Consider the following 115343-nt stretch of genomic DNA (forward strand, 5'->3'; position numbering starts at 1 on the left):
ATCTAAATTACTTCAACTGCATGCGCGATATTGGCCTACTGAGCCCTGACCCTGTCACGCTTCAAGATGGGACGGTTGTTGAGCCGCTTAAGGTATTGAAAGCGATATTACCCGACCCAACCTCTTTGGCTCCAGGGTATACAGGTAAAACCTGCATAGGCACCTGGGTGCAAGGTAATAAGGATGGCAAGCCGCGTAGCGTGTTTATCTATAACAATGCTGACCATGAAATAGCGTATGAAGATGTAGAACATCAGGCTATCTCATATACGACGGGTGTACCAGCCATTACGGCTGCATTGCAATATTTTCGTGGGCAATGGGCCGAAGCGGGTGTATTTAATATGGAGCAACTCGATCCAGACCCATTCTTAGAAACCATGCCAGAACTTGGGTTAGATTGGCATATACAGGAACTTGAAGTTGAGCAACCTAATATCCAGATTCTAAAATAAGGGCAGAGAGTCTTAAAGCGAATCAGGTTTATTGAGTTTTCGTGATGTAAACCTGATAGAACAAAGACGCAACACTCACTTACTGAAAATATTGACTAAAGCTGGAACGAATGAATACAGAACAACTTCCAACACCGTATTTCATGATCAATGAAGAAGCGTTGATAGAGAACCTAGAGAAAGCTCGTTATCTAAAAGAGCAGTCCGGCGTAAAACTGGTCTTGGCACTTAAGTGTTTCTCTACGTGGGGTGTGTTTGACCTAATCAAGCCTTATCTCGATGGGACTACGAGCAGTGGGCCTTATGAGGTAAAGCTTGGTTACGAGACCTTCGGTGGTGAAACCCACGCCTATAGTGTTGGTTATAGCGAAGAAGATATTAAAGACGTGGTGCCTATATGCGACAAATTAATATTTAACTCTCAATCCCAGCTAGCGGCTTATCGTCATATGACTGAAGGTAAAGTGTCAATAGGTCTTAGACTAAACCCAGGCGTGAGCTATGCAGGACAAGATTTGGCTAACCCCTCACGCCGTTATTCCCGTTTAGGGGTTCAGATCGATCAGTTAACCGAAGAGGTTTTCGATAGTCTAGATGGGGCAATGTTCCATATGAACTGCGAAAACAAAAACGTTGATGCCTTTGTTACATTGTTGGATGCAATATCTTCTCGATTTGGTCACTATCTCGATAAACTGGCGTGGGTGAGTTTGGGCGGCGGTGTCTTCTTTACATGGCCGGGTTATGACATCGATAAATTGGCCAATGCTCTGAAGCAATTTTCAGACAGGCATGAGGTTCAGCTTTATCTGGAACCAGGTGAAGCCATTATTACCAAAACGACAGATTTGGTAGTATCAGTAGTGGATATTATTGAGAATGAAAAGCAGACGGCCATTGTCGACTCTGCAACAGAAGCGCATAGACTCGATACGCTAATTTATGATGAACCTGCGTCGATATTCGAAGCAGATAAAAATGGTCAGCATAAATACATTATCGGTTCTTGCTCATGCCTTGCTGGTGACCAATTCTGTGAATCTACATTTTTGCAGCCGTTAAAGATAGGTCAAAGGTTGCATATTATGGACAGTGCTGGCTACACCATGGTGAAGCTAAATTGGTTTAATGGATTAAAAATGCCATCAATTTACTGCCAGCGCTCAAATGGTAATATTGATAAATTGAATGAGTTCAATTATGCCGATTTCAAGCGTTCTCTTTCACAATGGAATATTAACTAGTATTTAGATGTTCACTTTGTGGAAGATGCTAAGAACAACGTCTTCTTAACCCCAAAAAACACCCTAAAAGAGGGTGTTTTTTTATCATAATTTACTCAGATATGGAATCAGATAATCACGTACTAAGAATAACTCTTGTATCCTCGCTCAATGATTCAAGCTCATGTGTCACATCCGCAATGGCCATCTCTTTTGGTAAACGAATAGACAAGTTTGCGGTAAATAAACTAGAGCTTACACCGCCGCCTCCAGCAATAAAGACGCGTTGACAGTCCATATCTAGGATGTTGATACCTTGCCCGTCGAGTACATTGGTAATTTCATTTACAATGCCAGCTCTATCGTTAGAATCTAACCGCAGTTGGAAGATCTCCTCGGTATTGTGTGATGCGGTATCACTATCGGTAAATTTCACGAGCAAATTAGGGTCTTTCCTAATGGCGTCTTTAACTTTGTCTTCATTTTCTTCCGGCAAGTCAATTTTTATGACCGCAGCAACTTGGTCTTCTATAAAATTAACTTTACTGATTAGCCATTTCCCCCCATTTTCATGAGTGGCGGCCGCAAACGATTTAATAGTAGACGGTGTCGCTTTACCGACGAAATTGACAATAAACGTTTTATTCATAGAAAACCCTCCATGTATGACGCAGACCTAACTATATGAATTGAAATGTTATATTTAGTGTAGGCCTAATCTGGTGAGAAAGCTTGACTGGGGTCTATATTTCAAGCTTGAATTCGGAGGAATATCATGTTTTGTAATTAAAACTTTATTTTTAATTCAGCTCCAACAAACTGATAATCGTACGAAGCTCCAGCGTCCATTGCGAAACTGGCGGCGTCTTGGTTACCGAACCAAGGTGTAGAAACAAAATTGAATTCTGCTTCTCCCCCCCATGCATCCGTCACCCAATAATGAATGTGTCCTACAGGGTTTAGGAAAAAAAGAGAAAAGCTACCCATTGACTCTGAGCCCATGACTTCGCCACCGTTAGCAACGATGTCCTGTTCGGCTTCAAACATTATTTCACCGACCATAGCACCGAAAAATGGAGTAATAAACAGGTCTTGCCACGATGGGATTTCTGCAAATGCCTCTACACCATATTCCCAGAAAAACGTCGACATGGTCCAAGAATAGATAAACGATTCAAACTCATCGAAACCAGAATGGCGTGCAGCAGTATAGTAAACACCACCAAAATAGGGGTGCATAATGTAGTTTAATATATGCTCATCTTTATCCCAGACAGGGCCAGCCTTTACATTGTCTTTCCATTTCTGGCCTAGGTTGCTTACGTCTTTGGAGTCATCATCCCATTTGGTGATTGATTCTGGCAAAAGAGTCATTAATCCAACGGTAGCAACACTTAGTCCCAATATGGTGTATGTCTGTTCTTTTAGGTATTGCCAGTCTTTTTCTTGACTGATATTAAGGTAAAGAGGCCGTTCTTCATTTTCTGTTATCGTTGAAGACCTTTCTGCTTCGGTATCTAATGAAAAAACCGAATGAGCAACAAAAGGGTCTTTTTCTATACAGTAGTTAAGTTGATTGTCACAATCTATAGTGTAAGAAAATTCGATATGCTGATTAGTATCGTACTGAGCCGAATATGCACTAGAGACCATAAGAAGCGTTGAAGAGGCAGCAAATAGACGACTCATTGATGACGTTGTACTTTCCATTCTGGTTTCTGGTTTCAATGTGCGTTCCTTGAAAATATGAATGTCCATATACATAGATTGTCTATGAGACTAGTTTGCAATAATACTTAATGTTGCAGAGCAAGTGGACCCACAGACTAGACAACATAATTTAGATTAGCTGAAAATCTTTGAATTCTCATACTTTTATAATCATTTCTCGACATCACATCATAATCTGACGTAACTTATACTCTGTATAATCACAAATAATTACTTAACATCGCTTTAACAATAAAATAGGTCAATACAATGCTTAATATTGCTATGCTTAGCACTGGTGAAGAAGTTCTTCACGGTGATATCATTGACACCAATGCTGCTTGGTTGTCGCGCCGGTTTTATGAAGAGGGCTTTTCCCTTTCCAAAAGAAGCACCGTTGGTGACCAAAAAAAAGCGCTTGTTAATGAACTTGTTTCTCTCAGCCTTAATCACGATATCGTTATTGTAAATGGAGGGCTTGGACCCACAACCGATGATCTTACAGCAGAAGCAGTGGCAGTTGCTGCGGAACAAGAGTTGAGGTTATTCCCTGAATGGGTTGAGGTAATGCAAACGATGTTTGCGCGTCTTGGTAGAAAGATGCACGACAGTAATCTAAAGCAAGCGATGCTGCCTGAAAAAGCGGAGATTGTGGACAATCCGGTTGGTACTGCTTGTGGTTTTACTCTGATGATCAATGACGCTCGATTTTTCTTTACGCCAGGGGTTCCAAGCGAACTAAAACATATGGTTGATGGTGAAATATTGCCGTATTTAAAAGCAACCTACCCAGATACGTCACCATTCGAAGTAAGCCGTATGTATACATTTGGCTTAGGTGAATCGGGAATTGCAACACATCTGGATAAAATAGTGCTACCTGAGGGGTTTGAGCTGGGTTATCGCTCTTATATTCCCTATATTGAAGTTAAACTCTTTGGGCCTGCGAATCAGCGAGAAGTCCGATTGAGCTTATTAAAGATAATCTATGCTCACCTTGGTGAGAATGTGGTGAGTGTTGATGAAACAATGTTGGACAACATTGGCGACCTTTTGGCGGAGTCTCAACGACGAGTTTCTGTGGCTGAGTCTGCAACCGGTGGTTACCTATCTAGTTCGTTACAGATGAACAAAAAAACGCATGATTATTTTAAACAGGCATGGGTACTAAATAAAATTGATTCTTTTGATAGCCACGAACAAGATCCTATTGCCGCTGCGTTAGCTTTAGCGGCTTCAATTCGTGAAAAAACAGGCAGTGAGATTGGACTGGCCGTTGGGAAAATTAGCGAAAATAAGGTCGCTGTTTCGCTGTCTACTTCTTCTGGAGAGTGGGGTCAATGGGTAGAATTGAGTCGTAACTATAATCCTCAAGATCAAGCGAAAGTGATCGCTGCGATCTTGCTTGATATGCTTCGTAGACATGAAGAAAATAAACCAATCTTCGGCAATTATGGCTTTGTTCATCGCCTACGAGAACTGTTTGTCCCTGCCGCATTGCTTTAATGTTTAAGTGGAATGACGATGAGTCTACATTGGGATAAACGGACAAGATTTTCGAAGGAGATAGTTTTTATTTTAGGGAAAATAGGAATTTTTCACCATTACCTTATAACAATAAGGTATAAGGGTTATTTTCTTTAAAAACAATAAGTTATACTTCATTAAAGATTTGTCTCAATAATGTATCTAGCTTAAAATCAGAAATGTCGTAAACTGAATCATGATGTTCGAAATGAACACCGTTCGTTGTGACATAGGCGAACTCCCCATGGATGGCAGGAGGTTTGAGCAATGTTGAGTCAATCAAAAATCGAAGTTTGGTATAAAGTTTCTGGCCAGAGAATTCTACTAGGTGAGACGTGCAGCACGAGGCAAAAAGATGTCATCTCCCTCTGGGTGGATCTTCCATATGATCAAGGATCATCAAAAAACGAGGGTTATCGTCTATCCTTGTTTGACGATGATGGGAGACACATTGCAGATAAAAGTGTGAGTCAATCGTATGCCGAGAATATCCTAAGTCATCGACCGATATTGGATGTTTGCCAAGCAGTAAATCAACTCTGTTTCTCTGTCGATAATCATCTTGAGTCAAACAGAAAATCTAAAGATGATCAGGCTGATTTAGCCTTTATCTGATAATTCACTTTGGTCAATACAAGATTTGATTTTGCCTTGCTTATGCAGGGCAAAATTTCTTTGGCGTTCGTATAAGCCATCTTAAATCCAACTTCTTCTACTTCCCCTTCCATTATTTCACATCGACATGCACCACAGTGCCCATCTCGGCAATGGTACTCGGGTTGCAAACCTGCAGATTCCATTGCTTCCAGAACGGTTTGCTCCGTTGTGGACAGGATAGGGGGTAGAGAGTTGATATTAAGTTTAAACATTTTGACACTTATCGGTGATAGTAAATATGCATTGAACCTTTAACTCGCTTTCGTAAACAAGTTAAAGGCTTATTTGGACAATTTTTCTGTAACAAATTACAGTTCAAAATCTCCGAAATCGTCCGCATCGACTTCATTATCGATTTGACCGACTAGATAGGAGCTGATTTCAGCCTCTTGCGGTGCAACCTGTACATTGTCAGATGATAACCAGGCGTTGATCCAAGGGATAGGATTGGATGTCGCTTCTGGGTACGCAATATCAAGGCCGACGGCTTGCATCCGGGTATTGGTAATGTATTCCACGTATTGTGATAAAATATCCTTATTTAGACCAATCATCGACCCATCTTTAAATAGATATTCCGCCCACTCTTTTTCTTGCTCTGCTGCCGCTTTAAATAGGTCGAAACAGTCTTGTTTACACTCTTCTGCAATCTGAACGAAGGCAAAATCATCTTGACCATTTCGAAGTAGATTAATCATATACTGAGTACCAGTAAGATGGAGTGCTTCGTCGCGTGCAATTAATTTGATGATCTTAGCATTGCCTTCCATTAATTCACGTTCGGCGAATGCAAATGAGCAGGCAAAGCTGACGTAAAAGCGAATCGCTTCTAGTGCGTTAACCGACATCAAACAAAGGTACAGTTTTGTCTTTAAGGTGTGCAAATCAACCACAACGGTTTCGCCGTTGATGGTGTGCTTACCTTCTCCGTAGCGGTGGTAATCGTTGGTCAAGACGATGAGGTCATCATAATAGCGAGAGATATCTTTGGCTCGATTTTGAATGTATTCATTTTCAACGATGTCATCAAAAACCTCACTAGGATTATTGACGATATTGCGAATGATATGCGTATATGAACGAGAGTGAATCGTTTCTGAAAACGACCATGTTTCGATCCATGTCTCAACTTCTGGTAGAGATACAAGGGGTAACAACGCCACATTAGGGCTACGTCCTTGTATTGAATCAAGTAATGTCTGATATTTTAGGTTACTGATGAATATGTGTTTTTCATGTTCTGGTAACTTATTGTAATCGATACGATCGCTGGATACATCAACTTCTTCAGGACGCCAGAAAAATGAAAGTTGCTTTTCAATCAACTTTTCGAAAATTTCAAATTTTTGTTGATCGTAACGTGCAACATTTACCGGTTGACCCAGAAACATAGGTTCCTTTAATTGGTCATTCTTAATTTGCGTAAAAGTACTGTAAGCCATGGTCGCTTGTTTCCCTTCTTGCCCTAATTCGTTAAGATTTTAGAGCATAGTATTTTTCTGATTTAGTCTCGAGATACTGACTTGTGAATCGAGACATTTTAATTGAGACTTCAATAAAGTAATAGCGTTAAATCTTGCAACCGCCGCCTTCGCAATCTTCATCTTCTTTTACGATCACATCCTTGCCTTGGTCGTCACTCGCACCGTCTCGGGTGTTGTGATAATACAGCGTTTTCACACCGAATTTATAGGCAGTCAGTAGATCTTTAAGCAGAAGTTTCATCGGTACTTTGCCACTGGAATGTGCTGCCGGATCGTAGTTCGTGTTGGCAGAAATTGCTTGGTCGACAAATTTTTGCATGATACCAACTAGATGAAGATATCCGTCATTTTGAGGGATAGTCCACAACAGTTCATAGTTGTTTTTGAGCGCTTGATACTCAGGTACAACTTGCTTAAGAATACCATCCTTCGACGCTTTAACTGAAACGTAACCACGTGGTGGTTCTATACCGTTGGTTGCGTTTGAGATTTGCGAAGAAGTCTCAGATGGCATCAATGCGGTCAACGTTGAGTTACGAAGGCCGTGAGTTTTTATCTCTTCTCGTAGCGTTTCCCAGTCGTAATGAAGTACTTCATCACAGATCTGATCGATATCTTTTTTATAGGTATCAATTGGGAGAATACCTTGCGAATAACGTGTCTCGTTAAAAGAAGGACAAGGGCCTTGTTCTTTCGCCAACTTAACCGATGCTTTTAATAAGTAGTATTGAATAGCTTCAAAGGTTTTGTGGGTTAGGCTGTTCGCACTGCCGTCGGAATAACGCACACCATTTTTTGCAAGGTAGTAAGCGTAGTTGATCACGCCAACTCCTAAGGTACGACGATTCATTGTCGATTTGTATGCTGCTGGCAACGGATAGTCTTGATAGTCGAGCAGAGCGTCTAACGCCCTCACTACAAGCTCTGATAACTCTTCGAAGTCGTCTAATGATTTGATGGCGCCCAAGTTAAATGCAGACAAGGTACAGAGTGCTATCTCGCCACTGTCATCTTCAACGTTGTTAAGTGGTTTAGTTGGTAACGCAATCTCAAGGCATAGGTTTGACTGGCGTATAGGTGCAACACTTGGATCGAATGGACTGTGAGTATTACAGTGATCTACGTTTTGAACGTAGATACGACCCGTTGACGCTCTTTCCTGCATGAGCAATGAGAAAAGATCAAGTGCCTTCACTGTTTCTCGTTTAATGCTCTTGTCCGCCTCGTATTGAAGATATAGTTGTTCAAACTTGTCTTGGTCTTCGAAGAACGCGTCGTATAAACCGGGAACATCAGAGGGGGAAAATAAGCTAATGTTGGCGCCTTTAACCAATCGCGAATACATTGTCTTATTGATTTGTACTCCGTAATCCATGTGGCGGACACGGTTTTCTTCCACTCCTCGGTTGTTCTTCAAAACTAATAGAGACTGTACTTCGCCGTGCCATATCGGATAAAAGACCGTTGCAGCACCGCCACGGACGCCACCTTGAGAACAACATTTCACGGCAGTTTGGAAATATTTGTAGAATGGAATACAACCCGTGTGGAAGGCTTCTCCACCACGGATCTCGGAACCCAAGGCTCGAATTCTACCAGCGTTTATACCTATACCAGCACGCTGAGACACATAACGCACAATTGAGCTTGACGTCGCGTTGATTGAATTAAGGCTATCGTCACATTCAATAAGAACGCAAGAGCTAAATTGACGAGTGGGCGTACGAACACCAGACATAATCGGTGTAGGTAAAGAAATTTTAAAGGTAGAGACTGCGTCGTAGAAACGCTTTACGTAATCGAGTCGTGTATCTCGTGGATACTTGGCGAATAGGCAAGCTGCAACAAGGATATATAGAAACTGAGCACTTTCATATATCTCTTTTGTTACACGATTTTGTACAAAATACTTACCTTCGAGTTGTTTTACCGCGGCATATGAAAAGTCCAAATCACGCTTGTGGTCAATAAATTCGTCCATTTGAACGAACTCTTGCTCTGAGTAATCTTCTAGAAGGTGTTTGTCGTATTTACCGTTACCAACGAGCTTAGAAACTTGATTGTAAAGAGTGGGTGGCTCGTATTGACCATAAGCTTTTTTACGCAAGTGAAAGACAGAAAGACGTGCGGCTAGATATTGATAATCTGGTGTCTCTTCTGAGATAAGGTCAGCAGCCGACTTTATAATGGTTTCGTGAATATCACTAGTGGTGATGCCATCATAGAATTGGATGTGAGATTTAATTTCAACTTGAGAGACGGAAACATTGTCTAGGCCCTCTGCGGCCCATGTGATCACGCGATGGATCTTTTCTAGATCAATGGTTTCTTTACGGCCATTACGTTTAGTAACGGTGAGTTGCTGGTTCATTATTGTCGATTTCCCTAATAAGACTGACTAAAGCCCTTTTTTTTGTAATTTTTGTAAAAGCAATAGGGGCTAGTGTGATCAATACCCCCTAAATGAAAAATGGAAAAAACACTACATGTAGGGGTGTTGTGTGGAGCGACTTACAAGATAGTGCGTTTTCAAGAAATTTTCAAGATTCAGGTTGTGGGTTAGTTTGTGGATAACTCGGAAAATGTCGGTAATCAGTTAGTAGGCACTTACTGAGCAAATAAGACGAGGATTAGTAGCAACAAAAAGGAAGCTAATTGAATGCTGTTTTGAAAAGAAAATAAAAATATTTTCCTTGATCTTTGACGAGTTTTACATTTAAAGATCTTGATCTAATTATTATGCAAAACCCGTCTAATTTGTCGTCAAATTAGTAGACGTTAGGCGGGAAGTTGAGTATGAACAATATAATTTACATCGACTCGTGGACCCAAACGATAAGAATCAAATAATGGGTTGTAATGTAGCCCTGTAATCCCTAACTCTAGCAGGTTGGTTTTGTCTACCATCGTCAGCAATTCTGAAGGTTTGATGAATTTATCGTGGTGATGCGTGCCTTGAGGAACAATCTTTAAAATCTTCTCTGCACCTACGATGGCAAACAGGTAAGATTTAAAATTTCGGTTCAGTGTTGAAAAGAATACATGGCCACCTGGCTTAATTAGTTTTTCACACGCACGGATAATAGAATGTGGATCAGGCACGTGCTCCAGCATCTCCATGCAAGTGATGACCTCATAGCTACTTGGATTTTGTTCTGCGTGTTCTTCTATTGTGCTTTGGATGTAGGTTAGGCTAGTTTTTGTCTCCAATGCATGCAACCTCGCGACCTCCAATGGCTCTTTACCCATATCTAACCCCGTCACTTGTGCACCTTGCTTAGCCATGCTCTCAGATAAAATTCCGCCCCCACAGCCAACGTCTAATACCTTTTTATCAAATAAACCATTGGCTTTATCCAATACATAGTTTAATCGTAGCGGATTGATTTGATGTAACGGCTTAAATTCCCCATCAAGGTCCCACCATCTTGATGCCATATCTTCAAATTTTCTGATCTCTTCTGGATCGACGTTCACTGTTGGTGACATTGCTTATTCTTCCTTGACGGTATTCATAATGGATTATAAACAGATATTGCAGTGACTTGAAAGGAACGGCCTCAATAAAGCGGTTCGCTAATGCCGGTTTTTGATGAGTTAGGAAGATAGAGTGTTGTAACGAGTATGAAATTTATCTCTATCAAAGGAGGTCTCATTGTTAGGCTTAATATAAGGAGTCGAGTATGAACAAGAGCACCTTCTTTACTGTTATGTTATTGATCACATCTGGTTCTCATTCATCGCTAACATTTGCTAGCAATCAGATTTGGTCACATGAAGGGCAACCAGCGCAATTAATAGAGCTGTTTACATCTGAAGGATGTTCGAGCTGTCCGCCTGCTGATAAGTATTTGAGTAAATTCCAACAACATTCTGGTTTATGGACTGAATTTATTCCGCTCGCTTTTCATGTGGATTATTGGAACTACCTTGGCTGGAAAGACGAGTTTTCACATCCTTCTTTTACTCAACGCCAACGCCTGTATAAAAGCTATGGTGCTTCATCTTCCGTTTACACACCGGGTTTTTTTGTTGATGGTCGAGAATGGAGAGGTTATTTTTCGAGAGACCAATTGCCTTTTAATTCGGCTTCGGTTGCCGGAAAACTCATGGTTACGCGTTCAGGGAATCAATTTGATCTTTCGTATAGCGTAAAAGGTGAATATATCGCGCACCTTGTCTTGCTCGCCATGGATGAGAGTACAGAAATTAAAGCAGGCGAAAACAGAGGTAAAAAATTGGAGCACGATTTTGTTGTTTTAGATAAACAACAATTACTAGCAGAACAGAACTGGCGCTTTGAGTTATCAGCGTGGCCTGAAAAAGCGGACGCAATGGCGGTATGGTTAACGAAACGAGACGGCTTTCAACCTGTACAAACGGTCGGTGGCATGTTGGTTTCATCACAATAAAGCTAATAACTCTGAGCTCAGATCAATAAATTAGACTTTGTGGGAGAAGGTAAACGCATAACACCACTATAAACCGTATTGAGAGATAACCAACGCGGCTCTGTTACGTCTTTTAGCAAGAAATAGATAATGTCATCTCTTAGTTGTCTATTTCTTGCTACGAGCTTTACATACGTCTTATTTTCTCGACAACAAACGTGAATAGCGTATTTTTTCTGCTCACAAAATCATCATTATTCAATAAATTAGCACACAGAAACGCGTCTTTCATGGGATTTGCAACTTTTTGATGCCACAACATCATAAAAGGTGATGGAAAGTGGTGCGGATACGATAAGTTTTGTGTTATATTTTGCGACCTTGTACGTATCGAATATACGATCAAAATATAGAGGGAAAATGGCTCTATGAGCGATCTAGCTAAAGAGATCACGCCCATAAACATTGAAGATGAGCTGAGAAGTTCTTACTTAGACTACGCGATGTCTGTCATCGTTGGTCGTGCTCTTCCTGATGTGCGTGATGGCCTAAAACCAGTACACCGCCGCGTTTTATTCGCGATGAATGTGCTTGGTAATGATTGGAACAAAGCATATAAAAAATCTGCCCGTGTTGTGGGTGATGTAATCGGTAAATATCACCCTCACGGTGATAGTGCGGTATACGACACTATAGTTCGTATGGCACAACCGTTTTCTTTACGTTACATGCTGGTCGATGGCCAGGGTAACTTTGGTTCTATTGATGGGGACTCAGCAGCAGCGATGCGTTATACGGAAGTCCGTATGTCGAAGATCGCTCATGAACTTCTTGCTGACCTTGATAAAGAAACAGTAGATTACGTCCCTAACTACGACGGAACAGAATTTATTCCAGCGGTTCTACCGACGAAAGTACCAACATTGTTGGTTAATGGTTCGTCTGGTATCGCGGTTGGTATGGCAACAAATATTCCTCCTCATAACTTGAATGAGGTTATTGCTGGTTGCCTAGCGTTTATCGATAATGAAGAAATTACTATCGAAGAGCTTATGGACTTTATTCCAGGTCCTGACTTTCCAACGGCTGCTTTAATCAGTGGACGTAAAGGGATTGTCGAAGCTTATAATACTGGACGCGGTAAAGTTTACATGCGTTCAAAAGCGCATATCGAATCTGAAAAGAACGGTAAAGAAACGATCATTGTTACTGAAATACCTTATCAGGTTAACAAGGCACGCGTAATCGAAAAGATTGCCGAGCTTGTTAAAGATAAAAAGGTAGAAGGTATCAGTGCCCTACGTGATGAATCTGATAAAGACGGCATGCGTATTGTTATCGAATGTAAGCGTGATGCGGTTGCGGAAGTGGTTCTAAATAACCTCTATTCATTGACTCAGCTTCAAACAACGTTCGGTATCAACATGGTTGCGCTAGATAACGGCCAGCCTAAACTATTCAACCTTAAAGAAATGTTGAAATGTTTTGTTGATCACCGTCGTGAAGTTGTTACACGCCGTACTATCTTCGAACTTCGCAAAGCGCGTGATCGTGCACATATCTTAGAAAGTCTTGCGTTAGCACTGGCGAATATCGACGAAATCATCGAATTGATTCGTAATGCATCGACACCTGCGGAAGCGAAAGCTGGCCTAGTTGCTCGAGGTTGGGATCTTGGTAATGTTGCGGGGATGCTTGAACGAGCGGGTACCGATGCTGCTCGTCCAGAGTGGCTTGAAGACCAATTTGGTATTCGTGATGGTCAATACTATCTGACAGAACAACAAGCTCAAGCTATCCTAGAGCTTCGTTTACACAGATTGACTGGTTTAGAGCACGAGAAAATTCTTGAAGAGTATAAAGCGCTTCTTGAAGAAATCGCCGAGTTAATGCTTATTCTTTCTAGTACTGATCGCTTGATGGAAGTGATTCGTGAAGAGCTTGAAATTGTCCGTGACAATTTCGGTGATGAGCGTCGTACGGAAATTATTGCCGCTGTCCATGATATGGATATGGAAGAACTCATTGCACAAGAAGATGTTGTGGTTACTTTGTCTCATGCAGGTTACGTTAAGTATCAAATCCTGAATGACTACGAAGCACAGCGTCGAGGTGGTAAGGGTAAGAGCGCGACTAAGATGAAAGACGAAGATTATATCGAACGTCTATTAGTTGCCAATACCCACGACAACATTCTCTGTTTCTCTACAAGAGGCAAGGCGTATCGCTTGAAAGTATTCCAACTTCCTCAAGCAAGTCGAAATGCACGTGGTAAACCTATCGTTAATATTCTACCTCTAGAAGAAAACGAAAGAATCACGGCTATTTTACCAGTAACTGAATACTCTGAAGATAAGTTTATCTTTATGGCGACTGGCGATGGTACGGTGAAGAAAACGTCACTAGCAAGCTTTGCTAATGTACGTTCAAACGGTCTTATTGCTGTGAATCTGAGAGATGATGATTCTCTCATTGGTGTTGATATTACCGATGGTAATAGCGATATCATGCTGTTCTCGAAAACGGGTAAAGTGGTTCGCTTTAAAGAAGAGCTTGTTCGAGGAATGGGCCGTACAGCGGCTGGTGTTCGTGGTATGAAGCTGGTTAATGGTGACCAAGTTGTTTCGCTAATTGTTCCTGCTAATGAAGGAAATATATTAACGGTGACACAAAATGGTTACGGTAAACAAACTTCATTAGAAGAGTACCCAACGAAAGGTCGTGCTACGCAAGGTGTGGTTTCGATTAAGGTCTCTGAGCGTAACGGACAAGTTGTCGGTGCTGTGCAGGTTGTAGATGGTGATGAGTTTATGATGATCACCGACGCTGGCACATTGGTACGTACTCGTGTTTCTGAAGTTAATCAGGTTGGACGTAATACACTAGGTGTTACGCTAATCAGAACATCTGAAGATGAAAATGTTGTTGCACTGCAAAGAATTGATGAAATAGAGGAAGCTGAAATAGAAGAATTAGAAGGGGAAGAAATGGACCCAACTAATGAATCTGAATCAGTGACTGATACTCAAGATTCTGAAACGAGCGATGATGACATTGAAGATGATGCTGACGTTGACTCTGAAGAGTAATTAACGGCTAAAATTAATAAAAAAACCGGGCAGAAAGCCCGGTTTTTTTATGCTTGAAATGCTATCGTATTGCGACATTTCTCATTTTCTATATCAATCCATATGCCTGTTTTAATTCTCTGTTTGTTACTCACGCTCATCATTTTTCTGTTTCATTTTAGATATCAAAAAAAGAGCAGCTTATTAACTCCGCTTGTCGTATCTATCACTTTATCTTCAATTTGCACGCTTTCTTGGTTTTATATTGTGTCTCCAGATAAGGAGCAAACCAAGGTTGTAAAACTTGCTGTCCCACTAACTATCGATGAAATTATTGTCGAGATTCAAGACAAACTAAGGGAAGACAAAAATAATGCGGATCTGTGGTTTCAATTAGGACAAGGATATTTTGCAAATGGAGAATTTACCAATGCAGACACTTGCTTTGGTTACGTGTTGCGATTGACTGATGAACCTTCATCAACCATTTACGCCGCAAAAGCCACGGCCTTATATTATTTAAGTTCACAGCGCATGACTCAAGAAGTAAATGAATTACTGGATATCGCTTTGTCAAAGGATCAACTAAACGATACTGCGTTAATGCTCATCGCTAATGACCATTTCATTAGTTTTAGATATGATGACGCGATTGAGACTTGGCAAAAAGTGTTAGATTCAGAACGCCAAGGCATAGACAGAGTGGCAATCATTAACTCTATAAACAGAACCCAAGCATTACAAACTAAGTAGTTCTCAGTTTCTTGATATTGAGTGCTTGCTCTGCATGTTGGGTGTTGTTTCGTCAGGCTCGTTGGCTTGCTCTTATCTTTTCAATTGAACAGGTTACTTGCAGCCAGTTAACGGGTGATATTTGTAAACTACTCGTTTCATTTTTAGCCATTTCCTTTCTATCTATACAAGAGTTTGCGGTGTATATCCGTTTCGACACTGCTTATCTTTGTTGCGTATATCACTCAAGTCGATTAGTCCGATTACCACCAACAGTTCATTCCTGCTGATGAAGAGATGACGCCAGAGCGCAAGTAAATCGGTGGCTTGTTTGATGGTTGAAGAATGGGTAGGTTTACTGTCTAGCCAATCTAGAGTCAGTTGGGGCGACTTGTGATTCAAAGACCAGTGAAACAGACCATCACGATCAGGCAATATTTTATGTTCAGGTTGTTTCCTTGAGTCACTAATTGATATTGAGTACTTCTTTATTACGCAGGCATATACGCCAACCAAATGCGCTAACACGCCGGAAGCATTCGTTTCGAAGCTGATGCCTGAAGAGAAATTAGGATTGAAAAAAAAGAAATGCCAGCAAAAGCTGGCATTTAATTTAAAGTCAACGGGGAGGTGTTGACCTCACTTTTCTATTAATAAGTGTACTTGTCTTGACGTGCTTTGGCTTTCGCTTCCCACTCAGGAACGAGAGTCTTAAGGAACTCTTGTTTCTCAGCATTCATCTTATCCATGTCCATACCTAGCGCTTTTTGTGCAGCAGCTTTAGTAGAGATGTCTGGGATTTGAATTGGGTCAGTGATGCCTTTCTTAGCAAGTAGACGAATAATCTTAGTACGAGCGTCCGCCGCTCTGTCTACTGCAGTACCTAGAATTTCTAGTGCAACTTCAGGAGCATGCATATGGACACCGTGAGATGCAATTGCATAGTCCCAACGCCATTGTGCGTGACGGATATCCATTAAGATATCTTTCATTTCTTCTTCTGTCGCGCCAGCTTTCCAAGCTTCACCCGCTTCGAAGTGAGCCGCAACAATTTGTTTCTCAGCGATAAGCTTCATGTTAGTAACTTGAGCTTTACGTGTAGAAACAACGCCTTGGAAGTATTCTTTTTCTTGTGTGTGACACTGTGCACAAGTGTTGTCAAATGCGTCAAGTGGATTACCCACTTTATGGTCTGTATAAACAGTACCATCGTCTTTTTCAACTTTAGGCATGTGACAATCAGCACAAACTACACCGTTCTTACCGTGTATGCCCACTCTCCAAGTTTCGAAACCTGGGTGTTGAGCTTTCAGCATCGGTGCTTTAGATACTTTATGAGTCCAGTCTTTGAAGTTAAGAGCATCGTAATACTGCTCCATGTCATCGACGGTAGTACCTTGGTCCCAAGGGAATTTAACAGACTTATTTGGACCAGTGAAATAGTATTCAACGTGACACTGAGCACAAACTGTTGCTTGTTTTTCGATATCAGATTGTTGATCAAATGGCATACCAATTGACTCAAACGCGCGCTCAACATATGGACGAGTGATCATCAGATCTGGTTCGCCATTTTTGAATGCTTCGCTCTTAGTATTGTGACAATCAGAACAACCGATAGGGTTAACTATCTCGTGGCCTAAACGTGCCCATTTACCCTCAAAATAACCGTCTTCACCTTTTTCTTCAATAACACGAGCTACGTCAGGGCCTTTACAGCTCCAACATGCCATAGGCATAGGCCCTGTTTTTTCATCTTTAGGTGCGCCAGTACGAAGTGTTGCTCGTAAATCGTCTATAGCGTAAAAGTGGCCACGTGCTTTGTTATAGTCTTTAGAGAAACCGTAACCAGCCCACATAATGACCATGTTCGGATCGCCAGCTAAAGCATCCGTTTTTTCAGTACTCTCAGAAGTTGCTTTCCAAGTTTCGTATTGTTGTGAATGACTGCTCTCGAATGACTCGTTACGAGGGTCGCCAATCTTACCGTCTGCAGCTACAACAACAGAAGCGCTTAACAAGCCCGCCGCTAAAATTGCTACTGACTTAGATACCCAGTGCTTACTCATGGTGTTATCTCCATGTTTATATGATTATTCAATTTATTACTCCGTTTATTTTTATACCTAGCGTTGTGGACTGGTATCCTAAATAAGAATAGGAGGTACCCGTATATATTAGACGTAAAAAATAAATAAGGTATATAGCGGGCTTATTAAATTGTTTTAGATCAATTAAATAAGGTGATCACGGCCACGCTTTGTTTCATATACCCATAAAGGGGTAGGTAGCGTGATCAATAATTCTTCTTATTCAAGAAGTTACGTCGCTACACCTCAGAAAAAATAAGATGAAATTGGTCACTATGTGATATTAAAATTAGGTAATATTAATATAGTTATTTATAATACTTTTAATAGCGTTGTGGCTGTTCCATAATAAGAATTATTATCGTTTAGGATTACTGTAAATTAATCCTGTAGAGTTTTTATACTTATTCAGAAATATCATTCATTAATACATTAGAGTGTTCTGAATTAAGGAAAGGAAAAAAATGGCCAATATCAAGTTGACCATAGCCATAATGCTGAAGTCACTTCTTATATTATGTCTCTATGGTTTCTCTATAAATGTTTATGCGGAAACTGCAAGTGATACCACCGCTACCGCAGAACCAGAAAGAAAAAAACTAGTGATTTCACGTAAAGATAAGCAATGTGCAAAGTGTCACAAGGAATCTTATTCTTCTTTGCATGAGTCTCATGGTTACAATGCGGTTGATATACTTGGTAAGCAAGTTAAGTGTGCTGATTGTCATAATAAGATTAGCTCGAAACATCGTAATGGCGCTCCAAAGGTGACCAAGTATTTTGAAGCTCAATCTCAGCCGGGTACCGAGAAGCAGGTGCTAACGCAAAGTGAAATATTGAAAGCGAATAAAGAGTGCACCGACTGTCATAAGCCAGACGATTTGCGCGAAAAGTTTTGGACACACGATGTCCATGCAAAAAACCTGACCTGCACCAATTGTCATAACGTTCACGCTAGTAAAGCAAAAGTACTCAGCTTTGATCATAAGCAAAGAGTACAGTTATGCGTCGATTGCCACTCAGACTTCACGAAAATGAAGAAAGCGAAGCAAAACAAAGAAGACAATGAGTAGGAGAGATGACATGAGTTGTTCTAGACGAAATTTTTTGACTGGCGTTGGCGCCGTTATCTTCACTACCGGGGTTGCAAGTACTGGTGCTCTTAGTACTAAGACCCTTGCTAATACGATGGAAGATGGCGACAAGCGTTATGGCATGGTACATGACGAAACAGCTTGTATCGGCTGTACGGCGTGTATGGATGCATGTAGGGAAGTAAATAATGTTCCTGAAGGTGTAGCAAGGCTTGAGATTATTAGAAGTGAGCCGCAAGGTGAATATCCTGATGTTGATTACCGTTTTACACGAAAATCTTGTCAGCATTGTGAGAACGCGCCCTGTGTAATGGTTTGCCCTACAGGCGCGGCTTATACCGATGAAGAGACTGGCATTGTCGACGTCCATCAAGACAAGTGCGTCGGTTGTGGTTATTGTTTAGCGGCTTGTCCGTACCAAGTCCGTTTTTTCCACCCTGAACATAAGTCTGCAGATAAATGTAACTTCTGTCGTGATACCAACCTAGCGGCAGGAAAATTACCTGCATGCGTAGAGTCGTGTCCAACGAAAGCGTTGACGTTCGGTGACCTAAATGACCCGAAATCAGAAATCAACGCGGTATTAAACAATAACGTTTTTTATAGAGATAAACTTGATTTAGGCACTAAACCTAAACTTTACAAAATTCCGCACCAAAAAGGGGAGATTTAGAAATGGAAGCTGCATTTAATTTCGATACCCTCGTATGGGATTGGATAATCGCGATATATTTGTTTTTAGCTGGTATGTCCGCCGGTGCTGTGATGATATCTATTTACCTGAAGCGTAAAGTCATTGAAGGTGATCCAGCTAAAGATGGCATCTTAAAAGCAACCGCATGGATAGCGCCGTTCGGTATTATTTCTGGACTTACTATCCTAATTTTTCACTTGACCAAGCCTTTGGCATTTTGGAAAATTATGATCTATTTTAACACCACTTCGGTTATGTCGATGGGTGTTATTCTGTTCCAAGTTTATCTAATGGTTCTATTTGTCTGGATTGCAATTATCTTTAAAGACACCATTATGAAATACATGCCGAAGCAACTCTCTTTCGTTGATGGCATTATTGTTAAACTCGCTAAGATCGAAAATTTCTGGGAACTGTTCTTAGGGTTTATGGCGATTATGTTGGCCGCTTATACCGGGTTTTTACTATCGGCTCTACAAACGTACCCGATGCTCAATAACCCTGTGTTACCAATCCTATTCTTGTTCTCAAGCTTATCTTCTGGTGCTGCGGCCTGTATGCTTGGAGGTATTGTTGTGTTTAAACAGTCACCAACAAGTGCAACGGCGAAGTGGGTTCATAGCTTTGAACGTCCAGTCGTCATGTTTGAATTGTTTGTGATGCTCTGCTTCTTTACGGGACTTATCTTTAGTGGTGGTCAAGGTGAAGTTGCTGCATATAATGCGATTGGCAGTGGGTTCTGGGCAAGTTGGTTCTGGTGGGGAGTTATCATTTTTGGTATGTTAACGCCATTAGCGCTTAACTTCTTCATGCCAGCGGCGGTTCGACATAAAAACGGATTCATTGTTATTGTAACGGTACTAAGCTTGGTTGGTGTACTCATGTTACGTACGTTCGTTCTTTATGCTGGTCAAATGACAGTAGTATAGGAAATATAGGCTTGACCTTTTTATTACGGGTCAAGCCTAATTAAAATTATATGTATTCAGAAATCGGTCAGTTTTCTCTTCTCATCGTTGCTATTAGTTCTCTTTTTTCTTTGTGTTATGTTCCTAATCAGTGGTTAATGAAAAAAGAAGTTCCACTTGGAACATTGCTTTCATTGGTTCATGTCGGCCTTTTTTTCTCACTAATCTCAATTACTGCGTTAGCGTTGGCCTTCGTTACTGATGATTTCTCACTAGTTTATGTGGCTTCTCATTCCAATACACAGTTACCTGTTTTCTTTAAGGGAGCGGCCGTATGGGGTGGTCACGAAGGATCACTTTTATTTTGGGTCGTTACGTTGGCACTTTGGAATTCAGCCATTGCACTCAATTATAAAAAACTACCGGATGACTACTTAGCTAAAGCCTTGCTTGTATCGTCCACGCTTGTGTGTGTGTTTGCCTTTTTCACACTGCTTGCATCTAATCCATTTGAAGTAAATTCTGTTATCCCCGAAGAGGGCAGAGATCTTAATCCAATGCTTCAGGATGTTGCGTTAATCTTCCACCCGCCTTTGTTGTATATCGGTTATATCGGTTTTTCATCGAGTTTCGCACTCGCTTTAGCAGCATTATGGCAGAAAGACATCCCCTCTTATTGGTTGGCAATTAGCCGCCGATTTAGTTTAATTGCGTGGACTTTTTTGACCAGTGGTGTCTTGTTGGGCGCATGGTGGGCTTATTATGAATTAGGATGGGGTGGTTGGTGGTTCTGGGACCCGGTTGAAAATGCTTCACTTTTACCGTGGCTAACAGGGACTGCGTTGGTGCATAGTTTGATTATTAGCCAGCAAGAAAAGAGTTTAATGAAATGGAGCTATGGTCTCTCATTTATTACTTTTTCGCTGAGTATTCTTGGCACATTTGTTGTGCGTTCAGGCATTATTACTTCTGTGCATGCTTTTGCCGTCGACCCCACTCGCGGTGTTGTACTCATCGCTATTTTAATTGCCCTCGTGTTAGTCGGTTTTGGTAGCCAAATTTTTAGAAGTGACGATATAAAATCGAAGCCTATACCAAGTTATAAAAGCAGGAGCTTTTTGTTTTTACTTAGTAATGGTCTGTTTACTATTGCCATGATTACCGTATTGCTTGGAACTTTTTACCCAATGATCTTCCAAATATTTGGACTGGGTAAAATATCTGTTGGTGCACCATACTTCAACACGCTGTTCGCCCCGCTTACTTTTATGGCTTTGTTACTCATGAGTGCCGCTCTAATTGTTAAAAATAGGCGGAAAACTGGTAAGTTGTTGGTTATATTCAGTACCGTTGCTCTATTAACAGGTACCGTGTTATATCGAGTCCAATATCAGACTATGCAGCCGATGGTTTTGGCGACATGGATTCTGTGTTCCTTTGTTTGTATTAGTATGCTTCATCGATTGTATAGTGTAGGAACGACGAGAAGTCGGATCGCTATGTTGCCCATGTGTTTTGCTCACGGGGGGATAGTCCTTGCGTGTATTGGTGCAAGTATGAACGCATATCATTCAGTAGAAACAAGTGCGAAGCTTGGTATTGGTGACCGAGTAAGTTTCGAACGATTCCAGTTAGCCTTTGAAAGCCAGAACCTGTTTATAGGCCCTAATTATACTGCTGAGCAGGTTCTGCTCAGGATCAATAGCAAACAAGAAGTGGTTCCTGAAAGAAGACATTATCAAGTTCGAGTGATGAATATGACTGAACCTGGTATTAAAAGTTACTGGCATGGGGATCTGTATATAACGCTAGGTGAGAAATTATATGATGGTTCGTTTGCCGTACGAATCCAATATAAAGCGTATATACAGTGGATTTGGTTTGGTGGCTTGTTGATGGTATTTGGTGGTGTTGCTTCTCTAGTATTAAACCGAAAGGCTGCGAGCGTTACAATGAAGGAGAAGAGCGATGAAACTGGTTAAGTTATCTGTATTGCTGGTTATCTTACTCTCAGTATTTGGGACTCTATATTATGGCCTAAATAACGCTAATTCTGAGTTAAATGACGCCATGATGAATGAACCAGTTCCAAGCTTTAACTTGTCTACACTAAGGGGTGATAAAATAGTAGATGAGACCATTTTTGTTAGTGATGAATATACGCTACTGAATATCTGGGCGTCATGGTGTGCTGCATGTAAAATTGAACATCCCTTTCTTGTTGAACTGGCTGAGTCCGGTATTAAGATAATAGGGCTTAATTATCGAGATAATCAAAAGGAAGCACAAAAGGTTATTGTGGCAGAGGGCAACCCTTATACTGAAATAGTGTATGATCCAAATGGTGAGTTAGCGCTAGATTTAGGCGTATTAGGCGCACCTGAAACCTTTGTTATAGATGGTAACGGTAAGATTATTACCAGAGTGAGTGGAATCATTGACTCAGATGTCTGGCACAATCAACTTGCTTCCTATTTTTAATCAGAACAATATCTAGTGGGCAAAATGAGAAAAATATCGGTATCCGTGGCTTCAGCGCTAATGTTAATGATGACTGTTTTTACGACCACAGCAGCCAACAAAAGTGACCCCGTCATTTTTTATGACAATAACAAAGATGTCGCGATACAAGCTGAATTATTTGAATTTGATTCAGAGCAACAAAGACAAGAGGCCGTAAGTCTAGCGAAAAGCCTTCGTTGTCCGCAATGTCAGAACCAAAACCTAGTTGAATCTAACTCTCCTGTTGCCAAAGATCTGCGACTAAAAGTGTATCAAATGGTAAAAGACGGCCAGAGTGATGACCAAATAGTAGAGTTTATGACTCATCGTTTTGGTGATTTTGTACTTTATGATCCTGCATTATCAAATAGAACATTGGTATTGTGGTTTTTTCCTATTTTTCTATTCATTCTTGGGCTATTTTTCGCTTTTAGATTGGTTAAACCAAAGCGAAGCGACGATAGAAATATAGATTAAGGTTTGAAAGGTTCGGTTATTGTTATAATATAACAGTTATCCTTCGTATGGATAACGACAGTTCACTGCTATGTCGCGATATTTCATTGAAATCCTTCACTTCAATCCCAATATTGTTGTTATCATCTAGAATATCAGTAGTTCGTTAATGTAGTTGATGCTTTAATGAATGATTAAGCGAGAATAAATATGGCTGAAGTCCGCGCCAGAGTGGCTTTAAAGGTTGGTTTGAAAAGTGATATCGATGCAGAGATTCTCTCTTTTCGTGGCTTGGAAACCGATAAAGAGCATGTAGCACTTGTATTTCAAAATGCCGACCAAAAAGAAAACACCCCATTAGTCAGAATCCATTCCGAGTGTTTGACCGGAGATGTATTTCATTCGTCACGTTGTGATTGTGGTGAGCAACTCGAAGAAACGATTAATAAAATGGGTGAACGAGGTGGGGTCATACTGTACCTTCGACAAGAAGGTAGGGGGATCGGATTGTACAATAAGATCGACGCTTATCGATTGCAAAGTGAAGGAATGAATACCTACGAAGCGAATAATCACCTAGGGTTTGGTGACGATTTAAGAGACTTTACCGAAGCTGCACAAATGCTTAACGCTTTAGGTATTGATAAAGTTAAGCTGATTACGAATAATCCTAAAAAAATAAACGAATTGCAAAGTTTAGGGATTGAACTTGAAGAGGTGATAAATACCTTTGCCCATGTCAAGCAAGGCAATGAAAGTTACCTAAAAGCGAAGGTTTCTCACGGAAAACACAACTTAGATATTTAGTTTTAAAAAGATGTCGTAAATAGTGGTAAAGCCCTGCTTAATGTAGGGTTTTTATGTATTATTTGTGGTGTTTCTCAATAATGCTAATCTCAATCCTCACATCTGGTGATATATTGCCCTATTCTATATATAACGCTTTAATATGGCTGTCTTTTTATGAATAATCGGTTTTTACTGATATTAGCATTGTGTTTTACTCCTCCATCGCTAGCACTAGAAGATTTGTACCAAATGAACTGGTTGCAAGTTGACAAGAAAGTCGCTTCGGAAGTCACCTATCCCGAAATTTTAAATGAAATCTATACGGCCCGTAATTTTCAACTCATTTGGCATGAACCAGAGACGTCTCAAGAGTTAGAGTCATTACTAATGATTGTACATTACGCTCAGTTAAGTGATTTTTTCTCAGCTCGATTGTTAAGGTTACAAAATTTACGAGATGAAGGGCGGTGGTATGAGTACGATGTTATTGCGACCGACACGATATTGAATTTTAATAACTACACAAAGCTAGTAAAAGAAAACGGTTTTAAGTGGTATTACGGGAGTCGCGTGGAGCTCCCAGAAATTGTACTGACCAATGACGCTATCAATCAGTTCGTGCAAAACGTGAATAGAGGAACACTTATTGATTACGTTAGGGCCTTGAATGGCACACCAGATCAAATGGACCACGTGCATCAGGCGGTAAGCTTGCTGACACAAGGCATTGACTCTGGAGTCAGGCGTTATGCACAAGTGGGTATTATCAAAATAGGCGACGGCATATATAACAAACGTCCTCTAGTAGACCGTTTGAAGGTTGTTGGCATTAACACTGAAGATATCGATGTCAACACGATGGAATATGACCAACCTTTAATTAAGGCTGTGGAACAGTTTCAAAGAATGCATGGCTTAAAAGTTGATGGGGTTATAGGAAAAGAGACGTTATACTGGATCAATAAGCCACTTGAAGACCGTTTATATTCTGTCGCGCTAAATACTGAACGTTCCAGATTGATGCCAAAGGACCTCCAAAACACTATCATCGTCAATCTCCCTAGTTTTCATTTAAATTATTGGTATCTAGGGGAAAATCAATTTTCTTCAAAAGTTATCGTAGGAAAAAAGAAGAGAAAAACACCGCTGCTAAGAGTGAAGATGGATACATTAATTATGAATCCTTCATGGAAAATCCCTAAAAAATTAGTGCGTGAAGATATCATTCCTTTAATTAAAAAAGATGATAGTTATCTCGAAAGAATGAATATGAAAATCGTAAAGTACTGGGGTTCGAAAGAGGTTATTGACCCTTCGACGATTGATTGGCAGACAATCGATCCAGACGCTTTTTCATACAATATGATACAGGCTCCCGGGAAACGAAATGCGTTAGGTGCATTTAAGTTTAATACACCAAATGCTAGAGCTATATACCTACATGATACGCCGTCAAAATACTTGTTTAACAATACAACGCGTGCTTATAGTTCAGGATGTATCAGGGTTCAATATGCAGATAAATTTGCTCAAACCTTGATGAAAGTGCAGGGGATTGAACCACCGAAGCAATCCATTGAAGACCCGATAATGCATCGAGTAGCGCTAAAAAGGCATATACCTGTTCATATACTCTATCAAACTGCTTGGGTTAAAAATGGGCAGATCCAATACAGAAAAGATATCTACGGTTATGACAACAGAACATCCTCTCTAAATTTGACTAAAAACTGACAAATTGAGCTCTTCGAAAAAAACTGCAATTAATTCAATATTCAAACCGACAATTGTTGGCTTGAATATTGTATGTGTATTCCAGTAACAGAAAATACGCCCGTCCATTATTTGACTGATCAATTAATGTACGTTAATTTGCACAGCGTTTATTTAATGAAGAGAACTTTATGCCAATTAATACAGTAGACCGTCGACAATTTTTACGTCTAACCACTGGAGGTGTTGCCCTTGCTACCTTTTTCCCTACCAGTGTACTGGCCTCTTTGGCAGAACAAAATAGTCAATTGACTAAGAACAAAGTGGTTTCGTTTAAAAATCTCCATACCGGAGAAAAACTACAAACGCAGTTTGATTCAAATAATAGAATCTTTGCGGCCGAAATAAATAAGATAAATCATATCTTTAGAGATTTTCGTAGAAACGAAGTTCATGACATCGATAAGCATTTACTAAGTCAACTTAATGCGATTCAAACGTTATTAAACTCCAGTGCTGAAGTGCAATTAATATCCGGATACCGATCGCCTTTAACAAACGAGTTGTTGCGATCTAAGTCTGGTGCAGTGGCAAAAAAGAGTTTCCACATGCTAGGTAAGGCAATGGATTTCCGCTTGGAAGGGGTTCCGCTTGACGAAGTCCGAGATGCGGCAAAAACATTAAAAGCAGGTGGCGTTGGTTATTATCCAAACAGTAATTTTGTTCATATCGATTCTGGACCAGTACGTTCTTGGTAACTAGCTTGTATTGTGCGTCCTCAAATGTCATAGTTTTGCCATAAACGTAAACCAACTTGAGCAAAACTATGAGCCTTAAATATCAAATTGTCCCAGTCACTTCTTTTGCACAAAATTGTTCAATTGTTTGGTGTGACGAAACCATGAAAGGTATCGTTATTGATCCCGGTGGGGATGTAAAACAGCTTACAATGCTAATTCAAGAACTGAGTGTAGATGTTGTCAATATATTGTTGACTCATGGTCACCTAGACCATGTTGGTGGGACGCAGCCATTGGCTCAAGAGTTGGGTGTTGAGATAATAGGTCCCCACAAAGCGGACAATTTTTGGTTACAAGGGTTGGAAGGTCAAAGTAAGATGTTCGGTTTTCCACTAACCGAATCTTTTGAGCCTCAACATTGGTTACTTGACGGTGATGAAGTTACCTTTGGCAATCAAACATTCGCGGTCTACCATACTCCGGGACATACGCCTGGACACGTTGTGTTTTACAGCAAAGACGCTCAACTTATTTTTGTCGGTGATGTATTGTTTGCAGGAGGAATAGGCAGAACCGATTTCCCGCAGGGTGATCACGAAACATTGATTCGGTCTATAAAGACCAAGTTGTGGCCTTTAGGTAACGACGTAGAATTTGTTCCCGGTCACGGACCTAATTCAACAATCGGTAGAGAGCGAAGAACAAATCCATTCGTAGCTGATGAAATGCCTCTGTATTAATCGTCATTTGATGGTCATATTTTAAATAAAATCCGCTAAATATCGGTTTTTGTTCAATTATTATCCAACCTATCGCCCAAAACTGTAATTCGTTTCGAATTTTTGGTATAAAAGCGCTCTTTAGTTTTTACCGCTGCGGATTTTAGGAAAATATAATGAGACTCGCTCATAAACGTAAAGTGCAAATGAAGTTGCAAAAACGCGTAAACGTCGTTTTGACAACACCTTCAACAAAGCCAAAACAGAAAAAAACAGTTCAAAATGACGTGATTGAAGTAACAGAAGAGAAAGCGGTTACGTCTATTGTCTTAACACCAAAACAACAACAAGTTCTTGATATTGTTTTGAATAGTTCTGAAGGAATCAATAGTAAACAGATTGGTTTGGAAGCAGGGCAAGAAGAAGGCAAAGCGGCCTCTTGGGCTACGGGTGCACTAAAGAAGTTACTAGAAGAAAATCTTGTACTAAAAGTGCAACTTGAAGGTAACAAGGTTCAGTATAAAGCGAACTAAGACCTGATGTAACTAGGCCCATAAAAACGAAGCTCCTTTTAGGAGCTTTTTTGGTTTTACTCTCCTGTTTTATAGTCGGTGAGCTATAGGTCACAAAATAATAACATTTATCCGATCGGGTTTAATGTTAACTACGTAGGTGCTATATACGGACCTGCGTACCTTACGTATTAATAACTCACTGTAATGTAATGATATTAATTCACGATAACTATTTAATTGCGTATTAATACGTAATACTAAAGTCGAACTCAAACATGTAGATGTTAATTGGATGCGTGTTCACGCCGATTTCATTATGTGTTGAATATGTCCATTGTTACCCCGTGTGCTTACTGGTGTAAGTATCGGTAAAATAACAAAGGACGTAAAAAAATGAGTCTAATTTCGAAATCAGTGAAACGAGTCTTTACAGGGACGATGGTTGTCGCTGCAGTATGTATATCGCTAATGGCGACGAGTGCGACTGCCGCTGACAAAGTGTATCGATTAAAATTAGCAGAAACATGGGGACCTAACTTCCCTGTATTTGGTGATGCAACGAAGAATATGGCGGCAATGGCAGAGAAAATGTCAAATGGTCGGCTGGTGATTCGTATCGACTCTGCGAACAAACACAAAGCACCGCTTGGTGTATTTGATATGGTTAAATCTGGACAGTACGATATGGGACATTCGGGCTCATATTATTGGAAGGGTAAAGTACCCAATACATTGTATTTTACATCGATGCCTTTCGGTATGACGCCTGCAGAGCAGTACGCTTGGTTTTATCACGGCGGTGGTATGGAGTTGATGGATAAGGTTTACGCTCCTCACAACCTGCTTTCATTCCCTGGTGGTAACACGGATATACAGATGGGTGGTTGGTTTCAAAAAGAGATCAACAGTGTTGACGACCTAAAAGGGTTGAAAATGCGTATACCTGGATTCGCAGGTGAAGTATTGGCTGAACTGGGTGCAAAACCAACTAATATTGCGCCTGGAGAGCTATATACATCTTTAGAGCGTCGCACCATAGATGCATTAGAGTGGGTTGGTCCTTCGTTAGATCTTCGTATGGGGTTCCACAAAATTGCACCTTATTACTATACAGGTTGGCATGAGCCGGGTTCTGAATTGCAGTTCTTAGTGAATAAGCGTACTTATGAGAAGTTACCAGAAGATTTACGCGAAATTTTAAGAATAGCAATGCGCACCGCAGCTTATGACATGTACACACAAGCAACGCATGAAAGTGGTAAGAACTGGGTATCAATGAAGACGGAATATCCAAACGTTCAAGTTAAGGACTTTCCACCTGCAGTAATGAAAGCATTACGCGAAGCAAATGATAAACTACTTGCCGAGCATGCAGCTAAAGACCCACTAACGAAAGAGATTCAAGATTCTCAAGCGTCTTACTTAAAACAAGTACGTTCATGGACCAATATTTCCCATCGAGCCTACCTAAACAGCCAAGCCGCGTCTGAATAAAGGCTAAATAGCAAAAAGGGCAAGAAAAATAATAACTTGCTCTAGAACCCTAAGAAGAAATCCATAATAATAACAAGCGCTGCCATAAGGCAGCGCAATAATTAAATTATAAATTCCACGGAGTTCGGAATGAGAAGTCTTATCAAGATGGAACAGTTGTTCAATCGTATAGGCGATCTATTAGGCTGGTTAGCCAGTATTTTATTTATCCTGCTTGTTATAAATGTTGTTTACGATGTCGTTATGCGTTATGCATTCAACGATGTATCTATTGGTTTCCAAGAACTGGAATGGCACCTTTTTTCTGCTGTATTTTTACTTGGTGTCCCTTACGCAATTCGTACCGCGGGACATGTAAGAGTTGATATTTTTTATGAAAGATTATCCACAAGAGCACAATCTATTATTGATCTGATAGGCACCCTTGTTTTTTTACTCCCTTTTTGTCTTTTAGTTGCTTGGTATGGTATTGATTTTGCGAAAGAAAGCTATGCGCTTGGTGAAACATCCGGTGACCCAGGTGGTCTAGCTTATCGTTGGATTATTAAAGCACTCATACCACTTTCGTTTATGTTTATGGCACTCAGTGGCGTTGGTCTTTTACTCAATTCTATCAATAATATTATCAGTCCTAAAAGAGCTATCTTAGAGACGAAGAGGAACGAATCATGATCGGTATAGTGATGTTTTTTGTTGCTCTCTTGGCTTTGTTACTTGGTTTTCCTGTTGCCTTTACATTTGGTGGTATCGCTTTCCTATTTGGTACTTGGGCCGAGGGAATCGAGATGTTTGCTTTCATGCCTTATCGAATACAGTCGATAATGGAGAATACCGTTCTGATGGCGGTCCCGTTATTTGTATTCATGGGCTTAGTATTGCAAAAGACCAAATTGGCAGAGCAGCTATTAGAGTCTATGGGACGCCTGTTTGGGGATGTTCGTGGTGGTATAGCAATATCAACCGTTTTAGTAGGCGCATTGTTAGCCGCATCTACTGGAGTGGTAGGCGCATCTGTTGTAGCGATGGGCCTCATTTCTCTGCCAGTAATGCTTAAATATAATTATGATAAGGGCTTAGCTTGCGGAACGATTTGTGCCTCAGGTACCTTAGGTCAGATTATCCCTCCTTCCATCGTTTTGATTCTATTGGGTGATGTGCTCGGTGTACCGGTTGGAGACCTTTTCCAAGCGGCAATATGGCCAGGTTTCGTACTAGTCGGTGCCTACATTATCTATATCCTTATCTACGCTAAGCTTAATCCAGAAGCGACACAAACAATAGAAAGGGATGAGTCGATATCACGTCAAGAAGAAGTCATCACTGCCCTTAAAGCGGTTATCCCTCCTCTTGCACTCATTATTGTTGTATTAGGGTCGATATTTGCGGGTATTGCAACGCCAACAGAATCGGCGGCATTGGGTGGCACAGGGGCGATTGTTCTTGCGCTTCTATATAAGCAATTTAGCTTCCGTATGGTCTACGAGGCATCGAAGGAGACCGTAAAAGTAACCGCTATGGTGTTTGCAATATTACTCGGTGCAACGGCCTTTTCCATGGCCTTCACCTATACCGGTGGTGACATACTTGTAGAAGAGTGGATGCTTGATTTGCCGGGAGAAAAATGGGGATTTTTAATCATTGTAATGCTCGTGATATTGGTTCTCGGGTTCTTTATCGATTTCGTTGAGATCTGCTTTATTATTGTCCCTATTATTGCACCTGTCGCAGAGCTTATGGGGATCAATATGGTTTGGTTTGCTATCTTGGTTGCGATGAACCTCCAAACTTCCTTCCTCACACCACCATTTGGTTTTAGCCTATTTTACCTGAAAGGGGTCGCTCCCAAAGGGGTGACGACAGCCGATATTTACCGAGGTGTATTACCCTTTATTCTGATTCAAGTAGCGGTTTTAGTTAGCCTATTGGTTTTCCCTGGTTTCTATGGAATGTGATCGAATCCGAGGTTAATCCTTATTAATTACAAACTATTAACATAAGTTGTTATGATAAAACCGTTCGTTTTTGCGAACGGTTTTTTATTTGGTCCAAGCTAAGGTTATTTAGGGAAAGAAAATGCCACTTAAAGCAAAATTAATCCTATTGACCCTCATTCCTTTGATTATAGTGAGTGCCAGTATCAGTTGGATATCTATCTATCAAGCCAAATCCCTTGGTCAAAAAGAGATCGAGATATTCCGTGATAACTTAATACAGGCCCGAGAGTCTGCTTTAAAAGACAGTATCGATATGGCCATCAGCGCTATTCAGCCAATATACGAAAATGCATCATCTAGTGACCTCGCCGCACAAGAGCAGGTAAAAACAATCTTAGGTCAACTGAGTTACGGAAACGATGGGTATTTTTTTGTTTACGATAGGAATGGAGTGAATTTAGTCCATCCTATGTTGCCGGAACTTGTTGGTAAAAACTTGATGGAGTTCCAAGACAACAACGGTGATTATCTTATTGAAGCATTGTTGTTTCAAGCGCAAGCTGGTGGTGGCTTTCATCGGTACCTATGGCAAAAACCATCAACCAATGAAGTGGTTCAGAAGCTAAGTTATGCCTCCTGGCTCGACAAGTGGGGATGGATGATCGGCACCGGACTCTATATAGAAGACATCAGCAATGAAGTGATGCAGATGCAAGATACGGTAAACAAAAATATCGAAACCACGTTTTTTTCGGTTATCTCAATATTGGCGGTCACGGTTGCCGTCATAATTGTACTGACCTTGGCTATCAATTTACATGAACATAGGTTAGCGGATAGAAATCTAAAAGAACTGGCCCATAAAACAGTCATGTTTCAAGAGGATGAAAAGAAACACTTGGCACGGGAGTTACATGATGGCATTAATCAATTACTGGTATCGAGTAAGTGTCACCTTGAGATTCTAGATAACAAACTGGATCACAGTGAAATGAGTGATGTGCTTAACCAACATATTGAAAAATCGCAAAGCTCATTGTCGATGGCGATTAATGAAGTTCGTAGAATTTCACATAACCTTAGACCCAGTGCACTAGATGATATTGGTTTAGAGGCCGCTTTGATGACGTTGTTAAAGGATTTTAAATCACATTCTGAGATCGAAATAGAAACGCTCTTTGATACTCAAGACGGCAAGCTTAATTCTGAAATTGCGACGACGCTTTATCGAGTCACCCAAGAGTCGCTAACCAATATTGAAAAACATGCAAATGCTTCAAAAATCACAGTTATCTTGCATCAGATGGGTAACATGTTACAGCTGATGATTCGAGATGATGGGGTTGGATTTGACGAAGTCGATGGTTTAGTTAAAAAAGGTATTGGTCTGCGAAATATGAGAGAAAGGGTAGAATTTATTGGCGGGGAGTTTGAGCTTTCAAGTGAACCGCATTTAGGCACGGAGATCACTGTGTTGCTTAACTTGGATGGGTTGATGGTATGGAAAAACCGATAAGAATTATCATTGTAGATGATCATCAAGTTGTATTAGAAGGCTTTATGGCCAGACTAGAGATTGAGCCTGAAATCCAAGTCGTGGCAACGGCATCAAATGGATTGGAAGCGATAGATACAGTTAAACAACATCAACCTGACGTGGTTCTAATGGACGTGAGTATGCCAATTATGAATGGTATTGACGCGACCAAATTAATAAAAGAAGAATTCCCCGATGTGAAAGTGCTGATGTTAACCATGCACGACAACCGTGAATATATAATCAATGTCATGCAAGCTGGCGCGGTTGGGTACATGCTTAAAGAAATATCAGCTGAAAAAATGGTACAGGCTATCAAGACGGTTAACTTGGGTTCAACTTACTTCTGTGAATCGACAACGCAAACGCTGTTTGCTGAAGCGGTTATACCAGCGGCTAAAAAGGCAAACCCTTTAAGTCGTCGAGAGGAAGCGGTATTAAAACTTGTTGCGCAAGGTAGTAGTAGTAAAAAGATAGCGAGTCTTTTGAATATTAGTTACCGAACCGTTGAAACTCACAGGCAAAACATAAAACACAAATTGAATGTGCATTCTACTGCGGAACTCGCTAAATACGCCGTTGAAACTGGGTTGCTAAATTGACAAACTAAACGTCAACACTATCTCTTATCAAGCAAAGCAAACTTGCAATTAGTAGTAATTTGGATGCCTGTTCCATCATATCCATATTACTAGTCAGTTAACTGTTCAGATTGGTATTAAAAGGTAGGCAAAAAAAACCGTCCCAGATCGGGGACGGTTCATTCGAAGTCAGGGGGTTAATGCGGCCATTATAGAACTGCGGCAATACCTTTACAAAGCGGTCCCATGTTTGCTTTGGTCATACCTGCAACACTTACACGACCAGAACCTACAATGTAGATAGAGAACTCTTGCTTTAAACGTTCTACCTGACCTTTATTTAGACCAGAGAAAGAGAACATGCCATTTTGACGTTCGATAAAACTGAAATCGCTCGCCACGCCTTCTGCTTTTAGTGTTTCTACAAACAGCGTGCGCATCTCTTGAATACGATCGCGCATTTCTGCGACTTCTAGTTCCCATTCTGCTCTTAGCTCAGGATTGTTCAGGATATAGGTGACAACTGCTGAACCGTGGGCTGGTGGGTTAGAATAAATTGAACGAATAATGGCTTTAATTTGAGAGAATGCAGTTGCCGCCACTTCATCAGATTCGGCAACAATCGTAAATGCACCAACCCGTTCGTTATAGAGCCCAAAGTTTTTAGAAAAAGAGCTCGCAACTAACATTTCTTTATTAAATTTAGCAAAAGTACGCAGACCAGATGCATCCTCTTCCACGCCTTTTGCAAAGCCTTGGTAAGCGAAGTCAAATAAAGGAACCAGTTTTTTGTCAGCACACAGTTTAGCAAGTTGCTCCCACTCTTCTGCGGTTGGGTCGATACCTGTAGGGTTATGACAACAACCGTGTAGTAGAACAATATCCCCTTCGCTAGCATGAGAGAGATCAGCGACCATTGCAGAGAAATCTTTCTCTTTTAACGCCGCGTTGTAATAACTGTATTGAACGGTTTCTAAACCTGCAGCGGTAAACACGCTATTGTGATTCGCCCAAGTAGGGTTGCTTATCCAAATCTTAGGCGAACCTAATTGACGCTTAATGAATTCGCCTGCTAGACGCAGTGCTCCAGTACCACCAGGGGCCTGTGCTGTTTTCGCTCGCTTAGTAGAGACTATCTCTGCGTCAACACCGAACAGGAGTTTTTGCACGGCTAGACCGTATTCTGCAGTACCTTCAATGGTGAGGTAAGATTTTGTTTTTTCAGATTCTAGGATGGCCGCTTCAGCTTTCTTCACGGTTGCAAGTACAGGGGTTGTTCCTTGCTCATCCTTATAAATACCAGCACCTAGGTTGATTTTTTTAGGGTTGGTGTCTTTTTTAAATAGCTCTGTTAGGCCAAGAATAGGGTCGGCCGGAGCCGCAGCAACTTTCTCAAACATAATCTTCATCCGTGTTAATTAGTAGTGGGTTATTTTATTTATACCTGTATGAATGAAAACTGACAACAGTAAAAAAGAAGAAAAACCTAAATAAAGTTAATTTGGATGAATTTAATGATTTAAGTCAGCCTATTTAGCACTTTAAACAGTAAAAATTCCAAATTCAGCTGAACTTTTTGAATGTTGTTGTTCATAAATTACGCATAAAAGCGTTATTGGTTTTTATCTTTAAAACGTGCAGCAATCTCAACGAACTCAGATTCTACCGACAAGAAGGCTTCCACTACTAGGGGGTCAAAGTGACTGCCTGAGCCTTCCAGTATGATAGATTTTGCTTTTTCATGACTAAAAGCTGGCTTATAGACTCTTTTCGAGATTAACGCGTCATAAACATCAGCCAAAGCCATTAATCGTCCAGAAATTGGGATGTTGCTGCCTGACAACTGCTTTGGATACCCAGAACCGTCCCATTTTTCATGGTGGGTCAATGATATCTCTTTGGCCACATTTAGGAATGAGCATGGCCCTAATTGCTCTTCGGCAAAGGAGAGGGCATCCGCACCAATCTGAGGATGTTGTTTCATTATTTCAAACTCTTCTTCGGTGAGTTTTCCGGGTTTGAGCAATACGTTGTCAGGGATGCCAACTTTACCCATGTCGTGCAGCGGTGCTGATTTGTGTAGAATGTCAATATACGAAGCGGACAACGTCTCAGAATGCAAAGGGTGTGAAGATAGGTTTTGGGCCAATGCTTTCACGTACTGCTGTGTTCTGAGGATATGAGCGCCCGTTTCATTGTCGCGCGTTTCAGCCAGTGCGGATAGACTTACAATGGCGATGTCGCGGGTGTTTTCTACTTCTGCTCTTGAAGAGTGAAGAGAGTCGAGCATATTATTGGTCAACGATGCGACTGAGCCTAATTCGTCGTTATCAAATATAGGAACACGAATATCGACTTCTCCAGCGCTTACTTTCTCTAACGCAAGTTCCTGAGAGTCGAATAGTTGCTTTAATAGTTTTGTCCATAAGACGATTATAGTTGCGCCGTATGCCATAAGAACGAACGAAACATAGATAAACTCCTTCAGTACGCTAATTCGACCAGAGCCATCTAAAAGCCGTTCAGGGTTATGTTCAAGCCAATAGATATCTTTAACTTCAATCATTGTCAGAGACGCGATTGTTGCAATAATAAGCAACGAAAATAGAGAGATCATCTGCGTGATGATGGAGCGACGTTCGCCAGTTAAAGAGGTTAGAAATTGGTCACTTGCCACGTGTCGATTTTTTTCCAGAAGCTCCAATATAGTGCCAGATAGAAAACCAAACAGTGCCATACCAAAGATGACTTTCAAATTGCTGTCGTAAGGGAATTCATAGTTCAAGTTGTAGAACCCTGCCAGCGGGAGACTGAATGCAACAAAGAGCAGTGTATCTAATTTGGAGAGCTGCCCATTGAATGGAAAAAAACCACGTGTAGATAAAATATGACGGGTGACGAACATGGCAAAAAAGGTTATTGCGACATGAGACCCTATCTCGACAGCAGACAATGTTTCTAGCATCGGACAGACTCGGCCACCGTACGTACCGAAAATGATGCCAGCGATTGAATAACTCATTAAGGTATTAGTGAATTGATACTTCGGTTGATACATGGCCTGTCCCTAGAATGTCACTGGCAGTTATCTTAATTGATAAGACCTAATGGCCAACCAGTTTATTTCATGCTGATAGAAATGGAACGAAAATCATAAAAAAAGCCGCCTAAATTGGGCGGCTCTTAGCATTTTTCAAATAACGCTTTGCTGATTTAACGAAGCAAAAGACAGCGTTTAGAAATTTGCGCTTCTTGGCGTTCTTGGGAATGGAATAACATCACGTACGTTTGCCATGCCAGTAACGTAGGTTACAAGACGTTCGAAGCCCAAACCAAATCCAGAATGAGGCACAGTCCCATAGCGACGAAGATCGCGATACCAGCCCATGTGTTCCGGGTCGATATTCATCTCGCGCATGCGGTTATCAAGAACATCAAGGCGTTCTTCACGTTGAGCACCGCCAATAATCTCACCGATACCTGGTGCGAGAACATCCATTGCAGCGACTGTTTTGCCATCGTCATTCATACGCATATAGAATGCTTTGATGTCTTTTGGGTAGTTTTTAACTATCACTGGTGCTTTGAAATGCTCTTCCGCTAAGAAGCGCTCATGTTCCGATGACATATCGATACCCCATTCAACAGGGAACTCAAATTCTTTACCAGAATCAATGAGAATCTGGATGGCATCTGTGTAATCGACTTGTGCAAAGTCAGCGTCTACGAATTGTTCTAGTCGAGTAATTGCTTCTTTGTTAATACGTTGAGCAAAGAACTCTAAGTCATCGCGATTCTCTTCTAGTACGGCTTTAAACACGTACTTGAGCATGTCTTCAGCTAACGACGCTATGTCATTAAGATCGGCGAAAGCAACCTCAGGTTCCACCATCCAAAATTCGGCTAAGTGACGACTTGTGTTTGAATTTTCTGCACGGAATGTAGGACCAAAGGTATAGACTTTACTCAGCGCACATGCATAAGCTTCAGCGTTAAGTTGGCCCGATACCGTTAGGAATGTCTCTTTGCCGAAGAAATCTTCGTTATAATCGATATCACCTTGCTCTGTACGAGGGAGGTTAGTCATATCTAATGTAGATACTCGGAACATCTCACCAGCGCCTTCAGCATCGGAAGAGGTGATGAGAGGTGCAGACATCCAATAGTAACCATTTTCATGGTAGAAACGATGTATTGCTTGCGATAAGCAGTTACGCACGCGAGCAACAGCTCCAATAACATTAGTGCGTGGACGTAGGTGAGCAACCTCGCGCAAATACTCGATAGAATGACGAGTCTTTGCCATTGGATAAGTGTCCGCATCTTCGACCCAACCGACAACATTAACGTCTGTGGCTGCGAGTTCAAAGTCTTGCCCTTTTGCTGGTGACTCAACAATAGTACCGGTTACTTCGACAGAACAGCCTGCGGTGAGTTTTAATACTTCATTAGAATAATTATTTAAATTATTAGGGACCACGGCCTGAATCGGGTCGAAACAAGAGCCGTCATAAATGGCGAGGAAAGAGATACCGGCTTTGGAATCTCGACGTGTACGGATCCAGCCACGAACAGTTACTTCACTGTCTACCGCTAGCTTTCCGCCTAAAACGTCTTTTACAGGCGCGTAAGTCATTTTATTTTTATTCTCCATAAAGAATGAACAGCAAAACATGTCGCTTGTTTGCAACGATGTTTACCAAATTTAGAAATTGTTATATTCAACCTGCGATATTACCTGTCAAATAAATAGCTTCAAGCACAAATGACAAATAAACATAGAAAAAGTACAAAATGAAGACGAGTGAGGTCAAATTCGGGTCTGACGGGCTATGTTTTATTTAAAATAGGCTTTTTGTTGTTGATAAATTAGCCGATTTGTTTCCTCAAAATATGTTGCGGACCAGCGTCACCACCAAAATAAAGAACCCCTGTATCGATAAAGCCCGCTTTCTCATAACAGCGATAAGCCGCAAGGTTCTTTTTGTTTACGGTTAAGCAGATAGAACGGCTATCGGCATAAGCACCATAAGCATAAACGAGTATTCGTTGCATGGCTAATGTACCATAGCCTTTGCCTTGATATTGTTTTCCAATCACGAAGTTGCGAAGACCTAACTCGTTCTTCTCTGCAAAGGTGTATTTTTTTGAAAAGGCGGTATCTAAGATGAAAAACCCGAGTAATTCTTTACCTTCATTAACAACGTAAAACTCGTATTCTGGTAATCTATTTTTATACAATTCTCCAAACATCGATACAAACGGCTGCTGCTCTGAACTAATTTCCAGTTCCATCAGTGTCGAATAATCTCTCAGTTTGGCTTTTCTTATGGTAATCATTGATTGAACAAGTCCAAATTGTCGTTACGAGTACGATGCGTAGAATAACTCAATTTAATTGAAGTTGCAGTGCTTGAATTATTTGCGCTGTCACACCCCAAATGAAATGTTCTTTATAAGGGATAGCGAAGATTCGATGAGAATATGTCTTGAGTTGGAAAACTTGACTATAGAGTTGATCTATATCGAATAGGTGTGCGGCTGGTACTTCAAAAACGGTATCAACTTCGTTGGCATCGATGGTGGTCTGATAATCCTTGTTCACCAAGGCAATAACAGGTGTAACCATGAATTGGCTGAATGTCATTAATGGAGGCAATTGTCCGAGAATAGTAACCAATTTAGGATCAAGTCCAATCTCTTCGTTGGCCTCACGAATTGCGGTTTGTTGAAGTGAATTATCAAACGATTCTAGTTTGCCTCCTGGAAAGCTGATCTGCCCGGGATGATGACGTAGATGGTTAGCTCGTTTGGTCAGAATAATATGTAGACCATCGTGTCGCTCAACGCAAGCAATGAGCACCGCCGCTTTACGTAATGAAGATGGTTCCAACTTTCGCAAACGCTCTAGTGATTCTGCATGATATTCAACCGGGATATTTAAACAGAAATTTTGTAATAACGTTTGGTAATTCATCTATAAATATTCCCTCAATAATCCGCGAGTATCGGTAAAATTTGACTCAATTTGTCTAACGTTTCTTGGTATTCTGATGCCACTTGACTATCGGCAACTAAGCCACCGCCAGCCCATGCATATAAGCGTTGCTCTGTTGCAATTAACGTTCTAATAGTAATACTGCTGTCCATCTGACCAGAGCGGCTAATATAGCCAATACTGCCACAATAAATACTTCTTCGGTGCGGCTCTAACTCTTCAATAATCTCCATCGCACGAACTTTTGGCGCACCTGTAATCGAGCCTCCTGGGAAGCATGCGCGTAAGCAATCAGTGACGTTGTACTCTGCGGCTAACTCAGCAGTCACTGTGCTAACAAGGTGATGGACCGCAGGGAAGCTTTCAACTTCAAATAATAGTGGAACCTTCACTGTTCCAGGTTTTGCGACCCGACCGATATCATTGCGCAGAAGGTCAACGATCATCAGATTTTCGGCCTGGTCTTTTTCAGTATTAACGAGATCGTGGGCGTTTTCCATATCCTTTACTGGATTCTTAGACCGTGGACGTGTGCCCTTAATTGGCTTTGTCTCAATATTTTGCCCTTTTATTTGTAAAAAACGCTCAGGAGAGATACTTAAAACCGCGCTGTTTTCCAGTTTTATAAAGGCAGAGAAGGGAGCTTGGTTTGCTTGCTCTAGTATTTGATAAGCCTGCCAAATACTACCTTGATAATCGGCGCAAAACCGCTGTGCGAGGTTAATTTGGTAGCAGTCACCTGAGTGTAAGTATCTATATACAGCGTTAAACTTTGACGTGTAGTCAGCCTTGGACATGTTTGACTGCCATTGAGAAGAAAGGGCAAAACGGGTCTGCATGGCCTCTTTTAGATTGAGTAACCAAGTGAGGTGCTTATCAATGTTGTTTCCAACTATACAGGCGGTTTGTTCGAGATGATCGATGACCACTGCCCATTCATAAATACCAATCGCCATGTCTGGCGTGTCTATGTCTTTCGTCGCGATATTAGGGATTGTTTCTACTCGTCTACCCAAGTCGTACCCAAAATAACCCAGTGCGCCACCTATAAAAGGAAGATCGATGTCGATGTCGATATTAGGGAGAAGTGCTTCCTGAATTTCTTGAAGTAAGGTAAATGGGTCACGGTTGGATTTTTGTACTTCATTACCATGCGTTATTGAGGTTTGTTCTTCGGATGTCACGAGTGTCGCGATAGGTCGTGTAACCAATATATCGTAACGGCTGTCAGAATGATGCTTAGAAGCAGAACGAAGCAGCATCGACCAAGGAAGTTCCGAAATTGGTGTGAAAAGCGTTAACGCAAGGCTAGGGCTGTAGTCGAGTGGAATTGTACTGATGTGTTGAAATTTATTGGTATTCATTTGTTTGATTTGTGACAAAGGGTTCAATCACTGAATGGCGCTAGGTTGCGAGCAAGGGTATCATAATTTAAAAATTAAATAATATTCAGTTGGGTGTCATGGCACATTCTTTTGAATCAAAAAATGGAATAGAGAGGCAAGCAATGAACGTCATTCGTAAACAAGATCTAATCAGTAGTGTGGCTGACGCACTTCAATACATTTCGTACTACCACCCGCTCGATTTTATTAAGGCGTTGGAGAGTGCTTACGAAAAAGAGCAGAGTAAGGCAGCCAAGGATGCAATGGCTCAAATTCTTATCAATTCTCGAATGTCTGCGGAAGGTCGTCGGCCTATCTGTCAGGATACGGGTATCGTCACTTGTTTCGTAAACATTGGTATGCAAGTCCAGTGGGAGAGCGATCTGACGGTTCAAGAAATGGTCGATGAGGGGGTGCGTCAAGCATATACGAATCCTGATAACCCTCTGCGAGCATCGGTTTTGTCCGACCCCGCAGGTAAACGTATAAACACCAAAGACAATACGCCTGCGGTTGTTCATATCAATATGGTGCCGGGTGACAAGGTTGAAGTGCAGATCGCGGCTAAGGGTGGCGGCTCAGAAAACAAGACCAAGATGGTGATGCTGAATCCATCGGATGACATTGCAGAATGGGTAGAGAAAACATTGCCGACGATGGGGGCAGGTTGGTGTCCTCCAGGTATGCTCGGGATAGGTATCGGTGGGACGGCAGAAAAAGCAGCGGTATTGGCTAAAGAGTCGTTAATGGAAAATATAGATATCCAAGACTTGATTGACCGCGGCCCGTCAAATGCAGAAGAAGAGTTGCGTTTAGATATCTTTGACCGTGTTAATAAACTTGGTATTGGAGCTCAGGGTCTTGGTGGGCTCACTACCGTTGTCGACGTTAAGATTAAATCGGCTCCGACTCATGCGGCTTCTAAACCTGTTTGTATGATTCCGAACTGCGCCGCTACACGCCACACTCATTTTACACTTGATGGATCTGGACCAGCCGAACTAACGCCACCAAAACTAGAAGACTGGCCACAAATAACGTGGGAAGCAGATAAAAATACACGTCGAGTGAATCTTAATGAAGTGACCAAAGAGGACGTTAAAGAGTGGAAAACAGGTGAAACGGTTTTACTGTCAGGCAAGATCTTAACTGGTCGTGACGCGGCTCATAAACGTATTCAAAGTATGCTTGCAAGCGGCGAGGGTCTGCCTGAAGGTGTCGACTTTAAAGGTAAATTTATTTACTACGTCGGCCCCGTTGATGCGGTAGGTGATGAGGTTGTGGGTCCAGCAGGTCCAACAACCTCAACTCGTATGGATAAGTTCACTGATATGATGCTTGAAGAAACGGGCTTAATGGGAATGATAGGTAAGGCGGAACGAGGCCCTGAGGCTATTGAGTCTATTAAAAAGAACCAAGCCGTTTATCTAATGGCCGTTGGTGGCGCAGCCTATTTAGTTGCGAAAGCAATTAAGAAAGCTCGTGTTGTTGCTTTCGAAGAGTTGGGGATGGAAGCTATTTATGAATTTGATGTGGAAGATATGCCTGTTACCGTTGCCGTTGATTCGCGAGGCGCTAATGCGCACCAAATTGGTCCTGATACTTGGAAAGTAAAAATAGCAGAAGCAGCAAAATAATAACGTAATGTTGACAAAGCGCAGGATAATTTGCGCTTTTTCTTGATTTATCAATGGTATGGTATTTAATAAAAAGTAATCGTATTTTTTACAAATATTATGAATTAGGGTACCTCAAATGTTGTGCTATCAGTATTTGGCGTACCCTATATCGATCTCAAAATTAGATATATCGACCAAAAAATAAAAACAAGGATGGAATTTAAAATGGCTCGTTTTGTACAAGTACTTCAGCTCATCATTGCCGTTATCGTTGGTTTTTTCGTTGTGAAAGATATGATTTTGCAAGGTATTGGTGTTTTTAATCAGCAGTGGGTAATGATTAGCATCGTCACTACGTTGCTATTAGAACTCGCTCTCTTTGTCATATACAAATTGGTAGAAGAAGACTAGCAACGTCATAGATAACCGAACAAAGATTGATTAGTGAGAGTGCTAACCAATCTTTGTTTCTTTTTCTTTCACATCTCCTCACGTATCATCTCGCTAACCTATTCAGTGCCTAATCTCGTAGAGGATGCATAAATTAATGAAAAAAATCCGCCAAGAAGTTAATGACTTATTCCATCGAGGAATGGATAGCCATATGCGATTAGCTGTAACAGGGCTTTCCAAGGCAGGTAAAACGGCGTTTATAACCTCATTGAGCAATCAGCTTTTATACTCGTCTATTGATGACAATCTACCGCTGTTAAGTGCTGCAAGAGATAAGCGGCTAATCGGCGCAAAAAGAGTGCCGCAAACCAACATGATGGTTCCACGTTTCTCATATGATGAAGCCATGGACTCTTTACAAGAAGTGCCCGCTCAGTGGCCAGAGCCAACAAAAGATGTCAGTGAGATTCGCCTTGCTTTACGCTATAAGCCTAAAAAAGGGGCTAGGCGTCTATTGGCTGATTCATCAACCTTGTATCTTGATATCATCGATTATCCCGGAGAATGGCTACTAGACTTACCCTTATTGGAAATGAGTTTTGAGCAGTGGAGTGAAACGCAATTTGCATCGCTGAAAGGGATTCGGTCGGAGTTCGCTAAACCGTGGTTAGAGAGTTTAAAAGATCTCGATCCTCTAGCGGAAGCGAATGAAAAAGAGATTGAAAGAATTTCGTTAGTTTATACAGAATACCTATATCGCTGCAAAGAAGAAGGGCTGCATTGGGTGCAACCGGGCCGCTTTGTTTTGCCGGGAGAATTAAAGGGTGCGCCTGTTCTTCAGTTCTTCCCATACTCTGATACCGAGAATCCAGAACAGCTTAAGAAAGCAAGTAAGCATAGCGTCTATGGAATGCTGCGTACTCGTTATCAAGAGTACCAAACGAAAGTGGTTAAGCGTTTTTATAAAGAGTACTTCGCCACCTTTGACCGACAAATTGTATTAGTCGATTGCTTGCAACCATTGAATGCGGGTTATGAATCTTTCCATGATATGAAAAGTGCATTAGAGCAGATCATGAAAAGCTTTCGTTACGGTAGAAGCTCTCTATTAAAGCGGTTATTTTCTCCTCGAATCGATAAGATACTTTTTGCGAGTACAAAAGCAGACCATGTCACACCAGATCAACATACTTCGTTGCTTTCTCTGCTGCAACAGATGGTACATCCGTCATGGCAACACGCCGCTTTTGAGAACATCGATATGGAATGTATGACCATTGCGTCAATCCGTGCCACGACGACGGGATTTGTCTCAAATGGTGATGACAATGTACCGGCATTGCAAGGAACGACGAACGATGGTGTGCCGTTGACAATCTACCCCGGGGAAGTACCGGAAAAACTGCCAAAAAAAGAGTTTTGGGATAACAATCGGTTTGACTTTAACAGTTTTCGACCGATGGAGTCGAATAGTGATACCGCTTTGAATCACATCAGAATCGATAAAGCACTGCAATATTTAATTGGGGATAAACTTAAATGACAGAGTATAAATCTAAGCATATCTTTTCTGAGAACATCGATACGCCAACACAAGATGATATCGAACTGACTACCCATAAAACATTTGAAGAGCAGGTCAAATTTGTTCCTGCGGAGTTAGAAGAAGAGTCGGAAGCGTTAGCAGAAGAACAGCTAGAGTCAATTATCAGACCGAGTAAGAAACGCAAATGGCTAGGTGCCGGTTTGTTGGCTGTATTTACAGGTTTGATCGGTTGGCAAGCCGCAGACACTGTTATCACAGCGGTACAATCATCGAACTGGTTATCGGTAGGATGGTCTTTGTTTATGGCATCAATCGCTGGGTTGGGAATTTCGGCGATCGGTAAAGAACTATTAAAGCTAAGAAGATTACGCCATCATTTTTCTGTACATGAGCGGAGTGAAGAGTTACTAGAAAGCTCAGGACTTGGTAAAGGAAAATCTTTTTGTGAGCAACTGGCAAAAGAGAGCGGGATCAGCGATGTTAATCCGAGCTATAACCGTTGGCAAAGTGCAATAAACGATACGCACAACGACGCAGAAATATTGCAGATGTATGAAGGTATGGTCATCACTAAGCAAGATCAGCAAGCGAAAGCGATTGTGGCGAAATTATCCACAGAAGCGGCGGTACTTGTTGCAGTGAGCCCATTGGCTATTGTCGATATTTTGTTAGTTGCATGGCGAAATTTCAAACTAATTGATGAGCTAGCCCAAGTATATGGAGTCGAACTTGGTTACTGGTCAAGGTTGAAACTGTTTAAGCTGGTGTTGGTTAACATGGCAGTAGCAGGAGCAACAGAGGTGGCCACTGATGCCGGTATGGATCTGCTTTCTATGGATCTTGCGGGTAAAGTCTCTACTCGTGTCGCGCAAGGGTTTGGTGTTGGCATCTTAACGGCAAGGCTGGGTCTTAGAGCGATGTCCTTGTTGCGACCTATCCCGTGGAATCAAGAGAACAAAGTCCGATTAGGAGAAATTCGTAAGATTTTGCTAATCAAACTGAAAAATACGTTATAGAAGTTTGGTAATAACTGCACCGTTTTATATGACAAGATTCAGTCTTTAACGCGTGTTTATCCATCAGTTGAGGACCATTTTGAGTCGATCGCCTCAGAATCTGTTTATGATCTTGACGCCGTAAATTCCTTAATACAAACTGGTGTCAACTTTTCCTGACACCTTGAAGGATTTTTTCGTGCGTCTTGAAGTATTATGTGAAGACAGAGTGGGGCTTACCCGCGAATTGCTTGAATTACTTGCCTCTCGAAATATCGACTTGCGTGGTATAGAGATCGATGTCGTCGGTATCATATACCTATGCTGTCGAGAGATGGAATTTGAGGCTTTCAGTGAGTTAATGGCTCAAATAAGGCGTATATCTGGCGTAACTGATGTGCGAAAAATTCGATTTATGCCAAGTGAAAGACACAATACTGAATTGGTATCTTTATTGGCGAACCTACCAGATCCAGTATTATCTGTCAGTCTTACGGGTAGCATCGATATGGCAAACCACGCCGCGTGCGAATTACTTCGCAAGGATGTGGATGCAATTATTGGTGAACAAATTGCGATGTATGTACCTAGTTTCAATTTTGCTGACTGGATAGAAGGTGATGTTAATAGAAAACGAGAGTCGGTGGTCATTGATGGTCTCGATTACGTTCTAGAGGTTACACCTGTTTATATTAGCGGAGAGAATCAAGACGAATCCGTCCTTGCAAGTGCTGTAGTGACACTCAAATCAATTCTTCAAGATCAACTAAAGACGAATTTTCTTCCAGAGTCGAGCTCGATCGGGTTTGAACATTTTGTTGGTATTTCCAATCGACACAAATTTCTGATATCTCATGCAAAAAAATTGGCGATGCTGGACCAACCTCTGCTTGTTGAAGGTGAAACGGGTACCGGTAAAGAGATGATAGCGCGCGCATGTCATTCGCGTTCAGAAAGAGCAACCAAGCCTTTCTTAGTGCTCAATTGTGCATCCATGCCTGATGATGTCGCTGAGACAGAACTATTTGGACATGCTCCAGGGGCTTTTAACCAAGGCATTGGACATAAAGGTATCTTCGAACAGGCCGATGGCGGGATTGTTTTCTTAGATGAAATCGGCGAAATGAGCCCACATCTTCAGATTAAATTGCTTCGTTTTTTGCAAGACGGTACCTATAGACGAGTTGGCGCGGAAGACGAAATACATGTGGATGTAAGAATTATTGCTTCGACTAAGCAAAATCTGGCGACGTTGACCGAGTTAGGTAAGTTTAGAGAAGATCTTTATTATCGGCTTAACGTTTTAACGCTATCTATTCCCTCTCTTCGAGAGCGTTCAAGTGATGTATCACCGTTACTCGACTTATTTATTCATCGATATTCGCTTCAATTGGGTATAAGCAAGCCAAGTATCAGCCTTGAGGTCGTTGAAGAGCTATCTAATTATCAATGGCCGGGGAATATCAGAGAACTCGATAACATGGTATTAAGAGCGATAACGCAGCTTAGTGGACATTCGTTAACTATCGATGATTTTCAATTACCAAAAGTGGAGTCGAGTATGGTTAACCATATCGGCGTTAGTTTGGATGGGTCACTAGATGAGATTATGAAGGAGTATGAATCTCAAATTCTAGACAGGTTATATCAATCATTCCCATCGAGTCGAAAACTAGCAAAACGCTTAGGTGTATCACATACATCAATTGCAAATAAACTTAGAGAATATGGAATTAAGAAACTGTAATGTGGAAAGAATTTAAATTTTGCCGACTGGATGAAAGAGTTGGCGAACTGCAGGTCAGATTGGCCACAAAAGACGACGCTAAACTTATCAGTGATTACTTTATTAAAAACAAAGAATACCTACGTCCTTGGGAGCCGGTTAGAGAAAAGGCTTTCTTTACAGAAGCAGGATGGGAGAAAAAACTGATTAAACTTAACGAATTGCATTTGCTCGAACTGGGTTTTTACTGCCTTATCATTAATCGTATTTCTGGTGATATGCTGGGTACCATCTCCTTTAGTAATTTAACCCGTTTTCCTGTGCATTCTTGTAGCGTTGGTTATTCTCTAGACGAAGACATGCAAGGCAAAGGTATTATGAGTCAAGCGCTTAATCTAGCTTGTGGTTGGATGTTTAAGGTACAAAATATGCACCGCATATCCGCAAGTTATATGCCTATGAATTTGAAAAGTGCAGCGGTCCTAAAGTCAAAAGGATTCGAAAAAGTCGGTTTTGCAAAAGACTATTTATTGATTAACGGCAGATGGGAAGACCATAACCTTACCGCTTTGCTTAATAAAGAATGGCGAGAGAAAAAATGATAAGCGATAGACTAAGTAAACAGCTCGAATTAATCATGGAGCTAGACAAATTGAAATCGGTTTTGCGCAGAACGCGGGTTGAAAGTGCAGACAAAAGATTGGAAAACACAGCAGAACATAGCTGGCAAGTAGCATTGATGGCCATTATTTTACAAGAGCATTCGAACCAACCAGTCGATATTACTAAGGTTGTAAAGATGTTATTGCTGCATGATATCGTTGAAATTGACGCAGGTGATACCTTTGTCTACGATGCAGTAGCATCAGAAAATCAAGCGGAAAAAGAACAGCAAGCGGCGGACAGGTTGTTTGGCATGCTTCCAGATGACCAAGCGATGGAGCTGAAAGGAATATGGCTGGAGTTTGAAGAGGCTCAATCAGACGAGGCACTATTCGCTAAGGCGTTGGATAGAGTTATCCCAATATTAATGAACCACCAGAATCAAGGACAAAGTTGGGTTGAACATGGCATTGCGAGACAGCAAGTTATTGATATCAACGGTCGAATAGAGAAGGGCTCCAATGCCTTGTGGGAAAAAGCGTTAGAGATGATAAATGATTCAGTCGATAAAGGCTGGCTCAAGCCGTAGATTATGTGGGAATTGCAATGTCGTACCTAAATTTAGATGAATACAGTCGAAAGTGGATTTTTACCCACCAGTCGATGCCTATTGAAGAGAAGTATTTTCCATTAATAAAGCCAATGACTCAAGCTCGTTCGGCTCAGTTTTGGAAAGAGAACATCAGCAATCAGAGTCCTGATGCAGAACGATTTTCCAACCAAGATTGGCCAAGTAAGACCAACAGTTGGTTTAACGAAGTAAATTGGATGGAAGAATGGGAGAGCGATGACGCGGCGTTACCCGCCGATGTACTTGAACATATCGATTGGCAAGATGACGTCACCGTCTATTTTTGCTATGAAAAATATAATATTGTCGAGACTAAATGGTCGGTGTTTAAAGAGAATTGGAAGAACTTCCTATTTTACGATGATGGTCCAATATTATTGGGTAGAAGGCGAAAAGAAGCACTTTGGTTTGCCAGTGATGGCAGCGTAAAACTAGGTGAAAAGCAATAAAGAACAGGGTTTAACATGAATTACAATAGGGTCGTTTGTTTCGACTTAGAGATGTGTTGTTGGAACAAAGATGGCGTAGGTACGACCGGTGAGATCATTGAGATTGGTTTGGCTGAAATAGATCTGTCCACTCAGAAGATAGTGAGACGAGCACAATACTATGTAAAGCCAGAGCATGATCAGATCTCAGAATTTTGTGTTGAGCTAACCGGTATCACCTCAAAAACAATTCAAAAGCAAGGTCGGCCCTTAGAAGATGTATTTAAATCCATGATTAAATACTTCGGTGGTCCAAATAAAATCTACGCTGCGTGGGGGCGAGATGATCTCATTCTTAAGGATGAATGTATGGAAAAGGGGTTAGACGTTCCTTTTCATGAATATCTAAATTTAGCCACAATATATCGAATTCAAAACCGAGTTAAGGATCAACGAATCGGTCATCGAGCGGCGCAAGAATCAAAAGGAATAGAGTGGGAAGGCCGGCAGCATTCCGGTTATGTGGATGCGTATAATCTAGCGAAACTAGCATTTACCTTGTTATGAATTGATCATTTTATGGTGGGTTGATTTGGGTGTCGATGATGGACACCCAAATACTTACAAGCTCGTTCTATTTACCCTTCCACTCCAGATGCTGCATCTTTAGTTTACTTAGGTATAACACTGAGCTTGGCGCGAATAAACTCGCTATGATCCACGTATAAGAGCTCCGCGACCTTTCTGATAACAGCGTCTTCCTGAGGGTCTATATATCCATCAGCGTTGGCCACTTCCCACATTGCTTTCACAAGGTCAAAGCGCGCGGATTGCTCTAGCTCTCTTAGCTGAGTCGTGAAGTCGTAAAGAGAGACCGCTTGCTTAATGCTTTCTTTAGCCTGTTCGATTAAAGACTTGGCTTTTTGCTCATCAATATCGAGCAGATGCATGAGCAACACGAGTTTGGCTTTCTCTTCATCGTCTGCCACTTGAGAGTCTGCTGCTGCCACTTCACAAAGCAAAGAGGCGATAGCTAGATCGGGATCACTGATGGTATTGCCAGATAAGTCATTCCCTTCCAATAACTCTTTAAATATCGACTTTATAGATTTAAACATAATGGAACCCTATTCGTTTATCTTTATTAAAAGATATAGGCACAAAATATATTTACAACCCTTGTTTACGATAGTTTACAAAACTTGAACAAAAAAAGTTAAGATGCGGTTTTGTATTCGTAGTTTACTTTAATGATAGATTTAGACTCTTCCGTTCTTATCGCAATGGGAATTATATTCCTCGGTGCTTTTGTTCAAACGGCAATAGGTTTTGGCTTAGCCATTGTTTCTGCACCATTACTCTTCCATGTTTCTCCAGAATATGTACCCGCGCCAATCATTATTGCTGCGTTTTTTATCACGCTATTAAGTACCTTTAGAAACCGATCCAATATAGAGATGGGAGGGTTAAAAAGTGCAATAATCGGGCGGATACCAGGCTCTGTTGCTGGTGGTTTTTTGCTTGTTTACGTGTCAGTCGATTCTTTGTCGCTTTGGTTAGGTATTGCTGTCATCATCTCATTGGTTTTGAGTTTGCTACCGATTAGACTCGAACCAACAAGAAATAAAATGGCAGTAGCGGGCTTTTTGTCAGGATTTATGGGGACAAGTTCAGGTATTGGTGGGCCACCGATGGCAATATTGTTACAGCATCAAGATGCCAATAAGTTTCGTGGCAATCTGGCAGCATTTTTCTTGTTTAGCTCGTTGATGTCTCTTCTGGTACAGTTTTTTGTGGGTTACTTAACGTTAAACCATTTTTACTTAAGTTTGCCTTTAATCCCTGCGGCATGGCTTGGGTATAAAACGGCGACGTTAATTGTTCATCGATTATCAAAGCAATGGATTCGTTGGGCTGCGTTACTACTCTGTTTTGTTAGCGGTGCAGGGGCAATATTGGAAAGCGTTATTCGGTAGTTGACATCCACGCTAACGGGTCTTCTAATATTTCTATCACTTCGGTACTGCTTTTCTCGTGGGAAAGGATAAACAGCGATAAAAAAAGTTCTGCCTTCGCTTTTTGGTCAATCGTTTGATCGAACATTAGCTTCACTATTTGATCTTTTAACATAACGATTTCGTGCTCAACAAAGCCTCTGCCTTCGAGATCTCCCGCATCTTCTTCTGGTGCATTGTCAAACCGTAGATTAACAAGATCACCATCAAAACTGGCGTCTATCAACGATTCAGGTAGCCACTCTTCACCCGTTACTACATCAGGGTCTTGGCCTTTTGGAAGAGTAGAGAGGAACTGAACTAATTGAGAGGTTTTCACTTTTTACCACTGGGTCTGTTTAGAAGAACCTATTGTAACGATAACCTAAGTAAATGAATAACAAATCTTTACTAATAAGTCGGGTTAACAATGTTACGGCTTCTAGATATTGCTGTGATACAATCGGCGCAATTTCAAGTTAGGTAGGTTATCTCGTTGACATCGTCACAATCGAAATCTCAATCGCACGGCGTTGAGAACGAAAAAAACAGACACAACAGTGCAGCGCAACTAAGAAATGCACTGAAAGATTGTTTGATAAAGGATAGATTTAGATTATCTAAGCGTATTCATGGTGCTAGCCGCATTAAAAATGCACATTCAATGAATGCGGTTTTTGATGAGATAACACTCGATATTGCGAAGTCTATGATGAAGGTGCAAGAGCGCCAGTCAAATAGTGCAACCATCGATTTTCCAGAACAACTACCAGTTAGCCAAAAACGAGCCGATATTGCTAAAGCTATCGCTGAGAATCAGGTTGTTATTGTTGCTGGGGAAACAGGTTCGGGTAAAACCACACAGCTTCCAAAGATATGCAGTGAGTTAGGCCGGGGAAAATACGGTTTAATAGGTCATACACAACCGCGTCGTTTAGCGGCTCGCTCAGTTGCCAATCGAATAGCCGAAGAGATGGAAACTGAACTCGGTGAATTTGTTGGTTATAAAGTTCGATTTAACGATCAGATTTCTGACAATACCCAGATCAAATTAATGACTGACGGCATCTTGTTAGCGGAAATTCAGCATGATCGATTTCTTAATCAATACGACACTATTATTATCGATGAGGCGCATGAACGCAGCCTTAATATTGATTTTATACTTGGTTATCTTCGAGAGTTACTCCCACGGCGCCCCGACTTAAAAGTCATTATCACATCGGCAACCATTGACCCAGAACGCTTTTCTAAACACTTTTTTAATGCACCGATTATTGAGGTGTCGGGTCGAACTTTCCCTGTAGAAACTCGATATCGACCACTAAATAGCGATGACGCGGATGATAGAGATCAGCTTGAGGGCATTTTTGAAGCGGTAGATGAACTCGTGGACGAAGGTTTAGGGGATATTCTTATCTTCATGAACGGTGAACGAGAGATACGGGACACCGCAGATGCTTTATCTAAAAGAAACCTCCGTGATACGGAAATAGTGCCACTCTATGCAAGGCTATCCTCTGGCGAACAAAATAAGATATTTCAACCTCATGCGGGGCGTAGGATTGTTCTTGCTACCAATGTGGCAGAGACCTCTCTAACCGTACCGGGCATCAAATGTGTTATCGATCCTGGTACGGCACGTATCAGTCGATATAGCTATAGAACAAAGGTTCAGCGTTTACCGATAGAAGCGATTTCTCAAGCAAGTGCTAACCAACGTAAAGGTCGTTGCGGGCGCGTAGAGGAAGGGATATGTATTCGGCTTTACTCAGAAGAAGATTTCGAATCCCGTCCTGAGTTTACCGATCCAGAGATTTTGCGTACTAACCTTGCTTCCGTTATCTTGCAAATGACAGCGCTAGGGCTAGGTGATATTCAAGCATTTCCGTTTGTGGAAGCTCCGGACAAACGCAACATTTTGGATGGTGTACGTTTGCTAGAAGAGCTAGGCGCGATGAATGCAAGCAGCAGTGATACGAAAAAACAGCTAACCGCAATCGGTCGCCAAGTCGCTCGTCTCCCTATAGACCCTCGCTTGGCGCGAATGGTGATAGAAGCGCCCATGTTTGGTTGCTTGAAAGAGGTAATGATTATCGCTTCTGCGCTCTCGATACAAGATCCAAGAGAGCGTCCGTCTGACAACAAACAATCGTCAGATGAAAAGCATCGTCGTTTCTTTGATAAAGAATCTGATTTTGTCACGTTGATCAACCTTTGGAATTATATTCAGGAGCAGCAGAAAGCGCTCTCTTCGAATCAATTCAGAAAGCAGTGTAAACAAGACTATTTAAATTATCTTCGAATCCGTGAGTGGCAGGATGTTTATTTCCAGCTTCATCAGTCTATGCGGGAAATGGATACCAAACTAAATGACAAACCAGGTGATTATCAAGGAATCCATAGTGCGTTACTTGTTGGTCTGCTTTCTCATATTGGTGTGAAGGATCAGGAAAAGAATGAGTATCAAGGGGCTCGTAATGCGCGATTCCATATTTTCCCTGCCTCAGGTTTGTTTAAGAAACAACCAAAGTGGGTGATATCGGCTGAGCTCGTTGAGACCTCTAAGCTGTGGGGACGGGTGGTTGCGAAAATTCAACCTGAATGGATAGAGCCGTTAGCAAAACACCTGATAAAGCGCAGCTACAGTGAACCGCATTGGTCCAAAAAACAAGGTGCCGTAATGGCATCGGAAAAAGTGATGCTTTATGGCATTCCTATTGTGCCTAAAAGGCTGGTGAACTACGACTCTATTGATCCAGTGATATGTAGAGAGATATTTATACGTAGTGCTTTAGTCGAAGGCGAATGGGAAACCAGACATGCCTTTTTCAAAAACAACCGCAAGTTGTTACTCGAAGTCGAAGAGCTAGAGCACAAATCTCGTCGTAGAGATATCTTGGTTGATGATGACGAACTGTTTGATTTCTATGACCAACGCATTGAAACCGATGTTGTATCTGCAAGGCATTTTGACAGTTGGTGGAAAAAAACCAGCAAAACGAATCCAGAATTACTCAACTTTGAAAGAGAGATGTTGCTTAGAGGTGATGCGAGCCACATAACCGATCTGGATTATCCGAATTTCTGGCATCACAACAACATCAAGCTGAAATTGAGTTATCAATTTGAACCTGGAGATGATACGGATGGCGTTACGGTGCATATACCGTTACCGATACTTAACCAAATTGACAATTCTGGTTATGATTGGCAAATTCCAGGCTTACGAAAAGAACTGGTCATTAGTTTAATCAAATCGTTGCCTAAAACGCTGCGACGTAATTTCGTGCCAGCGCCAAACTATGCGGATGCATTTTTGGCACGTGTCACGCCGTTCGAGGCCCCGTTGCTCGACTCCCTAGAAAAAGAGTTACGTCGTATTACCGGTGTAGAAGTATTAAGAGATGATTGGAAGTTGGATCAAATTCCGGAGCATTTAAAGATCACGTTTCGCGCGGTAGATCAACATCGACGTAAACTAAAAGAACATAAGGATTTGCACGAACTAAAAGAGAGCCTTAAAGAACAAGTGCAGAAGACGCTTTCGCAGGTTGCTGATGACGATATTGAACAACAGGGTTTGCATACTTGGAGTTTTGGTGAGCTTCCGAAGGTGTATCAGCAAAAAAGAGGGGGATTTGAAGTAAAAGCCTTTCCTGCAATCGTTGATGGCAAAGATAGTGTAGAAATTAAGCTCTTTGAAACGGAACATGAACAAGAGTCAGCAATGAAAGCAGGCCAGCGACGATTGATACTGTTAAACGTACCATCCCCTATTAAGTATTTGCACGCAAACCTCCCGAATAAATCCAAGCTAGGGTTGTATTTTAATCCCTACGGTAAAGTAATGGATTTGATTGATGACTGTATTGCTTGTGGGATAGACAAGCTTATCGAGCAAAAAGGTGGGTTGGTTTGGGACAACGATCAATTTGAGCTTCAAAAAGAGTTCGTTCGCGCAGAGCTCGGTGATACGGTTGTTGATATAGCGAAACAAGTTGAAACAATCTTGACGACAGCATTTAATATCAATAAGAAGCTGAAAGGCAAGATTGATTTTACAATGGCGTTTGCATTATCGGACATAAAGTCTCAGGTTGAAGGGTTGATTTTCAAAGGGTTTGCTACAGAATGTGGGTGGAAAAAACTGCCGGATATCCTTCGTTACTTAAAAGCGATTGAGAGACGAATGGAAAAACTGCCTATTGACCCTAATCGGGATCGTCTGCAGATGTTAAAAGTAGAAGCGGTTTATAATGATTATCGTGAACTTCTCAATAAAATACCGAAAGGTGTGGTAATTCCTGATAATGTTAAAGAGATCCGTTGGATGCTGGAAGAGTTACGGGTGAGTTTCTTCGCGCAGCAACTCGGTACACCTTATCCTGTGTCTGACAAGAGAATAAAAAATGCGATAGGGTCATGTTAGGCAAGGAAATTGCAAAGTATGAAACTATTCAAGAATTGAGCGTATGAGCGGCAATATTATGCCACCTGCGGTTTACAACAAAGAAGGTAAGGTATGAAAAAGACTTTATTAGTCCTAGCATTAGCAAGTTTTGCAACATCAGTGTCTGCTGATTCACTGATTTATGGTGGAGCGATGGTAGGTCAGTCTGATTATAGTGGTGAAACGGCGACATCGGCCGAGATTCACATAGGTACAGGTTTATTACCATTCATTGGTGTTGAAGCTGGTTATATTGACCATGGGACATTCGACATTGGTGCAGACGAGTTTTCTGCTGATTCAATATACGCGGCGATTCGACCAAGTATGGATTTTGGACCACTTCATGTTTATGGACGCGTTGGTGCTCATTCTTGGAATTCAGAACTCGGCGCGGTGAAAGATGATGGTGTCGATCCAATGTACGGTGTTGGTCTTGAATACTTCGTATTTGGTCCTCTTGCCATTGGTGCTGCATACCACGTTTATAAAATGGACAACGACGACGTCAAAAACCTATCGTTGACCGCGACGTTCCATTTTTTATAAACACCTTGTGAGAGCAGTTTAGTGTCCCGTCCTAAAATACGTTGACGGTTTTAATAGAAGGTCAGAAGCTTTTCGCTCTGACCTTTTTTGTGCACCTCGTTTGGTGTCTTCATTCCCAAGCTTAAATGCGGTCTCATTTCATTATATATCTGTATTGATTCATCAACGAGCAGTTTTAATTCATCAAGTCCTCGGCACTTGTACAACAAAAACTCCTGTTTCAGTATGCCATTTATACGCTCTGCAAGGGCATTTTGATAACAGTCATACCCATCTGTCATCGATGGCTTAATTCCGCTTCTTGTCAATGCTGTCTGATAAACACCAGAGCAATATTGTAGTCCTCTATCTGAATGATGAATGGCATTACGGCTGTATTGCCGATTCTTGACGGCCATATTCAGTGCTTTGACGACATCTGTTGCCTTCATCTCGTTACTTAATTCATATCCCATTATTTTCCTGCTGTAAGCACCAGTGACCAAAGACAAATAATGTACTCCTTGCTCTGATTCCACATAAGTAATATCGCTAACAAATACTTCTTCAGGTGTTTTGGGGGAATGCTCTTTAAGTAAGTTCGGATGCTTGCGCATCCAGTGGTTACTATTCGTCGTTTTCGTATAACTTTTACGAGGTTGGACAAGCATTCCTTGTTCTCTTAAGTAACGAAATAACCCATCCCTACCAAGCTTGATACCTTGTTTTTCCAGTTCTGGCTTAATTAGTTGGTAAAGCTTTCTAGCCCAAATTCGTGGCATATATTTGCGCCAGTACATCACGCACTCTCGAACAGGTTCGAGTTTCTTAGCTCTATTTTGTATCCGTTTGATCGCTTGATAAACACATTGAGCAGTCATCCCTAGAGCGCGACAAGCAGGAGCGAGTTTTACTTGTCCCTTTTCTTTGGCTTGCCAGAGGGTTCGGATAAGTACTTTTTTCTTAGACCTGCCCCGTATTCTTTATCCATGATATCAACCATCCCATTGAGGACGATATTCTTCATTTTCTCTTCTTCTAGTTGACGTTCGAGGCGCTTGATTTTTTGAGTTGGAGTCTCTTTTAATTTAAGCATATTGGGTACATAAATTGGTTTCGACCAATCTAGTTTACCATGCTTTCTTAACCACACGAGCACGGTGCTGCGCCCCTGGATGCCATAGTATTTTTGAGCTTGCTTGTAGGTGAAATCGCCTTTTTCAACTTGATTGACTACTGCCAATTTAAAGCCTAATGAGTAATCTCTTTGTGAGCGTCGAGCTCGGTTGGGTGTTGGATTGTCCATTTTAAAGTCCTCAATGTGTAAACACATTTCAGGACGAGACAATAGAATAAAAAAAAGCCTAACAGAAAATTGTTAGGCTTTTTATTATTTGTTATCGACATGAATCTTACTTAAGAAGACCGGCTTCTTTGTAGTATTTTATAGCGCCTGGGTGAAGAGGAGCTGAAAGACCGTCTTTGATCATTTCTTCTTTCTTCAAGTTTGCAAATGCAGGGTGAAGCTTCTTAAAGGTACTGAAGTTTTCAAATACTGCTTTCACAATAGCATACACAACATCATCAGAAACAGACGTTGAAGATACAAAGGTAGCACCGACACCGAAGGTCTCCACGTCAGCATCGTTACCTGTATACATGCCACCTGGTACTGTTGCAGTACGGTAGAAGCTGTTGTCTGCTAGAAGGCCATCTACTTCTTTACCATTTACGGTAACGATGACGCTATCACAAGAAGTTGTTGCTTCTTTGATTGCACCACTTGGATGACCAACTACGTATACCATCGCATCGATTTTGTTGTCACAAAGTGCTTTAGATTGTTCCGAAGCTTTTAGCTCTGAAGCCAACTTAAAGTCATCTTTTGTCCACCCGTATCTTTCCATTAATACTTCTATTGTACCGCGCTGACCTGAACCTGGATTACCAATGTTAACTCGCTTACCTTTTAGGTCTGCGAATGTTTTGATACCGGAATCAGCACGGGCAACAACAGTAAACGGTTCTGGGTGAATCGAGAATACAGCACGAAGTTCCTTAAATGGACCTGCATCAGCAAACTTGCTTGTACCATTGTATGCATGATACTGCCAATCAGATTGAGCAATACCAAGATCTAGTTCACCAGCACGGATAGTGTTGACGTTATAGATTGAACCACCTGTACTCTCTACAGAACAGCGAATACCATGTTCTTTCTTAGATTTGTTAACGAGGCGACAAATTGCGCCACCTGTTGGGTAGTAAACCCCAGTTACGCCACCAGTACCGATTGTGACGAACTGATCGGCTGCACTGACAGCAAAAGAGGCACCCATAAGAACGGTTGTGGTTGTAGCGGTTAATAGGGTCTTAATTCGAGACATAGTAATTCCTTTTATGTGTTTAAATTATCCATCTAACTAAGTTAACAAGCCGCTAAGACGGCAATTAATCTGTTAACGCACTGCGATAACTGTGCGCATTATGCCTATTTATTCCAAGTAAATCTGTTAGCTCCTTAATGTTATCAACTTGTGAAGCATTATTTTTTGCGATAAGCCCCAGATTATTAAGATGATTATTTTCGAATCCAACTCGAACATCGGCACCTAAAAGCATAGCAGTTATCAAACATTTTTGCTCTTGTACGCCAAAAGCGCATACGGCCCATCTATGGGAGTTATCCAACAACTTGTCGGTAAGAAATGGAACTAGATCTCTTGGTGAAGACTGCAATGTCTTGTGGTATCGACCTAAAACAAGGAGTGTATGGTGGTTTTTATTGGGCAAAACACCGCTTTTGAGTAATGAAAAATACAGTGCGATATCGTCAACGCTATAGAGTATGTACTGCGCGATCATGCCGACGTCAGCCACCCATTGGAAAAACGGCTTAGCTTTGTCCAAATGAGCGTCATTTGGGATCAACTCTTTTAAACCAAATGATGCCGCTTCAGGTTGCGTGTGCCTTATTAATTCCATTTGTTGCTTTGGTGTATACATACCAATAGCTTCTGTCGTGAGCTGAACAATGATGCTGTCACCTACCGCTGCTGTCACGGCGTTCATTACCTGAATGTTGTCGTCGATGGCTAATGAATGCTTACCATTACTATCTCGTGCATGTAAATGAACCATTGCGGCGCCTGCATCTCGACAGGCGATCACCTCTGTAACGATTTGATCTACAGTGATAGGAAGAGCGGGGTGGTCCTGTCGAGTTTTCCTCGCGCCATTGGGAGCGACAATAATGGCGATTTTATTGTTGTCATTTTCCATAACTAGCTCCATGTCGACGATGCTTCTTGTAGGGACAATTTTAGTTTGTCTACAAGTTCGTCCAGTTGTGTATCTTCGATGATAAATGGAGGGGCGATCAATATATGATGGCCATGTTTCCCGTCTATCGTTCCTGCCATGGGATAACACATTAATCCATTTTTCATTGCGGCTTGTTTGATTGTCTTGTTCGCCTGAGTAGATACGGCTAACGGGCTTTTATCTTCTTTGTTGGCAACCAACTCAATAGCCAAAAATAGCCCACGACCTCGTATGTCTCCTACGTAGGGTAATGGTAGCAAAGCATTCTCAAGTTTTTGTTTAAGTTTACTACCTAAATCAGATACTTTAGCAAGTAATTGGTCGTTGATTATGGTTTTTATGGTGGCTAATGCTGAGGCGCAAGCCATGGGATGTCCCATAAAAGTGTGCCCGTGCTGAAAAAAACCACTCCCATTGGCAATCGTGTCATAGATTTCATCGCTTGCCACAACAGCACCAATAGGCTGATATCCAGCGCCTAGGCCTTTCGCCATAGTCACAATATCTGGAATGATGTCGTCTTGTTCAAAAGCAAAGAAGGTTCCGGTACGACCAACACCACACATTACTTCGTCAAGGATCAACAATACGTCATATTTATCGCATATCTGTCGAATTCTCTTGAAGTAACCTTGTGTAGCAGGCACCGCTCCGGATGTGGCACCCACCACGGGTTCCGCAACAAAAGCCATAATGTTCTCTGGCCCAACTTCTAGGATTGTAGTCTCAAGTTCATTAGCAACGCGAATGGAGTAATCGTGCTCTGTTTCCTCTCTTGCTTGGTCACGGTAGGCGTAACAAGGACTTATGTGATGTGCATTATTGAGCAATGGTCTAAATGGCTCTCGTCGCCATTCATTCCCCCCCACAGATAACGCGCCTAATGTATTACCGTGATAGCTTTGACGCCTTGCGATAAACTGGCTTTTGTCTGTTTGGCCTTTCTCAACAAAGTATTGCCGAGCCATTTTTAATGCAGATTCGACGGCCTCAGAACCTCCGCTGACAAAATAGACATGGTTGAGAGATGCAGGGGCAAGGTCAGAAATTAATGTGGCGAGCTCTTCACACACGTCACTGGTAAAAAATCCCGTATGAGCATAGGGAATAGTGTCGAGTTGATGTTTAATTGCATCTTTGATAGCAGGGTGGCTGTGACCTAAATTAGATACTGCGGCACCACCGCAACCATCGAGATATTGTTTTCCCTCAGTATCATAGAGGTAAGCGCCAACACCATGAGAAACATGTGGTAGTTTTGTATGGCAATGCCTGTGGAATACGTGACTCATTTTCTAATCCCTTGCGATTCGAACATTGATGATTATTTAATCATAGTGCCGTATATTCAATTCAGTTCAACTGAATAATAATACCCCCCTATTACAAAATGGAATAACCAGAATCAGTACGATGTTTATCCAATAAATGCCAACAGTATTGTCGGTTCCCAAATGAGGCATTTGTCACAGCTGGCTATTATTTTTGAGCCTAGACCTAAGTCAAAGTGCCAATGTGACGTATTAAACTATAATAAAAATAATCACATAGAGATCTGGCTATGGCCGTTAGATAACATTGGCTAATAAATGAGATAAAAATAAACGTTTTGAGATCTATGAAAGGGTCTAGTGCTATTGATTGCCTATACTTATTAAGTAATTAAAAGATGGATTGCTATGTCCTCACTTAACGATAATAAATTGCTCAGATTGATTCGATTTGCACCGGTAGTGTTGATCGCGATTTTTGCGTTATCTATTAATTTTGTTGTTATTCAAGATAACCGATTAAAAGCCCAGCATAGTATTGATTCATTGCGTGACGAAACGATTGATAGGCAGAAAGAAAGTATCCGTCAACATATCGATTTGGTTGTAAATGAAATACGTTATCAGAAAACCCAGACTCGAAAATTGCTTAAGCAGCAGGCAAAAAATAGAGTGGAAGAAGCCTACGCAATAGCCGCTAATATATACCGAACTAATCAGAGTAAATCTACGGCCGAAATTACCCAGTTAATATCTGAAGCATTAAGACCGATTCGTTTTTTCAAAGGACGAGGTTATTTTTTTATTTTTCAAATGGATGGTGTCAATATCATGCATGGCCTACGGCCAGAGATTGAAGGGAAATCGGGGTGGAATAGCCAAGATATTCGCGGAGCTTTCATCCTCAGAGAACATATCAAACTCGTCGAAGAGCATGGTGAGGCGTTTTATCGTTGGTGGTACCCAAAACCAGGTGAAGAAAAGGCAAAAGAGTTCGAAAAAGTAGGGTTTGCAAAACGTTTTGAACCATACAACTGGTTAATTGGTACAGGCGAATACCTTGTTGATGTAGAACACGACGTGCAAAATCAGGTTTTGGAATGGCTCACCGACTACGGTTACGACGCTCAAGGCTTCGTTTTTGTATTGGATAAAGAGGGCAAAATTCTGTCCCATCGAGATCATCGTTATATTGGTTCATATCTAGCAGATGTGGATGAAAGTTCGCATTTGGACATGAAAAGCATGAACTTTCAAACCGAGCAAGGTGGTGGTTTCCTTCGATATGGTGTTCCTCTTAACTACGGCAACAACGACACCCAAGAAAAAATCAGCTTTGTAAAAGGGTTAGATGAATGGGGTTGGATCATTGGCACTGGATTTTACGTCGATGATTTCGAACAGTATTTACTGGAAAAAAAGGCCATTCTGCAACAACAAAACAACAGAGAATCGCTAAAGGTTATTAGCCTAAGTGCGATCCTTACTATATTAGTTACTCTTGTGTCATTGTTACTCAGCAATATGATTGCGACTAGGTTTTACAAATTTCAGTCGCGAATCAATAGCGATTTTGATGAACTAGAAAATGTGAAGAATCGAATGCAGCATATGGCATTACATGACGCTCTTACCGGGTTGCCTAACCGTTTGTTGTTGATAGAAAATATTACTCGTGGAATAGAATCTGCTAAGAAAAGTGGAACTGAGCTGGCGGTTATTTTTGTCGATCTAGACGATTTCAAAAAAGTGAATGACCTCTACGGTCACTCTTCTGGTGACAAACTATTGGAGGTAATAAGTCGTAAGTTTGAGACTATCTTAGGGCCGATGGATACGGTTTCTCGTTTTGGTGGTGATGAATTTATCTTCTGTTTGCCAGAGTTGAGTGGAACTGAGCAGGCAATAGATATTATTAAAGAGATTAAACAAGTATTTGACGATCAATTTGTGATCAATGGAAAAATCTTTCACACCAATTGCAGTATAGGCGTCAGCATGTTTCCATCTGATAGTGATGATGCCGAATCTTTGATCCGCAAAGCCGATATTGTCTTATATAAGTCTAAAGCGATTCAAAAAGGCGAGGTGATGTTTTATGACAGCACCATCAATGAACAGATTCAATATGATTACATGATAGAAGAGGAGCTTCGTCGGGCAGTATGCAAAGATGAAATTTCTGTTCATTATCAACCGCAAATTGATGTAATGACTGAAACATTAGTTAGCGTAGAGGCACTGGCACGTTGGAGCAATGAAAGGTTAGGTATGGTTTCTCCTGTGAAATTTATCGCTATAGCTGAAAGTGCTGGTTTGATTGAACAGATCGGTCAGTTTGTATTTCGTCGTGCCTGTGAAGATATCATGTCTATATCGCCAAATGGCGAAGACGCGATTGATATTTCAGTAAATATCTCGCCAAAACAGTTAGTAATGCCTGGTTTTGCCAAGCGGCTATTAGAAATCATCGATGATGTTGGTATTTCAATTGAAAGAATTACGTTAGAAATTACCGAAAATGTACTGATTGATGATGTTGATATGGTCACGCCGATCTTGCATCACCTACGTAATTTAGGTTTCGGTATTTCGTTAGATGATTTTGGTACGGGTTATTCATCGCTAAGTTATCTAAATAGCTTACCCATTACAGAGATAAAAATAGATCGATGCTTTGTGGATAAGATATTAGTGAGTACTCAAAGCAATACTTTAATCAAAGCGATTATTGCGATTGGTCAATCTTGTGAAGTGAAGGTCGTCGCTGAAGGGGTAGAAACGAAGGACCAATATACAAGATTGGTTTCTTATGGCTGTAATCTGGTCCAAGGTTATTATGTGGATAGGCCTTTACCTATTGATAAACTCAGATGTAGAGAAGTAGGAAGAGTCAGTGCCTAGCTTTATCGGTTATACACTTGTCGTTGGGCCTACGCCTATACTTTGATCGTGTGACGGCCTGACCACATTATCTACTAGGTTGTCTCCTCTCAAGTCGCCGAGGTGATTTTAAAGGGACTGGAGGAAGTAAATGGTCAGATAAAAAAAGCACTGAGACATTCAGTGCTTTTAGTTTGATGGTTATGTGGAACGCTTTTATCGCTAGTCGGATTTTTTACTCTTTTTAAACTGATTGCTACTAAAGCGGGTTAACCCTGGGTTACTTTTACCCCGTGACTTATTATCGCCTCGTTTTTGGCCAAATGACGTTTTGTTACCATTTGTATTGTTCTTACCTTTTCGATTATTACTGTTCTTTTCACCACGAGTCTCATGCGGCACAAGGCATTCAGGGCCGCTACCAATGAGTTTGTTGGCCAATCCCAATTTACTAAGCGCTTCTCTAATCAGCCCCCAATTATTTTGATCGTGGTAACGTAAGATAGCCTTGTGCAAGCGTCTTTGTATCGTCCCTTTTGGAACTGGAACCGCTGGATTTTCTTTACGAATTTTATTTAAAGAGTCTATCTCAGTGTGGTATATCGTTGTCGCGTTTGCTAAAGGAGACGGATAGAAATTTTGTACTTGGTCTAACTTGAAATTATTCTGTTTTAACCATAGTGCTAAGTTAACCATATCCATATCTGTCGTTCCTGGGTGTGCAGATATGAAGTACGGAATTAAAAATTGTTTTTTACCAGCAAGTTTTGAGTAATGCTCAAACATTTGCTTAAATTCGTTGTATGAACCCATTCCAGGTTTCATCATTTTAGCGAGTGGCGCTTCCTCTGTATGCTCAGGCGCGATTTTTAGATAACCGCCGACATGATGAGTCGCCAGTTCTTTGACATATTCCGGATCTTTGATGGCGAGATCGTAACGTACACCGGAAGCAATTAAAATTTTCTTAATGCCTTTTACTTTACGTGCTCTACGATACAAATCGATGGTTGGCTTGTGGTCGGTATCCATATGCCCACAGATAGTGGGCCAAACGCAGCTAGGGCGACGACATGTCGCCTCTGCTTTTGCGCTTTTGCAACGCAGCTGATACATATTTGCTGTAGGTCCACCCAGATCTGAAATGACACCAGTAAAGCCAGGCACTTTGTCACGAATATCTTCAATCTCATCAATGATCGACTGCTCAGAACGGGACTGAATTATTCTACCTTCATGTTCTGTGATACTACAAAATGAACAACCGCCAAAACACCCTCTCATAATATTGATTGATGTTTTGATCATGTCATAAGCAGGGATTTTCGCATCACCATAGCTTGGATGAGGAACTCGGGCATAGGGCAGAGCGAAAACACCGTCCATTTCTTTTTCAGATAGTGGAAGAGCCGGTGGGTTCAACCAGATCATTCGATTTCCGTGAGATTGAACTAATGCGCGAGCACTTGCAGGGTTCACTTCTTGGTGAAAAATCCGAGAGGCATGGGCATACAGTGATTTGTTATTACTTACTTGTTCATACGAGGGAAGTTTAACGTAAGTCATCTCCCACGGTTTAATCTTATTCTCCCAAGATTTGTTCTGGTACTGACTGATTTGTATTGGTACGGCTTCTTTTGTAACGTCCGTGGAATTGACTCTTGTAGGTTTGGTAACAATTGTCGCGCCTGACGCTGTGACTTCATCCTGTTTATCACAATTTGATGGCGTCATGTCTTGATACGGACTAGGAATAGGATCAATTTTTCCCGGTCTGTCAATGTTACGAGAATCAATACCACGCCAACCTGGTAAGGCTGTTTTGACGGCAAATGCAGTACCACGAACATCGGTAATGTTTTTTACATTTTCACCCTGAGCGATACGATGAGCAACTTCTACTAATGGACGCTCGGCATTACCATAAACTAGAATGTCTGCTTTAGAGTCAAATAAAACACTACGGCGTACTTTATCGGACCAGTAATCGTAGTGGGCGATACGGCGTAAACTTCCTTCAATACCTCCAATGACAACGGGAACTTCTTTAAAAGCTTCCTTACATCGTTGAGTATAAACAGTCACCGCTCTATCAGGACGTTTTCCACCTTCGTTATTGGGAGTGTAGGCGTCGTCATGCCGCATACGTCGTTCAGCCGTATAGCGATTTATCATTGAATCCATGTTACCAGCGGTAACACCAAAAAATAGATTTGGTCTACCTAATGTCATAAAGTCGTCTTTCGAATGCCAATCTGGTTGGGCAATGATACCAACCCTAAAGCCTTGAGATTCAAGCATTCGGCCAATAATCGCCATACCAAAAGACGGATGGTCAACATAGGCGTCACCAGTGACTAAAATGATGTCGCAGCTATCCCAGCCTAAGTCGTCCATTTCTTGTTGTGACATAGGGAAAAATGGCGCAGTGCCGTAACATTCAGCCCAGTATTTTGGATATTCGAACAGCTCTGTTTTTGGTAATGGGATCATGAAATGACGTAACCTTCATTTGAGAATGCAATGGTTTTATGTTAACCGAAAAATAATCGGCGGATTATAGCAGAATTTAAAATGTTTGGTTGGTTGATTTTCGAACGGTTCAACTTGTGCTTTTAAGTATAGTTTAACCTATTGTTTATTTTTATAGTTCAATATACCGTTTGCCAAACCAGCTCTTTTCTCTATTGCGTACGACCTAATATGGCTTATGTTTGTGGATGGGAGCGATATCTATGTTAATATCCGCGGCTCTGTAAAATAGATGAATAAATCATGATTGAACCTTTATTGTCACTTTTCGCCCCAATGTTATTGGGTGCTCAGATTATACTTACTTTGGTACTCATTAAAGGTGAGATATGTCCAGGTCAAAGAGGACGTGTGCATAAACTACTACCCATAGTAGGTGTACTTTGGTTAGCGATTGCTTTTGTAAATCTAACCTCTTTGGTGGTTGCCGCGCCTATCTTCTATTTCTTTTCTAAAGTCCAGATTAAGAAAACGCGTGATAAAGGTCCAACGTGGGTACTTTACATCGCCGACGCATTAGCGCTGGTGTTTGTCATCAAACAATTATCTCTGTTCTCGTCGCTTTCTGCATCGATAGGTTGGGTCTGTTTTGTGAGTTTGCTTGGGGCTATATTCGCTAACCTATTACTGCTGATCGCACGATCTCGTTTAGATGCTTTCCATAAGGTTTTACCGGTCGTTGGTATTATTAGCGGAATAATTTTGGCGATTCTAGTTGCTCTGCAAGTGGTCGCTCTAAGTGACCACTTAATGTCCATGCTGCAAAGTAATGTATTACTGGGCTTGGCACTTTTGGTTGTGGGGTTGTTGATTTGGCCGTTACATATGATAACTCGTCAGTCTATTAGCAAAATTCAACTATCGATGGCCTTGATGGCTTTGCTCTTATCAGGTGTAGAGTTATACCCGTTATTTTTGTTATCTAGCGTTTAAACTGGTCAGATTTTTTCAACTAGGCGTTAATTTCTATGACCCACCTCTTGTCACAATTCGTCCTATCGTACTACGCTTAATTCTAGGTGATGGGGAATGGGAGTAGGGTGATGGATTTGAGTAAAGTTAACCATATAGACAGTAATATTCTGTTGGGGATTGTTAACGAGAAGTTGAGGTTGGAATGTGACAGTTTTGAAGATTTGGTCGTTATGTACGAGATGGATGTTCAAAACCTGATTGGTAAACTTGACGTCCTTGGCTATCAATATGACCCGCTCACGAATCAGTTTAAGTCCTATGAGCGATAGAGCCGACATGACGTTGTCAGAAAAGGGATAAACCTAGGTTTATCCTTTTTTATGGCATTTTAATCCCTTCAAGGTGGTTTTTACATTGCGATCTAGCGGTATTAAAAAAAGCTTGCAGGTACGCTTTGTCGTGTTCTGATTGACGAGTCGCGGCAAAGAGCCGTCGCCATAATCCATTACCTAAAGGCTTATTTGTGATTAATCCTTGTCTAGAAAACTCGTGAATGGCCCAATTAGGTATCGCCGCCACACCTAGGCCTGCGGAGACCATCTGAATAAGCATTAACGTATTATCTGCCTGTTTCCACTTGAGAGGGTCAACGCCCGCGGGTTGCATGAAATGTTTATACACATCTAAGCGAGATTTATGTACGGGGTAGGTGATAACGGTTTGATCAACAAAATCTTCAGGTTGAATGCTTTCTTTAGCGGCTAACAAGTGGTGGACTGAGGTCACTAAACACATTTCAAAATCGAATAATGGTTCGTAGTGTACGTCTGAACTCGGCACAATATCTGAGGTTATGACGAGGTCGAGTTCACCAGATAGCAGCGCTGGAATAGGTTCAAAATCAAACCCTGAAATAAAATCCAATCCTACGCTCGGCCAACTTAATTGATACTCCCGCAAGGCAGGCATTAACCACTGAAAGCAAGAGTGACAATCAATAGCCATATGTAAACGTCCATTTACATCTTCCTTCAAATTGGCAATTTTGCCTTCTGCAATCGCTATCTTATGTAGGATTTCATCGGCAAGTTGTAATAATATCTCGCCTTCAGCTGTGAATTTTACCGGACGAGTTTTACGCAAAAACAGCTGCCCTCCTAATCGAAGTTCGAGATCCTTAATCTGATGGGAGAGTGCTGACTGGGTTAAGTGTAATGACGTTGCGGTAGCAGTGAGTGACCCTGAGCCCCTCAAGGATACGAGAGTGCGTAAATGCTTAAGTTCTATCATGAGTTCTCTTCATATCATGTGGGATATCAATAATCGAACTCATAAACTAACGTAACTTCTTACTATTGTAAACGTCTAGACGGCTAAAATATCTGTTGATGTGTACATTCTTAGGGTAAATCAGCCGATCCTCCAAGAGCAAGATTCCCGTTATCTTAGTTAAAACGGGAATCTGCGTGGTTTTCGCTACTTCCAATCACTTAACTTGAACGTCAACGTATGGTTTTCGCTCGTTAGCGTCATTGTCTCTTTCGTTAATACCATCTTGTTCCACTCAGGCAGAGTTTGTGAGAGTACCATTTCGGTTCCCATCACATCGTTGACACACATCTTCATCGTCATGCCCATCTGTAGGATACGGAAATTGTTTCCGTCGAGCTCGCCTTGTCCAAAGAAGTTGTTACAGCCAGCATTCCCATTTGCTGTCATCTTCTCACCGATTTCCAGACGAGGAGCTTGCATGCTATCTGGCGTAATGACGGTTTTACCATCAATTTGAGTGAGCTCCCAATTATGGTGCTGTAGATCTTGAACAGAGATCGTTTTCGCCATGTTATTTTCATCTCCGGTACTTTGGCATGCAGTAAGTAATAGGGGTAATGTAACGACAGCAATCAGTTTTTTCATAACGGGCTCCAGCATAGGAAATTTTAATTATTTGAAGTATAGACCCAATATCGGGCTTGGTGTCAGGGAAAAGTAATGGATTAAAATAGAATGTAAATTGTTATCAAGGCGTTATGGAACTAATATAGAATTAGTAATAGTAAATAAGACGTTTTATCTTCTATGGAACAACTTGAATTTTTTACCGTACCTAGCCCATGTATTGGGGTGTGCTCAGTAGATGAGAAAGGCTATTGCAATGGCTGTATGCGTAAAAGAGACGAGCGCTTTAATTGGCAAAAGTTCACCCCTACACAACAACTTCACGTGATAAAGCTGTGCAAGCAAAGATACCGAAGAAAGGTCCTTCAAGGAAAGAAGAAGCCACAAGACTCAATAGATTTGCTCAGTCCACAGCGAGATCTATTTGATGAGGAATAAAAAGCCCCGCTCTATGTAATGACAGTGCGAGGCTCGTTGGTTATGTGATTATATCGTTACAAGCGACGTTATTTAATGGCTGGTATCTGTTGAGTAATACAGTGAATATTTCCCCCGCCCAGTAGAATTTCACGTGCGTTCACGCCCGTCACTTTGTAACCAGGATAGAGGTTGTTAAGAATAGCCTCAACCTCAGCATCCAGTGTTTTGTCTAGTAATGGGTAAATTATTTGGTCATTGGTCACCAAGTAATTAGCGTATGAACCCGCTAGTCTTTCTCCAGGTACTCGTTCCATCCCATCAGACATATCGACACCACTTGCCTCGTCTTCAGTGATATATAGTGGCCCTGGCATTGGGATTTTGTGAACGTTAAGTTTTCTTCCTTTTGCATCTTTTTGCGTGAGTAAGGCATCCAGTGCAGTACGAGACAATTCATACTGCGGGTCGGATTCATCGTCACACCATGTTAGTACGACTTCACCAGGACGAACCACGTGGATTAGATTATCTACGTGTCCATTGGTTTCATCATTAAACAAGCCCGATGGTATCCAGATGATCTTGTCGACAGACAAATGTTCGCAAAGTACATTTTCAATTTCTTCGCGTGATAAGTCAGGATTTCGACTTTCGTGCAGCAAACATTCTTCGGTGGTAAAGAGTGTTCCTTCACCGTCAACATGGATGGAGCCACCTTCTAAAACGATGGGCGCTCTATAACTGTCGTCCCCCAGTATTTCGCACACTTTCTGAGCGACAGCGTCGTCGTTATGCCAAGGATAATACAGGCCATCAACTAAACCACCCCACGCGTTAAAGTGCCAATCAATCCCGCGACGTTCGCCTTCATCATTAACCACATAAGATGGGCCTATATCTCGCATCCAAGCGTCGTCAGTACTCATTTCTACAAGCCTGACTTCCGCGGGTAACATACCGCGAGCATTCTCAAACTGAGTGGCACTCACAATCATAGTTACGGGTGTGGTTTGTGCAATGGCTTTTGCTACTTCAGCAAATGTCTTCTGCGCGGGTTTTCCGCCGTACCGCCAATTGTCTGTACGCTCAGGCCAAGCCATCCATATAGACTCTTGTGGTTCATGTTCACCTGGCATTCTAAAGCCATCGTTTCTTGGAATTGAATGAATTCTATTGCTCATGATCATATGTCCTAATTAATGGCTTTGAGAAAGAGTTTCAGCTGACTCTTTATTGACTTCGTCAACTTTCTTAGCGACGGCTAACTTCAACAAATACTCGCCGATAGCAACGGTAAGGAATACACCGATAAGAACTGGTGCGCTGTAAACCCAATCAACGCTGAGTGTGATTAAGTCTGGGAAAATGAAAAGCACGACGGCTTGAGCAATAACTAGAAAGCAGATGATGCTCAACACCCATTGCACGCCAATACCACCAGGCACTCGGAAAGGCCGCTCAGTTTCTGCATCGCTTACACGAAGTTTGAGGTAAGAAGGGAACATGAATAGATAAGGAAGTAAGAACACACAGCTAGAGAAGGCAAATACAGACCAAAACAGTTCATCGCTACCTTGGGCAAAGACTGCGTAGGCCAAGATAACAACCGTAGAGACAATCCCTGTGATGTTATTCGCACCGACAGGCGTGTCGTGTTTTTCAGACATCTTGCCAACGATCTCAGGAAGTTCACCTTCACTTGCGGCCTCTGCTGCTGCACGGCTAGCACCCATCGTCCATGTCACCATATTTCCGATGAAAGTCAGTAGTGCCATAATACCGATCGCATATACCATGAAGTGACCCATTGCGCTGTCACCAAATAGCTTGCGAAGTGTGTCGATGATGCCCGCTACGAGGCCAATATCTTCTACAGGCAATGCCAGTAAAATTCCCACGGTACCAAACACGTATAAGAATGCGGTAATTCCCGCGGCTAAGAAGATAGATTTAGGCATATCTCGAACATCTTTCATCTCTTTAGTCATCGTCGCAACAAGTTCGAAACCCATAAGGTTGAAGACGAGAGCAGGAAGGAAAGCGACGCCAGTGTCTAAACTTGGTAACATTGCAGAGAAAGAGAATTCGTTAGCAACCCCATTTTTAAGCGCATAGAAAAAGCCACCAAAACCAAGGACAGAGATAACAATAATTTTAAGAATGGCACCTGCGCTGGTCACCCACACGCCAACATCTACGGAGACATTGCAGACCCAAATAGTTAACCAAGTTAAGACGATACAGATAGCTATTTGCCAAACCATCGCCAATTCTGGATAAAATAATTCGGCGAACATTCCCGCAAACATGATGTAAACAGCAGGCATCCACAAGCCCACATTGATCCAGTAAAACCACGTTGTTCTTACGGCCCATTTATATCCAAATGCTTTTTTAACCCAATCGTAAATACCGCCATCTCCGGGATAAGTCGTGCCCAGTTCTGATGTTATAAGTCCGTAGGGGATGACAAAAACAACTAAGGTAACTAACCACCAACCGATAGCGCTTACACCTATTGACGCCGATGCAGTCAATGTATCGACGACAATAACGGCACATAAGCTAAATAAGGCGAGGCTACCGACCCCCATTTTGCCACCAGAACTTTGAGTATCCATTTTATTTCTCCGTTTTAATGTTTATTCATACGACTAATTTATTTAACGTGTGAATATGATTCAAATTTGACGTTATAAATATAGTGTCTTTATGCTTTATTAATTGTTAGGAGAATCACTTATCGGTGATACTTGAATATTTAGTAATAAAGTCGTGACGCTCAGCATAATTATTAGTTGGGTAATTGCCTTAGTCGATAAAATTGATTCTGATCAAGTTTATAGGATGGAAAAAAAAGATAAATTGAACGCATAAAATGAACAGTGTAGAACAAACCGGTGAATATTATGAATAATAAAAATCCTATTATAGTTGTTGCAGTGGGCGGAAACGCTTTATTGCAACGTGGCGAATTAATGAGCTACGAGAACCAAGTTAAGAACATTGATGTTGCAACAAGGGCATTAGCCAAACTGAGCGAAAGTTATAGAGTCGTAATCGTACATGGTAATGGTCCTCAAGTCGGTTTATTGGCATTGCAAAACCTAGCGTACACCGACGTGCCACCTTATCCATTAGATGTGTTAGGTGCAGAAACACAAGGGATGATCGGTTATCTTATGGCTCAGGGCCTACAAAAATATATGCCAAATGGAAAGGTGAGCACATTGTTGACGCAGATTGCAGTCGACAAAGATGATCCGGCATTTTCTGATCCAAGTAAGTTTATCGGCCCAGTCTACGACAAGAAGGTAGCCCAAGAAAAATCAGACGAGTATGGTTGGAGTATTAAGCCCGATGGTGATTACTGGCGTCGGGTCGTTCCATCGCCTTATCCTCAAAAAATTGTTGAGATTGATAGCATTCGCACACTATTAGATGCCGATCATACTGTAATATGCTGCGGTGGCGGAGGCTGTCCAATCATTGAAACCAACACGGGTGTTACTGGGGTTGAGGCGGTAATAGATAAAGACCTTTCCGCTGCAACGTTAGCCAAACAATTAAATGCAGAACATTTTTTAATTCTGACGGATGGTGAAAATGTTTGTATCGATTGGGGTAAATCAACAGAGGTCGCACTCTATGATGTTACTGTTGAAGAGTTGCAGAAATATACTTTTGCAGCGGGATCAATGGCGCCGAAGGTAGACGCATGTTGTGAATTTGCACAACAGACAAAAGGGACAGGACATATCGGTTCTTTACATAAAGCTTACGAGATAATGGATGGACAGTCGGGTACACACATTCGCCTCTAACGCTAACCATAAGGCTTAATTGGAAATGAAAAAAGAGTCTACAGAACAGAGGCTAGAAAGAATACATTCAGCGGCGATTGCTTTGGCATCAAAGCGCAGTGTTGATTCAATATCGATTTACGATGTCGCAAAAGAAGCCTCGATCGCTGCCTCTACTGTGTATCATCATTATCCAAATATTGAGTCGTTAATATGCGAGTTGATGAAAGGGATCTTTGAGGATTTCATCACGGTTTTGGACGAGTCTATTGTCGAAGATGAGATAGTTCATTGGTCTGATATTAATCGTATGATTGAACAAGGTTTTGTCAGTTATTATCGACAGTCGCCATTGGCGCAACATACGTTGCTAGGTCAGCATACCTATGCCTCCGTCCGTAATGAAGATGCGCAAAACGACTTGTTACTTGGAAGTAAAGTGGAGGCTATTTATCGTCGACATTTTGTCTTGCCAGAGCTACCGAAAGACGTGAATATCTTTGCTATCGCGCTGCAAGTAGCCGATAAAGTGTACTCACTTAACTATAGACAGATTGGTGAGATAGAGCCAGAAATGGCTCGAGAAGCACTGGTGATCACGGAAGCGTATTTAGGTGCGTATTTACCGAAGATATTACCAAAGCACTAAACGACAAAATCGTTCATTAAATAGTCAGGAATTTGAGTAATATCAAATGTCTGGCTATTTTTTTGCAAGATAGTCGCTATTAAAATCAAATATCGAAAATTAAATTCGTTTAAAATAATATATGTGATTCTTGTCATGCAATTTAAAGCCACTAGTCGCACCTTACCGATTAGTGATTCTAGTTTTAGAATTCGTTTATTTAATAGTGGATAATAAAATTATCGAAAATAATGAGTGAAGAATAAAATGTGAATATTTACACTCATTATATATTCAAGTAATACCTATTTAGTAACTTCTCATTTAATTAAATATCATTCAATGATTTAAAAAAGGATCCTGTAATGAAACTTCCATCTTCAAGTGCGACTGACTTAAATAAAACAAATATCGAACACATGGTTTCAATGAAAGACTTCTCAGTAAAAGAGATGGATAACATGATGGAACTGATGAGTTATTTAAAAGAAGCAAGAAAAGATAACGCAGTACCTCAGTTATTCAAAGGCAAATCTGTTGGTATGATTTTCGAAGCAGGCTCAACTCGTACTCGTGTTTCTTTTGAAGTTGCAGCAACATTATTGGGTGGTCATGCTCTGTTTTTATCTCCTAAAGATATTCATTTAGGGGGTAAAGAGTCGATTGATGATACATCACGCGTGTTATCTCGTATGTGTGACATTATCATGGCAAGAACCAACAGTCCGGAGACACTTGATGGGCTGATTAGAATGTCTACGGTTCCCGTCATTAATGGACTAGATACTCGTTTCCATCCAACTCAGATGTTAGCCGACTTATTCACAGTGAAAGAACACATTACGGATGGTCGCACATTATCAGATTTGACGTTAGCGTTCATGGGAGATGCGACTGATGTATGCCGTTCTTTGATGTTAACTTGCGCTAAATACGGTATGGGTTTCAAGCAAATCGGTCCTAAGAAATACCAAATGGAGCAAGAGTGGGTTGATCTAGCAGAAACGTACTGTAAAGAATCTGGTGGTCACATTGAAATTACTGATGATGTAGAAAGAATCAGTGATTGTGATGTTGTTTATGGCGACAGTTTTTATTGGGTCACTCAAATGGATGAGAAAGCGGAGCGATTAGCTGCATTTATGCCTGATTATGTTATTACGGAAGAGCTGATGGCGAAAGCTAAACCAGGGGCGATGCTATTGCATTGTTTGCCAGCAAACGATAAAGAAGAAGTGACTCGTGGTGCGCTTGAAAGTGAGTATTCTGTTGCATTTGATGAAGCGGAAAACCGTCTAACCGCTCAAATGGCGATTCTTGTGTACTTCTCACATAAAAATACTCAAGCGGTTAGCGAAGCAACTCGAATTGCTCACGAAGAGAAAATTACAGGCTTTTTAGCTGGATTATAGTCTTGTCGTTCGTATCGTTGAATTAACCCAAAAAGCAGCAATTTAATTGCTGCTTTTTTAATTATCTAAATGAAGAATTTTTTGCGCTTCGCCAGATTGATACATGCGTTTTAGTTTCGCTTCGAGTTCCGTAAGTTCTGATTCTGGTGTATCGATATTACAGGCCATAAAACTGATGCTGGTAAAGAAAATAAGTTCCGGCTCTAGAAGGCTAATGTCTGTTTTTTCAGCCAATAATTTTGCCGAGTTGGTGTCAGCAACCCACAGTTGGACTCGATTACTGTTCAACATTTGCAAACCGTGTTCTAGGCTTTTGGTTTCATACATAGAGAAATCACGTTCGTTCAAATAATTAGCGATACCAGTTCCTGCATAGGCAGCGAGAGTATAGGGTTTTGCGTCTACTAATGTGGTTAATTCAACCTCTGCATTAGGGGCGCTGTATAATGCATATCGATTAATGGCTACGGGTCCTATCCATCTGTATTTTGATTCTCGGTTTTGCGTTCGGTCAATCGGAAAGGTGCACGTATTTGATTTCTGGCTGGTTTCATAAAGTGCTCGTTTTATCGGTTTACTTTGCATCGAGTACTTGATGTTGCTCTTGGTAAATATTTTGTCGATTAAATCGACGGAAAATCCAGTAAAATGATAACGAGTATGAGCATGGTCGTCATTATGAAAATTGACTAATGGGGGCGAAGCAAACGTCAATATTCGAATATCCGCATAGGCTTGATAGGTCAAGAAATAGCCCAAAATGAAGGTTAGTATTTTTGCCATAACAATAGCGCTTCTTCGTAAGGGAGAGTAACTGGCTTATCATCAATTACTTTCTGTTTCCAGGGTGCACCATTTCGATTTATCCAGCGACTTTCTGACTGTTTATTTGCTATTTTTGGCTCACATTTCATATCTGTATTCGTGCCTATTATTGCCATTCTATCATCCATTTCTTTTGCTAGATCCGTCATCGCCTCTGTTACTGTGCGTTGATTCTTCAGCGCGGCACCAATATGTTGCCACCACGCGCTGGATAGAAAAGCATAGTCCGGTACGCTTAATCCTGTCGGTGTCCAAGAGTTTCTTGCGTTACTTTGATAAAACTCTAGTAGACCTCCCCATTCAGACGATCGGGACTTTAGGTAATTGGAGTCCAAATCGGATTGTCGTATGGGCGTAAAACCGACCAAAAATTTACTCATTGAAACGGTTTTTGAAGCAACAAATTGTGCGTAGAGCCACGCGGCTTGTGCTTTATTCTCTGGTGTTGAGTGTAAGAACGTCCAACCACTGATATCCTGATAACCGGATTTCATTCCCGGCTTCCAATACTTTCCTCTGGGAGACGGAGCAAGTCGCCATACAGGTTTACCTTCGTCATCGATGAGTTTTTTGTTTAGTAAGGTAGGGACAAAAGCGGTATACCAAAAAATTTGTTGAGCGGTATTCCCTTGCGCAAGGGTAATACTCGACGATGAGAAATTTTGCTTGATGGCTTCAGGTGGTGCGTAATCATGTAGCCAGTGTATATATTTCTCTACAGCATATATTGCCGCTGGGCTATTTAATGCCCCTCCTCGCGAAACCGATGCCCCAACCGGATGGCAGTTTTCTACTCTGATGCCCCAGTCCCCAACGAAGCTTGAGTTTTTATACGAAGTGTTATCTACTGGCTGGTCATTTACGCCCGCTAAACTTAGCCAGGAATCCGAGATTCGCCAGCCAAGTGATGGGTCATAGAGTCCATAGTCCATATGGCCCCAGACTGGTTCTCCGTCAACGTGTTTTACCTTATTGGTAAAGAAATCAGCAATATCTTCATACGCTGCCCAGTTTTGTGGAACCCCGAGTTGGTATCCGTAGATTTGTCGGAATTCATCCCGCAGATCTGGGCGTTCAAACCAATCCTTTCGATACCAATAAAGGTTTGCGAATTGTTGCGTCGGAAGTTGATATATTTCGTTATCAAGGCCTTTGACGCTCTCTATTCCAATAAAGTCTTTAATATCGAGTGTAGGTAACGTAATTGCTTGCCAATCTCCATCCATTTTTGCAGAGATAGAAATGGTTTTGTCGTACCGGTAGTGGGTCCCAATAAAATCGGCGTCATTAACGTATGAGTCGTACAGGTTGATACCAGTATCGAGTTGCAGCTGCATTTTCTTAACCAAGTCGTCTTCTTCGGTAATCTCGTGGACGACATGTATGCCTGTTATTTCGCTGAAGGCTTTAGCAAGTACATTGGATTCGTATGTGTGTATCGCAATGTTTTCAGATACCACTCTAATCGAAAGCCCATCAAATGGTTTGGCGGCATTAGATAGCCAGAACAGCTCATCGATTTGCTCTTTTTTTGAAAGAGTAGAATGTAAGAACTCTTTGTCCACCCAACGTTTAATCGTTTCGAGCTTTGTACTGTCAGCATGGGTTGGATGGCTTAACAGTAAAGTCAACGTTATAGCCAAGTAAGAGGGTCGAATCATCATAGTCCTTTAATTTGCGCGCAACTTAAACGTAGCCTATTTAAAGGCAATGTTTACGAATTCTTCTGAACACTTTGAGCTGAGTTGGATAAATTGTGTGATTTGAATAAAGGCTAAGCAATATAAACAGATACAAAGGGGTTGATAGCGTTGTTGATTGTGTCGACAGGGTATATAGACAACATATTGTTGATAATATTTAAATAAAGCAAGTATTTATAAACAAGCTTGTTTTGAGTAAATTATAGAGCATAAACAAACCACATTGAACGTAAAAGAGAACAACTATGAAAAACGAAATGATTGCAAAAGTATTATCATCAAAATCTGGTATTTCAACACTAATATTACGTGTGCCGCTTGGTCTTATTCTTGCCGCTCATGGCTCTCAAAAGCTGTTCAGTTGGTTTGGTGGTTACGGTCTTGAAGGGACGGGACAGTGGATGGCAAGTATCGGCTTTGAACCTGGATATGTAATGGCCTTACTGGCAGGCAGCGGAGAATTTTTTGGTGGTTTGGCGTTGTTATGTGGCTTTTTAACACGACCCGCTGCGTTAGTCGTTGCTTTTACTATGGCAATGGCGATGTCGGTTCATATTGGCAACGGGTTATTTGTTGCAAACAATGGATATGAGTATGCACTACTTCTTACCGTCGCGGCGTTATCACTGGTCTTTCAGGGGGCGGGTCGATATTCGATTGACCAACTATTACTCAATAAAATTGAGCAATAGTTGGTGGTTGAGTTACTAAACATTAAAAATGTATAGGTGATTGTGAGGTGGAGAAAGAACGCCGTCATCTCTATGTAGCTTAATTATGCCCTTGAACGAGCAGATAATCACCGGCTCGTACATTAAAGGGATACATGACCACATCTTTCAACGAGGTCAATACTTTCTCAAGGTTTTTTATCTTTGTGGACTAGTACCAACAGGACCTAAGGCTTTCACATGAAAAAATTTGCAAAAATGCCCGTCTTTTTTGTCTCTCATGGCTCTCCCATGATGGCCGTTGAGAAGTCAAAAACATCCGTTTTTTTGGAGAAGCTTGGTAAGACACTATCCGTACCCAAAGCAATTGTAGTGTTCTCAGCGCATCTGGATAGTGCGGATGAGATAATAATTACGAGTGGAAAAAAACCACAGACCGTTCATGATTTTTATGGCTTTCCACCTTCATTATATCAAGTAGATTATCCTGCACCGGGGGATCCGGTTCTTGCAGAAGCGATTTCGGCGAAGTTTAATCAAGTTGGTCTAGCCTCAACGTTAAGCGATAAACAAGGGTGGGATCACGGTGTTTGGATACCATTACGACTCATGTTCCCTGAAGCAAATGTTCCCGTTGTGCAAATATCAATAAACAGCAGAATAGGTGCCGCGAAGAATTTTGAATATGGAAATATCATTTCTGAGTTGCGTGAACAAGGCGTATTAATCGTGGGTTCTGGTGGCATAAGCCATAACCTAGCTGAACTCGTTAACCCGATTCCGACAAAAAACCGTACAGAAATGGTCGGTGAATTTACCCGTTGGGTACATGATAAATTGTTGAATAGAGACATCGATTCACTACTAAATTACGAACAAGAGGCACCATTTGCGCGCTTTAATCACCCCACTCAAGAGCATTTTTTGCCATTACTTGCGGCGTTAGGTAGCAGTGATCTTCAGGATGTTGAACGGTTGCATCAGGATATAGAAATGGATGTATTGGCAATGGATGCATACCTATTCAGTTGAATTAAGCTTATGGTTATCAACTCGAACAACGACGTTTGGTTGTTCATGGTGTTTGTATTCAATAAAATAGACGCTAGACTGGTTCACAACAGTTGAATTAGAAATCCATGGGCTAGACAATTGAAAACAACCGCTTTGACAGCAGAGAGGCAATATGAGTGATTCAATGCAAAAGAAGGATAGGTCTATTGAATCAGAACCCCCTTGTTCACCGTGCATTCGTCACTGTTGTTTAGATGGGGGAGACATCTGCTTGGGCTGCCATCGAAGTCTGTCTGAAATTATGCAATGGTCCGAATCCTCAAACGAATCAAAACGTCAAATCCTTAACCTAGCTAACGCCAGAGGGTTATCTCGAATTGAAAGCGATAAGTTAAGGTACAAATAAAATGTCGCCAATTTGTGAAGGGCAAAAATAACGTAGTTAGCCGTCATCTATATCATCCAGCATCTCATCGATGAACAAAAGGGCCTGTTCAAAATCATACCGTTCGAGCGATTTTCTGATATTTTCAGTTATCTCTGATTGAGCATTATTGCTTTGTATCGTTTGTTCTAACAATGTTATCGCCTCGCCATCATAGCTCAATACTTTTTCTTTGATTGCGAGCAAGTCTGAATATGCGATGGTTTTAGATGGACGCTCTATTGAATCACTCATGAACTGTGTATCGGACTTTAGGTAATTTTCTACCTCTACGGTTAACTGATACAGTTGGTCTGTCGCCTTTGTCATCGCGATAGATATCTCAGGTGTTTCTACTTGAATTGAGCATAAACTTTCAATGTTTTGCATTGTTTCTGCAAGTTGTTGACCTCCGATACTTGCAGACATGCTTTTCAACGTGTGTGCTGTGAGTTCTACGTTGGCGATGTCTCCCTCAGCATAGCTTTGCTCAATGACGCCAAGTTGACTAGGTGCCTGTTCGATAAACTTATTGATTAATCGGATGAGTAGCGTTTCATCGTTATCAGTGAAGATGTTAGCGGCACGAAGTGAAAATATATTCTGTTTAAGTGATGTTTCATTTTCTGGGTGAGGAGTAGACTCTGGTTCAATATAGTCAAACTCTAGCCATTTGCTTAAGGTCTGTGCAAGCGAGTTCACGTCAATGGGTTTCTCTATGAAACCGTCCATTCCTGCAAGACTGGCTCGTTCTTTCACATCAGATAAAACGTTGGCTGACATCGCAACAATAGGAATCTCTATGCCCGTTTTTCTTAACGAAGTGGTGGCTTGATAGCCGTCCATTATTGGCATCTGCAAATCCATGAGTATTAATGGGTACTCTTGTCGACCTGCCATATCAATCGATTGTTTGCCGTCATTGGCTATATCAACCTTAAGATTGATTTTGTCTAACATCGCTACCGCTAACTCCTGGTTGAATTCGTTATCCTCGACTAATAGAAGTTGCTGCCCTCTAAATTGAATCGCTTTTCTGTTTTCGTATTTTAATTTTGCATGTGCATCGATCTGTTCTTGACTGGCAAATGGCAGCATTAAGCAGAATGAAAACTGACTGCCCACCCCTTGTTCACTTGCTACTTTCATGCGGCTTCCCATTCCATGAAGTAGTTTTTGGCTGATGTTTAAGCCAAGTCCCGTCCCTCCATATTTTCGGGTCGTCGACGTGTCCGCCTGTGAAAAGGCGTCGAACAGGTTTTTGATGTTCGCTTCTGAGATGCCAATACCGCTGTCTGTCACGGAAACCGTCACGTTAGCCATATTTGTACTGCCTTCGGTCACTCGAGCGAATAGGGTAACGCTGCCGTGATCGGTAAATTTGACCGCGTTACTGACCAAATTCAATATCACTTGAAACAGTCTCAAGGGGTCACCAATGAGCAACCTTTCACAATCTTTGTCGTTTTCCAGACTAAAATCGATGCCTTTTTCTTGCGCTCTAATCTGCATCAGTTGTTCCACGTCTTCCATCGGTTTAGATAGAACAAAAGGGATTGATTCGAACTCAAGATGACCAGACTCTATTTTGGACAAATCTAATATATCGTTGATAATAGTGAGCAAGGACTGAGCTGAGTAGTGGACTTTTTCTATATAATCTTTTGCAACCTTGTTTTTGATCTCTGGGATAGCCAGATAAGACATTCCGATGATGGCATTCATCGGTGTTCGGATCTCGTGACTCATATTTGCAAGAAAGTCAGACTTTGCTTTGTTGGCACTGTCCGCTTCGATTTTTGCCTCTTCTAGTTGCTGGTTAAGCCTCTTTAGCTCAGAGATATCATACGCCCAGAATAGGGTCGCAGTTTCACCGTTTATGTCTAGTTGATAGTAACTGGCGAGTGCGGTGAAATGTTCACCATCCACTTTTATCAAGGGAATTTCGATGCTTTCTATTTTTCCGTTGGCAACGATCCGTTCATACATATCTTGGCGTGTCGTGGGATCTTGATAGATTTTAGTTACGTCGAAATCTACGATTTGTTCATCGTTTAGACGAAATAATCGTTTCGCTGTGTCATTAACGTAACTGATCCGATTGTTCATGATGACACTCGCGGCAATAGGTGAGGTATTGAGTATGGCGTAGAGCTGTTGTTGAGCCTTTTCGAGCTGTATCTTGGCTTCGTTCGCAATGGAAATTTGTTTCTTAAGTTGTCGGTTCCAAGCGAAAATGAGCAGCAGAATGAATATGGAGAACCCACCAATGGTATACACCAATTGATAGTTCACTCGTTCTATCGACTTCGGTGCGCTCCATTTTTTTTCGATCTGTTTGTGTTCAACTGCACTTATGGAACGAATTGCTTTATTCAGTATGGCTAACATCTCCGGTTTACTTCTTAGCACATGAAAGCTGGGTGTGACGTAATAATCTATTCGACTAACTATTTTCAAGTCGTCATAACCGAGTGTGTTGATCAGATAGTTGAGCACATGTAGTGTGTCTACCATACCGACTAATTCGTCGGTTTTAATCCTTTCTAACCCTTCTTCGGTATTACTTATTAATTGCCAATTTACGTTAGGAAAATCAGCCATGATAGAGGCGGTATTTGCTGCATTCTCTAACAATCCGATAGTCAGTCCATCAGCATTATCTAGTTCTAAATCCGCATTCTTTAGTTCGGAAGCAATCGCGAGCCGACTTGAAAAAAGAGGCTCAGTGTGGCGATAGTTTTCTTGTAAGGATGTATTTTCTATTGCAGCAGAGACGAGATCAACCAAACTATTATCGGCAAGAGCGACGGTTTCGCTCCAGCGACTTACTGGGGTGACATCGATATTAAGGCCTGTTTTGGTTTTAATGAGTTGGAGGTAGTCGTTGATCATTCCAGAGTACTCATCGTCGACACTTAGGTATTCGTATGGGAGGGCATTGGGGTCAATGCCAATATCGACTTGACGATTTTTGGTGAGCCAATCCCGCTCTTGTCTAGTGAGATTGAGCACTTCGCTACTTAAGCCATCGCTGTGATAGAGCTCAGAGATGTAATTGTATACCTCACCATCAATGTCAGTTAATGCGCCTAAGGAGGGGAAGTACGCATGGTCATTGAGCAGCTTCTTTACGTCGAAGTAAACCTTAATGTACCCTGCTTTTCTATCGCCATTTGTTGTTCGATAAAAGGCTTGTTGGGTGACAGAAGTGTGGTAGGACGTGTCGATGTTGTCGGTGGTTAATGTCATCTGGTTATTCTGTACTTGCCAAGTACTAAACGGAGGAAGCGACATATCACTGTACAGTTCTATATAGTCGGCTTCTGACGATAGGTCGAACAGGTTTAATATGGTGGTAAATTCGTCGATCTCCTTATCGACGATGAACATACCGGCGATATAAGCCAGTGTTTTTGCCTTTTTAATATGCTCTCGCAAGTCTTTTTTAAGGCTAAGAGAAATCAACGCCTGCAGTTCGGTGGTGTCATCTTTGAGGGTCTGAAATGCGGCGTCAAATTGGTCCCGTATCCCTTCGTCTCTAAACTCTATTGGGATCAAGAATTCGCTTGATAAGGCGTGGTGTAGAGTTAAGGTACTTGGATCGATTTTGCCGCTATGCATGATGAACCAATCGAGGATACGTTGCTCTATGATTAAGACATCAATAGCTTGGTCTCTGAGCTGCTCGACGGATTGGTCTATATCATGTTCAAATTGAAGCGTAGCTGTATTGAGTTGCCCCGTCATTTTTTCGACAGCGTATCGGCCGATTGATTTATCTTCGTAAACAGTGGCGGAAACATGCAGGGCCTGACCGTTTTTATTTAAGCTTAGCTGCCGAGCCGCTAATGTCACTGGAACGTACTTTAACTGTAATATGGATTGACTGTATATTCGTTTATCTATTTTTGAGTGTTCTAGTACGAGAGCAAAGTCGATGGAAGGTTTTTGTTTGACTATGTTTTGTCTTGCAGTACTTGGTAAGGCTTCCACCTTACCAAATTGATACCCCATTTCCATAAAGATACGTTGTATCAAAGAGTACTGTAAACCCATTGAAGTGCTATCCGAGTAAACGTAAGGTGCCAGCCCATAGCTCAGGACACCGGATAGGCTAGGTCGATAAGGTGACGGTGAAATCCATTTTTTTAATAATCTATTCTTTTCGGTATGGCTGAGTGTAGAAACGAAATGATCCACAACGGATATGAGTTCGGGGTTATTACGATTGATTAATGCGCCTGCTTCGCGTCGTCTCCATTTATTAATAGGGATAGTGACCGCCAACTCATTGACGTTGAAGCGTTTCGCGTGTTCCATCGCCGTTATTGGTTCGGCAATAAAAGCGTCGACCTCTCCCTTTTTTAATGCGCGAAGTGCATCAATGATGGTTTCAAATCTGACCGGATTAAAACGAACCGCAAGGTCGGGAATGCTTAAGAATGCGTCACTACCGTTTATAAACGCGAGTTTCTTGTTTTCTAGTTGTTGGATTTGGCTAGCGATGCCATGAGATTTTGATGAGATAATCGCCAACTGATAAGGCACTATTGGTTTTGATACAGTGAATGGCGCTCGTGATTCAGTGATGGCGCTTGAAAAGAGGTAAAGATCAGCATGGCCCATCTTTATCGCTTCACGCACTTCCAGTTTGGTGCTTACGACTAAAAATTTAACGTTGATGTTGTAGGCTTGTGCGAGCAAACGGCTGTAATCGTTGCTTAATCCTGATACTTGGTCATTTTCATCCAAGAAGGAATAGGGCGCGGCATCGGATAACACGACGACGGTTATTGATGGGTTCTGTTTTAGCCATTCTTTCTGTTGACTGGAAAGTGTATCGTATTGTTCGTTGGCACTAACTGTCGTACTGACAAGCAACAGAGTCATCGATAAACGGACGAGATAACGCCAAAAAGTTAGCATAGGTTTAGTCTTTAAATTGGGATTTAATGTCCAACATCTCATCGAGATGCTCTATAAACAAATCAACTATTTGCGGGTCAAAGTGTTTTCCTTTTTCTTCAGATAACAAGTTTACCGCTTTTTCAACTGGCCACGCTTCTTTGTATGGTCGTTCGGACGTGAGTGCATCGAAGACGTCTGCGACGGCCGCTATTCTGCCTGTCATTGGAATGGCCTGTTCTTTGATTCCGTTGGGGTAACCGCTGCCATCCCATTTTTCATGGTGGTGTTGGGCGACATCTCTTGCTACAGACATTAATGTAGAGTCATTGTAATGGCCGAGAATGTTTACGCCGAGATCAACATGGGTTTGCATAATAGCCCACTCTTCTTTATCCAATTTTCCCGGTTTGAGCAACACTCTGTCAGGGATGCCGATTTTCCCAATATCATGCATTGGAGCGGCGTCACGTAATATGTCGGCTTCTTCTTGATTCAACCCGACAGCAAGTGCTAATACGTGACAGTAATGACTCATGCGCATTACATGCATGCCGGTCTCATTGTCTTTGTATTCTGCTGCTCTGCCTAAACTGTGGATGGTTTCCAGCTTGCCTTGATTTATCTCTTTGGTCTGTTCTAAAACCTTTTCATATAGCGACCTTTTTTGGTCATATAACGCAAGTTGAGTTTTAATCCTTTGCAGTGCAATAGCGGGCGTTATTGGCTTTGTTAAATAATCGACTGCGCCTAGCTCTAAGCCTTTTATCTCGTCTTCTGGGGATATTTTGGCCGTGACAAATATGATGGGTATTTGAGCGGTGGCTGGACTAGCTTTGAGACGCTCGCACACTTGGTAACCATCCATTTCTGGCATCATTATATCGAGCAAAATAATATCTGGTTGGGGCTGCATTTGAGCGAGCTTTATGGCAAGAGGTCCATTAATGGCTATGCGTGTTTGATAGTGTTGGTTCAGTACGCCGATTAATACATCTAAATTTCCGGGTGTATCATCTACCAAAAGTACAATAGGTTTCTCTGTCATTGTTTATTCCCATACAGAATCTGCGATAAGTGACGGTACAATGCTATTCATTTTATTTTCTATGTTAATAAAATGAATAGCATAAGCATATAACCAGAGAGGATAATCGCAAGGTGAAGCGGTGATAATTTTCTTTATAATAAGGGATGATAGCCTAACCTTACTGATCCCCAATGTTGTCCGTTGACTAGTATAGGCACCGATAAATCATGCATGACTTCTCCGGTGTCTCTTTTATAGGTTTGAAGCAACATGGTTTTGGTATGTCCTCCACAGCGTATACCGACTCGATCATTAAAGAGTCTTTTTGTCCGATTTTTTAGCATGTCGATTTCAGGATCTCCTGTTAACGGTTCGCAAAATTGATTGTTATGAGTTGGCACGTAACCTTTGTTGTCATTTGCGATGGCATAAACCAAGCGGTCATGCTCGGCAAGAATAGGCTCTTGCAGTGCCGGAAGTAAATTGTCGCAATAACGGTCATATTGGGAGTGATATTTATTAGGATTCGTGCCAGCGATTAGCTTGTACTGTCGGTCAAACAGCGCCGCCAAAGAGATCGTCCCTGACGCGACATCCTTTTCAAATGCGGAAGAAATATCTTGGGCGAGTTTTTCCGCCAGTTTGTATATAGGCCAATGTACGCTTTGTTGATAATGTTCTACTAATACGGCGTTACTATGTTCAGCCATCTCCATGAGTTTCTGTGCTTCAGCTTGAAGCTTTAGTAGTTGTTCATCGCTTTCCAGTAACTCACCCTGAACAAAATTTATTGCCGTTGAGATTTGGTGGATACCTTCTTCGTTGGACTCGACGCCTGAGGTAATATCGGAGACTTGGTTTTCAACATTATGTGCCAGCGAGGCGATGGTTGACAATTGACCTTCAACCTTTTGTAAACTCAACGAACCGGCGCTTACTTTGTTTGATAAGCTTTGAATGGAACTCGTCACCTTATGGGTCTCGGTAAGCACTTGGCTTACAATTTTGGATACCTCATCGGTGCTCTTTGAGGTTCGTTCCGCTAACCCTCGCACTTCGTCAGCGACGACAGCAAAGCCACGACCATATTCGCCTGCCCGAGCGGCCTCAATGGCGGCGTTAAGTGCGAGTAAATTGGTTTGAGAGGCAATATCTTCAATGACCTGAGCTACTTTTTTAATTCGTTTTACTTGCTCATCTAGTAGAGCGACTTTGTCTACTGAGGTAGTGGTTTCATTGACTATCTCACCCATTTCTTTAAGCGTTGAGTTGAGTTCTGTTAGACCAGCGCTGCTGTGTTGGTGCATCTCTTGAGCCGCTAACAGTGTTTGTTGGGCTGACGATGATGTTGTTTTGATGGTCGACGCGATGGACCCAGATGAATGGGTGATCTGTTCGATAGAAGAGACTTGAGCGCTGACTTTATCTTTAAGTAAATCAATTGCAAAAGAGACTTCGGCCGCACCAACCGCTTTGTAGTTCATCTCAGAGGCGATAAGAGGGGCAATTGAATCCACGGCTTTCTCGTGTGTCGTTGAGCCAGTGTCTGAGGGTTTAGTCATCCGTACCAGTATTGTTGTGATAAGAAGAGCAAACCAGATCAACATCGCTGAGGTGATTCCGAAAAGATACAAACTGATAAGTGAAACAATGAGCCATAATAGGCTAGGTATCCATTTATATAGAACATTGATTGACATAGATTATTCTCTAAAGATGATTTGGTTGATAATTGTCGGCTTCTTACTTTTTCTGCCTACTGATTATTTTTCTTAGTAATGATGAGTTTGGTTGATTTCACCTAACCCTCAATTATGCTTTGGTCTAGGTGTGACCCATAACGATGTAATTGAAGGAAAAACTGGTTTATCGCTATCATTTTGAACAAATGTTGACTATTGTCAGCTGAATAAGTTGGGGCTATCGGGTGCCAATTGCCGTTGATTTTATGGAGTGGGGCTTAAGTGAGAAGGTTATTTGTTGGTGTCATATGCCTGTTTTTAATGTCTTGCGTTCAAACGACTCAAGATGAGGTACAGCCTGAATACGGTGTAATTGTTGTCGGTCAACCTTCCTATTTTTCTAATGTAAAAACGTTTTCTTGGCATCCTGTTGCCGCTAAGGCTTTTTTGGATAGCAATAACATTGGACGAAAAGCGTTACGTGTATATAAGGAAGCAATAGAGAACGATTTGATGGATAAAGGGTATCAGTACATTAATACACCCAATACAGATGTGGTTGTTAGTTTTGGTCTTGCGCAAGAATCCCAGTTAAGCGATGAAACCTTATACCGAGGGACATCGCTATCCACTGGCGTTGATACCTTTTATTACGATAACAAAGAAGCGGATAAAGGTTCAGTGTATATTGTCTTCTTTGGAAGAAACCTGAATATGCCTGATTGGCGAGTGCTTGCCCAAGGAGCGATGGCACCGAAATTTAACGATGAAGAGAGAGTGGATCGCGCAAGGCAAGTCGTATCAATGATGCTACGAAAAGTGCCTAACGCGAACTGAGCTTCTTGATGTAAGGGCCCTTAAACGGCCGCTTTTATGTTTTGATGATGAATTAGGGACAAACATGTTCGAACAGGTAGTCGGGATACTGTTCCCCGTTTTCGCGCTTGTCGCAGTTGGTTTCTCTGTGGGGCGTTGGTTAAAGCCTGATTTTCGGCCGATTAACCGAATAAATATGGATGCTTTTACGCCAGCTTTGGTATTTTCTTCGCTTGTGGCCATGCCTCTTGATGCCACACAGATCCCTCTGCTTAGCGCCTCATTTATCACCGTACTGCTACCCGGAATGTTAATGTGGCCTATATGCAGATTTGCGAAGCTGAATTATAAAACGTGGACGCCTCCACAAATGTTTCGTAACGGTGGCAACTTGGCGATTCCTCTTTTTGCTTATACCTTTGGTGACAGTGCAATGGCACCTGCGGTACTTCTTTTTGTGGTGTCAGCGTGTCTGCATATTAGCTTAGGGTTAACACTGCTAACGGGTGGTAACCCGTTTAAACAGGTAGTACGCTTACCCATCTTTCTCGCGTCTATGATGGCTTTGGTACTTAACCTGTCTGGAATCGGTGTTTGGGATCCTCTCTATGATGCGACTGCATTGTTAGGTCAGGCGGCGGTACCAGTTATGCTGTTATCCCTTGGCGCTCAAATGTGCCATATGCGTTTGAGTGGTTTAAAAGTAGGTGTGCTGTGCACTTTATTGTCACTCATTACAGGCGTCGTATCATTCTCTGTTATCTATTTCTTTATCCCATTGCCTATTATGCAATTGCAAATGATGGTTCTGTTCACCATGTTGCCTCCGGCCGTTATGAATTTCTTGTTTGCTGAACGTTTTGATATTGAACCCACAAAAGTGGCGTCTATGGTCTTGTTTAGCAACTTCTTCAGTATATTAACATTACCTGTGCTGCTTACGTTTGCCCTGTCTCTTGCCTGATGACAGCGATTGTTTAGAAAAAAGAACGATTAAGGTAACTGGTTTAATAGAAGATCAATCTCACTGACGACCTCGGGTACGTTTTGCCACAGGATCAAATGCCCTTCACCTTTTACGTAACGCAAGGTCGCTTGATTTTGTTTGAGTTTTTCATACGCGAACTTTGAATTGTCCGGATCGGCGAGATCATCTTCCTCGCCGTGTAGCACTCGAATAGGCATCGTTAAGTTTGACCAATCTTGTTGGCTCAAACTAGTGAGTTGTTCAGACAATACCATCATCTCTAGGTTAGAGTTGTTCATATCCGTAGGAAGTAGCCATTGGGCAAGCAGTGTATTGGCCGCATGGTTATACCATTTAGGGTGTTCTAATTCGGGGTCAAAGGCAGAAGCGACTAAAACCATCCCTGCAATCTTACTGGATTCTATTAATGCGAGCTGAAGCGCGATGGGACTGCCAAGTGAATGACCGATTAATATGTTTTGTTTGTCATGGGATAAAAAAGGGGTGATGGCTTGTGCTTGTGTGAGCAAGGAGGTTTCGACCTGTTTGCCTGAATCACCATAACCAAGTCTATCAATGGCAATGAGTTCGGCTTTTTCCTGAAGACTTGAGTGATGTAAATAGTCGTCATAGGCCTCTTTCTCTCCCGGAGAACCATGGATGAATATTATTCTATAAGGGGCGGTAGAGGAGCCGGTCTTAGTAAAGCTTAATGTAGAATCGATATCGTTGTCTACTCGGTTACCCTCTGAGACACGAAGAGAATCCTGTGCGTTGATAACAGTGCTCACAACAAGAAAAATCAATAGTAAAGTAGAGCGAATCAATGTGTTTTTCATTGGTTACACTTATTAGTCATCAGCTGATAAAAAGTAGAGGGGATAAACGCGCGAGAACTTTCACCGTTTCATAATTTATTTTATTTGTAACTATTTTTATATTTAATGGCCCTATCATGATGAGGTATTTAATCTGGTGAGTTGCAGCATCTGAGTTCCGATAGTAAAACAGAGTGTCGAGCGTGCTTTTGGGTTTTGTAAATTCTCATCATATGGCATGTTCTCGCTACAGAATATTTTTCTGCCTGTTTAACATGTTAAGACGAATCGCCTCATTATATACTTGTTAAGTATAGTTTGCTTAACTGTTACTGCTTGGTTAATTGCGAATTGGTGGATATGCAAATGATATAACAGAAGCGACCGCTAATATTTAATTTACTAATATATATGGCTTCAAATAGTTAGAATATATTTAAAAAATCTATTTTAATTTTAAGTTGATTCACATATTCAATGAATATATTAATTAATTCCGTTTCTGTAGTTATTTTCCATGATATAACTGGTATCCTTTTTGATTAAACGTATAATTCTATGGACTTAGAGGTCAATGACAACCTTACCAAGCCTTACTGGTCCGGAGTCTACGCTATCTATATGGACAAATTTTATGCGTTTATCTCACAACAACACCTTATTGTTAGTAGACATAATGGGCGGTTAACTGTCGGGTTGTGAGTTGAATTATACGATGCCATTGAAGTGTAACCCTTGACGATGAAGTGTTTAAGTTGAATACAGCAAGCTGATATTCATATGTATAAAATAAATAAAGGTAAAGTTGATTTTATCCGTGAATAATAATTCAAATAAAGTAACGCCAATATTCCAACATGCTAATTCAGAGTTGTTGTCTATTAAATGGCAATGGAAAATTGATGAAAGTTACTTCTGTATTGAGTCTGAGTTGCTGAAAAAGCGTCTACATTTAGAGCAAACAGTGTCAACTATTGATGATTTTGTCCATATATTGTCCATAAAAAGTCAGCGAGATTTAAGACGTCTAGGTGGTCTGGTAAAAGAGATGACGATTGGTGAACAAATTAAGCCAATTCGAATATGTTTTACCACCATGGGAGGTTGTCTTAGCTATTGCTTACTCTCCGCAAAGCTATCTGACATCGGTACCATTAGTGGTGAAATTCTTCCTTTGTTTACTTCCTCTCATTTCGGCGAATTTTCCTCATTCTTTGAACAAATTTTTGAAAATCAACACCATGGAATGGTATTGACGGATGAAAGTACCGCTATTGTCGCGTGCAATGAAGAGTTTGAAGCCTCAACACAATATTCGTTGATGGAACTGATTGGCAAAGAGACCCGTATTTTTAATGCGAATAAACATGGTGATCTGTATTTTGTTGATATGTGGGAGAAAATCAATACAGAAGGCTTCTGGGTTGGGTTAATTTTAAGCAAGCGAAAAGATGGGTTAGCCATTCCTCAAGAGCTGACGATTCAACGAATAACGTCGATTCAAGAGAACATCTATTACATAGGAATGTGTCGAGATTTATCAAATTCTTTGTATCGAATTGCAGGCAGAGAGTACGGCGGTATCGAATTACTCACGCAGCTTCCTTGTGATGACGATTTTGCATTCCGATTATATGAATATTATCTCAAGATGGATGTGACAAATGGTTTGATGGTTCTAAGCTTCGAGCCAAAATTTGGTATCGATAATATATTGGAGCAAAAAAGAGAAATCGCGTCTGTACTTTCCTATCGATGTGACAATACCTTGTCGGGGTATTTGTATGGCAGTGTATTTATGATTGCGATAACGTTTTGCCAAACACAAAATAAACCTTTATCTCTGTCTATCTTGCAGGCAATAAAAGAAAAACTGTATCAAATAAGACAAGAAGTAGATGACGTTGTCTATCAATTGATTACTGATTCTGTGCTTGGCGTTTCCGTCCTTGGACTTGATACCCACGATCCTCATGATTTAATACCTCACTCTCTACATGCGATGCGTGAAAAACACAGTAATAATAGACTGAGTAAAGTGTGTTTCTATAGTGATAAGTTGCATGACAAGGTTAAGAAACGGCAACGATCAGAAAAAATTGTGGTTAATGCCATTCAGTCAAAAAGTGTTGAAGTTTACTTCCAACCAATCATCAATTCAGATAACTGGCAGGTGGGGAAGTTTGAAGCGCTATGCCGATTTAGGGATCAAAATGGTTCATTGTTAAATACGCAAGAAATGGTTCGAATTGCGGAAGAACTCAACCTTGTTGATCGGCTTGATTTGGTGGTAGCAGAAAAAGCAATTCAGAAAAGACAAAACTTAATACTGCTTTATGGTAGGGACATTGAAGTAACCATCAATATATCCCTAAATACGGAAAAACCGAGTAAATTGATTTTCGAAGATCTCAATAAATTGTTCGACAGATATGTGTCAGATCTACCGTATTTAACGGTCGAATTGACGGAGAGCGCTTACTTTGACAGCGAAGAAATTGATTCTATGGTCCTGACTGCTATCAGAACAAGAGGCGTAAAAATTGCGATCGATGATTTTGGTACCGGGTTCTCGTCGTTCACCTATTTGAAAGATAGTAATTTTGATATTCTGAAAATTGATCGAGAATTTGTAAAAAATATTACGGTAGGGTCAGCGAATTTTCATATTGTGAAAATGATTACAAATTTGGCCCATACACTAGATGTCGAAGTCGTGGCTGAAGGAGTAGAAACGATTCAAGAAGTTGTGCTTTTGAAAAGCCTTGGGGTCGACCTATTACAGGGCTTTTATTTTTCTAAACCAAAATCATTGAGTAATATTGAATCACCAGCTTTCTATCTGAATAAATTGAAAGAACTTTCGAGCTTATCGACTAATCAAAGTCGATTTGAGTTGGTTCAGTTATTGCCGTCTTTGGAACCTGGAAGTAGCCTGCAAGATATCAAAATGATTTTCGATAATACGGATTTTTCGATTGTACCGATTGTTAGCGATTCGATCTGTGTCGGTTACATCGATATTGCCACGTATAATCTCCATATAACGCCATCATTAGGTTTTCCCACTGAAACATCCTCTGATCTCAGTTCTTTACATAAAAAAGTGGAGACGATCATGATTCGTAAAATGGTAACAGTTCACGAGACGATTGTTAGTGGGGAAGTTCATGAGAAAATAAATAATGGATATGACTTTCCTTGGGTCGTTATTGACGATATGGGGCGTTATACCGGTGTTATCGAAACCAAGCGCGCTTATTTATACCTCAATAACCTCTGATGAACTCAAACGCCTTTATCTCGAACACAATTAAGCCACGAAAGACCAACAGACTCTCACCTTGAAGCCACACCTAATGGTGACTTCAAGGTCGAGATATATACGGTTAGCTCCTCATTGCCCTATAAAAATTATCTGCACGTACGGATACAGACTAATACCGTTCTAAACACCTAAACTAACTTATCCAGTTCAGAAAGTAGGGAATGATTAGTGCGTTCGCAAGGTCTATGAAAAATGCACAAACCAAAGGGACTATGATAAAAGCTTGGTGAGAATTACCATACTTTTGGGCGACAGCAGACATATTAGCCATTGCCGTCGGGGTAGAACCTAACGAAATGCCACTGAAGCCTGCGCATATAACCGCAGCGTCATAGTTTCTGCCCATGACTGGAAAAACAACGAAAATTGTGACACAAATGGCGATAATAAATTGGGCCCCAAGAATCATAAATATAGGCCCAGCAAGGTCTACCATTGCCCACAACTGCATACTCATTAATGACATCGCAAGAAAGGCGCCCAGTGCAATATCTGCAATCAACGCAATAGAGGGTTTTCCGGCTGGCCAGCGAGTACCTGTAATTCTTGGATAGGAAGCGGGAACTAAGTTAGAAATTAATATGCCAGCAAATAGGCAGGTGACAAAAAGAGGCAGTTCAAGGCCCAACGTTCCCACTCCCTCATTTAAAATAGCACCAAGAATGATACAAACATGAATCGCTAAAACAGCATCAAGGAAATCATAAGCGTTTATTGATGGTTGTGGTTTATCTATCGCTGCGCCAACATCCATTTTCTCGAATTTTTCTGGCATTAAGTTGTGTTTATTTATTAGGTATTTAGCAATCGGCCCTCCCATTATACTCGCAAGTATTAGGCCAAATGTCGCACTAGCAATACCAATTTCTATCGCGTTATCAAGTCCAAATTGCTGTGCTATTTTGGGAGACCAAGCGATCGCAGTTCCGTGACCACCAATCAAGGACACAGTACCACTTAGTAAGCCCACGGCTTTATCTTGTCCCAACCATGTAGCGATGCCTATACCGGTAAGGTTTTGGATAAACATATATCCAATCGTGATTGATAGCAGTATAAGTAGAGGCTTTCCCCCTTTAAACAGATCATTTAGGCTTGCATTGATACCAATGGTGGTAAAAAAATAAACGAGCAGCAAGTCACGCGTAGCCAAATCAAATTGAACATCTATTTCTGTTATGTAGTACAAAACCGCCAACAACACAGAGACCAAAATGCCACCGGATACAGGTTCAGGAATGCTAAATTCCTTAAGGATGCGAATGGATTGAGTGAGTCGGCGGCCAATGAATAAAACGATGATGCCTAACGTTACCGCGAGAAAAGATTCTATGTGCAATACATTTTCTATGTAGTTCATGATCTGTCCTTAAATCCTATTGATTGATGGGCTGTTTTTTATTTCGTCATATCCATACTTAATGAGGGCATCTACCTGATTTTTATCTAATTTAAAATCTGTTGGAATAGTGTTCATAGATTCGGCTTCTGTTGAGTTAGTAAGGTTTATATCTAAAAATAGCGTTTTTCGCCCGTCACTATTTTTTGACCATTGGTCCAATTTTTCAATGATTAATTGTTTTGACATGTCATTGTACCGATGAAGCTGTATGTCTGTTACCGCATTGATTGTAGTCGATGCTGACGGGGTATCAATTGTGCCATCAATTCCTGTTTTTGGTTGAGTCGATGCGTCAACGGCAATGATAACGATGGTGTCGACATTGCTGTCTAGTTTCTTGAAAAATGAGAGGTTGCTTTGTGTGATGTCATAAAAGGCGAGTAACCCTAGGTTGTCGGTAATTCCGCCGTCGACTAAATGAACGTAAGGCCGTCTCTTTTTATCCGCATAACTGTCTAAGCCCTTTAACGTGTTTTGTACATGCGGAGAATAACTGTCATTCATATCGGCGAATGTTGGCCTATCACATTGCTCAAAGTTTTTCAGTACAACGGGCTCAAAAATAATGGGTACAGCAGAAGATGCGGCCACAGCATCGGAAACAGGGTATTGATCGATATCTGAACAGACTAAATCAAAGTATTCCTGTAAAAATGAAAAGCGGACGCCACCACCTAAGTCACTAGCATTAATGATGATTAAAGGGCCATCTTCACGCATGTCTGCAAATGTTTGATCTTTAAATAGGGATTCATTGTAGAAGTTCGCTGCCGCTTGCGTCCGAGTCTGATGGGAAAAGATATATTTTGGACTCACTAATATGTCTAAAAGCCCACTAGAGATATCGCGGTAAAGAAACGCCTCTTCATACGTATCAAATATCTGATCACCGTATAATCCGTAATAGGCCGCGGTAAAACTTCCTCCAGAAACAGAACTGATCGCCATAACTTGTTCTAGCAAGCTACTATTTCCCTGAGGGGAGTTATAGTTTATCTCGCTAAGCCCTTTCAATACGCCATATGAAAGCGCCGCTGCGCGAGTTCCGCCACCAGAGAAAGTGATCAGGACGGCAGTATTAGAATCTTGTTGCTGTGATGTCTCTGAAAGCGAGTAAGAAGATTTCTGAGCGAGTCCTGCTGATTGATTGGTAATCATGCCTTTTGAACTACACCCGTTAAGTAATGCCAACAGTAGCAGGATAATGGACATTGGTTTCATGGAAATGGTCATCAAAGGTTGTGTCGTCTGCGTCTATTTTACTATTGAAATGTGATCAGGTAACGGGTTAGTGTGAAGACTCACTGTTGTATAAAACGTGACAATTAGAGTGGTATGTAGTCAGATTCGTTGTGCTTACCAGATTTCCATTTGTTTTAGTTCAAATCCATTAACCACTCTTGTCGACTAATGTCGTCGGCGCGTGACGATGGTTATGGTTATGGTTATGGTTGTCTTTGTGATTGTAAATACTGTCTTTGCTTTTTGCGTTTTTTAAGTCAAATAGCCTAGGTTGTTTTCCTTTCGACTGCTCTAACGCCGTAATTATTGTGTCTTTATTGTGCATTGCAGGCGACGATAAATGGACATCATGACCATAAGCAAGGCTAGTCATTGGAATAAGTAAAAATGATAGGAATAGGTGCTTTTTCATTGGTCGGTTTCTACATATTTGGATAAAGCATGGTATAAAAAGTGTGCCTTAAAAGTAAAAGATGCGCCCAGAGGAGAGGACACGCTTCTATAGCACACAGCCTTAACAGGATCAACGTAGCGTAACTTTTGGATTCTCAGCCGGCTTGTTTAGCAATCCAAAGAAGGCTGGGACGGTTGCTGCATCACCATCTAACGTGATGTAGCCTGCTTCAACCGCTTCAGCAAAGTCAACTTTACCAACGAGTAAACCTAGGAATACCGGTTTAGTCAGGTTCAAGGTTGCTTTTGCGTGCCCAATGAAGTTTTCGTGGAACTCTGCGACTCTGCGACACTGCGATGAACTTCTAGTGCATGCGTTTCTTCGGTATCAGAGAAGTTAAACGCGATAGTAAAGTGTTTTCCGATCTTTGTCGCGATTGTAGAAGAACGAAACTACAGCAAAGCCGCCAAGCGTTTAGGTATTAGTCAGTCGGCCGTTAGCCAAAGCGTTAACCGTTTACGAGATATTTATAAGGATAACTTGTTTATTCGGTGTAGCCATGGAGTGAAGCCTACACCTTATGCATTGGATATATATCCGGCCTTGTCTAACTCGGTAGAAAGTATCGCTAACATGCTTCCTGAGCAACGTCACTTTAACCCGATTCATTATCAACGTCAGTTTACCATTGCAGCATTGAGCGTACTCAGTTTTACGCTGTTCCCACAATTGGTTAAACGGATATTTGACCAAGCACCTTTAGTGTCAATCAAAACTGAACCTCTGTTTGGTCAAGATATGAATAGTCTGTTGCGGTCTCATCAATGTGATTTACTCATTGAGGCTGACTCAAATCGCTTCCCGCATTTACGCTCGGAAGAGATTATGCAAGATAGCTTAGTCGTCGTGAGTCGAGTAGGGCATCCACGGTTTGCTGATGGCCAACTTACGTTGGGTCGCTATCTTGAAGAGAAGCATGTCATTCACTCACAACCGGAGCAAAAAGCAGGCTATTTAGGCGATAAAGGTATAGCAGGTTTGTCTGAACGGGATGTCGCATGGCAAGCTAGTGGTATCATGGATATGTTGCCGTTAATCGCTGGAAGTGAGTGTATAGGTATCTTGCCGGGTCATTTAGCGAAGCAGTATTGCGCTTCTTTTGGATTGAAAATGCTGCAAGCGGATTTTCTGCCAACACAGATATCAGTGAGTATGTATTGGCATCCTTCGCGTACCAATGAACCGACTCACCGATGGTTAAGACAGCAATGCATATTGGCGGCGCGTGAGGGATAGCCTGCTTCGCCATCGTTCTCGTATGGTCATTAGAACGGAGTTAGTTTCCCGATTGAGCATCTAGATAAAAGCTGATATCAACGGGCACATTCTGCTCTTTGTCCAAATATTCATCGGCATAACGCAGGTAGATGCCACTTTCTAAGAATAATAGAAACAGCTGCATGTCGATATGCTCATCCAGCGCCATCTTATACATAATATCGATGGCCACACTCATCGGTTTGGCCTTTTTGTAAGGTCTATCCGCGGCGGTGAGCGCCTCGAAAATGTCTGCAACGACCAATATACGCTCTAAAACGGAGAGGTCTTCCGCTTCCAATTTGCGTGGGTATCCGGTTCCTTTCAGTGTTTCGTGGTGAGTTGTCGCATATTGAGGTACTTTTTTTAATTCATCTGGGAAGGGCAGACTTTCTAACATTTTTATGCCGCTGATCATATGTTCATTAATTTTGTAGCGATCCTCTGCGGTTAATGTTCCTTTCGATATGGACAAATTGTAGATCTCGCCCAGATTATAAAGGTGTTCAGGGACATCCATTTTGATGTTGAACTTGGCATCAATATCGACATCGTGTGTTCGAGGTATGATGTGCTCAGGCTTATCTGCGAGTAAATTTTCAACAACGGGTAAGTCATGTTTAACGGGTTCTTTGCGCCATTCCTCAACATTTGATAGACCCAAAGAGTTATCAAAATGTCTAAGCCAATGTTGATTGGCAATACGTTTTACGCGCTCTACTTTATCTGGGCTAGTGAACTCGCCTCCAACATTTATATGTGCAATGAACTCAAAGTCCTCCTGTAACTCTTTCAGTCGATTTTCTAATTCTGCTTTCGCTTGTTGCTCTGAGATATCTTGACGTAACTTATGGTTCAAGTAATCGATCTGCGCATCGCGCCACAGTACCTCAAAACGGGTACGAATTTCGTGAATACGATTGTAGTTCGTTTCTAGTTTTGTTCCCTTGTCCACGATATGTTCTGGTTGCGTGATCTTCCCACAATCATGCAACCATGCTGCAATTCTGAACTCCCTTTTTTCTTGGTCATTCGCGAATCTGAATGCCTTAAAGGCTTCTCGGTCACTCTGCTCTGCGGCTTCTGCTAACATCATCCCTATAACGGGTACTCGGTTGCAATGACCTGCGGTGTAGGGTGATTTGTCATCGATAGCCTGAGCGATTAGACGAATAAAAGACTCGATGAACTCTTCTTGCTGTTTCTCATGTTGATGAAGGTGCTCAGCCATATCATAGATAGATTCAGATAACTCCCAAACCTCCTTTATTCGGGTATTGATTAACTGAACGTTCTTGTATTTTCTCTGATTAATTTTGAGTGTTTCCGCTCTTAATTGCCTAATGGGGTGAACGATTGGCGATCCCATGATCCAAATGATAGGTAATAAAAGACACAGTAAACCCCCTGTGATCATAATGGTTTTTTTAATGCGTTCAAAAACGAGTTCAAGGACGGCCGATTTTGGGATGGTGATAGCAAAGTACTCTTGATGACCCTGATAGTTGACGGGTTGAACGTAAAAATATCGTTCAACACCGTCTATGTCGCGCATGACTAACTTCCCGTAGGATGCTTCATCGTTGATCAAATTGTAAAGCTCATCATAGGGGATGACTCTATCGTTGACGACAGTGTTTACTTGCAATGGTTGCAACCATTTTTTATAAAGCGTCTTTTTTTGCTCGGGTGTAATACGACCGATTGCTTTATTGATAATATCGATTAGTGCCGAATTTTCTGGTTGAACCACTATATGGAAATCGGAATTGTAGTGTTGATCAAATGGCGTGATGTTCGTTAATATTTTGACATTTTGGATGAAGTACTGTTTTTTTGCCTGACGTAATATTGCAGCGCTATCAATGACCGCATCAACCTTTCCATTTTCTAACATACGGACAGCGTCAACAAGTTCGTTTACTTCAATAAGCTTGATGGTGGGAAAATCATTCTTAAGCTTTGGAATGATCGACCAACCGGACAAAATCGCAACCCTCTGCTCAGACAATGCAGATAAGTCGTCAAACTTGTCACGACCAATGGGAACTAAAACACCAAAAGGTAATGAGTAGATAGGGTCACTGTAAACGCCTTTGACATAGCCATTGGGGTTGTTTTGCAAAGAGTGTAAAACATCGAGAGAACCGTTGTTAAAAAGGTCAACTAGCTCATTCCAGTTGAACCCGTTGATAAACTCGAACTTAAGTCCGGTGAGCTGAGAAATAGTGGTAAGTAAGTCAATGGCATACCCTTTTGGTTCTCCTGAAACAGAATAGTCTATTGGCCCCCATGCGTTCTGATTGGACACTTTTAGAGAGAGCGTGTTATCTATTAAAAGTTGTTCTTGTGGAGAGAATTGAATTGGATCCAATACTGGTAATGGTGATTCATTTTTAACGATGGCATTACTCGCTAAAATCTCGCCAGTCGGACGAAATAAGAAGGCTTCAGTATTGTACCCATCCAGAGCAGAACGCAACTTACCAGACAATGTCGACAATAGAACATCGACACCGACAACTGCGCCAGTAGCGCCCACTTTTACGGAAAAAGTTTGTCCCGGTATTTTCAAAATTTGAAATAAATAAGGGTCGGTTTTTTTAACTTGAGTTGTGGATGAGTTGTTGTACCAAGGACGCTGAGTAGGAAAGTAGTTGCTTATTTCCGGTTTGATCTCTCGTATTCTAAATTGGTCATTCAAGTAAATTGTTTTTTTTATACGATTTTGGCCTTCACCTGCGACCATTATGACAACCCAACGATCCTTAGGTTTCGCGCCAATTCTAAGACGAACTTGTTCGGAGGATTGTAAATTGATCAGTTGATAAAAATTATCGTCTGGCCGGCCTACGTAGATACTATAGATCTCGTTATTAGCCTTAAGGGCGATAGAAAATATACTCATCCAATCCGTTGAATTACGATCCATTTGCCCCACTAAATTAGACAATAACTCTGTGGTGTGTGTCATTCTCGCATCGAGTTCATTCACATGGCGACTGACTTCGGCCGCGACGGTGGAATATTGATTTATCGCCCGCTCTTCAGCAAATTTGGAGCTGAAATAGTATTGCATCGAGACAGCGATAGTTGCGGTGAGGATGCTTGCAAGCAGGAACATCACACCTACAGTAATCCGGAATGAAAATCTTGACGTTGTCGAAGCGAAATTATCCATAATAAACGCGTGTGCCTTTTGATGTTTCTCATTATTTTTTGTCTAGCCGATTTAATAAATAGGTTAGTTTTTCTTGTTTTACAAGGTACTCAAGCTATATAAAAGGTCAGCGACGTGGCAACGCTTGGTCTCATTGCCGCTTTAGACCTAACCTTGAGTGAAGAATTCGTAGTTAGTACTGAAGCCATCTCTCTAATGCTCAATATGACGACAGCGATGACCAGTTCAATTAGTGTAATTTCTGAAACGGAGCGCTTTTCTATTTTTACCTCAATGAATGGGGTCATATGGCAATGATAGATTGGCGGCTATTCAACGGTTAGCGGTACATAACCAGCCCAATATTTTTCTGTCTTATGCGCAGAAGGGTAAAAGGCTATTCATACAATGACCATATCAATATTCGTGATTTTGCGTAACAATAAAAGGGTATGGTTTTTTTCGAAAAAAAAGAAGGAATAGTGGTTGAAAATAAGTGACCTGAAATTGTTTATAAAGGTGGTTGAGTTGGGCAGTTTTACTGCGGCGGCCAATGCGTTGGATTTACCCAGAGCAAATGTGAGTCGTCGTATTAATGATCTGGAAGGCGCATTGCGGACACCACTTTTTCACCGTACTACGCGCAGCTTATCACTGACCAATCAAGGTGAGTCTTATTATCATGATCTGCTGAAAGCGATCAAGATGATTGATTCCGCTAATCAGGCCTTGATCCATAATGCGGATACAATCAAAGGCAAGGTCAAGCTTGGTTTAGTCTCAGAGACGCACGATATCATTCAGCCAATCTTATTTCGGTTTCTTGATCAGTACCCTGATGTTGAACTTGATGTAAGGGTAATTAATAACGGCTTTATTGATATGCACAATCAAGGCCTAGATATTTCTTTCCATGGGGGCGAGCTCATCGATTCGGATTTAGTTGCTCGAAAGCTTTTACAGCTTGATCGGTGTTTAGTTGTGTCGCCAAGCTATGTTGAGAAACATGGACGACCATCTTCACTGGAAGATTTATTGAACCATTTGGCAATATGTCTACGATGGCCAACAGGTGAGGTCGATCGGAGATGGCACTTTGCTGACACCAGTATTACCGTTAATTCAAAGTTAGTGTCTAACAGTGTCGCGTTTTTGAAAAGTGCGGCTATCTCTGGAAGAGGCATTGCATTTTTGCCCAAAATCTTGGTGGCAGATAAGATCGCGGATGGTACATTAATCCAAATATTAAGCGAATCATCTGCAAATGAAGAACATGGTTATATACTTTACAACCAGCCGAAAACACTCAACCTCGCAACCAAAACACTGATTGATTACCTGTTAGTCGAAGTGCCAAAACAGATTTTATTGTCACAAAATCCGTGACAGTAAGAATTGGAGATGATGGATTATCTCCACTAGATTTATGACTAGAATAGCTCGCAACTTAAGGAGCTATTTATGAATAACCTAACCCATCTTATTTTCTGCTCGGCAGCCGCCGTATTTCTAACTGGTTGTAACCAGACTCAAGGGGCCGATAATGACGAACTTGAGCAACGAACCCTGCAAGTCGTCCAGCTCCAAAACCCCAATGAATCAATGACGAAAACCTTCAACGGTACGGTTCATTCTCATGAACAAGCCGGTTTGGCTTTTCGTGTCCCTGGAACCATAGAACAAATGTTGTTTAACAAGGGCGATTCGATAACACAAGATCAGGTTATCGCGCGCCTCGACCCTCATGATTATCAGGTGACGTTAGAAGAACTTGAGGCCAGAAAACTTGAAGCCCAATCAGCCCATAAGCTCGCGAAGTCAGAGCTTAAACGAGTAAAGCAAGCAACGAATGATGATGCTATTGCCCGTGTGAATCTTGATCGTGCAATCAGTGGATACGAACGTTCCCTTTCGGCCTTAAAAGTTGTAGACAAAAATATCCAACGCGCGAAAGATATATTGAAGTATACCGAGTTGAGAGCCCCATTTGATGGCGTTATAGCAAGCGTAGATTTTGAACAATATGAGCAGGCATTGCCTGGTGTCTCGATTGTCACATTGCAAAATAACAATGTATTAGAGATTGAAGTAGATGTGCCTGAAAACTTGATTGGGCTTTTCAATATAGGCCAACATGGTTCAGTATCTTGGTATGAGTCGAGCGCGCCCCTCAACGCTCGCGTGGTTGAAATCGCTCCAGTGCCCCACCTAATAAAGCAAACCTATTCCGTGATATACGCCATCGACCACCCAAGTGCGTCGGTATTTCCTGGAAAGTCTGTCACTGTGACGACGCAAGTCGGCGATTCCAACAGTGCCTACTGCGTACCTTACTCCGCTGTTGTTGGTCAAAAAGATAGTCTGTTCGTTAATCTGATTCGAGAAGAGCAGGTAATTAAAACACATGTCGAACTGACGTCATTGGACGCATATCAAGCCTGTGTCACAGGTGCAATAGGTAGTGGTGATTATGTCGTTGTGAGTGGATCGAATTACCTTAGTGATGGTGATAGTGCCAAAAAGCTAATCATAAGAAATCAATAAGGATTAATCATGTTCAATTTAGCTGAGTTTGCTATTCGTCAACGAACATTTGTTATGTTCTTTATCGTCATAAGCATCGTTGCAGGCCTCTATTCATATTTTGATTTAGGTAAGCTTGAGGACCCAAGCTTTACGGTAAAAACAGCGGTCGTTGTGACGCTTTACCCCGGCGCCTCTGCACAAGAAGTAGAGGCACAAGTTACGGATACGATAGAAACCAAGCTTCAAGAAATGGGTGAACTCAACCGCCTACGTTCGTTATCAAGACCGGGTGTGTCTATGGTATTTGTGGATATCAAAGAGAGCCTTAACTCGAAAGCGCTACCACAACAGTGGGATTTACTGCGTCGAAAGGTCGACGACGTCAAGTTATCGCTCCCAAGTACTGCACAGATCAGTATTGTTCAGGATGAATTTTCAGAAGTCTATGGCATGCTTTTCGCCATTCATAGCAACGACGCTAACCCTGAAGAACTGCGTAGATATGGGGAAGAGTTACAACGTCAGATAAAAAGTGTCACCGGGATAAAAAAAGTCGAGTTGCATGGTGTCCAAGCACGAACGGTTTATATTGATACGCCAGATGAACGGCTTTCTCAATATGGTCTCTCTCTCGCTCAGGTCTGGAGTCAACTGAATAGCCAAAACATGACATTCGAAGCGGGCAAGTTCGACGTTGGCAACGAACGCGTTAGGGTTCATCAAAGCAGTGAGTTTCAATCCCTTGACGATATTCGTAACTTAGTCATAAAAGGCGGAGTGAGTAATCTTGGTTCTTCTCTCATTCGTTTAGGCGATATTGCTGATGTCACCATGGGATACCATACTCCCGCCTTGGTAGAAAACCGATTCAATAGTGAACCATCTGTGACACTAGCAGTGAGTCCGGCTCAAGGCATTAATGTGGTGTCATTAGGTGGCACAATCACATCAATTATTGACAACTATCAAGCCAGTTTACCTCTGGGCGTTGAGATTACGAAAGTGGCTTTTCAACCTGCAGAAGTGCAGAAATCTATCGATAACTTTGTCGGTAATCTTCTCGAAAGTGTTGGCATCGTATTTATCGTGTTATTGATATTCATGGGCTTTAAGAGTGCTGCTATTGTTGGCGGTAGTTTGCTATTAACCATATTGCTGACGCTTGTTTATATGAATTTCGCTGATATTTCGTTACACCGTGTCTCATTAGGTACCTTCATTCTAGCCTTGGGAATGTTAGTCGATAATGCGATTGTGGTTACCGATATGATGATTGCGAAGCTAAATAAGGGTATGGAAAGAACAAAAGCCGCAATAGAGGCAGTGAAAGAAACTGCAACGCCACTGCTTGGTGCCACGATCATTGCCATCATGGGCGCTAGCCCGGTATTGTTTTCCAAAACGGATGCCGCTGAATTTGCGGGCTCTGTATTCTATATTATCGCGTCATCGCTATTGCTGTCTTGGTTAGTCGCCGTCACGTTTACCGCTTTGATGTGTTGGATTTTTATTAAGCCGACGAAACAATCCGGTGCAAAGAAAACCAGTCATTACAAAAAACTGGTAGGTTGGACTGTCGACCATCCGGTCAAAACATTGAGTGCTTTGATACCACTTATCGTCGTTACCGTCGTAGCGATACCGCATGTCGCGATCAATTTTATACCGCAATCAGATCGTCCTATCGTGTTCCTAGATTATTGGCTACCAAATGGTGCAAAAATAGAGCAGACGTCTAGTGATATGAAAAAAATTGAGAACTGGTTGTTAGAGCAACCCGAAGTAGAAAGTATTTCTTCTTCGATTGGTGCAAGTGTGCCTAGATTTTCTGTGACAGTAGAACCTGAACCGTTGGATCCTGCATATGGTCAGGTTCTAATAAATGTACGAAATTTCCAAGCAATTTCTACACTGGTCGAGCGGGGAGACAAATGGTTGTTGACGGAATTTTCTGATGCAGAACCTCGTTTTAGGGGCTTAAAGTTAGCCACCTCAGACAAATACTCTGTCGAAGCGCGGTTTTCTGGTCCGGATGTCGATGTTCTTCACGATTTGGCGAATCAAGCAAAAACCATCATGGCAACGCATCCAGATGCCAAATATGTAAGAGATGACTGGCGTCAACAAAGCAAAGTTTTAAAACCGATCATTAATCAAGAAAAAGCGCGTCGTTCAGGCATTAACCGAGCAGACATTGCTTTTGCAATGAAGAGGGCGTCTGACGGAATGCCGTTAGGACAAATGAACCTAAATGACGAGCTGATCCCAATTCAATTACGCGCGTCAAAACAAACCATGTCATCACTCGAAACGTTACCAGTGAAATCTCTACTTGGACTGCATACGGTTCCGCTTGGACAGGTGGTGGATGGGTTTGAACTCAACACCGAAGAAAGCATGATATGGCGCCGTGACAGAGTAAAAACGATAACCGCTCAAGCTGGCGTTGAACGTACTACAACACCCGCCAACGTTCGAAATTCGGTGCTTGCACAAATTGAAGCCATTGAATTACCGCAAGGTTATAGCATGGAGTGGGGTGGGGAATATTATGATGAGAATAAAGCGGTCACAGACATCATGAAGCAGTTACCTAAAGCACTGTTAATAATGGTACTTATTCTGGTGTATATGTTCAATGGATTTAAGCAACCGGTTATTATCATGTCCACTATACCGTTGGCCGCAACTGGTGCGACGTTTGCGCTACTGAGTTTTGACAAACCGTTTGGGTTTATGGCGTTGATTGGTGCGATCACCTTGATGGGTATGATTATCAAAAACGGTATCGTGTTGATCGATCAAATTGAGCTCGAACGAGCCAACGGTCGATCGGTATCAGACGCAATTAAAGAAGCAACAATCAATCGTACATTGGCCATATCTATGGGGGCGTTGACGACGGCATTCGGCATGATACCACTGCTAAGTGACCTCTTGTTTGACCAGATGGCTGCGACGATCATCGGTGGTCTGGCCGCTGCAACCGTGTTATCGCTTTTTGTAATGCCTGCATTATATAAATTGGCTTACAAAGAAAATAAGGCAGAATCAAAAAGTCAGGTGCCTGAGCCTTCTGTTTTAGACATTCAACAAGTGTAGGGGAATAAAATGAAATATTTTAAATTTTATCGCAAGATGTCGTCAATGTTCGCTCCTATCGCATTGGCTGTTATGTTAACAGGTTGCGCCGTCGGCCCTGAATATAAAGAACCAACGGTTTCTATGGCTGAAAGTTATTTATATGTTGAGAGTAATGAGAGTGTGCAAACAGATCATTGGTGGAGCCAGTTTAACGACTCTACTTTGAACGCGCTTGTTACTGATGTTCAACAGCAAAATGTGCCCTTAAAAATGGCCGCGCAACGTATTAAAATGGCAAGTAGCTACAAATCGATGGTCGACTCTTTCAAGGTACCAACCATCAATGTTGGTGCGGGGTATTACAACTATCAATTGAGTAAAAATGATTCGCTAACGGGACCGGTACTCTCGCCATTAGGAGAGAGTACCAACGCACTACCGCCTAGTTTGAGCAACACCACTTTGCTTGATAATCAACACGATGGTGGTTTTCTCGGAGCAAGTGTTACGTGGGAACTCGATATCTTGGGGCGTATTGACCATCAATCGAATGCCGCCGAAATACGGGTAGAACAAGCAGGTCTATACGCCGATGGATTAACCACGTTAATCACCGCAGACATCATCCATAACTATTTACAGTACCTAGGAGCCCAAGAGCGAATTCATCTCGCAGAGTTGAATATTGAGGACCAGAAAAAGAGTTTAGCATTGATCGAGAAAGTGGTGAGTAATGGCTATGGTTCCGAGCTCGATTTGGTTCATGCTAAAGCCTCATTGGCTGCAATGGAATCCATCATTCCTCAACTAGAGATCGCTCAACAGGTCCATAAAAGGCGCATCGCAACCTTATTGGGTGAGCCTTTATCTCAGGTTGATATTAGGTTGGCGAGTAGCGAAACACTGCCTGATATGAATGGGGTTATTCCGGTCGGATTACCTTCAGATCTGCTTCAGCGACGTCCAGATATTAGGATCGCAGAACGCGAAATGGCGGCGATCAATGAAGACGTCGCAGCCAGTATAGCTAACCGTTATCCTAAATTTTTCTTAACGGGCGCGCCGGGTGTTTCTGCCAGTAGTTTTGACGACCTGTTTAGTAGTGATTCTGTCGGTTGGATTGGCTCTGCTGGAGTGAGTTGGAATGTGTTTGATGGTGGCAGAGGTAAAGCCATGGTAGAACTAAACGAAGCGAGATTTGACGCTGCGATTCTAGGTTATGAATATGCTGTTGACTCTGCTATCACTGAAGTGGATTCAATGTTATTTGCCTATGGAAGAAGCCAAGAAAATGAAGATCGAATTGACCAAGCGTTAAAGGCATCTGAAAAGGCAGTAAGTAAAGCGGTGTCCCTTTATAATGCTGGCCTTATCGACCACCTTTCAGTACTTGATGCTCAGAGACAAAAGCGTGTGATTGAAGACCGACAGGTTGCTGCTCGTTTACAAGTCGCACAGGTTACCGTAGGTGTGTATAAGTCATTGGGAGGCGACTGGAAAATAGATACGGAGATTGGCGATTGATCTAACGTCAATGCCCCAAACGTCATAAGTAACATATAAAGAAGAGCAGGCCATTTATTCCAATTGACCTGCTCTTTTTATCGACGTTTCTAATGCTCTACTGCACACAACTCATATGACCAGCATAATAATTATTAAGTTCGAATCGAGTCTCAGGTAAAGTGCAGCTCTCAGTCGTGTAGAATAACAAAATGGCACTTAGCCTTAATAAATCGAGAGACATAGCCACTAATGAGCAAAATACACCATCATCCAGTACAGATATATTATGAAGATACCGACCATTCAGGCGTGGTTTATCATCCTAACTTCCTGAAGTATTTCGAACGTGCACGCGAGCATGTTATCGATAGTGACAAGTTGGCGGCTTTGTGGAACGAGCATGGCCTAGGGTTTGCGGTATACAAAGCAAATATGATTTTTCAAGATGGCGTAGAGTTTGCGGAGATTTGTGATATTCGTACATCCTTTGAGTTAGATGGTAAATACAAAACCTTGTGGCGGCAAGAAATCTGGCGTCCTCAAGCAACCCGAGCGGCCGTTATTGGTGATATAGAGATGGTCTGTTTAGATAAAGAAAAGCGGCTGCAACCTATCCCCAATGCGATTCTGACATCAATGATGAATGGGGATTAGTTTAATCAATGGCTGTCTGTTGATAAGAGGAGTTGACTTGGGTCTATCAATGTCGCGTTTAGTTTCATTGGCTTGGTGCCATTACCGAGCGTGACGGCAAAACGATACTGTTCATTTAACCGGCCTAAGCAAGACTGCCAATTAGGTTGATTGTTCGGTTGGCTAGCGAGCAAGCTTTCCTTGTTTTCAATGAAGTAGGGTGTTATTCCTCGGTAAAATTCTACTTCTCTGTATTGCTCTTCTTGACCCAACGAGGATTCGGACTTCGTTGTTTGAATAAGCAGCCATTCTTTTTGTGTCATCGTTAAATCAAATCCAAACGACTTCAATGATTTCGCCAGTCCTTGCCCTGTTGCTTTTATATACGACTCTTTTAATACCCAAAGATCAAAAAAACGCTGTCTTTGTTGGTTTTGTGGCAGTGTCAATAAATCGCTGGCTTCTTGGGCTGAGAAATAGTGATTGAGGATGGGGTCAATGTTGGTACTCGGTCTAGCGTGTTCAATGTCTACGCCCAGTTGTAGAGTCCCATTGTTCGCTATTACGACGCCAATGAGCAGATAGTCGCCGCTATGGCTTAAATTAAACTCAATGCCTGTATGAGTGCGTTGGTTGGTGATCAATGTTGGCTTTCCATTTTTCCCATATTTAAATTGCCATTTATCAGGCGCAATAGGGGCGTATTGTGACAATACCGCCCGTAGTAAACAACGAACATAGAGGGCTTTCGTTCTCGACTCATGTTGCCTATAACGCGCCACTTTGTTCTGCTCATCCTCAGAGAGCCAACATTTCATGTTTTCCGTCAGGCTATCGCCGTCATCCAGTTGGGTAAGAGAGAAAAACCAGAGTTGAATGAGAGGAGTAGCAGACACGATGAAACCTTGAGAAGAAAACGTATCACCCATTGTGACGGTTTTACGATTGAAACAACAGATCAAAAACAGCGAATTAATAGAGTCAAACAGCGTCAAGGACGAATACTTCAGAGATTACTCAGATTTGCCGCTGTTCATTTCAAATTTTGAACATACTGAGAATAGAATGCACGAGAATAATGAATGAAAATGAATTTGTTTAGAGAATAAATCACTGATTAAAAACTTGTTACATAGGAATCATTCTATTTTTGAGTCGTACGTCACCTTTTGATTTGATTTAGAGTGTTTGCACTAATTTTTATCGTAAAGGTGCTATTAATCAATTGGTTAGAGCAATTAAGTTTGCAATAATATAGACTACAAAAATTTTAACTGGTCTGAGGAGGAGTCGGCTTCACGTCAGACGATTGTATCAAAACGCGACCTCGGGTAACCTGCTCATCCATTAACCGAATCAGCTGGTTTTCATTGGGAATGCTAATCAATTTCCTTGGAGAACTTCAGCCCGTAACCTCAGTAGAATTATTATGGACTTTGCTTTAGTTTTTGAAAGCGCCGCAACAACTTATCTAATGTTAACAATATGTTAGCACTAGTTTGCATGTGCGATACAATCCACGAATTCAGTATGACATTTCCGCTTGTCATTATATGACCAGCGTAATCCCATTCAAGCCTTTGAATTTAAGACGGTTACCTAGCCGAAGCAAGCCTCCTGTATTTCTGTGCTTCTTCTTGGTTGCTTCTATCTATAACTTTTTCGCTATTTTATCCCTGCCCGAAATTATGACACCTGCTTTGCGGTTGTCCAGTGGAGCCTCATTATGAGCCAAACCTCAAAATCAACATCCGATTCGCAACAAGATATGCGACTTAACAAACGCCTTAAAGATACGCCTATTGCTATCGTCGGTATGGCGAGCATATTCGCTAATTCCCGTTACTTGAATAAATTCTGGGATCTTATCAGTGAAAAAATTGACGCAATAACCGACATTCCCGAATCACATTGGCGTGCCGAAGATTATTATGATTCAGATAAGAGCACACCTGATAAATCATACTGTAAGCGCGGTGGCTTCATACCAGATGTGGACTTCAATCCAATGGAATTTGGCCTACCGCCAAACATTCTAGAGTTAACGGACACATCACAACTATTATCATTGATTGTCGCCAAAGAAGTGTTGGCGGATGCAAAGCTTCCGGAAAACTATGATAGAGATAAAATCGGTATCACATTAGGTGTCGGTGGTGGTCAGAAAATAGCCCAAAGCCTCAATGCTCGTTTGCAATATCCGGTATTGAAAAAAGTATTCAACAGCAGTGGAATTAGCGACCAAGATAGCGAGATGCTGATCAAGAAGTTCCAAGATCAGTACATCCATTGGGAAGAGAATTCATTCCCAGGCTCTCTTGGAAACGTTATTGCTGGACGTATTGCCAACCGATTCGATCTGGGCGGAATGAACTGTGTGGTTGATGCCGCTTGTGCTGGTTCTCTTGCCGCGTTGCGTATGGCGTTGTCTGAATTGGTTGATGGTCGCAGTGAAATGATGATTACGGGCGGCGTGTGTACGGATAACTCGCCAACCATGTACATGAGCTTCTCTAAAACACCTGCTTTTACCACCAATGAGACGATTCAACCCTTTGATATCGATTCGAAAGGAATGATGATCGGTGAAGGTATAGGAATGATCGCTCTGAAACGTCTTGACGACGCGGAAAGAGACGGCGACCGTATCTATTCCGTTATTAAAGGCATAGGCGCCTCTTCAGACGGAAAATTCAAGAGTATTTATGCACCGCGACCTGAAGGTCAGGCGAAGGCACTTAAGCGCGCCTATGATGACGCAGGTTTTGCGCCACATACGTTGGGCTTGTTAGAGGCACATGGTACGGGCACGGCTGCCGGTGATGTGGCTGAATTTAATGGCTTGAACTCTATCTTTAGTCAAGGTAACGAGAATAAACAGCACATTGCATTAGGTTCGGTAAAATCTCAGATTGGTCATACGAAGTCTGCCGCTGGGACTGCAGGTTTAATCAAGGCCGCACTTGCATTGCACCACAAAGTGTTACCCGCCACAATCAATGTGACGAGTCCCAATCCCAAGCTAAATATAGAAGATTCGCCTTTCTACTTAAATACCCAAACTCGACCTTGGATGAGACAGGCAGATGATACGCCTCGACGTGCTGGTGTAAGTTCATTCGGTTTTGGTGGCACCAACTTCCATGTTGTTATGGAAGAGTACACACCTGAACACGCTCGTGGTGATAAATATCGCCAACGTCAGGTGCCGCAAACAATATTGTTAAGTGCTGTTACGCCGAATACACTTCTCGCAAACTTGAAAGAAATATCAACGGATATTTCTAATCAAAAAACAACCTTAAAAACGCTTGCTGGCATCCATGGTATTCGTAGTATTGACGTAGGCCATGCGCGTTTGGGTATGGTCGTTAACTCTGATGAAGAGCTTCTGGTTCAGTTGAATCAATCCATCTCATTGCTTGAAGACCAATCAAAATCACACTGGCAACTGCCGAGTGGAACAAGCTATCGTGATTCGGGCTTAGTAAGTAAAAACGGCACTGCGAAAGTAGCGGCTCTGTTCGCAGGTCAAGGTTCTCAATACCTCAATATGGGTTCGGATTTAGCCTGTCATTTCCCAGAAATGCGTCAACATTTGGCGAATGCAGATAAAGTATTTAGTCAAAATAAGAAGACACCACTATCTCAGGTTCTTTTTCCTATTCCTGCTTTTAATAGCCAAGACATTACCACTCAAGAAGCCACACTAACCAATACCTCAAATGCACAGAGTGCTATCGGTGTGCTTTCTATGGGTCAATATGAGTTGATGACTCAAGCTGGTTTTAAACCAGACATGATCGCCGGACACAGTTTTGGTGAGTTAAGTGCATTGTTTGCTTCCGGTACGATATCCCAAGAAGATTATTACCAACTGGCTTTCGCTCGCGGTGATTCTATGGCAGCAACGCCACTAGAAGGTGACAGCGGTACCATGTACGCCGTGATTCTCGACGCGGATAAGTTGGCCGAGGTGGAAAAAACAATCGGTGCATTTGATGGTGTGAGTATCGCTAATTACAACGCACCCACACAGTTAGTGATTGCAGGACCGACAGACAATGTTCAACGAGCAGCAACAGCGTTAACGGAGCAAGGGTTCAAAGCAATACCATTACCTGTTTCTGGTGCATTCCATACCCCGTTGGTGGCTCACGCACAGAAACCATTTGCGGCGGCGATTGATAAAACGACATTCAATACGCCAGTATTACCGCTTTATTCCAATGCAACGGGTGTGCTTTATAAGAATGATGGCAAAGTCATTAAGAAAGCGTTTAAGCAACATATGTTGCAATCTGTCCGTTTCAGCAGCCAACTTGAATCAATGTACCAAGCTGGCGCACGCGTATTTGTAGAATTTGGTCCAAAAAATATCCTGCAGAAACTGGTCGAAAAAACGCTGACCAACAAGCCGGATGAACTCTATACCATCAGCCTGAATCCGAACCCCAAAGGTGATCATGATCTGCAGCTGCGTTTGGCTGCGGTTCAATTGGCTGTTGTTGGCATTTCGCTAGAGACGGTCGATCCTTATCAAGCTGAATTAGCTAAACCGGGTGCGATGTCACCAATGAACATCAAACTGAATGCGGCGAACCACATCAGTGCCTCGACACGAGCGAAAATGGCCGCGTCATTAGATGCAGGCACGGTCAGCAAACAAACTGAAATCGTAGAGAAGATTGTGGAAAAAGAAGTGATTAAAACCGAAATTCGCGAAGTGGCTGTAGCGGTAACTCCAGAAACAACACAAGTTATTTCGCAGCAGAATACTAAGACAAGCGAACCAGTAATAACAACGCACAATGTGATGTCGCAAGCAGAATCTCCACAACCATTCGCTTTATCGATTCCGAATGCTGATGCGTCATTGCAGGCCTTCTTTACAGCGCAACAACAAGCCGCAGCGCTTCATCAGCAGTTCCTTGCTATTCCACAGCAATACGGTGACACCTTTGCGACGCTTATGACCCAACAGGCTCAAATGGCGGCGACGGGCGTTGCTATCCCTGATTGTTTGCAGCGTTCAATGGAAATGTTCCATCAACATCAAGCCGAAACATTAAAAGCTCACGCACATTACCTAGAGCTTCAGTCGATCAACAATAGCTCTGCATTAGGGCTGTTGAGTTCAAACTCTAGCGTTGCACCTGCGGTAACGGTGATAGATACGGGCGTTCCAGCACCAGTGATGACACCAGTAAAATCCGTCGCGGTTTCTCAACCCGTGGTGTCGGCGCCAACTCCTGTTAAATCTGTGGCTCCCGTCCAAGCCGCCGCACCAGTTCAATCTGTGACTCAGGCCCAATCGGTGGCCGTTCAACAAACCATTGTACCGATTCAAACATCCGATGCTGAGAAAGTGATGCTGGAAGTGGTTGCCGATAAAACGGGTTACCCAACTGAAATGCTCGATCTTGAAATGGATATGGAAGCTGATTTAGGTATTGATTCTATTAAGCGTGTCGAGATATTAGGTACCGTTCAGGATCAAATACCTAATCTACCGGAACTTAACGCAGAAGATTTGGCCGAGTGTCGTACATTGGGCGAAATCGTCAGCTATATGAATGGTAAGTTGGGCGCTCAATCGCCATCTGGGACTGTTGAAACACCCGCTATAAACACTCAGGTAACCGTTGCCAACGCTTTAACAGCCACTCAAATTCAAACAACCATGCTGGAAGTAGTTGCAGACAAAACGGGTTACCCAACAGAGATGCTCGATCTTGCTATGGACATGGAAGCGGATCTCGGTATTGATTCTATTAAACGTGTAGAAATCTTAGGTACGGTTCAGGACCAACTGCCTGATTTACCTGAGCTTAACCCTGAAGACTTAGCTGAATGTCGTACTTTAGGCGAAATCGTTGACTATATGAATGGACAACTGGCGAAAGTCAGTCCGTCGATAGGGGCTCCAGCATCAGCACAGACGAACGGTTTAACTGCAGAACAGGTTCAGGGCACCATGCTTGAGGTTGTTGCAGACAAAACGGGTTACCCGACTGAGATGCTCGATCTGGCCATGGATATGGAAGCTGATTTAGGTATCGATTCTATTAAGCGTGTTGAAATCTTAGGCACGGTTCAAGACCAACTTCCTAGCTTACCGGAGCTCAACCCTGAAGATTTAGCCGAATGCCGTACCCTAGGTGAAATCGTTGACTATATGAACAGCAAGTTATCGTCGGTAGCGGTGGTTGATAGCACATCGACTCCGGTTGCAGATGATGGCGCAACGCATTTAGACGCGGCTCATGTTCAAAGTACTATGCTAGCCGTCGTCGCAGAAAAAACAGGTTACCCTTCAGAGATGCTGGAGTTAACCATGGATATGGAAGCCGATTTAGGTATCGATTCTATTAAGCGCGTTGAGATATTAGGTACCGTCCAGGATCTACTTCCTGACTTACCCGAACTAAACCCAGAAGACCTTGCCGAGTGTCGTACTTTGGGCGAGATTGTTGATTACATGAACAGCAAGTTACCTTCCGTTCCCGTTGTTACTGCGGTTGCAATGGCGACTGAAATGACATCAACACCCATGACGAACAATACGGTCAATCAATTAAATGCGGCTCATATACAAAGCGTCATGTTAGCCGTTGTTGCTGATAAAACGGGTTATCCTGCCGAGATGCTTGATCTTGCCATGGATATGGAGGCTGATTTAGGTATCGACTCTATCAAGCGTGTCGAAATCTTAGGTACGGTTCAGGATCAGCTTCCAGATTTACCAGAGCTTAACCCTGAAGATTTAGCGGAGTGTCGTACCCTCGGAGAAATTGTCACCTACATGCAGAGCAAACTCTCAGATGATTTAACCTCAGCTTCAGCCGGGAAAATATCCTCCAACGAAGCTGTGCTTGAACCCGTGACAGAAACACTCGTTGTGGATTTACCTCCTCACAATGAGGTGGCGCTAAAAAAGTGTCCAGCGGTAGATAGATTGGCCGACTGTTTTGACAAAAATACCTGTATTGTGATCACCGATGATGGTCACAATGCTGGTGTGCTTGCCGAAACGTTAAGCGCTCACGGTTTGCAAGTTGCCGTCGTTCGTACTCCTCTATCTGTCGCGTCGCCATTGAACACCCAAATAAGCAGCTATTCACTTACTAGCGTTGATGAAGCAGGTGTGAAAGGCGTGATTGCTAGCATTGAAAGCGCGCACAAAAAGATTGGTGGATTCATTCACTTACAACCGTATGTTTCGGATACAACATCGGGTCATGTGGCGATTGTGTTGGATGAAGATGCCAAATCAAGTATTTCAATGGCGTTCTTGTTTGCCAAGTTGCTTCACTCTCAATTAAATTCAGTCACCTCGTCAAGCCGCCGAAGCTTCTTTACAGTGAGCCGTATTGATGGTGGGTTTGGTTACCTTGATACAGAGCAATTAGCCAAAGCCGAGTTAAACCAAGCCGCGTTATCGGGCTTAACGAAAACACTCAGCCATGAATGGCCGACGGTATTTTGTCGAGC

93 protein-coding genes (2 of these 93 cut by a window edge) are annotated in these 115343 nt (G+C 41.8%); 56 read left to right on the top strand and 37 right to left on the bottom strand.

Annotation, left to right across the window (positions count from 1 at the left end):
* Together L3V77_RS07100 and nspC are read left to right on the top strand one after the other, a co-directional pair.
* Positions 1-455, top strand: partial view of a carboxynorspermidine synthase gene (locus L3V77_RS07100; protein WP_275136373.1) — the final stretch only. It extends 790 nt beyond the left edge of the window; the window shows 455 of its 1245 coding nt (coding positions 791-1245); its start codon lies beyond the left edge, outside the window; it ends in the stop codon at positions 453-455.
* A 110-nt stretch (positions 456-565) separates the two neighbouring features.
* Complete coding sequence (gene nspC / locus L3V77_RS07105) at positions 566-1699, top strand: carboxynorspermidine decarboxylase (RefSeq protein WP_275136374.1); 1134 nt, start codon at positions 566-568, stop codon at positions 1697-1699.
* 115 nt (positions 1700-1814) lie between these two features.
* On the opposite strand, the gene L3V77_RS07110 is transcribed toward nspC, so the two are convergent.
* Together L3V77_RS07110 and L3V77_RS07115 are read right to left on the bottom strand one after the other, a co-directional pair.
* On the bottom strand, positions 1815-2327 hold the full coding sequence (locus tag L3V77_RS07110; RefSeq protein WP_275136375.1) for an ACT domain-containing protein: 513 nt from the start codon (positions 2325-2327) through the stop codon (positions 1815-1817).
* A 137-nt stretch (positions 2328-2464) separates the two neighbouring features.
* On the bottom strand, positions 2465-3331 hold the full coding sequence (locus L3V77_RS07115) for a DUF3943 domain-containing protein (RefSeq protein ID WP_275136711.1): 867 nt from the start codon (positions 3329-3331) through the stop codon (positions 2465-2467).
* 327 nt (positions 3332-3658) lie between these two features.
* Between L3V77_RS07115 and L3V77_RS07120 the strand changes: the two genes are divergently transcribed.
* Together L3V77_RS07120 and L3V77_RS07125 are read left to right on the top strand one after the other, a co-directional pair.
* The gene (locus L3V77_RS07120) at positions 3659-4894 is read left to right on the top strand and encodes a CinA family nicotinamide mononucleotide deamidase-related protein (protein WP_275136376.1); all 1236 of its coding nucleotides are present in this window, start codon (positions 3659-3661) and stop codon (positions 4892-4894) included.
* A 288-nt stretch (positions 4895-5182) separates the two neighbouring features.
* Positions 5183-5530: a hypothetical protein gene (locus L3V77_RS07125; protein WP_342752066.1), complete on the top strand. Its 348-nt coding sequence runs from the start codon at positions 5183-5185 to the stop codon at positions 5528-5530.
* Here L3V77_RS07125 and L3V77_RS07130 read toward each other — a convergent pair.
* From L3V77_RS07130 to ubiG, 4 genes are all read right to left on the bottom strand, one after another.
* On the bottom strand, positions 5506-5784 hold the full coding sequence (locus tag L3V77_RS07130) for a 2Fe-2S iron-sulfur cluster-binding protein (RefSeq protein WP_275136377.1): 279 nt from the start codon (positions 5782-5784) through the stop codon (positions 5506-5508). The genes L3V77_RS07125 and L3V77_RS07130 overlap by 25 nt on opposite strands.
* Before the next feature lie 96 nt (positions 5785-5880).
* The gene (gene nrdB / locus L3V77_RS07135) at positions 5881-7014 is read right to left on the bottom strand and encodes a class Ia ribonucleoside-diphosphate reductase subunit beta (protein ID WP_195703041.1); all 1134 of its coding nucleotides are present in this window, start codon (positions 7012-7014) and stop codon (positions 5881-5883) included.
* A 127-nt stretch (positions 7015-7141) separates the two neighbouring features.
* Positions 7142-9427 (bottom strand): class 1a ribonucleoside-diphosphate reductase subunit alpha, encoded by a 2286-nt coding sequence (gene nrdA / locus L3V77_RS07140; RefSeq protein WP_275136378.1) that lies wholly within the window; start codon positions 9425-9427, stop codon positions 7142-7144.
* A 407-nt stretch (positions 9428-9834) separates the two neighbouring features.
* Complete coding sequence (gene ubiG / locus L3V77_RS07145) at positions 9835-10545, bottom strand: bifunctional 2-polyprenyl-6-hydroxyphenol methylase/3-demethylubiquinol 3-O-methyltransferase UbiG (RefSeq protein WP_275136379.1); 711 nt, start codon at positions 10543-10545, stop codon at positions 9835-9837.
* A gap of 194 nt (positions 10546-10739) precedes the next feature.
* Between ubiG and L3V77_RS07150 the strand changes: the two genes are divergently transcribed.
* From L3V77_RS07150 to L3V77_RS07160, 3 genes are all read left to right on the top strand, one after another.
* Positions 10740-11468 carry a DUF1223 domain-containing protein gene (locus tag L3V77_RS07150; protein WP_275136380.1) on the top strand — a complete coding sequence of 243 codons (729 nt, stop codon included), beginning with the start codon at positions 10740-10742 and terminating at the stop codon, positions 11466-11468.
* A gap of 407 nt (positions 11469-11875) precedes the next feature.
* Positions 11876-14536, top strand: coding sequence for a DNA topoisomerase (ATP-hydrolyzing) subunit A (gyrA, locus tag L3V77_RS07155; RefSeq protein ID WP_275136381.1), 2661 nt, complete (start codon positions 11876-11878; stop codon positions 14534-14536).
* Positions 14537-14782: 246 nt separating this feature from the next.
* Positions 14783-15268, top strand: a complete 486-nt coding sequence (locus L3V77_RS07160) for a nitrite reductase (protein WP_275136382.1) — start codon at positions 14783-14785, stop codon at positions 15266-15268.
* Positions 15269-15430: 162 nt separating this feature from the next.
* On the opposite strand, the gene L3V77_RS07165 is transcribed toward L3V77_RS07160, so the two are convergent.
* Both L3V77_RS07165 and nrfA read right to left on the bottom strand, forming a co-directional pair.
* A complete protein-coding gene (locus L3V77_RS07165; protein WP_275136383.1) occupies positions 15431-15775 on the bottom strand; it encodes a hypothetical protein in 345 nt (114 codons plus the stop codon).
* A 122-nt stretch (positions 15776-15897) separates the two neighbouring features.
* Positions 15898-17316: an ammonia-forming nitrite reductase cytochrome c552 subunit gene (nrfA, locus tag L3V77_RS07170; RefSeq protein ID WP_275136385.1), complete on the bottom strand. Its 1419-nt coding sequence runs from the start codon at positions 17314-17316 to the stop codon at positions 15898-15900.
* A gap of 485 nt (positions 17317-17801) precedes the next feature.
* On the opposite strand from nrfA, the gene nrfB reads away from it, so the two are divergent.
* From nrfB to L3V77_RS07250, 16 genes are all read left to right on the top strand, one after another.
* On the top strand, positions 17802-18410 hold the full coding sequence (nrfB, locus tag L3V77_RS07175) for a cytochrome c nitrite reductase pentaheme subunit (RefSeq protein ID WP_275136386.1): 609 nt from the start codon (positions 17802-17804) through the stop codon (positions 18408-18410).
* 10 nt (positions 18411-18420) lie between these two features.
* The gene (gene nrfC, locus L3V77_RS07180) at positions 18421-19104 is read left to right on the top strand and encodes a cytochrome c nitrite reductase Fe-S protein (protein WP_275136387.1); all 684 of its coding nucleotides are present in this window, start codon (positions 18421-18423) and stop codon (positions 19102-19104) included.
* Positions 19105-19106: 2 nt separating this feature from the next.
* Positions 19107-20054, top strand: a complete 948-nt coding sequence (nrfD, locus tag L3V77_RS07185) for a cytochrome c nitrite reductase subunit NrfD (protein WP_275136388.1) — start codon at positions 19107-19109, stop codon at positions 20052-20054.
* A 50-nt stretch (positions 20055-20104) separates the two neighbouring features.
* Positions 20105-22015 (top strand): heme lyase CcmF/NrfE family subunit, encoded by a 1911-nt coding sequence (locus L3V77_RS07190; protein WP_275136389.1) that lies wholly within the window; start codon positions 20105-20107, stop codon positions 22013-22015.
* Positions 22002-22514, top strand: a complete 513-nt coding sequence (locus tag L3V77_RS07195) for a DsbE family thiol:disulfide interchange protein (protein WP_275136390.1) — start codon at positions 22002-22004, stop codon at positions 22512-22514. The genes L3V77_RS07190 and L3V77_RS07195 overlap by 14 nt, the downstream gene beginning before the upstream one ends.
* A gap of 24 nt (positions 22515-22538) precedes the next feature.
* Positions 22539-23012 (top strand): heme lyase NrfEFG subunit NrfF, encoded by a 474-nt coding sequence (gene nrfF / locus L3V77_RS07200; protein ID WP_275136391.1) that lies wholly within the window; start codon positions 22539-22541, stop codon positions 23010-23012.
* Positions 23013-23201: 189 nt separating this feature from the next.
* Complete coding sequence (gene ribA, locus L3V77_RS07205) at positions 23202-23798, top strand: GTP cyclohydrolase II (RefSeq protein ID WP_275136392.1); 597 nt, start codon at positions 23202-23204, stop codon at positions 23796-23798.
* Between the two features lie 156 nt (positions 23799-23954).
* The gene (locus tag L3V77_RS07210) at positions 23955-25514 is read left to right on the top strand and encodes a L,D-transpeptidase family protein (protein WP_275136393.1); all 1560 of its coding nucleotides are present in this window, start codon (positions 23955-23957) and stop codon (positions 25512-25514) included.
* 170 nt (positions 25515-25684) lie between these two features.
* Positions 25685-26251, top strand: a complete 567-nt coding sequence (locus L3V77_RS07215) for a YcbK family protein (RefSeq protein ID WP_275136394.1) — start codon at positions 25685-25687, stop codon at positions 26249-26251.
* A gap of 68 nt (positions 26252-26319) precedes the next feature.
* Positions 26320-26973 carry an MBL fold metallo-hydrolase gene (locus tag L3V77_RS07220; RefSeq protein WP_275136395.1) on the top strand — a complete coding sequence of 218 codons (654 nt, stop codon included), beginning with the start codon at positions 26320-26322 and terminating at the stop codon, positions 26971-26973.
* Between the two features lie 155 nt (positions 26974-27128).
* Positions 27129-27485 (top strand): MarR family transcriptional regulator, encoded by a 357-nt coding sequence (locus L3V77_RS07225; RefSeq protein ID WP_275136396.1) that lies wholly within the window; start codon positions 27129-27131, stop codon positions 27483-27485.
* Positions 27486-27860: 375 nt separating this feature from the next.
* Positions 27861-28961 (top strand): TRAP transporter substrate-binding protein, encoded by a 1101-nt coding sequence (locus tag L3V77_RS07230; RefSeq protein ID WP_275136397.1) that lies wholly within the window; start codon positions 27861-27863, stop codon positions 28959-28961.
* 129 nt (positions 28962-29090) lie between these two features.
* Positions 29091-29633, top strand: coding sequence for a TRAP transporter small permease subunit (locus L3V77_RS07235; RefSeq protein WP_275136398.1), 543 nt, complete (start codon positions 29091-29093; stop codon positions 29631-29633).
* Positions 29630-30913 carry a TRAP transporter large permease subunit gene (locus L3V77_RS07240; RefSeq protein ID WP_275136399.1) on the top strand — a complete coding sequence of 428 codons (1284 nt, stop codon included), beginning with the start codon at positions 29630-29632 and terminating at the stop codon, positions 30911-30913. The genes L3V77_RS07235 and L3V77_RS07240 overlap by 4 nt, the downstream gene beginning before the upstream one ends.
* Before the next feature lie 121 nt (positions 30914-31034).
* The gene (locus tag L3V77_RS07245) at positions 31035-32411 is read left to right on the top strand and encodes a cache domain-containing protein (RefSeq protein ID WP_275136400.1); all 1377 of its coding nucleotides are present in this window, start codon (positions 31035-31037) and stop codon (positions 32409-32411) included.
* A complete protein-coding gene (locus L3V77_RS07250) occupies positions 32396-33034 on the top strand; it encodes a response regulator transcription factor (protein WP_275136401.1) in 639 nt (212 codons plus the stop codon). The genes L3V77_RS07245 and L3V77_RS07250 overlap by 16 nt, the downstream gene beginning before the upstream one ends.
* Positions 33035-33222: 188 nt before the next feature.
* Here the strand turns inward: L3V77_RS07250 and L3V77_RS07255 are convergent, their stop codons facing one another.
* From L3V77_RS07255 to pabB, 6 genes are all read right to left on the bottom strand, one after another.
* Entirely contained in the window at positions 33223-34413 is a 1191-nt protein-coding gene (locus tag L3V77_RS07255) for an amino acid aminotransferase (protein WP_275136402.1), read from the bottom strand.
* Positions 34414-34625: 212 nt separating this feature from the next.
* Positions 34626-36071: an HD domain-containing phosphohydrolase gene (locus tag L3V77_RS07260; protein ID WP_275136403.1), complete on the bottom strand. Its 1446-nt coding sequence runs from the start codon at positions 36069-36071 to the stop codon at positions 34626-34628.
* A gap of 177 nt (positions 36072-36248) precedes the next feature.
* On the bottom strand, positions 36249-37649 hold the full coding sequence (gene asnS, locus L3V77_RS07265; protein WP_195703064.1) for an asparagine--tRNA ligase: 1401 nt from the start codon (positions 37647-37649) through the stop codon (positions 36249-36251).
* 233 nt (positions 37650-37882) lie between these two features.
* Entirely contained in the window at positions 37883-38353 is a 471-nt protein-coding gene (locus L3V77_RS07270; protein WP_275136404.1) for a GNAT family N-acetyltransferase, read from the bottom strand.
* A 49-nt stretch (positions 38354-38402) separates the two neighbouring features.
* Entirely contained in the window at positions 38403-38990 is a 588-nt protein-coding gene (locus tag L3V77_RS07275; protein WP_275136405.1) for a CoA pyrophosphatase, read from the bottom strand.
* 14 nt (positions 38991-39004) lie between these two features.
* Positions 39005-40375, bottom strand: coding sequence for an aminodeoxychorismate synthase component I (pabB, locus tag L3V77_RS07280; RefSeq protein ID WP_275136406.1), 1371 nt, complete (start codon positions 40373-40375; stop codon positions 39005-39007).
* Positions 40376-40518: 143 nt separating this feature from the next.
* On the opposite strand from pabB, the gene L3V77_RS07285 reads away from it, so the two are divergent.
* The 9 genes from L3V77_RS07285 (at position 40519) to L3V77_RS07325 (ending at position 48904) form a co-directional block, all read left to right on the top strand.
* Positions 40519-42033: a fumarate hydratase gene (locus tag L3V77_RS07285; RefSeq protein ID WP_275136712.1), complete on the top strand. Its 1515-nt coding sequence runs from the start codon at positions 40519-40521 to the stop codon at positions 42031-42033.
* A gap of 207 nt (positions 42034-42240) precedes the next feature.
* Positions 42241-42426, top strand: a complete 186-nt coding sequence (locus tag L3V77_RS07290; protein WP_195703068.1) for a hypothetical protein — start codon at positions 42241-42243, stop codon at positions 42424-42426.
* Between the two features lie 136 nt (positions 42427-42562).
* The gene (locus L3V77_RS07295; RefSeq protein WP_275136407.1) at positions 42563-43951 is read left to right on the top strand and encodes a YcjX family protein; all 1389 of its coding nucleotides are present in this window, start codon (positions 42563-42565) and stop codon (positions 43949-43951) included.
* On the top strand, positions 43948-44970 hold the full coding sequence (locus tag L3V77_RS07300) for a TIGR01620 family protein (protein ID WP_275136408.1): 1023 nt from the start codon (positions 43948-43950) through the stop codon (positions 44968-44970). The genes L3V77_RS07295 and L3V77_RS07300 overlap by 4 nt, the downstream gene beginning before the upstream one ends.
* Before the next feature lie 178 nt (positions 44971-45148).
* Positions 45149-46696, top strand: coding sequence for a transcriptional regulator TyrR (tyrR, locus tag L3V77_RS07305; protein WP_275136409.1), 1548 nt, complete (start codon positions 45149-45151; stop codon positions 46694-46696).
* Positions 46696-47277, top strand: a complete 582-nt coding sequence (locus L3V77_RS07310; protein ID WP_275136410.1) for a GNAT family N-acetyltransferase — start codon at positions 46696-46698, stop codon at positions 47275-47277. The genes tyrR and L3V77_RS07310 overlap by 1 nt, the downstream gene beginning before the upstream one ends.
* Positions 47274-47867 (top strand): HD domain-containing protein, encoded by a 594-nt coding sequence (locus L3V77_RS07315; protein WP_275136411.1) that lies wholly within the window; start codon positions 47274-47276, stop codon positions 47865-47867. Before L3V77_RS07310 ends, L3V77_RS07315 begins: the two co-directional genes overlap by 4 nt.
* A 17-nt stretch (positions 47868-47884) precedes the next feature.
* Entirely contained in the window at positions 47885-48358 is a 474-nt protein-coding gene (locus tag L3V77_RS07320; RefSeq protein ID WP_275136412.1) for a DUF2947 domain-containing protein, read from the top strand.
* A gap of 15 nt (positions 48359-48373) precedes the next feature.
* Positions 48374-48904, top strand: a complete 531-nt coding sequence (locus tag L3V77_RS07325) for a 3'-5' exonuclease (protein WP_275136413.1) — start codon at positions 48374-48376, stop codon at positions 48902-48904.
* 104 nt (positions 48905-49008) lie between these two features.
* On the opposite strand, the gene L3V77_RS07330 is transcribed toward L3V77_RS07325, so the two are convergent.
* On the bottom strand, positions 49009-49455 hold the full coding sequence (locus L3V77_RS07330; RefSeq protein ID WP_275136414.1) for a TerB family tellurite resistance protein: 447 nt from the start codon (positions 49453-49455) through the stop codon (positions 49009-49011).
* A gap of 132 nt (positions 49456-49587) precedes the next feature.
* Here L3V77_RS07330 and L3V77_RS07335 point away from each other — a divergent pair, with 132 nt between their 5' ends.
* Positions 49588-50313 carry a sulfite exporter TauE/SafE family protein gene (locus L3V77_RS07335; protein ID WP_275136415.1) on the top strand — a complete coding sequence of 242 codons (726 nt, stop codon included), beginning with the start codon at positions 49588-49590 and terminating at the stop codon, positions 50311-50313.
* On the opposite strand, the gene L3V77_RS07340 is transcribed toward L3V77_RS07335, so the two are convergent.
* Entirely contained in the window at positions 50303-50671 is a 369-nt protein-coding gene (locus tag L3V77_RS07340) for a hypothetical protein (protein WP_275136416.1), read from the bottom strand. The genes L3V77_RS07335 and L3V77_RS07340 overlap by 11 nt on opposite strands.
* A gap of 156 nt (positions 50672-50827) precedes the next feature.
* On the opposite strand from L3V77_RS07340, the gene hrpA reads away from it, so the two are divergent.
* Positions 50828-54763 carry an ATP-dependent RNA helicase HrpA gene (gene hrpA, locus L3V77_RS07345; protein ID WP_275136417.1) on the top strand — a complete coding sequence of 1312 codons (3936 nt, stop codon included), beginning with the start codon at positions 50828-50830 and terminating at the stop codon, positions 54761-54763.
* 93 nt (positions 54764-54856) lie between these two features.
* Positions 54857-55333 carry an outer membrane beta-barrel protein gene (locus L3V77_RS07350; RefSeq protein ID WP_275136418.1) on the top strand — a complete coding sequence of 159 codons (477 nt, stop codon included), beginning with the start codon at positions 54857-54859 and terminating at the stop codon, positions 55331-55333.
* A gap of 50 nt (positions 55334-55383) precedes the next feature.
* On the opposite strand, the gene L3V77_RS07355 is transcribed toward L3V77_RS07350, so the two are convergent.
* From L3V77_RS07355 to L3V77_RS07370, 4 genes are all read right to left on the bottom strand, one after another.
* Positions 55384-56618, bottom strand: a protein-coding gene (locus L3V77_RS07355) for an IS3 family transposase (protein ID WP_275135865.1) whose coding sequence is annotated in 2 segments (ribosomal slippage) — positions 55384-56267 and positions 56267-56618 — 1236 coding nt in all. Because the reading frame shifts where the segments join, the coding sequence is not laid out codon by codon here.
* Between the two features lie 106 nt (positions 56619-56724).
* Entirely contained in the window at positions 56725-57699 is a 975-nt protein-coding gene (locus L3V77_RS07360; protein ID WP_275136419.1) for a TAXI family TRAP transporter solute-binding subunit, read from the bottom strand.
* 64 nt (positions 57700-57763) lie between these two features.
* Positions 57764-58594, bottom strand: a complete 831-nt coding sequence (locus L3V77_RS07365; protein ID WP_275136420.1) for a 3-keto-5-aminohexanoate cleavage protein — start codon at positions 58592-58594, stop codon at positions 57764-57766.
* Between the two features lie 2 nt (positions 58595-58596).
* Positions 58597-59928, bottom strand: coding sequence for an aspartate aminotransferase family protein (locus L3V77_RS07370; RefSeq protein ID WP_275136421.1), 1332 nt, complete (start codon positions 59926-59928; stop codon positions 58597-58599).
* Between the two features lie 387 nt (positions 59929-60315).
* Here L3V77_RS07370 and L3V77_RS07375 point away from each other — a divergent pair, with 387 nt between their 5' ends.
* The gene (locus L3V77_RS07375; RefSeq protein ID WP_275136422.1) at positions 60316-62811 is read left to right on the top strand and encodes a cache domain-containing protein; all 2496 of its coding nucleotides are present in this window, start codon (positions 60316-60318) and stop codon (positions 62809-62811) included.
* A gap of 201 nt (positions 62812-63012) precedes the next feature.
* Here the strand turns inward: L3V77_RS07375 and L3V77_RS07380 are convergent, their stop codons facing one another.
* Positions 63013-65283 carry a YgiQ family radical SAM protein gene (locus tag L3V77_RS07380; RefSeq protein ID WP_275136423.1) on the bottom strand — a complete coding sequence of 757 codons (2271 nt, stop codon included), beginning with the start codon at positions 65281-65283 and terminating at the stop codon, positions 63013-63015.
* 282 nt (positions 65284-65565) lie between these two features.
* Between L3V77_RS07380 and L3V77_RS07385 the strand changes: the two genes are divergently transcribed.
* Positions 65566-66255 (top strand): hypothetical protein, encoded by a 690-nt coding sequence (locus tag L3V77_RS07385; RefSeq protein WP_275136424.1) that lies wholly within the window; start codon positions 65566-65568, stop codon positions 66253-66255.
* A gap of 110 nt (positions 66256-66365) precedes the next feature.
* On the top strand, positions 66366-66566 hold the full coding sequence (locus L3V77_RS07390; RefSeq protein WP_195703087.1) for a DUF4250 domain-containing protein: 201 nt from the start codon (positions 66366-66368) through the stop codon (positions 66564-66566).
* 49 nt (positions 66567-66615) lie between these two features.
* Here the strand turns inward: L3V77_RS07390 and L3V77_RS07395 are convergent, their stop codons facing one another.
* Both L3V77_RS07395 and L3V77_RS07400 read right to left on the bottom strand, forming a co-directional pair.
* Positions 66616-67527: a LysR substrate-binding domain-containing protein gene (locus tag L3V77_RS07395; protein WP_275136425.1), complete on the bottom strand. Its 912-nt coding sequence runs from the start codon at positions 67525-67527 to the stop codon at positions 66616-66618.
* A 186-nt stretch (positions 67528-67713) separates the two neighbouring features.
* Positions 67714-68166 carry an META domain-containing protein gene (locus L3V77_RS07400; RefSeq protein WP_275136713.1) on the bottom strand — a complete coding sequence of 151 codons (453 nt, stop codon included), beginning with the start codon at positions 68164-68166 and terminating at the stop codon, positions 67714-67716.
* 150 nt (positions 68167-68316) lie between these two features.
* Here L3V77_RS07400 and L3V77_RS07405 point away from each other — a divergent pair, with 150 nt between their 5' ends.
* Positions 68317-68574 (top strand): DUF1289 domain-containing protein, encoded by a 258-nt coding sequence (locus L3V77_RS07405; protein WP_275136426.1) that lies wholly within the window; start codon positions 68317-68319, stop codon positions 68572-68574.
* A gap of 68 nt (positions 68575-68642) precedes the next feature.
* On the opposite strand, the gene aguA is transcribed toward L3V77_RS07405, so the two are convergent.
* The gene (gene aguA, locus L3V77_RS07410) at positions 68643-69737 is read right to left on the bottom strand and encodes an agmatine deiminase (protein ID WP_275136427.1); all 1095 of its coding nucleotides are present in this window, start codon (positions 69735-69737) and stop codon (positions 68643-68645) included.
* 15 nt (positions 69738-69752) lie between these two features.
* Entirely contained in the window at positions 69753-71177 is a 1425-nt protein-coding gene (locus tag L3V77_RS07415; protein ID WP_275136428.1) for an APC family permease, read from the bottom strand.
* 288 nt (positions 71178-71465) lie between these two features.
* Between L3V77_RS07415 and arcC the strand changes: the two genes are divergently transcribed.
* The 3 genes from arcC (at position 71466) to argF (ending at position 74399) form a co-directional block, all read left to right on the top strand.
* Positions 71466-72380, top strand: a complete 915-nt coding sequence (gene arcC, locus L3V77_RS07420; RefSeq protein WP_275136429.1) for a carbamate kinase — start codon at positions 71466-71468, stop codon at positions 72378-72380.
* Between the two features lie 25 nt (positions 72381-72405).
* Complete coding sequence (locus L3V77_RS07425) at positions 72406-73008, top strand: TetR/AcrR family transcriptional regulator (protein WP_275136430.1); 603 nt, start codon at positions 72406-72408, stop codon at positions 73006-73008.
* Positions 73009-73352: 344 nt separating this feature from the next.
* Positions 73353-74399 carry an ornithine carbamoyltransferase gene (gene argF / locus L3V77_RS07430; RefSeq protein WP_275136431.1) on the top strand — a complete coding sequence of 349 codons (1047 nt, stop codon included), beginning with the start codon at positions 73353-73355 and terminating at the stop codon, positions 74397-74399.
* A 57-nt stretch (positions 74400-74456) separates the two neighbouring features.
* On the opposite strand, the gene L3V77_RS07435 is transcribed toward argF, so the two are convergent.
* Positions 74457-75182 (bottom strand): ABC transporter substrate-binding protein, encoded by a 726-nt coding sequence (locus L3V77_RS07435; protein WP_275136432.1) that lies wholly within the window; start codon positions 75180-75182, stop codon positions 74457-74459.
* On the bottom strand, positions 75167-76855 hold the full coding sequence (locus L3V77_RS07440; protein WP_275136433.1) for an ABC transporter substrate-binding protein: 1689 nt from the start codon (positions 76853-76855) through the stop codon (positions 75167-75169). Before L3V77_RS07440 ends, L3V77_RS07435 begins: the two co-directional genes overlap by 16 nt.
* Positions 76856-77172: 317 nt before the next feature.
* Here L3V77_RS07440 and L3V77_RS07445 point away from each other — a divergent pair, with 317 nt between their 5' ends.
* The 3 genes from L3V77_RS07445 to L3V77_RS07455 all read left to right on the top strand — a co-directional run bounded on the left by L3V77_RS07445 (position 77173) and on the right by L3V77_RS07455 (position 79018).
* On the top strand, positions 77173-77619 hold the full coding sequence (locus L3V77_RS07445; RefSeq protein ID WP_275136434.1) for a DoxX family protein: 447 nt from the start codon (positions 77173-77175) through the stop codon (positions 77617-77619).
* A 219-nt stretch (positions 77620-77838) separates the two neighbouring features.
* Entirely contained in the window at positions 77839-78630 is a 792-nt protein-coding gene (locus L3V77_RS07450; RefSeq protein ID WP_275136435.1) for a class III extradiol ring-cleavage dioxygenase, read from the top strand.
* A 166-nt stretch (positions 78631-78796) separates the two neighbouring features.
* Positions 78797-79018 carry a DUF1289 domain-containing protein gene (locus L3V77_RS07455; protein WP_275136714.1) on the top strand — a complete coding sequence of 74 codons (222 nt, stop codon included), beginning with the start codon at positions 78797-78799 and terminating at the stop codon, positions 79016-79018.
* A gap of 36 nt (positions 79019-79054) precedes the next feature.
* Here L3V77_RS07455 and L3V77_RS07460 read toward each other — a convergent pair whose 3' ends face one another.
* From L3V77_RS07460 to L3V77_RS07470, 3 genes are all read right to left on the bottom strand, one after another.
* Positions 79055-83965 (bottom strand): transporter substrate-binding domain-containing protein, encoded by a 4911-nt coding sequence (locus L3V77_RS07460; protein WP_275136436.1) that lies wholly within the window; start codon positions 83963-83965, stop codon positions 79055-79057.
* Positions 83966-83969: 4 nt separating this feature from the next.
* Positions 83970-84992: a two-component system response regulator gene (locus L3V77_RS07465; protein ID WP_275136437.1), complete on the bottom strand. Its 1023-nt coding sequence runs from the start codon at positions 84990-84992 to the stop codon at positions 83970-83972.
* Positions 84993-85126: 134 nt separating this feature from the next.
* A complete protein-coding gene (locus L3V77_RS07470; RefSeq protein ID WP_275136438.1) occupies positions 85127-86674 on the bottom strand; it encodes a methyl-accepting chemotaxis protein in 1548 nt (515 codons plus the stop codon).
* Between the two features lie 264 nt (positions 86675-86938).
* Here L3V77_RS07470 and L3V77_RS07475 point away from each other — a divergent pair, with 264 nt between their 5' ends.
* Positions 86939-87493: a DUF4136 domain-containing protein gene (locus L3V77_RS07475; protein WP_275136439.1), complete on the top strand. Its 555-nt coding sequence runs from the start codon at positions 86939-86941 to the stop codon at positions 87491-87493.
* A 64-nt stretch (positions 87494-87557) separates the two neighbouring features.
* A complete protein-coding gene (locus L3V77_RS07480) occupies positions 87558-88436 on the top strand; it encodes an AEC family transporter (protein ID WP_275136440.1) in 879 nt (292 codons plus the stop codon).
* A 29-nt stretch (positions 88437-88465) separates the two neighbouring features.
* On the opposite strand, the gene L3V77_RS07485 is transcribed toward L3V77_RS07480, so the two are convergent.
* On the bottom strand, positions 88466-89278 hold the full coding sequence (locus tag L3V77_RS07485) for an alpha/beta hydrolase (RefSeq protein ID WP_275136441.1): 813 nt from the start codon (positions 89276-89278) through the stop codon (positions 88466-88468).
* Positions 89279-90074: 796 nt separating this feature from the next.
* Between L3V77_RS07485 and L3V77_RS07490 the strand changes: the two genes are divergently transcribed.
* Positions 90075-92540 (top strand): EAL domain-containing protein, encoded by a 2466-nt coding sequence (locus L3V77_RS07490; RefSeq protein WP_275136442.1) that lies wholly within the window; start codon positions 90075-90077, stop codon positions 92538-92540.
* Positions 92541-92718: 178 nt separating this feature from the next.
* Here the strand turns inward: L3V77_RS07490 and gltS are convergent, their stop codons facing one another.
* From gltS to L3V77_RS07510, 4 genes are all read right to left on the bottom strand, one after another.
* Positions 92719-93945 (bottom strand): sodium/glutamate symporter, encoded by a 1227-nt coding sequence (gene gltS, locus L3V77_RS07495; RefSeq protein WP_275136443.1) that lies wholly within the window; start codon positions 93943-93945, stop codon positions 92719-92721.
* A gap of 9 nt (positions 93946-93954) precedes the next feature.
* Entirely contained in the window at positions 93955-95208 is a 1254-nt protein-coding gene (locus L3V77_RS07500) for a patatin-like phospholipase family protein (RefSeq protein ID WP_275136444.1), read from the bottom strand.
* 169 nt (positions 95209-95377) lie between these two features.
* Entirely contained in the window at positions 95378-95641 is a 264-nt protein-coding gene (locus L3V77_RS07505) for a hypothetical protein (RefSeq protein ID WP_275136445.1), read from the bottom strand.
* Between the two features lie 111 nt (positions 95642-95752).
* Positions 95753-95920 (bottom strand): hypothetical protein, encoded by a 168-nt coding sequence (locus L3V77_RS07510; protein ID WP_275136446.1) that lies wholly within the window; start codon positions 95918-95920, stop codon positions 95753-95755.
* A 138-nt stretch (positions 95921-96058) separates the two neighbouring features.
* Between L3V77_RS07510 and L3V77_RS07515 the strand changes: the two genes are divergently transcribed.
* The gene (locus tag L3V77_RS07515) at positions 96059-96919 is read left to right on the top strand and encodes a LysR substrate-binding domain-containing protein (RefSeq protein ID WP_275136715.1); all 861 of its coding nucleotides are present in this window, start codon (positions 96059-96061) and stop codon (positions 96917-96919) included.
* 40 nt (positions 96920-96959) lie between these two features.
* Here L3V77_RS07515 and L3V77_RS07520 read toward each other — a convergent pair whose 3' ends face one another.
* Positions 96960-100121: an HD domain-containing phosphohydrolase gene (locus L3V77_RS07520; RefSeq protein ID WP_275136447.1), complete on the bottom strand. Its 3162-nt coding sequence runs from the start codon at positions 100119-100121 to the stop codon at positions 96960-96962.
* Positions 100122-100235: 114 nt separating this feature from the next.
* Between L3V77_RS07520 and L3V77_RS07525 the strand changes: the two genes are divergently transcribed.
* The 6 genes from L3V77_RS07525 (at position 100236) to L3V77_RS07550 (ending at position 107870) form a co-directional block, all read left to right on the top strand.
* Complete coding sequence (locus L3V77_RS07525; RefSeq protein ID WP_275136448.1) at positions 100236-100418, top strand: hypothetical protein; 183 nt, start codon at positions 100236-100238, stop codon at positions 100416-100418.
* Positions 100419-100586: 168 nt separating this feature from the next.
* Entirely contained in the window at positions 100587-101486 is a 900-nt protein-coding gene (locus L3V77_RS07530; RefSeq protein WP_275136449.1) for a LysR family transcriptional regulator, read from the top strand.
* Positions 101487-101561: 75 nt separating this feature from the next.
* Complete coding sequence (locus L3V77_RS07535) at positions 101562-102644, top strand: efflux RND transporter periplasmic adaptor subunit (RefSeq protein ID WP_275136450.1); 1083 nt, start codon at positions 101562-101564, stop codon at positions 102642-102644.
* Between the two features lie 9 nt (positions 102645-102653).
* Entirely contained in the window at positions 102654-105728 is a 3075-nt protein-coding gene (locus L3V77_RS07540; protein WP_275136451.1) for an efflux RND transporter permease subunit, read from the top strand.
* 9 nt (positions 105729-105737) lie between these two features.
* On the top strand, positions 105738-107234 hold the full coding sequence (locus L3V77_RS07545; protein WP_275136452.1) for an efflux transporter outer membrane subunit: 1497 nt from the start codon (positions 105738-105740) through the stop codon (positions 107232-107234).
* Positions 107235-107465: 231 nt separating this feature from the next.
* Positions 107466-107870, top strand: coding sequence for a thioesterase family protein (locus L3V77_RS07550; RefSeq protein WP_275136453.1), 405 nt, complete (start codon positions 107466-107468; stop codon positions 107868-107870).
* Between the two features lie 5 nt (positions 107871-107875).
* On the opposite strand, the gene L3V77_RS07555 is transcribed toward L3V77_RS07550, so the two are convergent.
* Positions 107876-108745, bottom strand: coding sequence for a 4'-phosphopantetheinyl transferase superfamily protein (locus tag L3V77_RS07555; RefSeq protein ID WP_275136454.1), 870 nt, complete (start codon positions 108743-108745; stop codon positions 107876-107878).
* Between the two features lie 830 nt (positions 108746-109575).
* Here L3V77_RS07555 and L3V77_RS07560 point away from each other — a divergent pair.
* On the top strand, positions 109576-115343 hold the 5' portion of the coding sequence (locus L3V77_RS07560; protein WP_275136455.1) for a type I polyketide synthase. Its footprint extends 1909 nt past the window's final position; 5768 of the gene's 7677 nt are visible here — the first part of the coding sequence; the start codon lies at positions 109576-109578; the stop codon falls past the right edge of the window.

The organism is Vibrio sp. DW001 (assembly GCF_029016285.1).
Taxonomy (GTDB): Bacteria; Pseudomonadota; Gammaproteobacteria; order Enterobacterales; family Vibrionaceae; genus Vibrio.

Coding starts and splice junctions, on each gene's coding strand:
- nspC (WP_275136374.1), top strand. CDS start 566: ATGAATACAGAACAACTTCCAACACCGTATTTCATGATCAATGAAGAA.
- L3V77_RS07110 (WP_275136375.1), bottom strand. CDS start 2,327: ATGAATAAAACGTTTATTGTCAATTTCGTCGGTAAAGCGACACCGTCT.
- L3V77_RS07115 (WP_275136711.1), bottom strand. CDS start 3,331: ATGGTCTCTAGTGCATATTCGGCTCAGTACGATACTAATCAGCATATC.
- L3V77_RS07120 (WP_275136376.1), top strand. CDS start 3,659: ATGCTTAATATTGCTATGCTTAGCACTGGTGAAGAAGTTCTTCACGGT.
- L3V77_RS07125 (WP_342752066.1), top strand. CDS start 5,183: ATGTTGAGTCAATCAAAAATCGAAGTTTGGTATAAAGTTTCTGGCCAG.
- L3V77_RS07130 (WP_275136377.1), bottom strand. CDS start 5,784: ATGTTTAAACTTAATATCAACTCTCTACCCCCTATCCTGTCCACAACG.
- nrdB (WP_195703041.1), bottom strand. CDS start 7,014: ATGGCTTACAGTACTTTTACGCAAATTAAGAATGACCAATTAAAGGAA.
- nrdA (WP_275136378.1), bottom strand. CDS start 9,427: ATGAACCAGCAACTCACCGTTACTAAACGTAATGGCCGTAAAGAAACC.
- ubiG (WP_275136379.1), bottom strand. CDS start 10,545: ATGTCACCAACAGTGAACGTCGATCCAGAAGAGATCAGAAAATTTGAA.
- L3V77_RS07150 (WP_275136380.1), top strand. CDS start 10,740: ATGAACAAGAGCACCTTCTTTACTGTTATGTTATTGATCACATCTGGT.
- gyrA (WP_275136381.1), top strand. CDS start 11,876: ATGAGCGATCTAGCTAAAGAGATCACGCCCATAAACATTGAAGATGAG.
- nrfA (WP_275136385.1), bottom strand. CDS start 17,316: ATGAGTAAGCACTGGGTATCTAAGTCAGTAGCAATTTTAGCGGCGGGC.
- nrfB (WP_275136386.1), top strand. CDS start 17,802: ATGGCCAATATCAAGTTGACCATAGCCATAATGCTGAAGTCACTTCTT.
- nrfC (WP_275136387.1), top strand. CDS start 18,421: ATGAGTTGTTCTAGACGAAATTTTTTGACTGGCGTTGGCGCCGTTATC.
- nrfD (WP_275136388.1), top strand. CDS start 19,107: ATGGAAGCTGCATTTAATTTCGATACCCTCGTATGGGATTGGATAATC.
- L3V77_RS07190 (WP_275136389.1), top strand. CDS start 20,105: ATGTATTCAGAAATCGGTCAGTTTTCTCTTCTCATCGTTGCTATTAGT.
- L3V77_RS07195 (WP_275136390.1), top strand. CDS start 22,002: ATGAAACTGGTTAAGTTATCTGTATTGCTGGTTATCTTACTCTCAGTA.
- nrfF (WP_275136391.1), top strand. CDS start 22,539: ATGAGAAAAATATCGGTATCCGTGGCTTCAGCGCTAATGTTAATGATG.
- ribA (WP_275136392.1), top strand. CDS start 23,202: ATGGCTGAAGTCCGCGCCAGAGTGGCTTTAAAGGTTGGTTTGAAAAGT.
- L3V77_RS07210 (WP_275136393.1), top strand. CDS start 23,955: ATGAATAATCGGTTTTTACTGATATTAGCATTGTGTTTTACTCCTCCA.
- L3V77_RS07215 (WP_275136394.1), top strand. CDS start 25,685: ATGCCAATTAATACAGTAGACCGTCGACAATTTTTACGTCTAACCACT.
- L3V77_RS07220 (WP_275136395.1), top strand. CDS start 26,320: ATGAGCCTTAAATATCAAATTGTCCCAGTCACTTCTTTTGCACAAAAT.
- L3V77_RS07225 (WP_275136396.1), top strand. CDS start 27,129: ATGAGACTCGCTCATAAACGTAAAGTGCAAATGAAGTTGCAAAAACGC.
- L3V77_RS07230 (WP_275136397.1), top strand. CDS start 27,861: ATGAGTCTAATTTCGAAATCAGTGAAACGAGTCTTTACAGGGACGATG.
- L3V77_RS07235 (WP_275136398.1), top strand. CDS start 29,091: ATGAGAAGTCTTATCAAGATGGAACAGTTGTTCAATCGTATAGGCGAT.
- L3V77_RS07240 (WP_275136399.1), top strand. CDS start 29,630: ATGATCGGTATAGTGATGTTTTTTGTTGCTCTCTTGGCTTTGTTACTT.
- L3V77_RS07245 (WP_275136400.1), top strand. CDS start 31,035: ATGCCACTTAAAGCAAAATTAATCCTATTGACCCTCATTCCTTTGATT.
- L3V77_RS07250 (WP_275136401.1), top strand. CDS start 32,396: ATGGAAAAACCGATAAGAATTATCATTGTAGATGATCATCAAGTTGTA.
- L3V77_RS07255 (WP_275136402.1), bottom strand. CDS start 34,413: ATGTTTGAGAAAGTTGCTGCGGCTCCGGCCGACCCTATTCTTGGCCTA.
- L3V77_RS07260 (WP_275136403.1), bottom strand. CDS start 36,071: ATGTATCAACCGAAGTATCAATTCACTAATACCTTAATGAGTTATTCA.
- asnS (WP_195703064.1), bottom strand. CDS start 37,649: ATGACTTACGCGCCTGTAAAAGACGTTTTAGGCGGAAAGCTAGCGGTA.
- L3V77_RS07270 (WP_275136404.1), bottom strand. CDS start 38,353: ATGATTACCATAAGAAAAGCCAAACTGAGAGATTATTCGACACTGATG.
- L3V77_RS07275 (WP_275136405.1), bottom strand. CDS start 38,990: ATGAATTACCAAACGTTATTACAAAATTTCTGTTTAAATATCCCGGTT.
- pabB (WP_275136406.1), bottom strand. CDS start 40,375: ATGAATACCAATAAATTTCAACACATCAGTACAATTCCACTCGACTAC.
- L3V77_RS07285 (WP_275136712.1), top strand. CDS start 40,519: ATGAACGTCATTCGTAAACAAGATCTAATCAGTAGTGTGGCTGACGCA.
- L3V77_RS07290 (WP_195703068.1), top strand. CDS start 42,241: ATGGCTCGTTTTGTACAAGTACTTCAGCTCATCATTGCCGTTATCGTT.
- L3V77_RS07295 (WP_275136407.1), top strand. CDS start 42,563: ATGAAAAAAATCCGCCAAGAAGTTAATGACTTATTCCATCGAGGAATG.
- L3V77_RS07300 (WP_275136408.1), top strand. CDS start 43,948: ATGACAGAGTATAAATCTAAGCATATCTTTTCTGAGAACATCGATACG.
- L3V77_RS07310 (WP_275136410.1), top strand. CDS start 46,696: ATGTGGAAAGAATTTAAATTTTGCCGACTGGATGAAAGAGTTGGCGAA.
- L3V77_RS07315 (WP_275136411.1), top strand. CDS start 47,274: ATGATAAGCGATAGACTAAGTAAACAGCTCGAATTAATCATGGAGCTA.
- L3V77_RS07320 (WP_275136412.1), top strand. CDS start 47,885: ATGTCGTACCTAAATTTAGATGAATACAGTCGAAAGTGGATTTTTACC.
- L3V77_RS07325 (WP_275136413.1), top strand. CDS start 48,374: ATGAATTACAATAGGGTCGTTTGTTTCGACTTAGAGATGTGTTGTTGG.
- L3V77_RS07330 (WP_275136414.1), bottom strand. CDS start 49,455: ATGTTTAAATCTATAAAGTCGATATTTAAAGAGTTATTGGAAGGGAAT.
- L3V77_RS07335 (WP_275136415.1), top strand. CDS start 49,588: ATGATAGATTTAGACTCTTCCGTTCTTATCGCAATGGGAATTATATTC.
- L3V77_RS07350 (WP_275136418.1), top strand. CDS start 54,857: ATGAAAAAGACTTTATTAGTCCTAGCATTAGCAAGTTTTGCAACATCA.
- L3V77_RS07360 (WP_275136419.1), bottom strand. CDS start 57,699: ATGTCTCGAATTAAGACCCTATTAACCGCTACAACCACAACCGTTCTT.
- L3V77_RS07365 (WP_275136420.1), bottom strand. CDS start 58,594: ATGGAAAATGACAACAATAAAATCGCCATTATTGTCGCTCCCAATGGC.
- L3V77_RS07370 (WP_275136421.1), bottom strand. CDS start 59,928: ATGAGTCACGTATTCCACAGGCATTGCCATACAAAACTACCACATGTT.
- L3V77_RS07375 (WP_275136422.1), top strand. CDS start 60,316: ATGTCCTCACTTAACGATAATAAATTGCTCAGATTGATTCGATTTGCA.
- L3V77_RS07380 (WP_275136423.1), bottom strand. CDS start 65,283: ATGATCCCATTACCAAAAACAGAGCTGTTCGAATATCCAAAATACTGG.
- L3V77_RS07385 (WP_275136424.1), top strand. CDS start 65,566: ATGATTGAACCTTTATTGTCACTTTTCGCCCCAATGTTATTGGGTGCT.
- L3V77_RS07390 (WP_195703087.1), top strand. CDS start 66,366: ATGGATTTGAGTAAAGTTAACCATATAGACAGTAATATTCTGTTGGGG.
- L3V77_RS07395 (WP_275136425.1), bottom strand. CDS start 67,527: ATGATAGAACTTAAGCATTTACGCACTCTCGTATCCTTGAGGGGCTCA.
- L3V77_RS07405 (WP_275136426.1), top strand. CDS start 68,317: ATGGAACAACTTGAATTTTTTACCGTACCTAGCCCATGTATTGGGGTG.
- aguA (WP_275136427.1), bottom strand. CDS start 69,737: ATGAGCAATAGAATTCATTCAATTCCAAGAAACGATGGCTTTAGAATG.
- L3V77_RS07415 (WP_275136428.1), bottom strand. CDS start 71,177: ATGGATACTCAAAGTTCTGGTGGCAAAATGGGGGTCGGTAGCCTCGCC.
- arcC (WP_275136429.1), top strand. CDS start 71,466: ATGAATAATAAAAATCCTATTATAGTTGTTGCAGTGGGCGGAAACGCT.
- L3V77_RS07425 (WP_275136430.1), top strand. CDS start 72,406: ATGAAAAAAGAGTCTACAGAACAGAGGCTAGAAAGAATACATTCAGCG.
- argF (WP_275136431.1), top strand. CDS start 73,353: ATGAAACTTCCATCTTCAAGTGCGACTGACTTAAATAAAACAAATATC.
- L3V77_RS07435 (WP_275136432.1), bottom strand. CDS start 75,182: ATGGCAAAAATACTAACCTTCATTTTGGGCTATTTCTTGACCTATCAA.
- L3V77_RS07445 (WP_275136434.1), top strand. CDS start 77,173: ATGAAAAACGAAATGATTGCAAAAGTATTATCATCAAAATCTGGTATT.
- L3V77_RS07450 (WP_275136435.1), top strand. CDS start 77,839: ATGAAAAAATTTGCAAAAATGCCCGTCTTTTTTGTCTCTCATGGCTCT.
- L3V77_RS07455 (WP_275136714.1), top strand. CDS start 78,797: ATGCAAAAGAAGGATAGGTCTATTGAATCAGAACCCCCTTGTTCACCG.
- L3V77_RS07460 (WP_275136436.1), bottom strand. CDS start 83,965: ATGCTAACTTTTTGGCGTTATCTCGTCCGTTTATCGATGACTCTGTTG.
- L3V77_RS07465 (WP_275136437.1), bottom strand. CDS start 84,992: ATGACAGAGAAACCTATTGTACTTTTGGTAGATGATACACCCGGAAAT.
- L3V77_RS07470 (WP_275136438.1), bottom strand. CDS start 86,674: ATGTCAATCAATGTTCTATATAAATGGATACCTAGCCTATTATGGCTC.
- L3V77_RS07480 (WP_275136440.1), top strand. CDS start 87,558: ATGTTCGAACAGGTAGTCGGGATACTGTTCCCCGTTTTCGCGCTTGTC.
- L3V77_RS07485 (WP_275136441.1), bottom strand. CDS start 89,278: ATGAAAAACACATTGATTCGCTCTACTTTACTATTGATTTTTCTTGTT.
- gltS (WP_275136443.1), bottom strand. CDS start 93,945: ATGAACTACATAGAAAATGTATTGCACATAGAATCTTTTCTCGCGGTA.
- L3V77_RS07500 (WP_275136444.1), bottom strand. CDS start 95,208: ATGAAACCAATGTCCATTATCCTGCTACTGTTGGCATTACTTAACGGG.
- L3V77_RS07505 (WP_275136445.1), bottom strand. CDS start 95,641: ATGAAAAAGCACCTATTCCTATCATTTTTACTTATTCCAATGACTAGC.
- L3V77_RS07520 (WP_275136447.1), bottom strand. CDS start 100,121: ATGGATAATTTCGCTTCGACAACGTCAAGATTTTCATTCCGGATTACT.
- L3V77_RS07535 (WP_275136450.1), top strand. CDS start 101,562: ATGAATAACCTAACCCATCTTATTTTCTGCTCGGCAGCCGCCGTATTT.
- L3V77_RS07540 (WP_275136451.1), top strand. CDS start 102,654: ATGTTCAATTTAGCTGAGTTTGCTATTCGTCAACGAACATTTGTTATG.
- L3V77_RS07545 (WP_275136452.1), top strand. CDS start 105,738: ATGAAATATTTTAAATTTTATCGCAAGATGTCGTCAATGTTCGCTCCT.
- L3V77_RS07550 (WP_275136453.1), top strand. CDS start 107,466: ATGAGCAAAATACACCATCATCCAGTACAGATATATTATGAAGATACC.